General features: G+C 43.4%; 99 protein-coding genes and 6 tRNA genes (1 of these 105 only partly in view). 49 read left to right on the forward strand and 56 right to left on the reverse strand.

Annotated elements, in window-relative coordinates:
* Positions 1-1,366: the 3' portion of a T9SS type A sorting domain-containing protein gene (locus ACLI1A_RS00270; protein ID WP_411404878.1), read on the forward strand. 365 nt of this gene lie to the left of the window's left edge; 1,366 of the gene's 1,731 nt are visible here — the last part of the coding sequence; its start codon lies beyond the left edge, outside the window; the stop codon is at positions 1,364-1,366.
* Positions 1,367-1,460: 94 nt separating this feature from the next.
* Here the strand turns inward: ACLI1A_RS00270 and pth are convergent, their stop codons facing one another.
* The 8 genes from pth to ACLI1A_RS00310 all read right to left on the reverse strand — a co-directional run bounded on the left by pth (position 1,461) and on the right by ACLI1A_RS00310 (position 11,587).
* Positions 1,461-2,084 (reverse strand): aminoacyl-tRNA hydrolase, encoded by a 624-nt coding sequence (gene pth / locus ACLI1A_RS00275; RefSeq protein ID WP_411404880.1) that lies wholly within the window; start codon positions 2,082-2,084, stop codon positions 1,461-1,463.
* 55 nt (positions 2,085-2,139) lie between these two features.
* A complete protein-coding gene (locus ACLI1A_RS00280) occupies positions 2,140-3,096 on the reverse strand; it encodes a T9SS type A sorting domain-containing protein (RefSeq protein ID WP_411404882.1) in 957 nt (318 codons plus the stop codon).
* A gap of 123 nt (positions 3,097-3,219) precedes the next feature.
* Positions 3,220-4,656, reverse strand: coding sequence for a TolC family protein (locus ACLI1A_RS00285; RefSeq protein WP_411404884.1), 1,437 nt, complete (start codon positions 4,654-4,656; stop codon positions 3,220-3,222).
* Between the two features lie 2 nt (positions 4,657-4,658).
* Positions 4,659-7,850, reverse strand: a complete 3,192-nt coding sequence (locus ACLI1A_RS00290; RefSeq protein WP_411404886.1) for an efflux RND transporter permease subunit — start codon at positions 7,848-7,850, stop codon at positions 4,659-4,661.
* A 26-nt stretch (positions 7,851-7,876) separates the two neighbouring features.
* Positions 7,877-8,962, reverse strand: coding sequence for an efflux RND transporter periplasmic adaptor subunit (locus tag ACLI1A_RS00295; RefSeq protein ID WP_411404888.1), 1,086 nt, complete (start codon positions 8,960-8,962; stop codon positions 7,877-7,879).
* A 138-nt stretch (positions 8,963-9,100) separates the two neighbouring features.
* Positions 9,101-9,547 carry a hypothetical protein gene (locus ACLI1A_RS00300; RefSeq protein ID WP_411404890.1) on the reverse strand — a complete coding sequence of 149 codons (447 nt, stop codon included), beginning with the start codon at positions 9,545-9,547 and terminating at the stop codon, positions 9,101-9,103.
* Positions 9,548-10,000: 453 nt separating this feature from the next.
* Entirely contained in the window at positions 10,001-10,612 is a 612-nt protein-coding gene (locus ACLI1A_RS00305) for a 50S ribosomal protein L25/general stress protein Ctc (protein WP_411404892.1), read from the reverse strand.
* 33 nt (positions 10,613-10,645) lie between these two features.
* The gene (locus ACLI1A_RS00310; protein ID WP_411404894.1) at positions 10,646-11,587 is read right to left on the reverse strand and encodes a ribose-phosphate pyrophosphokinase; all 942 of its coding nucleotides are present in this window, start codon (positions 11,585-11,587) and stop codon (positions 10,646-10,648) included.
* Positions 11,588-11,745: 158 nt separating this feature from the next.
* Here ACLI1A_RS00310 and ACLI1A_RS00315 point away from each other — a divergent pair.
* Positions 11,746-11,825: transfer RNA gene (locus ACLI1A_RS00315), tRNA-Leu, on the forward strand.
* Between the two features lie 144 nt (positions 11,826-11,969).
* Here the strand turns inward: ACLI1A_RS00315 and ACLI1A_RS00320 are convergent.
* The 5 genes from ACLI1A_RS00320 to ACLI1A_RS00340 form a co-directional block, all read right to left on the reverse strand.
* On the reverse strand, positions 11,970-12,533 hold the full coding sequence (locus ACLI1A_RS00320) for a hypothetical protein (RefSeq protein WP_411404896.1): 564 nt from the start codon (positions 12,531-12,533) through the stop codon (positions 11,970-11,972).
* A gap of 335 nt (positions 12,534-12,868) precedes the next feature.
* Complete coding sequence (locus ACLI1A_RS00325) at positions 12,869-13,333, reverse strand: nucleoside deaminase (protein ID WP_411404898.1); 465 nt, start codon at positions 13,331-13,333, stop codon at positions 12,869-12,871.
* A gap of 80 nt (positions 13,334-13,413) precedes the next feature.
* The gene (locus ACLI1A_RS00330) at positions 13,414-14,238 is read right to left on the reverse strand and encodes an amidohydrolase family protein (RefSeq protein WP_411404900.1); all 825 of its coding nucleotides are present in this window, start codon (positions 14,236-14,238) and stop codon (positions 13,414-13,416) included.
* 12 nt (positions 14,239-14,250) lie between these two features.
* Positions 14,251-14,580, reverse strand: coding sequence for an L-rhamnose mutarotase (locus ACLI1A_RS00335; protein ID WP_411404902.1), 330 nt, complete (start codon positions 14,578-14,580; stop codon positions 14,251-14,253).
* A gap of 150 nt (positions 14,581-14,730) precedes the next feature.
* Positions 14,731-15,813, reverse strand: a complete 1,083-nt coding sequence (locus ACLI1A_RS00340) for a hypothetical protein (protein ID WP_411404904.1) — start codon at positions 15,811-15,813, stop codon at positions 14,731-14,733.
* Positions 15,814-16,239: 426 nt separating this feature from the next.
* Between ACLI1A_RS00340 and ACLI1A_RS00345 the strand changes: the two genes are divergently transcribed.
* The 5 genes from ACLI1A_RS00345 to ACLI1A_RS00365 all read left to right on the forward strand — a co-directional run bounded on the left by ACLI1A_RS00345 (position 16,240) and on the right by ACLI1A_RS00365 (position 25,670).
* The gene (locus tag ACLI1A_RS00345; RefSeq protein WP_411404906.1) at positions 16,240-17,682 is read left to right on the forward strand and encodes a tetratricopeptide repeat protein; all 1,443 of its coding nucleotides are present in this window, start codon (positions 16,240-16,242) and stop codon (positions 17,680-17,682) included.
* Positions 17,683-18,365: 683 nt separating this feature from the next.
* Positions 18,366-22,448 carry an Ig-like domain-containing protein gene (locus ACLI1A_RS00350; protein ID WP_411404908.1) on the forward strand — a complete coding sequence of 1,361 codons (4,083 nt, stop codon included), beginning with the start codon at positions 18,366-18,368 and terminating at the stop codon, positions 22,446-22,448.
* A 341-nt stretch (positions 22,449-22,789) separates the two neighbouring features.
* A complete protein-coding gene (locus tag ACLI1A_RS00355; protein WP_411404910.1) occupies positions 22,790-24,151 on the forward strand; it encodes a glycoside hydrolase family 27 protein in 1,362 nt (453 codons plus the stop codon).
* Positions 24,152-24,421: 270 nt separating this feature from the next.
* The gene (locus tag ACLI1A_RS00360; RefSeq protein WP_411404912.1) at positions 24,422-25,120 is read left to right on the forward strand and encodes a queuosine precursor transporter; all 699 of its coding nucleotides are present in this window, start codon (positions 24,422-24,424) and stop codon (positions 25,118-25,120) included.
* The gene (locus ACLI1A_RS00365; RefSeq protein WP_411404914.1) at positions 25,110-25,670 is read left to right on the forward strand and encodes a DNA-3-methyladenine glycosylase I; all 561 of its coding nucleotides are present in this window, start codon (positions 25,110-25,112) and stop codon (positions 25,668-25,670) included. Before ACLI1A_RS00360 ends, ACLI1A_RS00365 begins: the two co-directional genes overlap by 11 nt.
* A gap of 3 nt (positions 25,671-25,673) precedes the next feature.
* On the opposite strand, the gene ACLI1A_RS00370 is transcribed toward ACLI1A_RS00365, so the two are convergent.
* Positions 25,674-26,237: a hypothetical protein gene (locus ACLI1A_RS00370; protein WP_411404916.1), complete on the reverse strand. Its 564-nt coding sequence runs from the start codon at positions 26,235-26,237 to the stop codon at positions 25,674-25,676.
* 159 nt (positions 26,238-26,396) lie between these two features.
* Positions 26,397-27,014, reverse strand: a complete 618-nt coding sequence (locus ACLI1A_RS00375; protein WP_411404918.1) for a hypothetical protein — start codon at positions 27,012-27,014, stop codon at positions 26,397-26,399.
* Positions 27,015-27,415: 401 nt separating this feature from the next.
* Between ACLI1A_RS00375 and ald the strand changes: the two genes are divergently transcribed.
* Positions 27,416-28,510, forward strand: a complete 1,095-nt coding sequence (gene ald, locus ACLI1A_RS00380) for an alanine dehydrogenase (protein ID WP_411404920.1) — start codon at positions 27,416-27,418, stop codon at positions 28,508-28,510.
* A 133-nt stretch (positions 28,511-28,643) separates the two neighbouring features.
* Here ald and ACLI1A_RS00385 read toward each other — a convergent pair whose 3' ends face one another.
* Both ACLI1A_RS00385 and ACLI1A_RS00390 read right to left on the reverse strand, forming a co-directional pair.
* Positions 28,644-30,680: a M43 family zinc metalloprotease gene (locus ACLI1A_RS00385; RefSeq protein WP_411404922.1), complete on the reverse strand. Its 2,037-nt coding sequence runs from the start codon at positions 30,678-30,680 to the stop codon at positions 28,644-28,646.
* A gap of 173 nt (positions 30,681-30,853) precedes the next feature.
* Positions 30,854-32,032 (reverse strand): acyl-CoA dehydrogenase family protein, encoded by a 1,179-nt coding sequence (locus ACLI1A_RS00390; RefSeq protein WP_411404924.1) that lies wholly within the window; start codon positions 32,030-32,032, stop codon positions 30,854-30,856.
* Between the two features lie 377 nt (positions 32,033-32,409).
* Between ACLI1A_RS00390 and ACLI1A_RS00395 the strand changes: the two genes are divergently transcribed.
* On the forward strand, positions 32,410-33,354 hold the full coding sequence (locus ACLI1A_RS00395) for a hypothetical protein (RefSeq protein WP_411404926.1): 945 nt from the start codon (positions 32,410-32,412) through the stop codon (positions 33,352-33,354).
* Here the strand turns inward: ACLI1A_RS00395 and ACLI1A_RS00400 are convergent, their stop codons facing one another.
* The 3 genes from ACLI1A_RS00400 to ACLI1A_RS00410 all read right to left on the reverse strand — a co-directional run bounded on the left by ACLI1A_RS00400 (position 33,355) and on the right by ACLI1A_RS00410 (position 35,295).
* Positions 33,355-34,062, reverse strand: coding sequence for a tRNA1(Val) (adenine(37)-N6)-methyltransferase (locus ACLI1A_RS00400; protein ID WP_411404928.1), 708 nt, complete (start codon positions 34,060-34,062; stop codon positions 33,355-33,357).
* Positions 34,063-34,204: 142 nt separating this feature from the next.
* Entirely contained in the window at positions 34,205-34,732 is a 528-nt protein-coding gene (gene rimM, locus ACLI1A_RS00405) for a ribosome maturation factor RimM (protein ID WP_411404930.1), read from the reverse strand.
* A 14-nt stretch (positions 34,733-34,746) separates the two neighbouring features.
* The gene (locus tag ACLI1A_RS00410) at positions 34,747-35,295 is read right to left on the reverse strand and encodes a 30S ribosomal protein S16 (protein ID WP_411404932.1); all 549 of its coding nucleotides are present in this window, start codon (positions 35,293-35,295) and stop codon (positions 34,747-34,749) included.
* Between the two features lie 227 nt (positions 35,296-35,522).
* Between ACLI1A_RS00410 and ACLI1A_RS00415 the strand changes: the two genes are divergently transcribed.
* The 9 genes from ACLI1A_RS00415 to ACLI1A_RS00455 all read left to right on the forward strand — a co-directional run bounded on the left by ACLI1A_RS00415 (position 35,523) and on the right by ACLI1A_RS00455 (position 47,705).
* The gene (locus ACLI1A_RS00415; RefSeq protein WP_411404934.1) at positions 35,523-35,984 is read left to right on the forward strand and encodes a DUF6252 family protein; all 462 of its coding nucleotides are present in this window, start codon (positions 35,523-35,525) and stop codon (positions 35,982-35,984) included.
* 215 nt (positions 35,985-36,199) lie between these two features.
* Positions 36,200-36,643 carry an RNA recognition motif domain-containing protein gene (locus ACLI1A_RS00420; protein ID WP_411404936.1) on the forward strand — a complete coding sequence of 148 codons (444 nt, stop codon included), beginning with the start codon at positions 36,200-36,202 and terminating at the stop codon, positions 36,641-36,643.
* A 188-nt stretch (positions 36,644-36,831) separates the two neighbouring features.
* Positions 36,832-38,169 (forward strand): TolC family protein, encoded by a 1,338-nt coding sequence (locus ACLI1A_RS00425; protein ID WP_411404938.1) that lies wholly within the window; start codon positions 36,832-36,834, stop codon positions 38,167-38,169.
* Between the two features lie 23 nt (positions 38,170-38,192).
* A complete protein-coding gene (locus tag ACLI1A_RS00430) occupies positions 38,193-39,245 on the forward strand; it encodes an HlyD family secretion protein (RefSeq protein WP_411404940.1) in 1,053 nt (350 codons plus the stop codon).
* A gap of 15 nt (positions 39,246-39,260) precedes the next feature.
* Entirely contained in the window at positions 39,261-40,850 is a 1,590-nt protein-coding gene (locus tag ACLI1A_RS00435; protein WP_411404942.1) for an MFS transporter, read from the forward strand.
* 574 nt (positions 40,851-41,424) lie between these two features.
* Positions 41,425-45,954, forward strand: coding sequence for a DNA polymerase III subunit alpha (gene dnaE, locus ACLI1A_RS00440; protein ID WP_411404944.1), 4,530 nt, complete (start codon positions 41,425-41,427; stop codon positions 45,952-45,954).
* A 116-nt stretch (positions 45,955-46,070) separates the two neighbouring features.
* Positions 46,071-46,391, forward strand: a complete 321-nt coding sequence (gene trxA, locus ACLI1A_RS00445; RefSeq protein ID WP_411404946.1) for a thioredoxin — start codon at positions 46,071-46,073, stop codon at positions 46,389-46,391.
* 190 nt (positions 46,392-46,581) lie between these two features.
* Entirely contained in the window at positions 46,582-47,508 is a 927-nt protein-coding gene (locus tag ACLI1A_RS00450) for a DUF58 domain-containing protein (RefSeq protein WP_411404948.1), read from the forward strand.
* Positions 47,509-47,628: 120 nt separating this feature from the next.
* Positions 47,629-47,705: transfer RNA gene (locus ACLI1A_RS00455), tRNA-Asp, on the forward strand.
* A gap of 173 nt (positions 47,706-47,878) precedes the next feature.
* On the opposite strand, the gene ACLI1A_RS00460 is transcribed toward ACLI1A_RS00455, so the two are convergent.
* Positions 47,879-48,118, reverse strand: a complete 240-nt coding sequence (locus tag ACLI1A_RS00460) for a hypothetical protein (RefSeq protein ID WP_411404950.1) — start codon at positions 48,116-48,118, stop codon at positions 47,879-47,881.
* 275 nt (positions 48,119-48,393) lie between these two features.
* Here ACLI1A_RS00460 and ACLI1A_RS00465 point away from each other — a divergent pair.
* A tRNA-Leu gene (locus ACLI1A_RS00465) sits at positions 48,394-48,475 on the forward strand.
* A gap of 178 nt (positions 48,476-48,653) precedes the next feature.
* Here the strand turns inward: ACLI1A_RS00465 and ACLI1A_RS00470 are convergent.
* The 4 genes from ACLI1A_RS00470 to ACLI1A_RS00485 form a co-directional block, all read right to left on the reverse strand.
* Positions 48,654-49,028 (reverse strand): hypothetical protein, encoded by a 375-nt coding sequence (locus ACLI1A_RS00470; protein ID WP_411404952.1) that lies wholly within the window; start codon positions 49,026-49,028, stop codon positions 48,654-48,656.
* 37 nt (positions 49,029-49,065) lie between these two features.
* A complete protein-coding gene (locus ACLI1A_RS00475) occupies positions 49,066-49,506 on the reverse strand; it encodes a hypothetical protein (protein ID WP_411404954.1) in 441 nt (146 codons plus the stop codon).
* Between the two features lie 211 nt (positions 49,507-49,717).
* Positions 49,718-51,472, reverse strand: coding sequence for an acyltransferase family protein (locus ACLI1A_RS00480; protein ID WP_411404956.1), 1,755 nt, complete (start codon positions 51,470-51,472; stop codon positions 49,718-49,720).
* Between the two features lie 49 nt (positions 51,473-51,521).
* On the reverse strand, positions 51,522-51,803 hold the full coding sequence (locus ACLI1A_RS00485; protein ID WP_411404958.1) for a hypothetical protein: 282 nt from the start codon (positions 51,801-51,803) through the stop codon (positions 51,522-51,524).
* Positions 51,804-52,040: 237 nt separating this feature from the next.
* On the opposite strand from ACLI1A_RS00485, the gene ACLI1A_RS00490 reads away from it, so the two are divergent.
* The gene (locus ACLI1A_RS00490) at positions 52,041-53,144 is read left to right on the forward strand and encodes a metallophosphoesterase family protein (protein WP_411404960.1); all 1,104 of its coding nucleotides are present in this window, start codon (positions 52,041-52,043) and stop codon (positions 53,142-53,144) included.
* 184 nt (positions 53,145-53,328) lie between these two features.
* On the opposite strand, the gene ACLI1A_RS00495 is transcribed toward ACLI1A_RS00490, so the two are convergent.
* On the reverse strand, positions 53,329-54,153 hold the full coding sequence (locus ACLI1A_RS00495; RefSeq protein ID WP_411404962.1) for a DUF5995 family protein: 825 nt from the start codon (positions 54,151-54,153) through the stop codon (positions 53,329-53,331).
* A 113-nt stretch (positions 54,154-54,266) separates the two neighbouring features.
* Between ACLI1A_RS00495 and ACLI1A_RS00500 the strand changes: the two genes are divergently transcribed.
* Positions 54,267-55,844: a tetratricopeptide repeat protein gene (locus ACLI1A_RS00500; protein WP_411404964.1), complete on the forward strand. Its 1,578-nt coding sequence runs from the start codon at positions 54,267-54,269 to the stop codon at positions 55,842-55,844.
* Between the two features lie 38 nt (positions 55,845-55,882).
* On the opposite strand, the gene ACLI1A_RS00505 is transcribed toward ACLI1A_RS00500, so the two are convergent.
* From ACLI1A_RS00505 to mutS, 4 genes are all read right to left on the reverse strand, one after another.
* Positions 55,883-55,955 (reverse strand) — tRNA-Gly (locus ACLI1A_RS00505).
* Between the two features lie 32 nt (positions 55,956-55,987).
* Positions 55,988-56,073: transfer RNA gene (locus ACLI1A_RS00510), tRNA-Leu, on the reverse strand.
* 22 nt (positions 56,074-56,095) lie between these two features.
* A tRNA-Gly gene (locus ACLI1A_RS00515) sits at positions 56,096-56,168 on the reverse strand.
* A 548-nt stretch (positions 56,169-56,716) separates the two neighbouring features.
* The gene (gene mutS, locus ACLI1A_RS00520) at positions 56,717-59,284 is read right to left on the reverse strand and encodes a DNA mismatch repair protein MutS (protein WP_411405636.1); all 2,568 of its coding nucleotides are present in this window, start codon (positions 59,282-59,284) and stop codon (positions 56,717-56,719) included.
* 263 nt (positions 59,285-59,547) lie between these two features.
* On the opposite strand from mutS, the gene ACLI1A_RS00525 reads away from it, so the two are divergent.
* The 6 genes from ACLI1A_RS00525 to ACLI1A_RS00550 all read left to right on the forward strand — a co-directional run bounded on the left by ACLI1A_RS00525 (position 59,548) and on the right by ACLI1A_RS00550 (position 64,523).
* A complete protein-coding gene (locus ACLI1A_RS00525) occupies positions 59,548-59,913 on the forward strand; it encodes a hypothetical protein (RefSeq protein WP_411404966.1) in 366 nt (121 codons plus the stop codon).
* 120 nt (positions 59,914-60,033) lie between these two features.
* Positions 60,034-60,477, forward strand: a complete 444-nt coding sequence (locus ACLI1A_RS00530; RefSeq protein ID WP_411404968.1) for a hypothetical protein — start codon at positions 60,034-60,036, stop codon at positions 60,475-60,477.
* Positions 60,478-60,636: 159 nt separating this feature from the next.
* The gene (locus ACLI1A_RS00535) at positions 60,637-61,104 is read left to right on the forward strand and encodes a hypothetical protein (RefSeq protein WP_411404970.1); all 468 of its coding nucleotides are present in this window, start codon (positions 60,637-60,639) and stop codon (positions 61,102-61,104) included.
* Between the two features lie 349 nt (positions 61,105-61,453).
* Complete coding sequence (locus tag ACLI1A_RS00540) at positions 61,454-61,993, forward strand: RNA methyltransferase (protein WP_411404972.1); 540 nt, start codon at positions 61,454-61,456, stop codon at positions 61,991-61,993.
* 34 nt (positions 61,994-62,027) lie between these two features.
* Entirely contained in the window at positions 62,028-64,136 is a 2,109-nt protein-coding gene (locus tag ACLI1A_RS00545) for a T9SS type B sorting domain-containing protein (RefSeq protein ID WP_411404974.1), read from the forward strand.
* A gap of 12 nt (positions 64,137-64,148) precedes the next feature.
* Positions 64,149-64,523: a hypothetical protein gene (locus ACLI1A_RS00550; protein WP_411404976.1), complete on the forward strand. Its 375-nt coding sequence runs from the start codon at positions 64,149-64,151 to the stop codon at positions 64,521-64,523.
* Positions 64,524-64,808: 285 nt separating this feature from the next.
* On the opposite strand, the gene ACLI1A_RS00555 is transcribed toward ACLI1A_RS00550, so the two are convergent.
* Together ACLI1A_RS00555 and ACLI1A_RS00560 are read right to left on the reverse strand one after the other, a co-directional pair.
* Positions 64,809-65,255: a GNAT family N-acetyltransferase gene (locus ACLI1A_RS00555; protein ID WP_411404978.1), complete on the reverse strand. Its 447-nt coding sequence runs from the start codon at positions 65,253-65,255 to the stop codon at positions 64,809-64,811.
* Positions 65,239-66,411, reverse strand: coding sequence for a 3-deoxy-D-manno-octulosonic acid transferase (locus ACLI1A_RS00560; RefSeq protein WP_411404980.1), 1,173 nt, complete (start codon positions 66,409-66,411; stop codon positions 65,239-65,241). Before ACLI1A_RS00560 ends, ACLI1A_RS00555 begins: the two co-directional genes overlap by 17 nt.
* 593 nt (positions 66,412-67,004) lie before the next feature.
* Between ACLI1A_RS00560 and ACLI1A_RS00565 the strand changes: the two genes are divergently transcribed.
* The 3 genes from ACLI1A_RS00565 to ACLI1A_RS00575 all read left to right on the forward strand — a co-directional run bounded on the left by ACLI1A_RS00565 (position 67,005) and on the right by ACLI1A_RS00575 (position 69,754).
* Entirely contained in the window at positions 67,005-68,135 is a 1,131-nt protein-coding gene (locus tag ACLI1A_RS00565) for a DegT/DnrJ/EryC1/StrS family aminotransferase (RefSeq protein WP_411404982.1), read from the forward strand.
* A 99-nt stretch (positions 68,136-68,234) separates the two neighbouring features.
* Complete coding sequence (gene galE / locus ACLI1A_RS00570) at positions 68,235-69,251, forward strand: UDP-glucose 4-epimerase GalE (protein ID WP_411404984.1); 1,017 nt, start codon at positions 68,235-68,237, stop codon at positions 69,249-69,251.
* 194 nt (positions 69,252-69,445) lie between these two features.
* Positions 69,446-69,754, forward strand: coding sequence for a GIY-YIG nuclease family protein (locus ACLI1A_RS00575; protein ID WP_411404986.1), 309 nt, complete (start codon positions 69,446-69,448; stop codon positions 69,752-69,754).
* A 159-nt stretch (positions 69,755-69,913) separates the two neighbouring features.
* Here the strand turns inward: ACLI1A_RS00575 and ACLI1A_RS00580 are convergent, their stop codons facing one another.
* The 4 genes from ACLI1A_RS00580 to ACLI1A_RS00595 all read right to left on the reverse strand — a co-directional run bounded on the left by ACLI1A_RS00580 (position 69,914) and on the right by ACLI1A_RS00595 (position 76,804).
* Positions 69,914-70,891 carry a polyprenyl synthetase family protein gene (locus ACLI1A_RS00580; protein ID WP_411404988.1) on the reverse strand — a complete coding sequence of 326 codons (978 nt, stop codon included), beginning with the start codon at positions 70,889-70,891 and terminating at the stop codon, positions 69,914-69,916.
* 133 nt (positions 70,892-71,024) lie between these two features.
* Positions 71,025-72,077: a 23S rRNA (adenine(2503)-C(2))-methyltransferase RlmN gene (rlmN, locus tag ACLI1A_RS00585; protein WP_411404990.1), complete on the reverse strand. Its 1,053-nt coding sequence runs from the start codon at positions 72,075-72,077 to the stop codon at positions 71,025-71,027.
* 119 nt (positions 72,078-72,196) lie between these two features.
* A complete protein-coding gene (locus tag ACLI1A_RS00590) occupies positions 72,197-74,455 on the reverse strand; it encodes a T9SS type A sorting domain-containing protein (RefSeq protein WP_411404992.1) in 2,259 nt (752 codons plus the stop codon).
* Positions 74,456-74,542: 87 nt separating this feature from the next.
* Complete coding sequence (locus tag ACLI1A_RS00595; protein ID WP_411404994.1) at positions 74,543-76,804, reverse strand: T9SS type A sorting domain-containing protein; 2,262 nt, start codon at positions 76,802-76,804, stop codon at positions 74,543-74,545.
* Between the two features lie 183 nt (positions 76,805-76,987).
* On the opposite strand from ACLI1A_RS00595, the gene ACLI1A_RS00600 reads away from it, so the two are divergent.
* Positions 76,988-77,629, forward strand: coding sequence for an O-methyltransferase (locus ACLI1A_RS00600; RefSeq protein ID WP_411404996.1), 642 nt, complete (start codon positions 76,988-76,990; stop codon positions 77,627-77,629).
* A 5-nt stretch (positions 77,630-77,634) separates the two neighbouring features.
* On the opposite strand, the gene ACLI1A_RS00605 is transcribed toward ACLI1A_RS00600, so the two are convergent.
* The 5 genes from ACLI1A_RS00605 to ACLI1A_RS00625 all read right to left on the reverse strand — a co-directional run bounded on the left by ACLI1A_RS00605 (position 77,635) and on the right by ACLI1A_RS00625 (position 82,503).
* Positions 77,635-78,204, reverse strand: coding sequence for a phosphatase PAP2 family protein (locus tag ACLI1A_RS00605; RefSeq protein ID WP_411404998.1), 570 nt, complete (start codon positions 78,202-78,204; stop codon positions 77,635-77,637).
* Positions 78,205-78,208: 4 nt separating this feature from the next.
* Positions 78,209-78,502 carry a twin-arginine translocase TatA/TatE family subunit gene (locus ACLI1A_RS00610; protein ID WP_411405000.1) on the reverse strand — a complete coding sequence of 98 codons (294 nt, stop codon included), beginning with the start codon at positions 78,500-78,502 and terminating at the stop codon, positions 78,209-78,211.
* Between the two features lie 146 nt (positions 78,503-78,648).
* Positions 78,649-79,641: a T9SS type A sorting domain-containing protein gene (locus tag ACLI1A_RS00615; protein ID WP_411405002.1), complete on the reverse strand. Its 993-nt coding sequence runs from the start codon at positions 79,639-79,641 to the stop codon at positions 78,649-78,651.
* Between the two features lie 117 nt (positions 79,642-79,758).
* Positions 79,759-81,996 carry a M1 family metallopeptidase gene (locus tag ACLI1A_RS00620; protein WP_411405004.1) on the reverse strand — a complete coding sequence of 746 codons (2,238 nt, stop codon included), beginning with the start codon at positions 81,994-81,996 and terminating at the stop codon, positions 79,759-79,761.
* Positions 81,997-81,999: 3 nt separating this feature from the next.
* The gene (locus tag ACLI1A_RS00625; RefSeq protein ID WP_411405006.1) at positions 82,000-82,503 is read right to left on the reverse strand and encodes a DUF6702 family protein; all 504 of its coding nucleotides are present in this window, start codon (positions 82,501-82,503) and stop codon (positions 82,000-82,002) included.
* A gap of 111 nt (positions 82,504-82,614) precedes the next feature.
* On the opposite strand from ACLI1A_RS00625, the gene ACLI1A_RS00630 reads away from it, so the two are divergent.
* The gene (locus ACLI1A_RS00630) at positions 82,615-84,249 is read left to right on the forward strand and encodes a GIY-YIG nuclease family protein (RefSeq protein ID WP_411405008.1); all 1,635 of its coding nucleotides are present in this window, start codon (positions 82,615-82,617) and stop codon (positions 84,247-84,249) included.
* Between the two features lie 36 nt (positions 84,250-84,285).
* Here the strand turns inward: ACLI1A_RS00630 and ACLI1A_RS00635 are convergent, their stop codons facing one another.
* The 8 genes from ACLI1A_RS00635 to ACLI1A_RS00670 all read right to left on the reverse strand — a co-directional run bounded on the left by ACLI1A_RS00635 (position 84,286) and on the right by ACLI1A_RS00670 (position 91,054).
* Positions 84,286-84,867: a tRNA-(ms[2]io[6]A)-hydroxylase gene (locus tag ACLI1A_RS00635; protein WP_411405010.1), complete on the reverse strand. Its 582-nt coding sequence runs from the start codon at positions 84,865-84,867 to the stop codon at positions 84,286-84,288.
* Positions 84,868-85,115: 248 nt separating this feature from the next.
* The gene (gene hutF / locus ACLI1A_RS00640) at positions 85,116-86,501 is read right to left on the reverse strand and encodes a formimidoylglutamate deiminase (protein ID WP_411405012.1); all 1,386 of its coding nucleotides are present in this window, start codon (positions 86,499-86,501) and stop codon (positions 85,116-85,118) included.
* Positions 86,501-87,298 (reverse strand): N-formylglutamate amidohydrolase, encoded by a 798-nt coding sequence (locus ACLI1A_RS00645; RefSeq protein ID WP_411405014.1) that lies wholly within the window; start codon positions 87,296-87,298, stop codon positions 86,501-86,503. Before ACLI1A_RS00645 ends, hutF begins: the two co-directional genes overlap by 1 nt.
* 52 nt (positions 87,299-87,350) lie before the next feature.
* Positions 87,351-88,136 carry a hypothetical protein gene (locus tag ACLI1A_RS00650; RefSeq protein ID WP_411405016.1) on the reverse strand — a complete coding sequence of 262 codons (786 nt, stop codon included), beginning with the start codon at positions 88,134-88,136 and terminating at the stop codon, positions 87,351-87,353.
* Positions 88,133-88,915 (reverse strand): hypothetical protein, encoded by a 783-nt coding sequence (locus tag ACLI1A_RS00655; RefSeq protein ID WP_411405018.1) that lies wholly within the window; start codon positions 88,913-88,915, stop codon positions 88,133-88,135. Before ACLI1A_RS00655 ends, ACLI1A_RS00650 begins: the two co-directional genes overlap by 4 nt.
* Positions 88,905-89,624: a hypothetical protein gene (locus tag ACLI1A_RS00660; protein WP_411405020.1), complete on the reverse strand. Its 720-nt coding sequence runs from the start codon at positions 89,622-89,624 to the stop codon at positions 88,905-88,907. The genes ACLI1A_RS00655 and ACLI1A_RS00660 overlap by 11 nt, the downstream gene beginning before the upstream one ends.
* Positions 89,617-90,330, reverse strand: a complete 714-nt coding sequence (locus tag ACLI1A_RS00665; protein ID WP_411405022.1) for a hypothetical protein — start codon at positions 90,328-90,330, stop codon at positions 89,617-89,619. Before ACLI1A_RS00665 ends, ACLI1A_RS00660 begins: the two co-directional genes overlap by 8 nt.
* The gene (locus ACLI1A_RS00670) at positions 90,320-91,054 is read right to left on the reverse strand and encodes a hypothetical protein (RefSeq protein ID WP_411405024.1); all 735 of its coding nucleotides are present in this window, start codon (positions 91,052-91,054) and stop codon (positions 90,320-90,322) included. Before ACLI1A_RS00670 ends, ACLI1A_RS00665 begins: the two co-directional genes overlap by 11 nt.
* A gap of 75 nt (positions 91,055-91,129) precedes the next feature.
* On the opposite strand from ACLI1A_RS00670, the gene pepE reads away from it, so the two are divergent.
* The 8 genes from pepE to ACLI1A_RS00710 all read left to right on the forward strand — a co-directional run bounded on the left by pepE (position 91,130) and on the right by ACLI1A_RS00710 (position 99,670).
* Entirely contained in the window at positions 91,130-91,837 is a 708-nt protein-coding gene (gene pepE, locus ACLI1A_RS00675) for a dipeptidase PepE (RefSeq protein ID WP_411405026.1), read from the forward strand.
* A 146-nt stretch (positions 91,838-91,983) separates the two neighbouring features.
* Positions 91,984-92,544 carry an RNA polymerase sigma factor gene (locus ACLI1A_RS00680; protein ID WP_411405028.1) on the forward strand — a complete coding sequence of 187 codons (561 nt, stop codon included), beginning with the start codon at positions 91,984-91,986 and terminating at the stop codon, positions 92,542-92,544.
* Entirely contained in the window at positions 92,531-93,283 is a 753-nt protein-coding gene (locus tag ACLI1A_RS00685) for a hypothetical protein (RefSeq protein WP_411405030.1), read from the forward strand. The genes ACLI1A_RS00680 and ACLI1A_RS00685 overlap by 14 nt, the downstream gene beginning before the upstream one ends.
* Positions 93,284-93,324: 41 nt before the next feature.
* Positions 93,325-94,368: a hypothetical protein gene (locus ACLI1A_RS00690; protein WP_411405032.1), complete on the forward strand. Its 1,044-nt coding sequence runs from the start codon at positions 93,325-93,327 to the stop codon at positions 94,366-94,368.
* Between the two features lie 264 nt (positions 94,369-94,632).
* Positions 94,633-96,258, forward strand: a complete 1,626-nt coding sequence (gene pruA, locus ACLI1A_RS00695; protein ID WP_411405034.1) for an L-glutamate gamma-semialdehyde dehydrogenase — start codon at positions 94,633-94,635, stop codon at positions 96,256-96,258.
* A 161-nt stretch (positions 96,259-96,419) separates the two neighbouring features.
* Positions 96,420-97,226 carry a hypothetical protein gene (locus tag ACLI1A_RS00700; protein ID WP_411405036.1) on the forward strand — a complete coding sequence of 269 codons (807 nt, stop codon included), beginning with the start codon at positions 96,420-96,422 and terminating at the stop codon, positions 97,224-97,226.
* Between the two features lie 12 nt (positions 97,227-97,238).
* On the forward strand, positions 97,239-98,711 hold the full coding sequence (locus ACLI1A_RS00705) for a hypothetical protein (protein ID WP_411405037.1): 1,473 nt from the start codon (positions 97,239-97,241) through the stop codon (positions 98,709-98,711).
* 572 nt (positions 98,712-99,283) lie between these two features.
* Positions 99,284-99,670, forward strand: coding sequence for a DUF1801 domain-containing protein (locus ACLI1A_RS00710; RefSeq protein WP_411405038.1), 387 nt, complete (start codon positions 99,284-99,286; stop codon positions 99,668-99,670).
* A 110-nt stretch (positions 99,671-99,780) separates the two neighbouring features.
* On the opposite strand, the gene rsmG is transcribed toward ACLI1A_RS00710, so the two are convergent.
* Complete coding sequence (rsmG, locus tag ACLI1A_RS00715) at positions 99,781-100,407, reverse strand: 16S rRNA (guanine(527)-N(7))-methyltransferase RsmG (protein ID WP_411405040.1); 627 nt, start codon at positions 100,405-100,407, stop codon at positions 99,781-99,783.
* A gap of 55 nt (positions 100,408-100,462) precedes the next feature.
* Here rsmG and ACLI1A_RS00720 point away from each other — a divergent pair, with 55 nt between their 5' ends.
* Together ACLI1A_RS00720 and ACLI1A_RS00725 are read left to right on the forward strand one after the other, a co-directional pair.
* Positions 100,463-101,083 (forward strand): hypothetical protein, encoded by a 621-nt coding sequence (locus ACLI1A_RS00720; RefSeq protein ID WP_411405042.1) that lies wholly within the window; start codon positions 100,463-100,465, stop codon positions 101,081-101,083.
* A gap of 127 nt (positions 101,084-101,210) precedes the next feature.
* Positions 101,211-102,398 (forward strand): pyridoxal phosphate-dependent aminotransferase, encoded by a 1,188-nt coding sequence (locus tag ACLI1A_RS00725; protein WP_411405044.1) that lies wholly within the window; start codon positions 101,211-101,213, stop codon positions 102,396-102,398.
* A gap of 165 nt (positions 102,399-102,563) precedes the next feature.
* Here ACLI1A_RS00725 and ACLI1A_RS00730 read toward each other — a convergent pair whose 3' ends face one another.
* The gene (locus ACLI1A_RS00730; RefSeq protein ID WP_411405046.1) at positions 102,564-105,368 is read right to left on the reverse strand and encodes a M16 family metallopeptidase; all 2,805 of its coding nucleotides are present in this window, start codon (positions 105,366-105,368) and stop codon (positions 102,564-102,566) included.
* A 202-nt stretch (positions 105,369-105,570) separates the two neighbouring features.
* Between ACLI1A_RS00730 and ACLI1A_RS00735 the strand changes: the two genes are divergently transcribed.
* The 5 genes from ACLI1A_RS00735 (at position 105,571) to ACLI1A_RS00755 (ending at position 109,349) form a co-directional block, all read left to right on the forward strand.
* Positions 105,571-106,767, forward strand: coding sequence for a DUF5103 domain-containing protein (locus ACLI1A_RS00735; protein ID WP_411405048.1), 1,197 nt, complete (start codon positions 105,571-105,573; stop codon positions 106,765-106,767).
* Positions 106,768-106,877: 110 nt separating this feature from the next.
* Positions 106,878-107,264, forward strand: a complete 387-nt coding sequence (apaG, locus tag ACLI1A_RS00740; RefSeq protein ID WP_411405050.1) for a Co2+/Mg2+ efflux protein ApaG — start codon at positions 106,878-106,880, stop codon at positions 107,262-107,264.
* A gap of 81 nt (positions 107,265-107,345) precedes the next feature.
* Positions 107,346-108,254 (forward strand): cation diffusion facilitator family transporter, encoded by a 909-nt coding sequence (locus ACLI1A_RS00745; protein WP_411405052.1) that lies wholly within the window; start codon positions 107,346-107,348, stop codon positions 108,252-108,254.
* Between the two features lie 122 nt (positions 108,255-108,376).
* Complete coding sequence (locus ACLI1A_RS00750; RefSeq protein WP_411405054.1) at positions 108,377-108,790, forward strand: hypothetical protein; 414 nt, start codon at positions 108,377-108,379, stop codon at positions 108,788-108,790.
* 178 nt (positions 108,791-108,968) lie between these two features.
* Entirely contained in the window at positions 108,969-109,349 is a 381-nt protein-coding gene (locus ACLI1A_RS00755) for a DUF2750 domain-containing protein (RefSeq protein WP_411405056.1), read from the forward strand.
* A 101-nt stretch (positions 109,350-109,450) separates the two neighbouring features.
* On the opposite strand, the gene ACLI1A_RS00760 is transcribed toward ACLI1A_RS00755, so the two are convergent.
* Both ACLI1A_RS00760 and fabD read right to left on the reverse strand, forming a co-directional pair.
* On the reverse strand, positions 109,451-110,443 hold the full coding sequence (locus ACLI1A_RS00760; protein ID WP_411405058.1) for a hypothetical protein: 993 nt from the start codon (positions 110,441-110,443) through the stop codon (positions 109,451-109,453).
* Positions 110,444-110,623: 180 nt separating this feature from the next.
* Positions 110,624-111,499, reverse strand: coding sequence for an ACP S-malonyltransferase (fabD, locus tag ACLI1A_RS00765; RefSeq protein WP_411405060.1), 876 nt, complete (start codon positions 111,497-111,499; stop codon positions 110,624-110,626).
* A 125-nt stretch (positions 111,500-111,624) separates the two neighbouring features.
* Between fabD and xth the strand changes: the two genes are divergently transcribed.
* Positions 111,625-112,395, forward strand: a complete 771-nt coding sequence (xth, locus tag ACLI1A_RS00770; RefSeq protein ID WP_411405062.1) for an exodeoxyribonuclease III — start codon at positions 111,625-111,627, stop codon at positions 112,393-112,395.
* Positions 112,396-112,409: 14 nt separating this feature from the next.
* On the opposite strand, the gene ACLI1A_RS00775 is transcribed toward xth, so the two are convergent.
* The 3 genes from ACLI1A_RS00775 to ACLI1A_RS00785 form a co-directional block, all read right to left on the reverse strand.
* On the reverse strand, positions 112,410-113,339 hold the full coding sequence (locus ACLI1A_RS00775) for a magnesium transporter CorA family protein (protein WP_411405064.1): 930 nt from the start codon (positions 113,337-113,339) through the stop codon (positions 112,410-112,412).
* A 221-nt stretch (positions 113,340-113,560) separates the two neighbouring features.
* Positions 113,561-114,205, reverse strand: a complete 645-nt coding sequence (locus ACLI1A_RS00780) for a DUF3885 domain-containing protein (RefSeq protein WP_411405066.1) — start codon at positions 114,203-114,205, stop codon at positions 113,561-113,563.
* Between the two features lie 19 nt (positions 114,206-114,224).
* Positions 114,225-114,818 carry a hypothetical protein gene (locus tag ACLI1A_RS00785; protein WP_411405068.1) on the reverse strand — a complete coding sequence of 198 codons (594 nt, stop codon included), beginning with the start codon at positions 114,816-114,818 and terminating at the stop codon, positions 114,225-114,227.
* A 167-nt stretch (positions 114,819-114,985) separates the two neighbouring features.
* On the opposite strand from ACLI1A_RS00785, the gene ACLI1A_RS00790 reads away from it, so the two are divergent.
* Positions 114,986-115,315, forward strand: coding sequence for a HesB/IscA family protein (locus tag ACLI1A_RS00790; RefSeq protein WP_411405070.1), 330 nt, complete (start codon positions 114,986-114,988; stop codon positions 115,313-115,315).
* Positions 115,316-115,343: the final 28 nt, after the last annotated feature.

Genomic DNA, 115,343 nt, shown 5'->3' on the forward strand with positions numbered 1-115,343 from the left:
AGGTGCTGATTTCACATTGAATTACACTGATGAAAGAACTATAATGTTTTGCCAAGATGATGTGAGTTTTGATATAGAGTATCAAGCCTTAAACGGTTTTAGCAATGAAACGGTTATTAGTATTGCTACAAACAGTCAATTTACTGCGTCATTTAATTCAACGATTCAAGAAAGCGGTATCGTGCATATAGAGCTTAGCGGATTTGCTATGTATGGACCATCCATGTATCCTGTTACCATAATGGCTATGTCTGGTAATATAGTTAAAACTATCAAATTATACATCTGTTTAAAATATCATAATATATATATAAATAATCAAACGCAATCATTTACACAAGGAATAGCACCTACTAAGTTTCCTTTTGTTTGGTATATTGATATCGCCTATTATACAGGTCAGGTCTTTGGTACAGAACCTATAGATGTTACCCTTGAAATTGCCAGCGATATGAATTTTGAAAATATTCTTGAGTCTGCGACTTTAAGTTCTCTTCCTCCTAACCCTCAGATTTCTGGAATTTATATGGATTATGTTAGCTATTTGCCTGAGATGTCTTTTGTGGTAGATGAAACTTATTATTGGCGACTTAGATTTACCGATGGTTGCTCTGTTACTTATCCAACACATACATTTGTAGCAAGCTCAACTGAATGTAATAGCTATGCCTCATCTGATATTCCGGTTGAAATTCCGGCAGCTTATCCTGCAACTGTAACTTCTACAGCATATTTTCCTGTGCCAAGCTATACTCCTGCAATTTATCAGTTGTTTAGCGTTGATGTCAATATTGCCCATCCGAATATAGAGGAACTTAGGGTTAAAGTTGTTTCACCGCAGGGGGATGTTTGGGTTTTGTATAATGGTTGTGGTGGAGGAGAAAATATAGACGCGCAATTTAATTATTCAGGAGCCGATATAGATTGCAGTAGTAACAATGGTATTTCCGGAGATGTCCGGTTAAGTTTTCAAACGCTATATAACCTTCCGCAAGGTTTCTGGACATTAGAGGTAGAAGATTTGGTAGGGGGTAATGGTGGGTTCATCAACAGTTGGTCTTTAAATTTTTGTACAACTTTATTACCTGGATCTCTTTCAACGCCAGAAAATACTTCCCCAGATAAGTTTGAAGTATTTCCTAATCCAAACAATGGATCTTTTACAGTTTCTTTTAACTCGCTAACCAATAATGATATACATGTTTGCGTGTACGATCTGGCAGGTAGGCAGGTATATAGCAATGATTTTAAAAACACTGGTGCTTTTTTAACAGATATAAACCTTAATAATGTGCAAAATGGTGTGTACCTTGTAACTGTACAGGACGGTAACCGTAGCGAAACCCGTAAAGTAGTAGTGAAGTAATTCACTCCCGCTATATAAAACAGAATGGCGCCCCGAAAAGGGCGCCATTTTTTATTTTAAACGGGCATCGCCCGGAGTATATTTTACAGATGTATTATTTTCCGTTAAAAGTGCTCATGGTATTGGCTATGCCCGATAAGGCAAACTCGCGTATGGCATCAGCCGATTTGTCCAGGCGTTCGCTAAGGGTGGTTTTTTCCTCATCGCTCCATTCGCCCAGCACATAGTTTACCTGCTGGCCCTTTTTAAAGGCGTCTGTTATCCCGAATCGGAAACGTGGATAGTCGGCACTGTTCAGTATTAGTTGAATGTTCTTAAGCCCGTTATGGCCGCCGTCGCTGCCTTTGGCTTTTATACGAAGGGTACCAAAGGGTATATTAAGGTCATCAGTAACCACAAGCAGGTTTTCTTTGGGTATGTTTTCTTTGTCCAGCCAGTATTTTACCGCCTTGCCGCTCAGGTTCATGTAGGTGTTTGGCTTTAGCAGTATCAGGGTACGGCCTTTCAGCTTGTACTCGGCTACCTGGCCCAGCTTGGCAGTTTCCCAGCTCAGGTTTTCCTGCTGCACTATACGGTCCAGTATTTTAAAGCCTATGTTGTGGCGCGTGTTTACATATTCGGCACCCGGATTTCCCAGGCCCGCGATAAGGAATTTTTTCATCGGGTCTACAGGTTCTATTTCTTTTTTACCGCTAAATATATTGGTAAGCCATTTCATGGGACAAAGATAACAGATTTGCGGTAAGCGGAGGCAAGCGGGTGAAAAAGGTAAACTACTCCACTACCACCTTTTTTGTTACCGCACTATTGCCCGAAGCTATAACCACCATATACACGCCCTTATCTAATCCCGAAACATTTATGGTGTTATCCTGCGGGTTGCTGAATTCGCGAACAAGCCTGCCCGAAATATCAAGCAACTTTACATTATCTGCCGCTGTATTGCCTAAACTAATGTGGAGTACATCAGTGGCAGGGTTAGGATATAGCGCTGCCCGTAGCTTCGTATTGGTTTTAACTCCCATAGTGCACGATTCGGTATAGCCATAGGTCATGCTGTATCCGTACACATTCCACTCAGAATAGGGGTATTGCCCGGCCTGTGCCACGTCTTCATCGTCTATTTCTATGCATACGCTTAGTGTTCCTTCTACAGGGAAAGGATAGCCTACAATTATTTGCATATCAGGATTGTTGTTCCCGTTTTTCAGGTTGATGTAATTAAGGCCGCCATCTGCATAAAGGTATTTGATATTTGGATTATTGCTCAGGTCTATTTCGGTGAAACTGTTAAACGGATATACATCGCCACCCGATGATATATACAAATATTCTAAAAGGGGATTTGCCGAAACATCAAGTTGTGTAAGCATATTCCCGCTACAGTCTAAATATTTAAGCCCAGACATTGTACTTACGTTAAGCGATTCTATTAAGGTGTTGCCTATAGTTAGTTTTTCAAGGTTGATAAAGGCTTCAATACCGGTAACATTACTGATATAATCATCAGGATAAACCATGGGTTGTGGACTAATTATTAGTTCTGTAACAGCTTCAGCATCGGCTGTGGCTATTTGCCCGTTGGTTACACCATCGCTGTCTATGCCAAGATTTATAAGCTGCTGCTCAAATTTTGGGTCGGGGATGCTTGTGGTTTGAGCACTTATGTATTGTGCAGAAAGTAGGGTAACGGCAATGGCTAACAGGTAAAGTGGGGTAGGTGTTTTCATAATTGCTTGGTTTTTTTAGTCTTGCTAATGTATGAATTTTTTGTCAAGATAAACCGGACCCGTAAAAAAAGAAACCCCCTGATTGCTCAGGGGGCCTCTACTGTGTATGAGAAAGTATTTGCATTAATTCCACCCACCGCCCAGTGCGCGGTAGATGTTTACCATGGCGTTCATTTGCTGCATTTTTGTTTCTATAAGGTCAAATTTAGACTCCAGTGCATCGCGCTGTGTCATCAATACTTCCATATAGTCGGCACGTGCCGATTTAAACAGGTCGTTAGATATGTTTATCGACTGTGTAAGGGCATCCACTTCCTGCGCTTTCAGGCTGTAGCTGTTTTGCAGGTTGTCTATTTTGCTCATTTGGTTAGCCACCTCTATATACGCGTTCAGTATTTTCTGCTCGTAGTTATAGGCTGCCTGTACCTGCTTAGCATTAGCGCTTATGTAAGCTGCCTTAATGGCGTTCCTGTTAATAAGCGGTGCTGCAAGCTCGCCTGCCAGTGTATAAATAATAGACTGCGGCTTTATAAGGTAGCTTGGGTTAAACGCCTGGTAGCCTAAACCGCCAGAGATGCTAAGGCTTGGGTAAAAGCGCGCTTTGGCTACTTTTATGTCAAGCTTAGACGCTGCAAGTTCCATTTCGGCCTGCTTAATGTCTGGGCGGTTAGCCAATAGCTGAGACGGTATGCCCGATTTTACAATGTTTGGCATTAGTGTAGCAAAGGCATCAGTGCTGCGTTTTACAGGCTGAGGGAAACGGCCTACAAGGAAGTTAATGCGGTTTTCTGCTTCAACTATCTTCTGCTTTATTTCGTACTGTAGGCTTTGTGTGTTTAGCACCTGTGCCTGGAAACGTTTTACGGCAAGCTCAGTAACACGGGCCGACTCTTTTTGCAGCTTTACAATTTCAAGCGCGTTTGTTTGTATCTGTATGTTCTGGTTTACCAGTTGCAGCTGGTTATCCAGTGCCAGTAGCTCGTAGTACGAGTTAGCTATTTCTGCCACAAGGTTAGTTACCATAAAGTTTTTACCTTCTACAGAGGCCAGGTACCTGCTTACTGCCGCTCTTTTGGCATTGTGCAGTTTACCCCATACGTCTATTTCCCAGTCGGCACGCAGGCTGGCGCCATAGTTTTGTAGTGGTTCAGGGTTTTCTTTACCGTCTACTATGTCTATGTTGCGTTCCAGTGCGCCCTGGGTGGTATAGCGCGATGCCTTGGTAACATCGGCTCCGGCACCTACGCCTACAAACGGAAGGTATTCCCCTTTACGGGCACGTACTTCGCTTTTTGCAATTTCTATTTCCTGTAGGGTAATGTTTAGCTCCTGGTTATTAGTCAGTGCTGTGTTTATTAGTTCCTGCAGGTTAGGGTCTGTAAAATATTCTTTCCATTTTACAGTAGCGGTACTGGTAGTATCGGTTACTGTAGTACTGGTATAAGAGCCCGGGGTGTTTTTGTTTTCTGCCTTCTGTACTACGCCGGGTACGCTACAGGCCGTAAAGGCTGCCGCAACCATAGTTGCGGCAAGGCTTTTATATATGATGTTCTTTTGCATGGTTATTCGGTTTCGTCTACTTCTTTAAAATCATCAATAGCATGAGCAAGGTGTTCTGAAAGCGGATTTTCATCTTCGTACTTAATCAGCTTCCTTCCGTCTGCAAGCTTGCCAAATATAAAGTACAAGCCCGGTACAATAAGTACCCCGAATACAGTACCGAAAAGCATACCACCCAGTGCGGCAGAACCCAGTGTACGGTTACCAATAGCACCTGCACCGCTGGCAATGATAAGTGGTATAAGACCGGCAATGAACGCAAACGAGGTCATAAGGATAGGGCGGAAACGTACCTTGGCGCCTTCTATGGCAGCATCGAGTATGCTAAGCCCTTCGTGTCGTTTCTGCACCGCAAATTCCACGATAAGTACCGCGTTTTTACCGAGCAGACCCACGAGCATGATGAGGCCAATTTGTGCATAAATGTTGTTTTCCAGACCCATCATTTTAAGCAGGAAGAACGAACCGAAGATACCTACCGGAAGTGAGAACACTACAGCAAGCGGAATAATAAAGCTTTCGTACTGTGCAGCAAGTACAAAGTAAACGAAGGCAAGTACAATACCGAAAATGTATAGCGACTCGTTACCACGGTTAGACTCGTCATAAGATAGACCTTCCCATGCTATGTCATATCCTTTAGGTAGTTTCTTGGCTACTTCGCGTACTGCAGCAATAGCATCGGCGGTAGTATATCCTTTAGCAGGCAGACCCTGTATAGCAGCCGAGTTGTACATGTTATAACGTGTAATCTCGTTTGGCCCCTGTCCTTTTTTAAGTGTCATAAAGGCTGAGTAAGGTACCATTTCGCCCTGGTCGTTTTTCACGAAAAGGTTAAGGATATCCGATGGCATTCTCCTGAATTTAGGGTCAGACTGAACGAATACTTTAAAGAAACGGTTAAACTTAATGAAGCCTTGCTCGTATGTACTACCAATAAGGATGTTAAGGTTTTCCATAGCCTTACCTATAGATACACCTTTTTGCATGGCCAGGTTGTTGTCTATTACCAGCTCGTACTGAGGGTAGTTTGCAGCAAAGAAGGTAAACAGGCCGGTAAGTTCTTTACGCTTGCCTAGTTCTTCCATAAACTGCTTGTTTATTTTGTCAAAATCCTGGTAGTCTGTAGTAGTGTTTTTATCAAGAAGACGCATAGAGAAACCGCCCGATGAACCGAAACCTGGTATTGCAGGTGGCTCAAAGTACTCAATTTTGGCACCCAGGTTCTTGGTTTTTTCCTCAAGTTCTTCCATGATTTCGGTTACCTTTTTAGACCTTTCATCCCATGGTTTAAGGTTGATAAGACAGGTACCGGCGTTAGATCCACGACCTTCGGTCATAATCTCGTAACCCGCAAGTGATGTTACCGATTCTACACCTTCTGTTTCCTCACAAATTTTAAGTAGCCTTTGCGACACCTGGTTTGTGGTTTCAAGCGTAGACCCCGGAGGCGTTTGTATAATAGCGTAGATGGTACCCTGGTCTTCACTTGGTATGAAACCAGATGGAAGTACTTTGTTTATAAAGTATGTACCGGCACAGAAGGCAAGCAGTACAATAAAAGTAAACGTCCTTAGGCTTACAATTCTTTTCAGTACGGCTACATACCTGCCTGTAAGTTTGTCAAATCCGCGGTTAAAGCCATCCATGGCACGTGTAAACAGGTTACTCTTCTTTTCATGACCGTGGTGGTTTTTAAGCAGCATGGCACAAAGTACCGGAGTAAGCGTAAGCGCAATGATGGCCGAGATAACAATGGAACTGGCCATGGTAATAGAGAACTGGCGGTAGAAGGTACCCACCGGCCCGCTCATAAACGAGATAGGGATGAATACCGAAACCATTACCGCTGTAATAGCTATAATTGCACCACTGATTTCGCCAAGTACTAAACGTACTGCGTTGTATGGCGATATGTGCGGAATTTCCTCAAACTTGGCGTGTACGGCCTCTACCACCACAATGGCGTCGTCTACCACAATACCAATAGCAAGTACAAGCGCAAACAGCGTTACAAGGTTTATAGAGATACCAAAGAACTGTATTACAAAGAATGCACCCACCAGTGATACCGGTACCGCAAGGATAGGGATAAGCGTAGACCTCCAGTCGCCCAGGAATACAAATACCACAAGCGCCACAAGGATAAACGCATCGCGTAGGGTGTCTATAACCTGTTCTATTGAAGCATCAAGGAACTTAGATACGTCGTAGCTAATTTTGTAGTTTACTCCCGGAGGGAATGATTTTTTCATTTCCTCAAGTTTCACTTTTACCCTTTCAATAACCTCGTTAGCGTTACTACCGTAGTTTTGTTTAAGTACAATAGACGCAGACGGGTGCCCGTCAAGGTCTGAGTAAATATCAAAGAATTCGGCGTTAAGCTCTGCACGGCCTATGTCTTTCAGCTTTATGGCTTCACCATTAGCATTGGCGCGTATAATTACGTTGTTGTACTGCTCAGGGGTGTTAAACTGCCCTTTGTAGGTAAGTACGTATTCCAGCGACTGTGCTGCAATACCCGAACTTTGGCCTATACGTCCCGGACGGCCTATGATACTCTGCTCACCCAGCGCTTCCATTACCTCTTCGGTAGATACGTTGTATGCCCTCATGCGCTCCGGGTCCAGCCATATACGCATAGCATATATCCTTGAACCAAGAATCTGGCTACGTCCCACACCCTTAATCCTGTTAATTTCAGGAAGCATGTTTACGTTAGCATAGTTATACAAGAACTTTTCGTCCATGTTTTTATCCGTAGAGTATAAGTTTACGTACATAAGCATACTCGGCTGAATAGGGGTGATAACCACACCCTCACGCTGTACCAGTTCCGGTAGCAGCGGCATTACTTGGTCTACCCTGGTTTTTACCCTGATTACCGCCTGGTTAGGGTCGGTTCCGGGTTCAAAGATAATCCTTAGGGTAGCTTCACCGGCACTGGTAGCATCTGTAGCCATATACCTCATGTCCTGAACACCGTTTATAGAGTTTTCAAGGGTAATAAGGGTAGACTTTACAAGTACATCAGCACTTGCGCCGGGGTAGGTAATAAATATGTTTACTGTAGTAGGCGCAATTTCGGGGAACTGCGCTGTGGGCAATTGTACTATTGCCAGCACACCCATAAACACAATCATAATAGAAATTACGATTGCAAATACAGGCCTTTGTATGAATTTAGTGAACATTGCTTTCTCGTTTTTAAATTACACGTTTATTCAGCATAAAGCTCCAGGTGCGATAGTACTTTTTCCGGTTTTTCCAGGGTGTACTCTATCTTCTCGTTTTCTTTTACAAGACGCAAGCCTTCAAGAAGGATTTTGTCGCCTGTGTTAAGCCCTTTGCTTATAATAAATATGTGCGGAATCTCGGCAGCAATGGTAACTTCACGTGATTTAACCTCGTTGTTCTTGTCTATAACATACACATACTTTTTCTCAAGTACTTCAAATGTAGCTTTCTGAGGGATAAGCATAGCGTTTTTGTATGGTTGTGTCATTTCCACATTACCGGTTTCACCATGCCTTAGCAGTCCTTCAGGGTTAGGGTAGGTGGCCCTAAATGCTATGTTACCGGTTTCGTTATTAAAGTCGGCCTCTATGGTTTCTACCACACCTTTGTGGTTAAACTCTTTTCCGTTTGCCATTTTAAGGCCCACTTTTACTTTGTCTTTAGCGTTGTAAAGCGCCGTTTTGTAGTCAAGGTATTCTGCTTCAGGTACGTTAAAGTATACCCACATCTGGCTGTTGTCAGACAGTTCTGTAAGCAGGTCGCCTTCTTCTACAAGGCTACCCAGCCTTACGTGGAAACGGTCTATAATACCATCAAACGGAGCGCGTATTTCAGTAAACTGAAGGTGCACTTTTGTAAGGTTAAGCTCTGCTTTTGCCTTGTCCCATTTAGCTTTGGCCATAGCCAGCTCGTTAGGAGCTACTACATTGGTTTCGGCAAGCCTTTTGGTGTTTTTGTATTCTATTTCAGCATAGCTTGCCTCAGCTTCTGCTTTTTCCATTTCGGCCCTGTATAAGTTTGGCATAATCTGGAAAAGTAACTGCCCCTGCTTTACGTGCTGACCTTCATCGATAAAGATTTTTTCTACATAACCGTGTTCCTGCGCACGCAGTTCTATGTGGCGTATGGACTTAATTTGTCCTACATAGTCTTTAGTAATGGTGGTGTCCTTTACTAAAGGGTTAGTAACTAAAAATTTCGTCTCTTCTGCCTTTTCTTCTTCTTTCTTTTGGCAGCTGGTATTAAATAACAGGGTACATACCCCCATTATCATTACAAATTTCTTCATAATAACTCGCTTTTTAATGCAATTCAACTTTCTCAATAAATTTTTATAGGATACTGTATGGTATTACAGGATAAGATACGCTGTGGCGTATAAAGGGCGGTGTATACAACGGTGCGTACAGCCCGGGTTAGGGTAAAATCAAATGCGGAAAACGCTAAACAGTATGTGCCATTTACCCGACGGTATAAATAAAAACAGCCTGCAGGTATGCAAGCTTTGTAGTGTGGTAAATGTATATGCGTCTGCCGGTACAAGCAGGTTGTAAGCAGGGGTGTAGTTGCCGCTTATGGCAGCAAGTTTTTTAAATGTAAGTGCTTTAAAAGCGCTTAGCTCGTCTTCCTCTTCCTCGGTATCAGTAGGGTCTACTTTATCAAAGGCTTTAACGGTTTCAAAAACGGTTGTTTTGTAAGACGCCTCGGTAAGGGTGGTTGTTTTTTGAGATTCGTTTGTAAAGATGCTTTGTGTAGCCTGTAAAGTGTCTTTAACCAGTAGGTTACTGTAGCCGGTGTGTGCATGCAGCTTTCCGCATACAGTAACCAGTACAAGTACCAGGTAGGTTAAATATTTTACAAACAATTTTTTCATCGGGTCACGAAATTTTTAAACCGGTGTTTTTACAGAGGGGGCATTTGCTGAAAAAAACGGGATATATGTATTCCGCTGTTTTAACGTTAATTGCCCTTTACGTATAAAACTCTGGCAAAGATATGCCAAAGATGGTGCCAATAAAACGGGGAATTATTAAGATTTCCTTAGGATTGGTGTGGGGTGGTGCCGGAAAACGTTGTAGGGGTTTTGAGATGTCTCCACTTTGCTGCGCTTCGGTCGACATGGAAGAACTTGGAAGTTTTACGTATTTCTCGCATTCCGAAGATATGCTCTGTGTGCTTCACTAAAATGATTAAAGACTTTGGCAGACTTTGCACTTCCTTAGGGAAACTTTGGGTAATAGCTTCTCTGTGTTACAAGTTATAAAATAGGGGCATAAAAAAAAGCGTCCCCTTTTGAGGACGCTTTTGGTATATCGAAAAGATAAAATTATTTTTTCTTTCCTTTTGCAGGAGCTTTTGCAGCTTTTGCAGCTTCTTGAGCAGCTTTCATAGCCGCACGAGAAATACGTACCTGAGCGATAACAGTGTTATCTGGCTGAAGTAGTTTGTAACCGTCCTGAGGAAGTTTAGTGATGTAAAGTTTGTTACCCATCTCTAGCTCAGTGATGTCAGCCTCAATGAAGTCTGGCAGGTTAGCAGGAAGAGCACGTACTTTAAGTTTACGTTGGTTAAGACGTAGTACACCACCGGCCATTACACCTTTAGAGTTACCTACAACTTTTACAGGAACTTCCATAGTGATTTCTTTATCAGCGTGTAGCTGGTAGAAGTCAATGTGAAGGATTTTGTCTGATACCGGGTCAAACTGAATGTCTTGCAGGATAGCGTTGTAAGAAGCGCCGTTAGCAAGTTCAATTACAACTGTGTGTACGTTTGGAGTGTACACAAGGCTTTTAAATGCCTTATCTTCAGCTGTAAAGTGTACTGGTTGTTCTCCTCCGTATAACACGCAAGGAACCATTCCAGCATTACGTGCTGCACGCGTTGCCGCTTTACCCACGCTTTCTCTTTCAGATCCTTTGATCGTAATTGATTTCATTTGAAATAATTATATAATTAATAAAATAAGTTACTACTGTAAAAACTTGCCGCTTATAGATACGTTGTTTTGTACCATGTGCATTACCTCGGCAAACAGGCCTGCGCAGCTTACCACCTTAATTTTAGGGGTTTCCTTCTTAAGTGGAATACTGTCGGTAACTATAAGCTCCTTCAGCTGCGAGTTTTCTATTTTTTCGTAAGCCCCGCCGCTTAGTATGGCATGTGTACATATAGCGCGTACGCTAAGTGCACCTTTTTCCATCATCAGGTCGGCAGCCTTGGCTAGCGTTCCGCCGGTGTCTATCATATCGTCTATTAATATGATGTTTCGACCTTTAACGTCGCCTATCAGCTCCATTGTTTCAATCTTGTTAGCTTCCTTACGCTGCTTGTAGCATATTACTACGTCGCTGCCCAGAAACTTAGAGTAAGCGTAAGCCCTTTTACTACCACCCATATCCGGTGAGGCTATGGTAAGGTTGTCCAGGTTAAGCGCCTTAATGTGTGGTACAAAGATGGTTGATGCAAACAGGTGGTCTACCGGTTTCTCAAAAAATCCTTGTATCTGGTCTGCGTGCAGGTCCATGGTCATTATCCTGGTAGCACCTGCCGATTCTAATAATTTAGCAACAAGCTTAGCTCCTATTGGTACACGAGGCTTGTCTTTACGGTCTTGCCTTGCCCACCCGAAGTAAGGTATTACTGCGGTAATGTGCCTTGCCGAAGCCCTTTTGGCTGCATCTATCATTAGTAGCAGTTCCATAAGGTTGTCTGAGCTCGGGAAGGTAGAGCATACTAAAAATACCCTTAGTCCCCTTATAGATTCCTCAAACGAAGGTTGAAATTCTCCATCGCTGTAATGCGAAAGCGATACCTTTCCTAAAGGGATGCCGTAGCTTGCGGCTATCTTTTCGGCCAGATAGGTGCTTTGTGAGCACGAAAATATCTTAGCTTCAGGTTCAATGTATGACATTTTAATCTGCTGTTTAGTAGTTTGTTAGTGTGTGTTGTTTCTAAACAGGGTGCAAATTTAGAAATTTAATTTTATACGGAAAGTAATTTACCTTGTATTTTTCCTTGTTTTAAAGATAATTTTTTATTTTTGCACCGTTAAAATTGCTAATGCAATAAGCCTGGATGGCGGAATTGGTAGACGCGCACGACTCAAACTCGTGTACTACGGTGTGTGGGTTCGATTCCCACTCCAGGTACAAAAGCTTCATAGAAATATGAAGCTTTTTTGTTTTTACTACTTTGTGAAGTTGTTTAATACAACAGATACAAAAAAAAGAGCCGGCGTACGCATACACCGGCTACAATGAATAAATATTTTTAACCTTATACTACAGTAAGGGTTATTGTTTAGCGGTAGCTGTTTTTGCCGCGTCAAACATTAGTTGCACATCGGCGGGGCTGTAATCGCTAAACTGGTCAGGATTTTGGTCGTAGCTCATTCCTTCCTGTATAATTATACAGCCTTCGGCAGTATTAACACCCACTGTAAACGAAAGCTCGCCGTCTTTTTTTGCTTTTACAAAAGCCGTTGGCTCATCTACGGTTAGTTTGTCAAAGCTTGGGTTAAGCTCCTTGTCTGTGGTCATTTCTTTAATTAAAGAAACGTTGTCTTCAGCCGATCCGTCGCGTTTTGCAAGGGTAAGCTTAAATAACTTGCCTCCGTAAACATACAGTTCGCCATCGGTAGTACTCTTAATTACTTTAGCATCCTTTGGAGCTTTTATTACTACGGGTATACCTTCGGCACTAAGGTCCAGGTCTGTAAATTCGGCAAAAACCAGTGGCTTTTCGGCGGCAGCTTCGGTTTCGGCGGCGGCTTTAGTGTCTTTGTCGCCTTTACAGCTGTACGTTAGTAGTGTTAGTGCAGCAATGGCACCCATAAGAATCATTTTTTTGTTTTTCATGATTGGTTGATATTAAATGAATTATTGATTAATTTTTTAATTCATAAAACGCCACGGAAAAGCATAAGAATACATGCAAATTGTATTTCATAACAATGCGCTATAAATCCTTTTTGATTAACAGATGTGCGTTCTGATAATTTTTGGTTTGGTTTTTAATCAGGCTCTCACGGCATAATCATCGCAAAAAGCCTAAATCTTGGTTTGGTTGTTTATCCTACTTGGGTTGGTTTACAAGCACGATGCATTACAAATATAACAATTCTGTTTAAAAACAAATGGTTTTATGAAAAATATTCTCACAAAACCATTTGTTTTTTCTTTTTTCATACTTGTTAGTACCTTACTTTATCGTCTTTTTCCTGCCATAGCTTGAATGCCTTTATGGCTTCTTCGGGCATAAACTGTACCGCCGGTATGGTTCTTTCTGCTGTGCTTTTTTCTATTTCGTCGTAAATAAAGGAGTCGTCAAACCCTATGTTTTTGGCATCGGTCTTGGTGTTGCCGTAGTATATTTTACCTATCCGTGCCCAGTAAATAGCCGACAGGCACATGGGGCAGGGCTCGCATGAGGTGTATATTTCGCAACCGCTAAGGTCAAATGTGCCCAGTGCTGTGCAGGCTTCGCGTATGGCGGTAACCTCGGCGTGCGCCGTAGGGTCGTTGGTTAGGGTTACACGGTTATTGCCTATGGCTACTATTTTGTTGTCTTTAACTATTACCGCCCCAAAAGGCCCGCCGCCCAGGGCTACGTTATCTTCGGCCTTCTTTATAGCCTGAAGCATAAAATCCTTTTCCATTTTTGCTGTTTTGGTTTATAACAAAAATAGCAGGTTTTGTGTTTAAAATATTTTTTCAATGAATTAAATAACAGTAAACATTACAACCCGTAAAACTTTACAGCATTATGGTATAAAATGTTTTCCTGCTGGGCAGGGGAGAAGTGTGCAATGTGTGTTTTTACCAAATTGAGCCAACGGGTATACGTGCCGGCAAGCTGCACCACAGGCCAGTCACTTCCAAAAACCACACGGTTTGTACCAAAGCTGTCCAGCACCACATCCATACAATCTTTAAGCTGTACTTCATTGCAGTTGCGCCAATGGTCCTCAGTGAGCAACCCCGACAGCTTGCAGTATACATTCGGGTTTTGTGCCAGTAGTTTTATCTGTGCTTTCCATTCGGATATGTTGCCTGTACGGAGCGATGGCTTGGCGCAATGATCCAGTATGTAAGGCTGGTTTGGTAGCTTTTCGGTTAGGGTAATGGCATCGGCCAGCTGGTGCCCAAGGATAAGTATATCGTAGGTGTAGCCATAGTGTCCTAATTTTGCGATGTTTTCCAGTACAGTTTCGCGCTGCAAGAAGCCCTGGGCTTCATCCTGTACCATATACCGGAAGCCTTTCAATTTGGCGTGATTCTTATACGATTTAAGCTCTTCTTCTATACCGGGTGAGGATAGATCAATCCAGCCTACAACACCTTTTATAAAATCATTTTCGGCAGCCAGTTGCAGTAAAAAACGATTTTCTTCAGGGCTTTGGTCGGCCTGCACCGCTATGCAGCCTGCACCGCCGTTAGCGTTAAATACCGGCAATGCATCTTCGGGTAAAAAGTCGCGCTGTATTACCTTCATGTCATCATTTATCCAGGCATCGCGTACCGGGTGGTATTTCCAGAAATGTATGTGCGAGTCTAAAATCATGGCGGGGGAGTATTACAGCGAAAAAATCTTATCCATCAGTATCCACTTTTCACCGGGTTTTGCATGGGATAGGGCACGCTGGTATTTCCACATCAGTTGTTCCCATTCCTGTACTTTTGGGTTGGCCGCATCCGAAGCGCTTTTTGCCTCAAATGAAAAGCTATCGTTTACCTCCATTAGCATAAACAGGCGGTTTCCGGTACGGTATATTTCCAGGTTTTCTACACCTGCTCCGGTAATGCTTTGCTGTATTTCGGGCCACACTGCCTTATGGTAGTTTTCGTATTCTGCTATCAGGGCAGGGTCATCGGCAAGGTCAAGGGCAAGGCAGTATCTTTTCATTTAATATGAAGTTTTATGCTAAGAGGTTTACTATAACGATTGATGCTTTTTACAAAAATAGCATAAAACCCGGTTGCAAAAACTAAGGTAAATTGCGAAAATAGTAAGCGATTTTATCCGTAAAGCTATTGTGTAGTGATTATTGTAAGCCTATTTGTACCAGCTAACGGTTCCTTTATTGTAATATCCTATGGAATTTTCTGTGAGAAAAACAAAACTATCCGGCCCGGTAAAAGTAAACTCGGTAACATTCATACGATAGCCTACAGAAGCCGCCATGCCATAGTTCCAGTGTATTTTTGGGTTACATATAAATTCTTTGCTGTATTGCCCCGCCGTATTACGTTCTATCCTGAAAAAACCTTCACTGCTGTAGTAATAAAAATGCTTGTTGTAGGGGTTGTATGCTACGGGGCCTAAGTACTCTATTAATTCCGGGTCTTTTTTTTGTGAGTCGAATTTTAGCAGGTTGTTAAGAGTGTATCTTGTGTAACAGCCTTCTTCGTATTTCTCAAATATTGTAAGGCTTCCGCTCAGGTAAAAATGCATAAGGCTTTCGCTTGTTAAAAAATCGCCTTTTTCATTTTCGGCAATCCCTTTTATAGGTTGGTGAAATGTAGCTTCAGGAATTTCAAAATAGGGTATAGCTTGTCCTTCACTTTGCCGGGTCTTCTTTTTTATCGCTTCTTTTTGTTGTTTTCGGCTCCTTTTGGGGGCATAGTATTTCCCGGTTGTTTCGGCTATGTCTTCCGGCTGAAATGTTTTATAATCATAATACTTTTTGTCGATAAGATTAAAAAAAGTAATACCGCCGCCAAACTCTCCGTTGTCATATCCCATCCAGATTGAGCCTTTGCTGTCCGTGAAATAGTTGTTTGCTATGGGCAGGTACTTTTCTATTGCTTCTCTATATGTTCCGTAACCTATCCCTGTGGCATCATAAGTAGTTTCGTTTATGTATATTCCTTTTGAGGTTACTGCCACAGGTGTATTGCCGGCATCAAAAAGCATGGCATGTATTTCGCCTTGTAGTTTAGGAAGTTCCTTAACCTGACTTTCACGTTTTTTAAAAATGCTGTTATCTTTTATATAATAGAGCGTATTAAGATTGTCTTTTGCAATAGCCTGCACTCCATTGTTAATGACAATATGTAATGAATCACCGCCAATAATCCATTCGTGAAGTTCACCTGCCGTGTTTGTTGCGTATAAAGTATCATGCAGTACTAACATTTTGTTGTATACAACAGGGACGGGGGGTATTTGGCTTTGCGCAAAAAGCAATTTGCTGCAAAGTATTAAGATGGCTGTTATGTATTTCATATTGAGGTGGTTGAGTTTTTGTAAAAGTAAGGTTTTATTTTTTTGTTTGTTTTTCTCTTCGTTATAAACTTGTTTCCAATTGTTTTAATTTCTAATATTGCAACTCTATTTATATTTAGTTTAAATAAAAATAAATAAAATTTTGTGGGTTGTGCTGTTTGGTAAGCGAATAAAGAAGTTCGGCCAAACCACAATTTATACGGTGTTTATGTGTTAATGTTGTGCGGTGATTTTAATATATTCACCTTGTTTTGGTAGCTAATGGTGTAAAAAGTGTATAAAATTTTGTAAAATATCATACTTTTACGCATAGGCAGAGTGGTATTGAAACGCTTAATGAAAAAGAAATTATATAACATAAAGGTTACAGGTTTTATGAGCCTGTTTTGTTTGTTGATGGCATTACAACTTTATGCCCAGCAGCCGCCTGCCGCTACGCTTACAGAGCGTGTGGAGCAGAACGGAAACCTTTTCAGGAATAATGTTGATAAGGCTTTTAGCCAACTAAACGAACTTATAGAGCAGGCAATAAAAGCAGGAGATACACAAAACGAACTGGTGTTGCTGGACAGGCGTTGCCGCTATTTTTACAGTAAGGAAGATGTGGCTAAGCTTATAAATGCCGCCGATTCACTTCATGTAAAGGCAGCCGCGTATAAGAATGCCAAGTACAATGCCATGTCGTACATATACCGTGCAGAGGCGTTTTCTATGAACGAAATGCCCGATAAGGCACTGACTAACCTGGACAGCGCTTTTAAAGTATTAGACAGGGCTGACGACAGCGACCCCACCATTTTTTATACCCGCACAAACATACTTCTTAGCCAGGCTAATATATATAACGACCTTAAAGAGCACCGTAAGGCGCTGGAAAAAATGTACATGGCCGTAGAGAGCTATCGCGGCAAAAAGAATACTGAGGCGTATAAAAGGTTTCAGTACCTTAACTATTCTAATCTTGCCAGTACCTACATTCATATTAATGCCGATTCGGCTGAGCATTATGCTAACCTTTCTATGGCTATTAAGCCAAAAAGTGCCGATAATGACGATGTTACGGGGCTTAATTATTATGTGCTGGGTCAGGTTTTTCAGCAGCGAAACGATAACGCAAAAGCACTGGAATATTACCTGAAAGCGGAAGAAATAAACAAGGTAAACGGCGAAGTACTGAATATAAAAGACCTGTATACTAATCTTATTGAGGTGTATAAAGTACAAGGCGATTCTGTGGCGGTAGCCCACTACCAAAACAAATTAGACGGACTTGAGCTAAAGGCGCTAAAGAGTAAGTATTCCCTTTTAAAGAGCGAACTGAAAAAGAAGGAAACAACCCCTGTACAGGACAGGCTTTCTTACGGGCTGTACATGATGGGGGGAGGTATAGTGCTGGCAGCCGGTTTGTTTTGGCTTTACAGGCGCAACAAGAAACAGGAAAGAGAGGCGGAAGCCGAAGCAAATGAAGATGGTAATGCCGAGCCATTAGCTAATTATGATGAACTTTTAGAGCTTATAAAACGCGACGATTCTTCGTTCATTTTTAACTTTGAAAAGCAGTTTCCTGATTTTTCTAAAAAGCTGCTGGAAATAAACCCACAGCTGGTACAATCGGAAATAGAGTTTTGTGCCATGCTGAAAATGAAGCTTTCTACCAAACAGATTGCCCAGTTTACCTACATAGAAACCAGGACGGTGCAAAACAAAAAATACCGTATACGGAAGAAACTCGATATTCCACAGTCTACAGACATCTACAACTGGTTTGACGGTATTTAGGTTTTTTGATTAATTGTGCTTTTTCTTTTTTCAATTTTATAACTCCCCACGGGTATTGCCGGAAGCTATTTTGTAGCCTTTTAACTTTCCGCAGGAAAGCCTTAGGCGTTCATTATGGCTAAAAAATCTCACAAAGATGCGAAGGCGCAAAGTTTTGTGCCTTTTTATCAGTTGTATAGTTGAATCATTTCTATTTGTCATAATTATTCTATATAACACACCCCTAACCCCTCTCAAGAGGGGAATACTCGGATGTGCTTACTCAGGCCTTTAAACATAGTCGCTTTTATCAGAAAGAGTGAAGCTATTCCCCTCTTGAGAGGGGTTAGGGGTGTGTCTTTAAATTATGGCGTTTTTTATAGATTTGACTATATGTGTCAAAATAAATATACCGGCCTTGGCGGCGCAGATAATTTATGTGACATCTTTTATTTTGACTAAAAACATGCCTCGATATATCCGAAATACGCAATTTTAAGCCTTAAAATATACATGTATATTTTGTTACTGCAATGAAATGAAAACGTTGTAAAAAGCTGGTTTTTAGAGGTGAGTACCTAATGAGTAGGCTGTTTTGTGTGATAGGTAAACTGTTAAGTAGGTGATTTTTCACACAACGTTAACACACACGCTACATTTGGGTGATTTTAACCAATTTCTATTCTATGAAAAAACAGTATTTTATGATTACGCTTGCAGCACTGCTGCTGGTGTGCACAAATGCATTTTCGCAGGCATGGGAGGCCGTGGGTTCAGCCGATGGTGTTTCTGCCGGCGGATCAGGGCGGCTTACCCTTATAAGCGACTACCAGGATAACCTGTTGTTAGGTTACTATGATGTTTCGGTAACTAAGGGCAGTGTACAAAAGTACAGTGATGGTGCATGGTCTTACCTGGGTGGTTCGGCAGGTATTACTACCAGCTATGCTACGTACAATTCTGTTTCGGCAGATGCGCTTGGTAATGTATATTTTACTAACCAAGATTCGGGTCTTCAGGTAAGGCAATATAACGGCACCAGCTGGAGCCAGCTGCCTAACACAACTACAAACACCATAAACTACCAGGCATCTGCAGTATCTGCAGATAACGTATTGTTTGTAGCCAGTGGCGATGGTACCGGAAGTATAAAACGTTATGTAAACGGTGCGTGGGAGCAAGTAGGTACAGCCGGTTTCTTTGGAGGAACAGCATTTTACCTGGATCTGGCCATAACCGCTAGCGGAAAAGTATACGTAAGCTTTAATAACAACGGTTATGTACACGTGTATCAAAACAACGTTAATGCGTCGGCTACAGACGAGTGGACTCCGGTAGGAGCAGTAAACCTTGCAGCTGCTTCTTCAAGCGAAAACTACAACTCATGTATCGCTGTGGGTGCTAATAATGCACTATATCTTGCCTATGTTTCGGGTAGTGCAGGTGGTAACAAGCTAAACGTTAAGAAATTTGACGGTGAGTGGACGCAGCTGGGCAGCGAAAACTTTTCTGCCGGTAAAGTACAGCACACCAGTATAGCGGCCGGCCCTAACGGCAGCGTATATGTGGCTGCAAGTATCTGGGAAAATACAGATTATCTTAAAAACTACGTAGTAGGCTATGATGCGGATACCAATAGCTGGACAGAGCCTTCACCGGGTTATGTAAGTGCCGGACAAGCTACATATAACTCTCTTGCTGTAGACAGCCAGGGGAACCTGTATCTTGCTTTTAGCGATTCTTCACTTGGAAAAATTTCGGTTAAAACACTTAACCTCGAAGGTGTTGCCGGTCAGTATGTAGTTGTTTCTACTCTTAATGATGTAGCGGCAACGGTAACAGCAGACGGTGGTACGCTACAACTTGTAGGTACAGTATACCCTACTGAGGCAACCCAGGGAGTAACATGGACAATTACCGATGGGGCCACCCTTGCAACTATTGATGCAAACGGACTTTTAACGGCTTCAGGAAACGGAACAGGAACTGTTACGGTAACAGCTACCTCTACGGCAAGCACATCGCTTAGTGCTACATTTACGGTTACTGTAACCAGTGCACCCGTATCTGCCGACTGTACATTTGCTACAGTAGCAGTTACTGGTTTTAATGCCGACGTTATTGCAGAAGGCACCGGAGGTAATGCTAATGAAAAAGCTACACAGCCTATAGACGGTGCTAACGGATATTATGCACAGGATTTTGTTCCTACAAACCCGGACTCATCGGGTGCAAGTGCTGCTGCTTATGGAGCAGGTTTGCCAAATAACGGTACTATTACAAGTGCTGCTACTGCCGGACTTTCGTTCCAGCTGGCCGATTACAACGGAAACAACGCGCTGCTTCTTAGGAACAGCCTTAGCAATACAGGTACGCTAACTTTTACAGAACAAAAGAAAGCCCAGAAACTTTACCTGGCATGGGTAAGTGCAGAAGGTACTAACAACGTAGATGTAACGGTAAACTTTGCCGATGGTACATCGCAGGTATTTGCGGCGCAACAGGCTACAGACTGGTGGTCAGATGCTACACCTTCTGAAACTGTTACTACAGCAGGCCCGCTGGGCAGGGTTTCTGTTATTACAACAGCATCGTGGGCTCCGGTAAACAGCTTTAGTGGCCTTACCCAAACCTACCTTTTCCAGAAAGAGTTTTTGCTAAACAGTGCAAACTACGATAAACTGATAGCATCGGTGAGTTTCTCTAAAGAAACATCTTCAAACGCTGCTACTACAACAGCAATTTTAGGTGTTAGTATCTGCGAAACCCCTACGGCAGTAGCAGATACTTATACACCTATTACAATTACAGGTGGTTTTAACCACGATATCATTGCAAACGGTATGGGCAATGCCTCAGACAGTTCAGACATCGGTTTTGATGAAACAAACTCAAGGGCACTTGTGTCTTTAGACTTCCAGGCTCCGGGTTCATCTACTACACCTACTTACGGCCTTCCGGTAAACGGTCTTATAAACAGTGTAGCTACAACCGGACTTAGCTTCCAGCTGGCAGACTACAACGGCGATAACGCACTGTTCCTTACACCAGATTATGTAGGTACAGGCAGCAGCACCGGTACGCTTAGCTTCCTTTCGTCTAATGTTACTACCTTATATCTCCTGGCCGGTACTGCCGGTGGTGGTGTGCAATATCTTCCACTGGTGGCTACCGTTAACTTTGCCGACGGTACTACACAGCAGGCTACTCCATCGGTGTCAGACTGGTACAATGGTACTGATTACGCCATACAGGGTATGGGCCGCGTAAACCGTGCTAACAACAACCTTGAAGGCGATAGCTCTAACCCACGTTTGTACCAATACAGTATTGATATAGATGAAGCTAACCAAACAAAAACCATTACAGGTATCAGCTTCAGTTTTGCAGGTAACCAGGGTGCAGAATACGCCAGTGAAATCCGCCTTTCGGTACTTGCAGTATCTAAATTCGGTCAGCCGGATGCATTGCCAACTGTAGATGTTACGGTTCAGGCCGGTGCCGATGCTACCATAACAACAAACGGTGGTACACTACAACTTGTGGCTACCGCTACTCCTGCAGGTGCTTCAGTTATATGGAGTGTTACCTCAGGTGCTGGCAATGCTACTGTAGATACTACAGGTGTTGTAACAGCTGTTGCAAACGGAACGGTTACCGTAAGGGCTACCGTTGCTGGTTACCCTGATATATATGATGAGGTTACAATTACTATAACTAACCAGGTTGTGGCTGTAACATCGGTTACGGTTACTACTCAGGGCGGTGTTGCTGCTGCAATTACTACCGATGCGGGTACACTACAGCTTGTAGCTACCGTACTTCCTGCCGATGCTACTGATGCTGATGTAACTTGGAGCATAGTTTCAGGTTCAGATTTCGCTACTGTAGATGAGAACGGACTTGTAACAGCTGTTGCAAACGGTACTGTAGTGGTTAGGGCTACTGCTGCTGACGGAACTATATATGGTGAAATTGAAATCACGGTTTCAGGTCAGGTTGTGGCTGTAGAATCAGTTACGGTAACTACCGAAGGCGATGTTGCTGCTACAATCACTACTGCGGGTGGTACGCTACAGCTTGAGGCTACAGTACTTCCTGCCGATGCTACCAATGCTGATGTAACATGGAGCATAGTTTCGGGTGCTGAATATGCTACTGTAGATGAGAACGGACTTGTAACTGCGGTTGCAAACGGTACTGTAGTGGTTAGGGCTACTGCCGCTGACGGAACTATATATGGCGAAATTGAAATCACGGTTTCAGGTCAGGTTGTGGCTGTAGAATCAGTTACGGTAACTACCGAAGGCGATGTTGCTGCTACAATCACTACTGCGGGCGGTACACTACAGCTTGTGGCTACTGTGCTTCCTGCCGATGCTACCAATGCTGATGTAACATGGAGTGTAGTTTCAGGTTCAGATTTCGCTACTGTTGATGAGAACGGACTTGTAACGGCTGTTGCAAACGGTACTGTAGTGGTTAGGGCTACTGCCGCTGACGGAACCATCTACGGCGAAATAGAAGTAACAATCGATATTCCACTGGGTACAGAAACTGTAAACGCTAACCTGTTTACCGTATATCCTAACCCTGCTACCGATGTAGTATTCATTAAAACTACACAAACGGTAAAAGAAGTAAATGTGTTTAATATGCTAGGCAGCCTGCTGTACACCACTACTGCAAAAGAGGTGCAGCTTTCGGGTCTTGCTTCAGGTAATTATATAATGACAGTAACCTTTGAAAACGGTACTGTTGCTAATAAAAAAATTATTAAGCAGTAATGTTCTTGAAATTGGTGTAACAACCACAGGGCTGCCCGAAAGGGTGGCCCTTTTTTATTCCTGTTGTTCAGGATAATTATATGTACTTTTGGCTTTCTGTAGGAAAGCCTTAGTGACCATTCAAGTATGGCTTGCCTTATTTGAACCAAACATAGTGGACCTTGTAAAAACCTTTGTGAACGTGGTGGTAAAGAAAATCTCGCAAAGGCACCAAGACGCAAAGAGGTGGTTATATTTGGGGTTAACTTTAAGATATGTTTAAAAACTAACCTATTTTTTGTTAAGTGTGTATTAAACACTAATTTTACTACCGATGTAAATCCAAATTACTTACTATAATTATGATTAAAAAAATAGTTTTTTCATCTGCACTGGCTCTGGTTCTCGCAGGCTGCTCGTCTTCTAAGGTAAGCAGCAACGACGATTTCAGGAGTTGGGCGCAAACTCCGCCTATGGGCTGGAACAGTTGGGACTGCTACGGACCCACCGTTGAAGAACACGAAGTAAAAGCCAACGCCGATTACATGGCCGAAAAGCTGAAACCATTCGGGTGGGAGTACATAATAGTAGACATTCGCTGGTTTGTAGAAAACGATAAGGCAGGCGGCTACAACCAAACCGACCCGCGCTATGTTATGGATCAATACGGCAGGTACCAGCCCGCGGTAAACCGTTTTCCTTCGGCTAAGGATGGCAAGGGCTTTAAACCGCTGGCTGATTATGTGCACGGCAAAGGGCTTAAATTTGGTATCCATATTATGCGTGGTATCCCTAAAAAGGCGGTACAGGATAAATTGCCTATAAAAGGCGCTAACGGTGTTACTGCCGACCAGATTTACACCACTGCTATGCAGTGCGAATGGCTGAAGGACAACTACACCGTACTGGCCGATAAGCCGGGAGCACAGGAGTATTACGATTCGCTTTTTGAATTGTATGCTTCATGGGGAATCGATTTTGTGAAGATAGACGACCTTTCGCGTCCGTACCACGAAGATGAAATTAACCTTATCCGTAAGGCGATAGACAAGTGCGGACGTAAGATTGTACTGAGCACATCGCCGGGAGAAACCCCAATAGAAAAAGCAGAACACGTAAAAACCCACGCTAATATGTGGCGTATGGTAGACGACGTATGGGATACCTGGCCGCACATAACCCACCTGATGGAAGTGTGCCAAAAATGGTATCCGCACATAGCGCCCGGCACCTGGCCCGATTGCGATATGATTCCGTTGGGACGTATCTCTATCCGTGGCGAGCGTGGTAACGACCGCATGACCCGCCTTACAAAAGACGAACAGTACACGCTAATGACGCTGTTTACCATATTCCGTTCGCCATTGTTCTTCGGGGGCGATTTGCCAAGCAACGACGCCTTTACGTATTCATTGCTTACCAATAAGGATGTGCTGAAAATGCACAGCGAAGCCACGGGTGTAAGGCAACTGTTTCAGCAGGATGGCAAAGTAGCCATTACCTCTAAAAACCCAAATACGGGTGAGGTATACCTGGCGGTGTTTAATATGGCCGACGGTACTGCACCGGTAAATGTAAGCGTAAACCTTGCCGAGATAGGTATTACTAAGGAGGCTACATTTACAGACATGTGGAGTGGTAAAGCCGAAGGTAGCTTTAAAGGACAGTTTACAAAGTCACTGGCGCCACATGCCAGCGGACTGTATAAAATAAGCGTAAAGTAGTTTTAAAAAGCTGCTGAGCCGCTAAGCTGCTGAGTTTTCGGGTTGCCCGGAAATTCAGCAGCTTTTTTTAAGCTACTAAGCTTCTTAGCTGCTGAGCTACTTAGAGAACTAATTGCTTTTTCTTTTAAAGTTGCTAAGAGGCTAAGTCGCTCAGAAGCTCAGCGGCTTTTTCTTTCGAAGCTGCTCAGCGGCTAAGAAGCTTAGTAGCTCAGTGGCTTTGGATAAGGAACACAATTTCCTTAACTTTACGGTTTATTCACCCAGATAATTATGTTTGAAAACCGCAAAAGCACCCTGTACGTTATCCTTGCAGGGATATTTATAACCAATGCCATTGTTGCCGAGCTTATAGGAGGCAAACTTATTTTCCTCGGGCCTGTGGGTAATTTCGGGCCGTACCTTATGAGTATAGGTGTAGTGCCATGGCCTGTGGTGTTTGTTACCACCGACCTTATTAACGAATACTTCGGGCGTAAGGGTGTGCAGCGCCTTTCGGTAATTACGGCGGGGCTTATTGCCTACTGTTTTGTGCTCTTGTTCTTTGCCATGATGATACCTGCCGCCAAAGGCCCCGGTTGGGTAACCGATGCACAGTTTGATGCCGTTTTCGGGCAAAGCCAGTGGATTATTGTGGGCAGTATCACGGCATTCATAGCCTCGCAGATTATAGACGTTACCATGTTCCACTTTTTTAAGGGGCTAACCGGCGAAAAAATGATATGGCTGCGCAGCACAGGCAGTACCGTAATTTCGCAGTTGTTTGATTCGTTTATAGTACTGGGCATCGCGTTTTACCTGAGTGGTAAAATGACCTTTAGCGAATACATAACCAGCGGTTTTACAAACTATACCGTAAAACTGGTAATAGCCGTAATGATGACGCCGTTTATATACCTGGGGCATTGGCTCATAGAAAAATACATCCACGAACACGATCGTAAAAAACAACTTGCAAACAATGGACAATAAAATACGCTGCGGCTGGTGCGGAAACGACCCGCTGTACCAAATCTACCACGACGAAGAATGGGGCAAACCCGTGTACGACGACGATAAGCTGTTTGAATTCCTGCTGTTGGAAACCTTTCAGGCGGGACTGAGCTGGATAACCATACTGCGCCGCCGCGAAAGCTTTGCCAAAGCCTTTGATGACTTCGATTATAAAAAGATTGCCGCTTACACCCAGGAAGACATCGACCGCCTTATGGCCGACCCGGGTATCATCCGTAATAAGCTAAAGGTTAACGCCGCTGTAACCAATGCGCAGAACTTTATAAAAGTGCAGCAGGAGTTCGGTAGTTTCAGTACCTACTTCTGGAACTTTACTGATGGTAAGCCTGTAGATAACGTACCTGCTTCCTTAGGGCACGTACCCGCCACTACACCCCTAAGCGATACCATAAGCAAAGACCTTAAAAAGCGCGGCTTTAAGTTTGTGGGCAGCACCATAATCTATGCCCACATGCAGGCCACCGGTATGGTAAATGACCACGTAGAAAATTGTTGGGTGAGGGGGTAAATATTATCCGTACATAAACCATACTGTTGTAGCATTATTTTGTTTTGCTAGTTCCAGAAAAAGTTTAAAATTTCTTAGGTCGTGTCCAAAGTTATTGTTGATGTAGCCATCGCCTTTATTGCTTTCAAAATCACTGAAATAAACATCGTTGTTAAGTGTGTCAAAATCAGTTTTTATCAACAGGTTCTGGATACTATTAATACTGTTTAACTTCGAAATAAGTGAACTTATAGTTGTTAATACAATATCAATGTTTCCTTCGAGTTTTTTTCGGTCATATTCAACTGAAATTCGATTTTCTTGTTTTTCATCTTCGGTATCGAATGTTTCCAGGTAATATTCAAGTTCTTCTTCCTCGACATAATTTTCCATATCATAAATTGGAGAAATATCAACATTTGTTATTGCGCCAATTTGATCAAGTTCTGCCTCATGATTTTCAAGCACATTTCTTCTGCACATAAAGTTGCAAAAAGTACGGCTCAAACTATATTTAGCTTCATTTTCATTAAGAAGATCGTATATTTCATCAATGTTGTCAGTTCTTAAATAAATGTCGAGTCCCATTTTTATTGTCTTTAGTTTTTGGCAAGTTACAGTTTTTGTAAGAATTATTAAAACGTTATTGAGTATTACAGGACTTAAATTTTAATGATGTCTTTTTTATAATTCGAAGATTTCTGAAAGGTGTCTAGGCCTCTCTTTCGGATAGGCTGGGGGGTAAGGCTACTTCGCTTTGGTCTTTACCTTTTTAAAATTTTCATCGTTCAGGTCGGCTTGCATAAAGTATACCGTATTCCCTTCTTTAAAAACCAGTTTTTGTACATCCTCGCGGCTTATGCCTTCACATGCGGTAGGAATTAAAAACATGTCTACATACCGTTTCCACTTGCCGTTTTTATAGGTGTATGCCATATAGTCGTATACACATCCATGCAGGGGCGCCTGCGCTACACCCAGCTCGTCAAGGCCATCACCGTCAAGGTCGCCCTCGTTAACCAGTATCATTCCGCAGCAGCCACCCGGCAGTGAGGTTATGGCAGGGTCGTTAAACGTAATGCTGTATTCCGATGGGTCTTCGTCGCCATCAGTGCCCTCGTGTATAAGTGTGCCCATGGCCGTAAGCTCTTTCCCTGTAAAATTTCCCGTAACCGATTCCTCCGGATTAGCCGTGGTGCGTTCGGGGGCTACGGTTTCACTATTATCCTCCGCTACAGTATCTGCCATCGGAGCGGGTGCCAATGCAGTATCGGCACTAATGCTGTCGGTTAGCGTATCGGTTGTAGTGCTTTCTTTTTTACAGGCAGCAAGTGCCAACAGGGAGATAATGAGGAGTTTTTTCATTGGTTTTATTGTTAGGGTAAAGATAACGGTTTATACCGAATGTTGTTGCTTTGGTATAATGCCCCTTGTTTAAACTATCGTGTGGACACAAATCGCTTTGTGAACTTTTTTGCTTTCCAAAGGAAAGCCTTCGTGTTCGTATTAAGCATAATTTAGGCCTTTTGTGCCCTTTGTGAAAAACTTTGTGCGCCTTGTGGTAGAAAATTCCTCGCTAAGTCGCAAAGATGTGTCCATACAATAGTTGTTTAAAAGGGGGTGGTGTGGTTAAAAGTGTATTTTTCAACATACTTACCCTTGTGTTTTTAGGGGTGTAAATAAAATGTTTATAATTATTTTAGTTAAACCCCTTTTTTTATAGGGGGATGATGCGGTATATTTGCAAAAAAATAATTCATACCGTCATGAAAATAGGGGTGCCTAAAGAAATGAAGAACGGTGAAAACCGTGTTGCCCTTACTCCGGGTGGGGTTTACGAACTTGTAAACAACGGCCACGAGGTATTTATACAGGAGTCGGCCGGGGTAGGCAGTGGTTTCCCCGATGAGGATTACAGGGAGGCAGGCGCCATAATGCTGCCCAGCCTGGAGGCGGTATACGCCATGAGCGAGATGATTGTAAAGGTGAAAGAGCCCATACAACAGGAATACCCGCTGATAAAAAAGAACCAGGTAATTTTTACCTATTTCCATTTTGCCAGCAGCGAAAGCCTTACCCGTGCCATGATAGCCAGCAAGGCGGTATGTATAGCTTACGAAACCGTACGCGATGAAGACGGCTCTTTGCCGCTGCTAACCCCTATGAGTGAGGTAGCAGGGCGTATGGCCATACAACAGGGTGCCAAGTACCTTGAAAAGCCTATTAAAGGCCGTGGCGTACTGCTGGGTGGTGTACCGGGTGTACCTCCCGGTAAGGTGCTTATACTGGGTGCCGGGGTAGTGGGGGTACAGGCAGCTAAAATGGCTGCCGGACTGGGTGCCCACGTTACCATACTGGATATAAACATGAAACGCCTGCGCCATATAAACGATGTAATGCCACCACATGTGGTTACCGAATACAGCAGCGTGTACAACATAAAACGCCATATAAAAAACCATGACCTTATAATAGGTGCGGTGCTTATTCCGGGGGCAAAGGCGCCAAGGCTTATAACCCGCGCCATGCTAAAGGAAATGCGTCCCGGTACTGTAATGGTAGACGTGGCGGTAGACCAGGGTGGATGTTTTGAAACCACGCGTCCTACCACGCACGAGGATCCTACGTACATAATAAACGATGTGGTGCACTATTGTGTAACCAATATGCCGGGGGCGGTGCCGTATACCAGTACGCTGGCGCTGACCAATGTAACATTACCGTATGTTTTAAAGCTGGCCAACATGGGCTGGGAAACTGCCTGTAGGGAGTACCCGGACCTGGGACGAGGCCTTAATATAGTAAAGGGAGAAGTAATGATAGACGAAATCCATGACGCCTTTCAGGGCTCCCTGGTTTGATAAAAACCATTCTGTTCCAGTTTCTGTTTGTTAAAAAAGAGCCTCTGCATTATCCCGTGCAGGGGCTTTTTTATGCTAAAGCAAAAATCCTGCACTATGGCAGGATTTTAAAGAAATGCAGGGCATAACCTGATTAGTATTTTACAAAGCGTAATGCCTGGTTGTTGTTATTCAGTTTTATAAAGTACACACCGTTTGTAAGTGCGCTTATGTTTACTTCCTGATTGTACGATGCTACTTTGCCCTGTGCTACCACCTGCCCCAGGTTGTTGTATACCACATAGGCATCGGCAAGGGTGCTGTTTTTAGGCGAAGCAATATTAATAACGCTGTTAGCCGGGTTAGGGTACAGTACCACTTCTGTTTTGGCAATAGCCTCAGGGTTTTCGGTATCAAGTGTCATGCTTGCTCCAAAATAAGCCAGGTCATACAGCATGCTGAAATTACTGCCTGAGGCAAATACGTTACCGTTTTCATCGGCAAGGTTGTAGTAACCGTCGCCATAAGCACAACAAATACCGTTTGCTTTAGTGTCTATAATCATAAAGGTGTAGCATTCGCCCGGTTGTAACGGAATGGTTGTAACCACAGGAGCAGGCAGGGGCTGCGATGAGGCAATGGTATTGTATGGTCCACCCGATGCCACTACATCATGGCTGCTGTTGTATATGGTCCAGGTAGTTTCGGCACCACGCCTGTCTCTTTGCAGGGTAAATACCACATTCGCTGTTGTAACGTTATTAAAGATCCTGAACCCGGTTCCCTTAGTGTCGTTTTCTGCGTAGGCATCAGTAGTACCGTTTACTTCGGTAAGCGATACATTAAATGCTTTTACACCTGTAGAAGACGATTGTTCGGGCAGGGTAATAATAGCCGACTCCTGTGAGGCGAGGTTCCCGGTCCATTCATAAGTTCCGCTGTTTTCGCCGCTTGTATTATAAGCAATCGTAGCCGATGTTAACGGGCTTGTACCGTTGTTTACCAGTTTCAGTTGCGGAGCGTATGCATTAGTACACGGTGTAAGGTTAATTTGCTCTATGTACAGGGCCGCATCGTTTTCATAAACAAAAGCAGGGTTACACGCTTCTGATGTAAGCAGGTTTACCCTGCGTGGCGAGTTTTCCAGTACGGTTACTATACGGTTTTTCTGGTCTTGTGTGAAAATGTTCTGGCATCCTTCGGGCGTATAGTCCATGTAGTTTTCCAGCATGTCCAGTCCGGGGCTGTCGGGGCAGGTATCGGTACCTTCGGTGCAAGCCATGTTAGCCTGTCCGGTTACAGGCGTGTCTTCACAAAAATCGTCTACGTTACAGGCACCATCGCCCCATATGTGCCTTAAGCCCAAATAATGGCCTATTTCGTGTGTGGCGGTGCGCCCTTTGTCGCGGGTGCGGGTTTCGTCATAAATGCCTTCAGGGAAAATTTCCCTTGACCCAAAGTAGTTGTGACCTATAACCACACCATCCTGGTCGGCTATGGTTTGTGTAACATTGTCAATGCCTTCAAGACCCGACTGCATAGGGAAGGTAGAAAAACCTGCAAGCTCTACTTTGTAAGTAGCTACAGGTATGTATATCCAGTCTACAATCCAGATGTTAAGGTACTGCTCAGGGTCCCATTGCGTAGAAGGTTTCAGTATTTCATTGGCGTCGTTTTGGCTCCAGCCACCGGTGTGGTCAGAGTAGTGCCTTACAATACCCGTAGTATTTTGTCCGTCGGGTGTACGCTTAGCCAGGCAGAAGTTAACATTAATAGTAGCGCCTACAGGGTTGTCGTTATAGCCCGGGGTATTTACCATACGGTTATAATCCTGCTGCAATACCTGTAGTTCCGACAGGATTTGTGTTTCGCTTATGTTTTCGTTTACGCCTTCGGGGTCGCCATTGTGCATTACGTGTATTACTACAGGTATGTTGTAGGTTTGGTCATCCGAAGCATCGTTTGCTGAGCGGGCCGCTTTTTTCTCCTCTATTTTTTTAGAGATCCAGCTTTCAAATTGCTGTGCAGATAGTTTAGGCGATTTTTGTTCCAGTTGTTGCTGGTATTCAGCGGTGCCACATGGTTGGCTAATGGCTTGTTTAAAGGTTTTAGGTTGGTTTTGTGCATGCGCATTCAAGCAAAGGAACCCGGCAGCCATAAGCAGGCCGGCTTTCAGTGTTAGCTTTCTCATTGTTAATAATCGTAGGTTTGCCTATTAGTGACGGTACTATGGGTATTGTTACACATTGAAGCATTATTTTTTCAGGGAAAATAATTTTCGGAATGCTAAGGTGCTTAAAATGAAAATCCTGAACATTGGGCGAACCAATATCCAGGATTGTTTTTTTGGGGAGTATGTAAGTCTTATTTAAAAGCCGCAAATCCGGTAACATCCATACCTGTAATAAGCAGGTGAATGTCGTGCGTACCCTCATAGGTGATAACGCTTTCCAGGTTCATCATGTGGCGCATTATACTGTATTCGCCGGTAATACCCATACCGCCCAGCATTTGGCGTGCTTCGCGGGCTATGTGTATGGCCATGTCTACATTGTTTCGTTTTGCCATAGAAATCTGTGCGCTGGTGGCACGGCCTTCATTGCGCAGTACGCCCAGCCTCCAGGTAAGCAGCTGTGCCTTGGTGATTTCGGTTATCATTTCGGCAAGTTTCTTTTGCTGTAGTTGGGTAGCGCCTATAGGCTTGTCAAACTGTATACGTTCTTTGCTGTAGCGCAGTGCGGTATCATAGCAGTCCATAGCGGCACCAATGGCACCCCACGCTATACCGTAACGAGCCGAGTCCAGGCACCCCAGAGGTGCACCCAGGCCACTCTTGTTAGGCAGCAGGTTTTCTTTAGGGACTTTTACATTGTCAAAAATCAGTTCGCCCGTAGCCGAAGCCCTAAGCGACCATTTGTTGTGTGTTTCGGGAGTGGTAAAGCCTTCCATGCCGCGCTCCACGATAAGTCCGTGAATGCGGCCACTTTCATCTTTAGCCCAAACAACAGCAATGTCTGCAAAGGGGGCATTGCTTATCCACATCTTGGCGCCGTTCAGCAGGTAGTGGTCGCCTTTGTCTTTAAAGTTGGTAATCATACCGCCCGGGTTACTGCCAAAATCCGGTTCGGTAAGCCCAAAGCAGCCCATAAACTCGCCACTGGCCAGTTTAGGTAGGTATTTTTTGCGCTGTTCCTCGTTGCCGTACTTCCATATAGGGTACATAACCAGTGACGACTGTACCGATGCTGTACTGCGCACGCCGCTGTCGCCACGCTCTATTTCCTGCATAATAAGGCCGTAGCTTATCTGGTCCAGCCCGGCACCGCCGTACTCCTCAGGAATGTACGGGCCAAAAGCGCCTATTTCGGCAAGGCCGTTTATTATTTGCTTCGGGAATTCTGCCTTTTGGGCGTAGTCTTCTATAATGGGTGACACCTCGCGCTTTACCCACTCGCGGGCAGCATCGCGTACCATTTTGTGCTCGTCGGTTAACAGGTCATCAACCAGGTAGTAATCAGGTGCCTGAAAAAGATCGGGTTTCATTTGTTTGTTTTTAGTTTAAAACAAATGTAACTAAAGAAATGTAACAATTCAATAATTTATTGTTTTATATTTTGTGATGAATTATGTATTTGTAGGTGGTTGCAGATATTCTTTGAGGATATTAAATAAATACAGTGAATTTTGGCAAGTGTTTTTACGAATTTTTCAGGCTGTTAAAGTAAGGTACGACTATAATATCGTGTAAGGTTTTTTGTATTATTGTGATGCTTGCGATGTAAATGTGGATAAATAGTTTTACCACGAAGTACACAATGTTTTTTCGCAAAGTTCACGAAGTTTTACTGATGTAATTGCCGAATGGACACAAAGACTTTCCTTCGGGAAGCTAAAAAGAACACAAACCAATTGACACCAAAATGAAATACCTTTTTTATTTCTTATTTTTCACGGCGGCACTTTCTGCCCAAAACATTACCGTGCTTAGTGCCGATACCCGCGAGCCGGTACCTTTTGTTACAATTATCCTAAAAACTAACGGCAAAGTAACCGGTGGTCTTTATTGTGGTGAGAACGGTGTTGCCGATATTAATGCGGCGTATGATACGGCAGAGTTCAGTTGCCTGGGTTTTGAAACGCAGATTATTGATAAAGCGAAAGTGGAAAAGATGGTATACCTGAAACCAAAAGCCATAGTGCTTGATGAGGTTATGGTATCGTCGGTAAAACTGAAAGATACGCTGATAGGGGAGTATAAAGAGAAGAAACTCAGGAATACTACTATCGGCGATGCCAACAGTTGTATTGCTGTATTTTTTGAAAATACTTTTGATAAGGATGTGCCCATTCGTTCGCTTTGGTTAAAGCTGGCTAAGATAAAATATACGACTACAGTGCGTGTTCATGTATATAGCCGGAAAGATTATGGGCAGGTGTATTGGGATACAAAGGAACCCAAAGATCAACATTCCTATGATAGTTTTGTGCCTCTTAAAGATATTTATGAGCAAAATATCATAGTAAGCATAAGTCCTAAAGATAAGAAGGAGTTGCAGATCGACCTTTCAGGGTATAACCTTGATTTGCCAAAGGAAGGTGCTTTTATTGGCTTGGAAGTGCTGGGGTATTTTGACGAATCGGGTCAGGCTGTAAAAACTACATCAGGAAAAGAATTAACCTGGATAGAAATGCACCAGGCTCTTAATGATAATTTTTGCCAAAAGATTACAGTGGGAGGTACTACCTGGGATGCCTTTTGGGTGAATATAAATAAATGGCACGCCACCGACATGAAGGCTATGGGACGCAAACTTAATCCCAAAAACCTTTGGACACCTACTATAGGTTTAATAGTAGGGTATTAACTACATCTTCAAATAAAAATCCTTTGTCAACTCAATATACTCCTCTGTATATTGGTGACGGGCGGTTTCTATAACCAGTTCGTCTGTGGCTATGTCGTTAGTTTCATAACGGCTAAAGGCCAGCAGGCTGCGTTTTACAGGGCTGTCGGGTGTGCCTTTTACATGTGTAATTTTAAACGGGAACAAACCCTCTTCCTTTGCCAGCAGGCGGAAATTAGCTTCTTCCTTAAAAGGTATGATTACTGCCAAAATACCGTTTTCACTCAGTATAATGCCTGAAGCTTCCAGTAAATCCTGAAAGGGCAGGGAGGTGTTAAAGCGGGCTGCATCACGCTGTTCGTCGCCACTGGTGTAGTCTTCGGTATAAAACGGCGGGTTGCTTACAATCAGGTCGTATTCCTCTTCCCATTCTTCCATAAAATCGTCCAGGCTGGCGTGGTAACAAAACAGCCTGTCGCCCCACGGTGAGGCTTCAAAATTCTCCACGCACTGTTCATGCGCGGCAGCATCTATTTCCAGTCCGTCTATCTGTTCGGCGCCACAGCGTTGTGCCAGCATCAGCGAAATCAGCCCGGTTCCGGCACCTATGTCCAGTACGTTATACGGGTGGTGTGCTATGGGAGCCCAAGCGCCCAGCAGTACGCCATCGGTACCTACTTTCATAGCGGTTTTGTCTTGCTGTATGCTGAATTGCTTAAACTGGAACAATTTATTATTTTAAATTTTGAATTTTATATTTTAAATTGAAGACTGTGAGATAACAGATGAAAGATAATAGACATTTCTGAATCTTTCAATCTTTAAAGAGATTGAGTAAGCAGCCTGAAACTTTAAACCTGAAACAAAAAAACTAGCCAAGGTATAGGTCTACCAGTCCGTTAGGGGTATTAAGGTAAATGGTTTTGTTTTCGCGATCCAGTTTCACAATAAAATCATCTATCATGGGTACCAGTATCTCTATATCGCCTTTTTTAATTTCAAAAAGTGCCTGAGATGAGGTGTCGTTTACCCCTGCTATAACGCCTATGTCGCCCAAGCGCTCGTCCATGGCTTTAAAGCCGATGATTTCATGGAAATAAAATTTGTTACCCTCCAGCTTAGGCAGCATGGTAAGCGGTAGGTATAGTGGGCTGCCCATAATAGCATCGGCATCTTCCTCGCTGTCTATATCCTCAAATTTTATACGAAGGAACTCGCCTTTGTGCAGGCGGCTTGTTTCAATAAAAAATGGAACCAGATGTTTGTTTCTTTCAACAAACACTGATTCCATATCTTGAAAATAACCCGGGTCGTCAGTATCCAGCCAAGCCAGTACTTCGCCCTTAAAGCTAAATTTTTTGGCGATTTTGCCTAAATAAAAACAATCTTCTTTACGCATTCGCCAGTAGTAAATTAAGCTTCGGTTTCTTCTGTAGTTTCTTCAGAAGTAGTTTCTTCAGATGATTCTGCTGTAGCGGCTTCAGCAGCAGCTGCAGCGGCAGCAGCTTCTTCAGCTTCTTTTTTAGCAGCAATACGGTCTTCATTAACTTTCTTTTCTGCAGCAAGAGCTTCAGCTTTAGCTGTAGCCTGAGCGTTAGATAGTCCGTCTTTTTTACCTTGTACTTTAGCAGCTTTTTCATCAAGCCACTTAGTAAATTTCTCTTCAGCTTGTTCAGCTGTAAGAGCACCTTTACGTACACCGCCTTCTAGGTGGTGTTTAAGAAGTGCACCTTTGTAAGAAAGGATAGCCCTTGCAGTATCCGATGGCTGAGCACCGTTAAATAGCCACTTAACAGCGCTGTCCACGTTAAGGTCTATAGTTGCAGGGTTAGTGTTAGGGTTGTAAGTTCCTATTTTCTCAAGGAATTTACCATCACGTTTTGAACGGCTGTCTGCCGCTACCACCCAGTAAAAAGGTTTTCCTTTTTTACCGTGGCGTTGTAGTCTGATTCTTACAGGCATCTTATTAGATTTAGTGGGGTACCCGACCCCGGTTAATTTTAGCGTGCAAATATATAAAAGATTTTAATTTTTAGGGCGTTATCATTGAATTTTATGATTTTCTATCGCTACTAAATTCAAAATTTAAAATTTTATTGTGATTTATGTCTTTTTGATTAGGATATATTCTATAAAAAGCTATTTTTGTCGTTGGAATATTTGAGTTACCCTTCTATAAGTTAAAGATAATGAAAAAAATTTTGTCACTTTGTGTGTTGCTGGCAGTCCTGAGTTCTTGTGAAGAAGACGTGAAATTTAACACTCCTGCCGTACAGGCTCTCAAAGACAGGGAAAAATGGAAGGCAGACAGCTATACCGCCACTATGGGAGGCGATATGTCGCTTACAATAACAGCTGTAAAGGATTTTGAAACCCTTACCTTACATACTGATTCTTTTAACCCCGGAGTATATGACCTGGGTGAAGGTTCGGAAAACTTAGCCGGCTATCATTTTGAAGCTGACGGACAAATAGAAGATTATACTACAGATGATTCAGACGGACTGGGCAGGCTTATAATTACCGAAACAAATGTAACAGCAGGTTACATAGTAGGTACATTTGCGTTTACTGCTGTAGACAGCGAGGGTAACGAAGTTTCTTTTACTAATGGTAACTTTTACAGAATTCCTATTACAACCGCTCCTTAATATGGTATAAAAACTACTTTATAATATACAGCCCTTCTGTGTTTGCAGAAGGGCTTTTTTTTAAACAGCAGAATTTTTATTATTAAAGTTTTATTAAATGACAATAATTTTACTTGCTGTGTCATAAATAATTTTATATTTGTTATAACCTGGGCCACAAACGTTCAGGCCCGGGATTTTTTAAGTGCTTTTTTAATTTTTTTAATTTTTTTTCCATGAACATTTTTGTTGGAAGCCTTCCGTTCAGCTTGGGCGAGGCAGATTTGAGAGAGTCTTTTGAGGCCTACGGCCAGGTAGATTCTGTAAAGATTATTATTGACAGGACAACCGGTCGCAGTAAAGGTTTTGGCTTTGTTGAAATGCTAAACGAGGAAGAAGCCCAAAGAGCCATATCTGAGCTGAATGGTGCTACGGTAAGCGGCAGGACAATTGTTGTGAACCAAAGCGATGCAAGGCCTCAACAACCACAACGCAAGTCTTTCGGCGGCGGTGGTGGTGGTAACCGCAGCTTTAGCCGCGATAACAATCGCAGCGGAGGCTTTAACCGTGATAACAACCGCAGCGGTGGCTATAACAGCGATCGTTCAGGTGGTTATAACAGCGACCGTTCAGACCGTAATGGTGGTGGCGGATACAACCGCGGTGGCGGACGTTACTAAGCTGATGATCTTTTTTCGAGATAATCTTTTAAACCGGCCTTGTGCCGGTTTTTTTCTTTTTCAGGCATAGTTTTTAATAAAACGATTGCGTTAACATTTGTCTTATTTTAATAAATTGTTGTCTTTTTGTTATATGTAAGACTTGTGTAAAACTGCAGAACTTTGCAGTGTCAACTGTTACTTAAACTATGCACCCCCACAAGATGCTACAACTGCTTATGCCACTGGCAGCAGTTACAGCCCTTACCTGCCAAACCGCAACAGCACAGCTATCGCCGGTGCCGTTGCCGCTAAAACAGGCACTTAGCCTGAGCGAAACCCAAAACCGTAGGGTTTTGAAATCTGCAATCCAGAAAGACATTGCCGAAGAAGAAATTAAGGAAGCTGAAGAAACCAGGCTGCCTGATTTTGATTTTCACACGGCTTATGCCCGCATTACTAACCTTACCGAGTTTAGGGATGGGGCATTTGGCGGTATGAAGGTTACTGACCTGCACAACAACCAGTACGATGCTACCGTAACCGGCAGTATGCCCATATACCAGGGCAATCGGCTAAACAATGTGGTAGACAAGGCTAAGCTGAACCACGAGGTAGCGGGCCTGTTGCTGCACAAAACCGAAAAGGATGTAAAGCTGGATGTTACAGCGCACTACCTGGGTATTTACAAACTCATGCAGTTAGATAAACTGCTTACTGAGAATGTAGCCGAGGAAAAAGAGCGCTTAAAAGAAGTAAAAGCATTACTTAAAAACGGAACCATAACTAAAAACGAGGTGCTTCGGGCCGAGCTGCAACTTAAAGACCGTGAAATTCAATTGATAAACAATCGCAAGGATATTGAAATAGCGTATAATGACCTCAAAACACTGTTGCAGCTCCCTGAAGACCAACCCATGGTTATAGATACTGTGAGCCTTATAGCCGATAGCAGGGCTGTGGATTTTGCCGAACTGCAAAATGCTGCCCTGGGCAATGAGGAATTTCGCATTGCGCAGCAGCAGCAACAAATGGGGACCATTGATGTAAAAAGCGCTAAGGCAAACTACCTCCCTGTAATAAGTATGTACGGAAGCTATACCTATAAGTATCCTAACTTTATGTTTTTTCCACCCGACTGGAACGCCTACACTTTTGGGCAGGTGGGCATACAGGCTACCTATAGCCTTTCGGGTTTGTATAAAAACAAAAGCCGTATAGCATTGGCCAAGAAAAAAGCTGAAGCCGCAGCGCAGCAAACCAGTATTGTGGCTGACGAAAACCGCGACCGTATTTTCAGGCAGTTTAAACAATATGAGGAGTTGCTGGATAAATTTAAGGTAACTGATGCTGCCGAAACCCTGGCTACAGAAAACTACCGCCTGGTAAAACTACAATACTTAAATCAGCTGGTAGTAATTACCGAAATGATAGATGCTGATAATGCATTGCTCCAGGCCAAGTACAACCGTATTTCGGCACGGATAGATGCCGAGATGAAATACTACGAAATGCTGCACACCGCAGGACTGCCTTTTACAAAATAATTCACCTTATCTGTTACATTGATATGAAACTTTTCCGTTCAGCCACGTCTAAAGGCTACCTGCATACCATTGTTACGCTGGTGGCTTCCACTTTGTTTATTGCCGGTATAGTGCTGGCACTGTGGTTCTTTTTTTACTACCGCAACCACGAAGAAACTAACGATGCCCAGGTAGAGCAGTACATAACCCCCATTGCGGCCCGCATACCGGGTTATGTTCAGGAGGTGCGCTATGAAGAAAACCAGTTTGTACACAAAGGCGATACCCTTATAATTATAGACCCGCGGGAATACAAGGCAAGGCTTGCCAAAGCTGAAGCCGATGCCCTTACGGCCAAGAATGCCATTTCGGTGAGTAAGGCTTCGGTGCAGGCGGCCGGTACCATGAGTGCTATAGAAACGGCAAGATTATCTGGAGCCAAAGCCGTTATGGTTAAGGCCAAGCAGGATCTTGATCGTTACCAATCCTTATATAAGGAAGAAGCAACAACCCTGCAACAGGTGCAGCGCGTTCAGGCCGATTATGATGCTGCAAAATCGCATTATGACGAGGTGAACAACAGCATTCGCCGTGCCGGGCTCACCACCGTACAGGCTACCACCGTAATACCCGAAACTGAAGCGCAATACCTGGCTAAAAAAGCCGAGGCCGAGAATGCCGCGCTGTTTTACTCATATACTGTAATCACTGCGCCTTACGATGGCTATGTGGGCAAGCGTACCCTGCAACCGGGGCAACTGGTTAAGGAAGGGCAAACGCTGGTAAACATGGTAAGCCGCGAAAAGTGGGTAATAGCCAACTTTAAGGAAACCCAGTTGGAATACCTGAAAGTAGGGCAGGAGGTAACCCTTGAGGTAGATGCCCTGGGAGATAAAAAATATACCGGGAAAATACAGTCCCTGTCGCCGGCAAGTGGGGCAAGGTTTTCACTGCTGCCTCCGGATAATGCTACGGGTAACTTTGTAAAGATAGAACAGCGTATTCCCGTAAAAATAGTACTTACGGGTACCGAAGAGGATAACGACTTTCTTCGTGCCGGCATGAACGTGATTGTCGTAGCCAAACATCAGGACTAACCAAAACACTTTGTTATGTCTAAAGAAAACGACGGGGCTTTTAAGCCCTGGGTGCCAAACTGGCTCGCTGTTTTTGTGTTGTTTTTTTGCCTGCTGCACTGCATGGTGCTGCTGGGTGTGTATACCAGTAACATTACCTATTCGGCAAGCTTCCTGGATGTGGAGGTGGAGGACCTGCAGTTTTCACTGTGTGTAACCTATGGTACCTTTTTGGCTACGCTGCTGGTAGAGAGCAGGCTGTTTAAATTTTTTCCGCCAAAAAACTACTTTCTCGTGATTTTCAGCCTTTCGGCCATTACGTTTGTAATGTCGGCGTACACCCGTAACTACGTGGTGTTCCTGCTGCTGCGGGTGGCCGAAGGCATTTTTATGGCATTGCCCTGGCTGCCGCTAAGGCAAATGCTGATCAACCGATTTAAAACGAGAAATGCTATAATCATCGGTTTTAGCTTTACATACGGGGCGCTGCTGCTGGCCTCGCCGTTTATTATGAACATTGCTGTATACATGCTGGAAAATTACGACTGGCGCTATATGGCATGGGGTTCGGCATTGTTTCAGCTAACCTGCGTGGGGTTTATCCTGATAACGTTTACTAACAACAGGGTACACAAAAAAGTACCGTTGTACCAAATCGATTGGGCGAGTTTCATCCTTATCCATATTACTATCCTTGCCGGAGCTTTTGTGTTTATTTATGGTGAAAAAAAATACTGGCTGCAATCAGGTCAAATCATCATAGCGGCGGTTGCTTTCCTGTTGTTTGGCGCCCTGTTCCTTATGAGGCAGGTAACGGTAAAACGCCCCTCGTTTGACCTATCGGTGTTTGGGTATCCTAACCTGCGCATTGGTTTCTTCCTTTTTGTAGTGCTTTATATAGCCCGTGCCACGCTAAACATTTGCCACAGCACCATGTTCACCGTTTGGAACTGGGAACCCTCTCGGGTAGCACACGTGCAGTTTATAAATGTGGCGGGCAATGTTATAGGTATGACGGTTGCCGGTATTTGCCTTGCAAAGGCTGTGGCAAGTCGCTACATATTTATAGTAGGATTTTTGCTGCTGGCTATCCACCACATCTGGATGACGTTTTTGTTTGTACCCGATGCTTCATTGTCCGATGTTGCTGCACCTTATATATTGCAGGGGTTTGCTGTGGGTTTTCTGTTTGTGCCGTTGGTGTTGTTTACGGTGTCGTCGGTGCCAAAAAAGCTTGCGCCATTTTCGGGTACATCGGGGGTTATAGGTCGGTTTTGGGGAAGTACCGTAGGGTTTTGCATCATGCAAAATGCACAAATCTATCTTACCCAAAAACACTACGATAAGATTATATCATTCGTACTGCCCGAAAGCCCCCAAATGCAGGATAGAAATGCCGCCGCCGTACAACGATTCATGGCAAAAGGCTACGCCGAACCCGAAGCCTATAAACTTGCTATAAAAAGCCTGACACAGTCGGCACGATCGCAATCGCTGCTTATATCAAACATGGAAATATTTACCGTAATGGGCTATGTGTTGTTTGCGGTGGTAATACTGTTGTTGTTTAATAAGCAATTACGCTTCTCATCCGACCTGTTTAAGAATAAGGTATGGGGAAGCTGATGGTTATGCGGTGATTCGGTTATAGGGTTATTCGATTTCTTTGGATGTGTTGATTTGTCCGAGGTCCGAAGTTCGAAGATGGGACGGAGTGAGCATTCCTCTCTGATAGCGCGGATTTGCAATCCGTGCTTTTAAATTAACGGCACGGATTACAAATCCGCGCCACCAAGATTGCAAATCCGCGCCATCAAGTGTGCGACGAAGTAGAGATATTTCGTGTCTTTTTTGAGATTTTTCGACTCCGCTGCGCTGCGCTCAAAATGGAAAACGCGGACTGATGAAGTGATGCAAATCCTGATATATAAAAATGAGGTTTGGGAAACCCTTGTTTCCCGTGGTTTTTAAGTTGTTGTGTAAACCCTGCGTATTGTGTGTCGCGGGGTTTCTTTTTTAAGGGTGATTCGGTGATTTGGTAATTCGTGTATTCGTTAAAACCTCGTTTTCAATCTGGGGTTAGAATGGCATCGAATAACCCTATAACCGAATCACCGAATAACCAAAAAAAACCTATTTTTGTAGAAGGGTGTTTTTTATCCCTCTCGACCTTTAATCGCTTTAAAATCCATTAGTTGCTATGTACCTGATTTTCGACACGGAAACAACCGGATTACCAAAACGCTGGGATGCTCCCATTACCGATACCGACAACTGGCCACGCTGTATACAGATAGCATGGCAGCTGCACGATGATATGGGGCAGCTTATAGAGCACCAGGATTACCTTATCCGCCCCGACGGATTCAACATACCCTATGATGCCGAACGTATTCACGGCATTAGTACCGACCTTGCCCTGGAGCAGGGTATTCCGCTTACCGATGTGTTGGGCAAGTTTAACGAAGCGTTGTCTAAGGCTTCGTTTATCGTAGGCCAAAACGTAGGCTTCGACGTGAACATCATGGGCTCGGAGTTTTACCGCTACGGTGTGGAAACCCGCATGGGCAGCATGAAGGTGCTGGATACCTGTACTGAAATTACCGCTGATTTACTTAAACTGCCCGGTGGTCGTGGCGGGCGCTACAAGCTGCCTACACTAACCGAGCTCCACCAATATTTATTTGACCAGCCGTTTGCCGAAGCCCACAACGCTACTGCCGACGTGGAGGCTACCACCCGCTGTTTCCTGGAACTCCTTAAGCGTGATATTTTTACCGCTGAGGAGCTTGATGTGCATCCGGGCTATTTTACGGAATTCCGTAACAAGCACCCGCAGCCCATACAGCTTATCGGGTTAAAGCACATCAACCTAAAAAAGGCGAGTGAAGAAGTTCGTCTGCGCCTGGAAAAACTACAGTCGGCTAAGGGAACCGAAACTGCAGCCCCGGCTGAGATGGTAGACATCAGCAATGTACAGTACGTGCATTTGCATAACCATACACAGTTTTCGGTACTACAGTCTACCATAAGTGTACCCGATCTTGTTAAGGCTGCTGCCAAGCACAAAATGCCTGCCGTAGCCATGACCGACCACGGTAACATGATGGGAGCATTCCACTTTGTGAGCAATGTTATGAACCATAACAAAGCCGCCGAAGCCAAAAACAAAGCCGCCATTGAAGCAGGAGAGGAGCCTGCCGAAGTGTTGATGAAGCCTATTGTAGGCTGTGAGTTCTTTATTTGCGAAGACCATAAAGACAAGAGCCGTAAAGACAACGGTTACCAGGTGGTGCTTTTGGCAAAAAACAAAAAGGGCTACCACAACCTTGCCAAGATGGCTTCTATAGCTTATACCGCAGGTTTTTATTACGTGCCGCGCATTGATAAAAGGGTGGTAGAGCAGTACAAGGAAGACATTATGGTGCTTTCGGGTAACCTGTACGGAGAGATACCAAACAAGGTGCTGAACATTGGTGAAAACCAGGCCGAGGAAGCGCTGATTTGGTGGAAAGACCTTTTTGGAGATGATTTCTACATGGAGCTGATGCGCCACGGTCAGGAAGATGAAGATCGTGTTAACGCCTCGCTTATTAAGTTGGCACGCAAGCACAACGTAAAGCTTGTGGCTACTAACAATACCTATTACGCGGAAAAAGAAAACAGCCACGCGCACGACATCCTGTTGTGTGTAAAAGACGGTGAGAAGCTCGCTACGCCTAAAGGGCGCGGGCGCGGTTTCCGCTTTGGGTTGCCTAATAATGAATACTATTTTAAGAGTGGCGACGAAATGAAGGAAATCTTTAAAGATATTCCCGAAGCCATTTACAACATACAGGAAATTGTAGAAAAGGTGGAAGCCTACTCGCTGTACCGCGATGTACTGCTGCCTAAATTCGACATTCCTGAAGAATACCAGATAGCCGAAGACCTTGCCGATGGTGGTAAGCGCGGGGAAAACAACTACCTGCGTTACCTGTGTTATCGCGGTGCCGAAAAGCGCTATACCGAGATAACCGATGACATCCGCGAGCGCCTTGACTTCGAACTGAAAACCATTGAAAACTCGGGTTATCCCGGGTACTTCCTTATAGTACAGGACTTTATTGCCGAAGCCCGAAATATGGGGGTGTCAGTAGGGCCGGGCAGGGGATCGGCGGCGGGTAGTGCCGTGGCGTATTGCCTTGGCATTACTAACATTGACCCGATTAAGTACGACCTGCTTTTTGAACGTTTCCTGAACCCGGACAGGGTGTCCATGCCCGATATTGATATCGACTTTGACGACGAAGGCCGTAGCCGCGTAATGGACTACGTTATCAACAAATACGGAGCCAGCCAGGTAGCACAGATTATTACCTACGGTACCATGGCGGCAAAATCGTCTATTCGTGATACCGCGCGCGTGCTCGACCTACCGTTGTTTGAAGCCGATAAGGTAGCCAAGCTGATACCGAACATGAAGCTGGCCAAGATATTCACCATGGACCAGAATGCCCTGCGTGGCGCGCTGCGTTCAGATGAGTACGACCGCGTGCAGGAACTTATTGCTATGGCTAACGGTGGCGATCTTACCAGCGAAACCATACAGCAGGCTAAGGTGTTGGAAGGCTCTATGCGAAACACGGGTATACACGCCTGTGGGGTAATTATTACGCCCGATGATATTACCAATTTCGTACCGGTTTCGGTAGCGAAAGATTCAGATTTGTACGTTACCCAGTTTGATAACTCGGTGGTGGAAAGTGCCGGATTGCTTAAGATGGACTTCCTGGGTCTGAAGACCCTTACCCTGATTAAGGACACCGTAAAACTGGTAAAATACAAGCACGGCATAGACCTGGATCCGGAAGCATTTCCGATTGATGATGTGAAAACGTACGAGCTGTTCCAAAGGGGTGAAACCGTGGGGGTGTTCCAGTACGAATCGCCGGGGATGCAAAAGTACATGAAGGATCTTAAGCCTACTGTGTTTGCCGACCTTATTGCCATGAACGCCTTGTACCGTCCGGGACCTCTGGAATACATTCCGAGTTTCGTACGCCGTAAAAATGGTGAGGAAGAAATAAAATACGACCTTGATGCCTGTGAGGAATACCTAAAGGAAACCTACGGCATTACAGTATACCAGGAGCAGGTGATGCTACTGTCGCAAAAGCTGGCGGGCTTTACTAAAGGTGAGGCCGACGTACTGCGTAAGGCGATGGGTAAAAAGCAGAAAGACGTACTGGACAAAATGAAGCCTAAGTTTGTAAAACAGGCTTCGGAAAAAGGGCATGATGCTACCGTTCTCGAAAAAATATGGAAAGACTGGGAAGCATTTGCGAGTTATGCATTTAACAAAAGCCACTCTACCTGCTATGCATGGGTAGCGTACCAAACGGCGTACCTTAAGGCGCATTACCCAGCCGAATATATGGCAGCGGTGCTGAGTAACAACATGAACGACATTAAGCAGGTTACCTTCTTTATGGAAGAATGTAAGCGCATGGGCTTAACCGTTCTTGGCCCCGATGTAAACGAATCGTACTATAAGTTTACGGTAAACGATACCGGGGCAGTTCGTTTTGGTATGGGTGCCGTAAAAGGTGTTGGTGCCGGTGCGGTAGATACTATAGTACAAAACCGTAAAGACGGCAGCTATAAATCGATTTTCGACTTAGCAAAGCGCATCGATTTACGTTCGGCCAATAAAAAAGCCTTTGAAAACCTTGCCCTTTCGGGTGGTTTCGATTGCTTTACCGATACGCATCGTGCACAGTATTTCCATATGGATGCCACGGATAATATTTCGTTCCTGGAAAAAGCCATGCGCTACGGTGCTAAAATGCAGGATAATGCAAACAGCAGCCAGGTGAGCCTTTTTGGTGAAGCCAGCGAAGTACAGATACCCGAACCTGTAGTGCCTCCATGCGAAGAATGGAGCACCATGGAAAAACTTGCCCGCGAAAAAGATGTGGTAGGTATTTACATTTCCGGTCACCCGCTGGATGACTATAAGTTTGAAATGAAGTACTTCTGTAACGCCCGCCTTGAGGTGCTGAAGAATCTGGAACCGCACGTGAATAAGAACCTTAGTTTTGGAGGCATCATAAGTAATGTGCAGCACAAAACGGCAAAGAACGGTAAGGGTTGGGCTATATTCAACCTGGAAGGGTACGACGAGAGTTACGAGTTTAAAATATACGGCGAAGAATACCTGAAGTTCCGCCACTTCCTTATAAACAGTAATTTTACCTTTATAAGGGTAATGGTACGCGAAGGGTGGACGAATGCTGAAGGAAAAAAAGGAGAGCCGAGGTTGCAGTATATGGCCATACAGTATTTGCAGGACGTGCTGCCTACCTTTGCCAAAAAGCTGATTATTCAGTTTAATATCCTTGATTTGCAGGAACAGTTGGTAAACGAGTTATTCCAACTGTTCACCGGTAACAAGGGCGACCACCAGGTAACATTTGAAGTAATGGAGCTGGATAAGGTAAAACGCTCCGTGCCGGTAGCACCCGTGGCGGTAACTATACGCGAAACTTCGGAGGAATTTGAGGATGCCGCCGATATAGGCGATGCCGAATTTGAAGAAGAAATGGATGTGGAGGTGGCCGAAGAGGAAACCGAAAGCATTCAGGTAGTTACAAAACTTACCATGCCCAGCCGTAAGTTGAAAGTGAAAATAAGCAACGAATTGCTGCAGGAACTGGACAGGCTACAGGTAAGCTTTAAGCTGAATTAAAGCGATAGCTTTTGATTATCAATGTATAACCAAAAGCTATGCGTTTGGCGCATCTTTTTATAATGATATTTACTAACTTTGTAGCATAATACTAATTAACAAGACTAAGTAAGAATATGGCACAAGCAATAACAGATGCTACTTTTGAAGAAGTAGTATTAAAATCAGAACAACCGGTACTTGTAGACTTTTGGGCAGCATGGTGTGGTCCATGCCGTATGGTAGGTCCTATCATCGAGCAAATAGGTGAAGAGTATGCAGGTAAAGCAGTTGTTGGTAAAGTAGACGTAGATGCTAACCAGGAATTTGCTGCTAAATACGGTATCCGTAACATTCCTACCGTGCTTATTTTCCAAAACGGAGAAGTTGTAGGCCGTCAGGTAGGTGTTGCACCAAAAGATACGTACACTAAAGCTATTGACGCGCTACTTTCTTAATTAAAGAACGTACCGCTTTGCATACAAAATCCCGCCATTGGCGGGATTTTGTATTTTATGGGGTTTTCCATTTCGAGCGAAACGCAGTGTAGCCGAGAAATCTCCGGTCGGGTGCTGCAAATGAAGAGCTCTCTTTTTATTTGGCATGCCCCAAATTTTGCAGTGGCAAATAATCGCTATATTTGAAGATATGAAGTTAGACGCACAATTAGAAAAGATATCGGCCTTTTCGCACCTGGAGCTTTTGGCCAACCAGATTGTTGAAGGGTTTATTTCGGGCATGCACAAGAGTCCGTTTCACGGCTTTTCGTCGGAGTTTGCCGAGCATAAGGTGTACAACCCCGGCGAGAGTACTAAAAACATCGACTGGAAGCTGTATGCGCGTACCGACAGGTTGTACAGCAAGCGCTATGAGGAGGAAACTAATCTGCGCTGTCACCTGATTATAGACAACTCCAGCAGTATGCACTACCCTAAGCTAAAGGACGGGCAGCTGTTTTACGAAAACAAGATAGGTTTTTCGGTGTTGGCATCGGCGGTACTGATGGATTTACTAAAACGCCAGCGCGATGCTGTGGGGCTTAGCGTATACAGTGATACCTACGAGTACTACGCGCCCGAAAAGGGCAGTGGCAGGCACCACCGCATGCTTCTGGATAAGCTGGAAGGACTGCTTGCGGCACCATCGGCGGCAAAGCCTACCGATACCACCACCTTTTTGCACCAGATAGCGCAAAAGATGCACCGCCGCAGCATGATTATTTTGTTTACCGATATGTTTCAGCCGGGGGAGAACGAAGCGCTGTTTAATGCGCTGCAACACCTGAAGCACGACAAGCATAAGGTGGTGTTGTTTCATGTAATTGACAAAAAAACGGAGTTCAGTTTTGATTTTGATAACAGTCCGCGCAAATTTATTGACCTTGAAACGGGCGAACAGGTGAACCTTTTTGCCGGAAATATCAGGGAAGAGTACGAAAAAAGGGTAGAAGCCTACTTTAAACAGGTAGAAGAAACCTGCATGCAGTACCGAATTAAGTACGTTCCGGTATCGGTAGATGAAAAATTTGAAAAAATATTAACCACCTACCTTGTTGAGAAACAAAAGTTTGGATAATTGACAAAAAAAATATCGAAAAATTATTTTCAAAACACTTGCAGATATCAAAAACAGCCGTATATTTGCACTCGTAATAATGAAACAAACAACGACAAGTTGCTAATCATTTAGGACGCTGGTTTGGTAGTTCAGTTGGTTAGAATACGTGCCTGTCACGCACGGGGTCGCGGGTTCGAGTCCCGTCCAGACCGCCAGTATGCAAGAGAAGCCCTGCTTTAAGCGGGGCTTTTTGCGCCAAAATACATTACTTCCCACGCGGGGAAGTGTAAAGATAGTTGTGTTGTTTATGTCCGCCTCGGCGGATAGGTTTAGTAGTTAGACCAATGAAAAGCTTTCCATTTATTTGGAGGGCTTTTTTATTTTGGGACTAGTCACTGTCATCTTTCTTTCTTAGAGCGTCAAAACGTTCTATGGCTATGGCTTTAAGTTTTGCTATTTCCAGCGGGCCCATGTTGTAGGTGGTTTTGTAGCGTTTTATAAGCGCTTCAATTTTTAGGGCGGCTTCGCTCATGCTTGTGGGAGTTCCGTTTTGGTTATAAAAGTTTTTCTCCTCAAGCTCTTTTGCAAAAATTTCATTTACGTCTTTTAAAAACAACTGTTTTTCCATTAGGTAGGTTTTAAAATTTAAGTTTAGGTATTATAGCGGGGGCTATAATGTTTGTGGCGTAATTGTGCTAACGCGCGATATGCGAAGTTAAAAATTTTGAATTTCAAAAAACACCCGGTTTTAAAAAACAGGTAAAAATTCATGCTTTAAATAATAAGCGTAGTGTTGATTTTTTTTACGGAGTAATTTTTTTCAAAAACGCTTGCTAATTTTAAAAACAGTTGTATATTTGCACCCACTTACTGAAACAATAGCTACATAGTTATTATCAGCCTGCGGGTGTGGTGAAATTGGTAGACACGCCAGACTTAGGATCTGGTGCCTCACGGTGTGAAGGTTCGAGTCCTTTCACCCGCACAAAAGCCTCTGAGAAATCAGGGGCTTTTTTATTTTTAGCACGTTGTAGGGTGGTTGTTAATATTTGGGTTGAATTTCGTTTTTTTTATAGATTAATCTTCTATTTCAATATAATAACCATCCTCTTTATACCAATAAAAAATATAAAACGTCATCATTGTACCGTGAGAAAACTCAATCAGACAAGGATAAAACCTACATCTATTGGCTCTTTTTCGGTTACCGGGTCTATGGCTTTACCATCTTTATACAGGAAATTAGCATAATAACTCGGTGATACTTCCTTAGAGGGATCTATAGCTTTATGATTTATAAACTCCTGTAACTGCTCTGGCGATACAGGCTTGTATTCGCATCTCTTGTAAACATACAATGGAGAAAATTCTTCTACTGTATATAGCAATAAATCAGTATCCGCTATAATTTCTATTAATTCCCGGATTGTTCCTATCGCTCTGTCTCCGTTTAAATATCGATTAATTACTTCTGATTCGTTGTCTTCCAGATAGCCATTTAAATTATTCAATTGAATTTCTATTTTTCCTATTATCATGCTTTATTGTTTTCGTTTAGCATAATGGTTATATTCATTAAATTATCCCTACATCTCCATATTTATCAAGTATAAAAAACGTAACTGTATTTCCCGCAAAGTAAACCATACACGGCAAATTAGTGTCTAAATAATTATCTTTCCCTTCCGGGTGTGTAAACTTTTTATCTGCGTATTTAAAATTCCCATACATGGTTACAGAATATTCTAATGAAGGAGGTAGCATTTCATTTTGTTGCAGTTCAATAAAAGTATCCTGAGAAACAACATTATATTTTGTGTCTCTTAATGCCGAATATTCAAAACTTTCTTCAACAAAGAATATAAGCTCTTCATCTAAAAGCTTTTCAATCAATATATTAACTGTTTCTAAAGAATGATTCCCCAATAAATATTCATCAATTAATTCTTGTATTTTCTTAAAATAAAATCCTGATTTAGATTTAAGTAAATCTATTTGTATTATTCCTATTGCCATAGTATTGTTTTTCGTTTAGCATAATGGTTATTAATCATTTAGGTTATCCCAAGATCCCCTTCTTTATCAAGTATAAAAAATGTAACTATATTTGCAGCAAAGTAAATCATACACTGTGCAGGCTGATTAGGGTATATAAATGTGGAGCAACCTGAAAGCTGCTTCTGTCTAAAAAATGTATTTTTACTATTATTAATCCTGTATCATTGTTTTAGGGCTGGTCCTTAATTTGTAATGTGTTTTTATAGAAGGGTAGGGCGTTTGAATCCTCAAATATTTCAGCAAAATATTTTGCGCCAAAACGTGTAAAGTGTTTTCCGTCCTGGCTTATAAATTTACAGTCGGGTGTAAAAACCGGTAAAGTCCCATCTTTTTCTACGGCAGCAAGTATGTTAATGTAATGGTTGCCCCATTCGTTTGCAAGGGTTTTGTTTCTGTTAATTATAGCTGTTTTTGCTCTTACGCGTTGACTGCAATAGTCGGGAAGGTGCTTGCGGTTAAAGTAAAGCCCGTTGTTAGTGCCGAAGTTTTTTAGTCCTATAATTTTTACCTTGTTTATATCTATATTGTATTTGGTTGATAGTGGGGTAAACTCTTTTTTATTAAGATGAGACATGTAAATAATGCTTGCTTCAGCAATCCTTTGTTTTGCATTCTTTGCTTTTTGTAAATCGAAAATATAGGATATGTCTAACTTGTCGCTGTATTTCGAAGCTAACAGCACATTGGCCCAGTCGCGCGCAAAGCTGTGGCCTATTACTAAAACTTTAATTTTATTATTGCTACAAAAGGTTTTGTCTAATTTGTAGATGCTGTCGTTATACTGCGCGTGCATGTTTCGCTGTATGTTGTTTTTGGTGATTCCTAATTCCGGTACATCGCGCACCACGCCTGCATGTAGATAGATGTAAAGTCCGGTAATAGTTAGAAAAGTTCCTAAGATTCCGGTAGTGCATAAAACGGCTTTGTTGTTTATTTTTTTTAAATTACGGAAAGGCTGCTCTATAAAATAGTAGGTGACAACGGAAAGAAATAAAATCAGCAAACCCATACACAAAGCCTGTAGTGGAGTGTAGTTGTCAGTAACGAAATATCGGGTAAATGCAAGTATAACCTGGTGCCACATGTAGATGCTGAAACTTATTTTTCCTATGAAAGTGAACAGCGGGTTTTCTAAAATGAATTTGTTTGTTTTTGTTTGTCCGGTTGTAATAACTAATGCCGCGCTGATAAAAACAACCAAAAATAACAGTAGTTTTTGAGGTAAAAATATATTTGCAAAAAGCAGTACAGTTAGTAATACTGCCAGGACTACTTTTAATGCAGAAGGTAATGTTCTTTTTTGGAGGAGAATGGCTGTAATACCTCCTAAAGATAATTCGAAAAAGCGTGACGGCAGAAGGAAAAATGCTGCTACGGGGTTTACGGATAAAAAGAATAAAGCGGCAGAAATAACGGTAAGTGCAATTATAGTTATAGAGAGAAGCCGTATTCTGTTTTTTAATAAATAAAATAAGAATGGGTAGACAATGTAAAACTGTTCTTCTATACCCAGGCTCCAGGTGTGCATAAGAGGCATGTAGTGTGTAGAAGTGTTCCAGTAATTGCCAACAGTGAGGTATTGTAAGATGTTGTTTGAAAAGAAGACTGTAGCCACTACCGATTCGCTGAGATTTTCATAATCGTCGGGTAGCATTATGAAATAACCTATAACTAGCGCTGTGAGGCTTACAATAAATAAAAGAGGTATTATTCGTCTGATGCGGCGCATATAAAATTGCGACAGCGAAAGTTTTTTTGTTTCTGATTGATGGTATAGTTGTTTAGTAATAAGATATCCGCTTATTACAAAAAAGACATCTACGCCTAGGTAACCGTTTCTGCAATAGCCAAAATGGAATAATGCAACAGCTACAACTGCCAGTGCGCGTAAGGTGTCAATGTCTTTTCTGTAGGTTGGTGTCATGAATATATTTTTATGAACTTAATAAAGTATAGGTATTGTATGGAGGTTTTTAGCTTTTTTTGTTTTGTTCATCTTCATCAGGAGGAAGAGGGTAATCTTCTACAGGTAGCCACCTTTTTTGATGTGTAGCTAAATAGCCTTGAATCTCTCCCAATGTATAAGAATATTTAAAAATAAGTTCTGGTGTTGTATCTTTAAAGTCTATATACACAAATGGTGAACCATCTAGTACCTCATCTGTTACAGAAATATCTGTGTTGTTTTCTTTGTTAAATTTAAAGGTGTATTGCTCTACTGCCATTGGCGCATACATTATTTCTGATATTTTCATTTTGGTTTGGTTTAAATTGTCTGTTGGTGTGTTCTGCTTATATGGGCATTGTGCAAAAATCCCCGCATTGCTCCCCGGAAAGATAAGGAATCTGGTACAATGTTGTTCCCTGTCTGCTTTTAATTTTTCTTTTCTGCCAAATGTTATTAATAGGTTATAAATCCCAATAAAATTAAGGGTTTTCCGTGTGCAAGCCGTATCTTGCAGGCAGAAGATAATCTCCTTTATTTTTACACCATGGCTTTTAAATCCGATAAAAAATACGACCGCCCCATACTGAAACTCTACCAGCCCGACGACAGTTATAAAGTGCAACCGCTGCCCAAGCCTTCGGGTGCGTACCCGTACCGCCTGGATGCGGCTAAGTTTGTACAGTTGCCACATGATGCATTCAGTTTCCACATGGTGGGCGATACCGGCGGTATGCGCTACCAGAACGGCCAGCAAAGCGTGGCAGAACAAATGAGCAAACAGGCAACTGAGGGCGTGGCGAAACCTGCTTTTTTGTACCACCTGGGCGATGTGGTGTACCACTTTGGTGAAGCGGAGTATTACGAAAGGCAGTTCTTTAAGCCATACAGTGGCTACCCCGGCCCCATATTTGCCATAGCGGGCAACCACGACAGCGATGTAAACCCGAGCAACCCGGTGCCGTATAACAGTCTGGATGCGTTTACAGCCGTATTTTGCGACTCCGAAAGCCGCGACATCAGCTTTAGTACCAGTAAAACCCGCAAAAGCGTTACCCAGCCCCATGTGTACTGGACGCTGCAAACGCCCCTGGCTAACATTATTGGTCTGCACAGCAACGTGCCAAAATACGGTTTTGTAGACGAAGCCCAGCGCAAGTGGTTTGTGGAGGAGCTTAAGGCTGCTGTAAAAGAACGCCCCGGCAAAATGATACTGGTGTGCATACATCATGCACCCTACACGGCCGATTTTAACCACGGATCAAGCGAGCCGATGATAGAAATGCTGGAAAGTGCCTATGCCGAAAGTGGTGTGCTGCCCGATGCCGTGTTTAGCGGCCACGTGCACAACTACCAGCGCTACCATAAAACCTATAATAATGGTAAGGTGGTGCCGTATATAGTGTGCGGTGCAGGTGGGTTTGATGAGCTACATTCGCTGGTGTATGAGGGTGACCCGATGTATACCACAGACAGTCCGTTACTTGATGGTGTGCAACTGCAAAGCTATTGCGACGATAAGCACGGATTCCTTAAAATATCACTGGAACGAAAAGGCGAGGGGGTAACCCTAAAGGGTGAGTATTTTGTGCTGAACAACAAAGATGAAAAGAATACCACTATAGACAGTGTGGATGCGTTTATAATATAAGGGAGAGTTCTTCTTCCATTTGCTTCGCCAGTTCGGGCATAGCCCTCGGGGCGACTGAAGCGCAGCGGAATGGAGAAATCTCATGAATTATTACAAAAGAAATTTAACTTCGTTGAACCTTCGGTGTCTCGACTTCCCTAAAGCTCCGCTCGAAATGGAAGGGCCTGACTGTATATTGAATAAATCACCTTTTAATATTCGCTTTAACTTCGCTAAAGCGTAGTTTCTGATGGGTGTGCAATACCTCAATTACCTTTTTTACATTCTTCCATTCAAAAAGCCGGATAATAAAAATCCCGAATTTAAGGAAGCCTTTGCTTTGGGTTAGCAGCGTACCGAGTTCGCTAATTTCGGTATCGCGTTTCAGGGTTAGGTCGGTGTATTTTTGTGTGTCGGTGCCGCAGGCTATTAGGTCGGTGGCAAAGAGCCATGCGCCGTCGCGGGCGGTGCCCAGGCTAAACTGTACCAGCATGGAATTCGAATTAGTGCCGGTAAACCCCAAAACCGATAAAAATGGCGAAACAATATTCAGCTTGTTAATCACGCCGTAGGTAAGTGCTCCCAGTACGTTGTTTATGGAGTTGTAATCGCGGCGTAGCGCATCTACATCATTTCCCTTTGCGGCGAGTTCTGCCACGGCAATACCCAGGTCATAATTAATGTGCGCGTTCATGCCCAGCAGTAGGTGGTGCAGCACTAAATACGACGAAGCCTCGGCGCTCTTAAACGCCACCCTCCACGATGCCGAAACCAGCGGGCTGTTTTTGTCGGCTTTCCATTGGCTGTATGCGCAGAGATAGCGGTTAGCAAACACCACATCCAGCTCCGCCAGGCGGCTGCCGTCTTCAAACAGCTTATTGTCTATATCTTCCTTAACCTTGCAGGTAACCTTATGGTACAGCGCCGCGAAATACCCCAACCTGTCGCCCGTGCTTTCACATTGGTGTATGATGGCCTCAAGCTGTGCTATAACACTCTCAATGTCCTGTGCTGTTGCTGTTGTTGTCATGGTAAGGTGCTGGTTTTTAGTGTGTAGTAAATGTAGGGAAATTTTTGGTGGTTTTGTTAAAATCGTTATCTTTCGTTTAAATAACCAAATTTTACAACCAAATAATCAAGTGTATGAAAACGAAAGAAGAATTGTTGGAGGAAGTTGAAGGGCTTTTTGAGGAGAAAAAGTATCAGTCAATACTTGATATTTTATCAGATGAAATTTTGGAAGAATATTGTTCATCTGAATTGTGGAAAGTTCGATCTAGAGCTTTTAATAAATTAGACAATAATCCTCGAGCTGTTTTGGATGCAACCAGGTCTATCGATATAGATCCTACTCACGCATTAGTTTATAATTATAGAGGGATTGCTTATTTAAGCATGTATGATTTTGATAATGCGGAAAATGATTTTAAAAAATCTATTAGTTTAAATTCTGATAATATGGGGCCTCATAACAACCTTGGGAATGTTTATTTTCATAGGGAACAATTCTCAAAAGCCTTAGAAGAATATAATATTGCGTTAAAATTAGATCCGTTGGAGGTTATTTTTTACACTAATAAGGGGCTTGTTTACGATAAGCTTCACGAATTTGATGAAGCTATAAAATGTTTTACAATGGCAATTGAGATTAATGAAAATTATGCAAAATCTTATAGATTAAGAGGGAGTGTTTTTGAACAAACCAAAAAATATAGCAAGGCAATTGAGGATTTTAAAAAATATTTACAGTTAGAATCACATAATAAATTTCTTATGAAGAGTGTTAAAGTGAGGATAAAAGAATTAAAGAAAAAATTGGTGTTTGTTCCATACGAAGAAATTTCTGAAATCATCTTGCAAATCAAAGAACTCTTGAGTTTTTCCGGCAATTGTATTACTCATTATACGGCTTTTTCTACTGCTAAAAAATTAATACTAGAAGATGAGAGTTGTTTTCGTTTGTCAGAAGGAACTTTTTTAAATGATACATCAGAGGGAAGGGTGTTGTTTAAAGAGTTGAATTTCTATATTACTAATAAGGCTGATAATGAGAATAAATCCGAATCAGAGCCTTTTACTGAAAAGCCGTTTATTGGTAGTTTTGTGGCTGAAACCAAGCACGATGATTTAGCACTTTGGAGAATGTATGGCAAGGAGAATAAAGAGGAAGCCAGAGGATGTGCGCTTACCCTTGATAGAGCAGTTTTTATTAATAATATCCTAGATTCTATAAGTAATGAATCTTCAGAAAATGATTTGTCTCTCGATTCGGAATTTGTCTTTTACAATGTGGCCTATATATCTAAAAACAATGCAAAGAACTTTGTAGTACCTAATAACCCCAAAATAGAAGACAAGCTAAATGAGTTGATTGAAGAATTAAAGGGTAAACTCAGAGGTAGAAAAAGTAGAGAACTGAAGGTAAGTATTGCGGAAAAGCTCAATGAAATTGTATACTTATTTAAAGATGCTGAATATCAATATGAAAACGAAGTGCGTTTGATTGTTTCCGGTGTAGGTTTCCCAAAAGTAGTGAATTTTGAAAATGGCTTTGGGGTTTATATTTATCTTACCGATATACGCCCGGCACTCCATAAAATAACGTTAGGACCTAAAGTTGAAAAAGCGGAAGAGTTTGCGGCAGCCTTGAACTATTTCTTAAAAGAAAAGTATGAAGATAAAAATGTCGAAATCATAATGTCTCACCTTCCATTCAAATAATAAAAAAACCTCCGAAATACGGAGGTTTTTAATTTCAGAGCGAAAAACGGGATTCGAACCCGCGACCTCCACCTTGGCAAGGTGGCGCTCTACCAACTGAGCTATTTTCGCAGTAAAAAGGCTACCGAAGCCCTGATATTTTGTACTCAAGGCGGGACTTGAACCCGCACGGGCATTACTGCCCACTGGATTTTAAGTCCAGCGTGTCTACCAATTCCACCACTCAAGCATAATAGGTAGTAAACTATTAGAGCGAAAAACGGGATTCGAACCCGCGACCTCCACCTTGGCAAGGTGGCGCTCTACCAACTGAGCTATTTTCGCAGTATGTCAATGTCCCGCAAGCGGTGTCATTATTACGGCTGCAAATATACAATGGTTTTTTATACCTGCAAGTGTTTTTTAGGGAAATTTTACTGCACTGTGCGTAAGCTGCGGTAACGTTCTGATAACGTTTTTCTTAAAATGAAAGTTTTTTTCTGAATTGAGGGAGAAAGAGTTTTCAGTCGCAGTCTCAGTTTTCAGTTGTAGCTCCCGGACAGGAGATGTTTCCACTCCGCTACGCTCAACATGGAACAAGTTTTCAGTTGTATTCTGCTAATTTGAAAAGCAACAACCCCGGCTGCCGCGGCGGACACCCCCTCCAAAGGAAAATCGCTTTGTGAACTTTTTTGCTTTCCAAAGGAAAGCCTTCGTGTTCGTATTAAGCATAATTTAGGTCTTTTGTGCCCTTTGTGGAAAACTTTGTGCGCCTTGTGGTAGAAAATTTCTCGCCAAGCCGCCAAGATGTGTCCATACAATAGTTTAAAGGAGGTAATGCTCACTCCGATAAAAATTGAACGAATCCACAAATCCACGCATCAACAAATAAACTACTTACTGATCATTCGTTTCAGTTCGTTTAGTTTCATTAGCGCCTCTACCGGGGTAAGGGTATTTATGTCCAGGTTTAGTATTTCCTCTTTTATTTCTTCCAGTAACGGGTCGTCCAGGTTAAAGAAGCTCAGTTGCAGTTCGTCTTTAGCGGTAGCCTTTCCTGTAGCCAATGCTTCGCTACTGTGGTCTTTCTCTAACTTTTTAAGGAGTTTTTGTGCCTTCTGTATTACCGTTTGCGGCATACCCGCCATTTTGGCTACATGTATACCAAAGCTGTGCGCACTGCCGCCCTTAACCAGCTTGCGGATAAACAGTACGTTGTCTTTAAGCTCCTTTACGCTTACGTTAAAGTTTTGTATGCGCTCAAAGATGTCCTGCATTTCGTTCAGCTCATGGTAGTGCGTGGCAAACAGTGTCTTCGGCTTGGCAGGGTGTTCATGGATGAACTCGGCTATGGCCCATGCTATACTAATACCGTCGTAGGTGCTGGTGCCACGACCTATTTCGTCAAGGAGTATCAGGCTGCGGTCGCTCAGGTTGTTCAGTATGCTGGCGGTTTCGTTCATCTCCACCATAAAGGTACTTTCGCCCATACTGATGTTGTCGCTGGCGCCCACACGGGTAAAAATTTTGTCTACAATACCCATACGTACACTGTCGGCAGGTACAAAGCTGCCCATTTGCGCAAGCAGTACAATCAATGCCGTTTGGCGCAGTATGGCCGACTTACCACTCATGTTGGGTCCCGTTATCATAATCACCTGTTGTGCGGCACGGTCCAGGTACACATCGTTAGTGATGTAAGGCGTACCTACGGGCAACTGTTTTTCTATAACCGGGTGACGACCTTCCTTAATTTCCAACTCGTGGCTGTCGTCTATTTCGGGCTGCACGTAGTTGTTGTCTAAGGCTAACTGGGCAAAACCGCTAAGGCAGTCCACCTGCGCTATAAGCCCGGCGTTTAGCTGAACCGGCTTTATATAGGTACTTATCCACACCACCAGCTGCTCAAAAAGCTGGCTTTCCAGTGCGTATATCTTTTCTTCGGCACCCAGTATCTTGGTTTCGTATTCTTTAAGTTCTTCGGTAATATAGCGCTCGGCATTTACAAGGGTTTGCTTGCGTATCCATTCTGCCGGAACTTTATCTTTATGTGTATTGCGGACTTCAATATAATACCCGAACACGTTGTTAAACGAAATCTTCAGCGAACTGATGCCGGTTTTTTCACTCTCGCGGCGTTCTATGCCTTCCAGGAATTCTTTACCGCTAAAGGCTATGCTGCGCAGTTCATCCAGTTCGGGGTGTACGCCGGTAGCTATGGCATTGCCCTTGTTTATGGCTACGGGAGCATCGGGGTTCAGGGTGGTTTTTATCTTTTCGCGCAGCAGCTCGCAGGCGTGCAGGCTGTCGCCAATGGCTTTCAGGGCATCGTTATCGCTTTCCAGTGCCAACTGTTTTACCGGTACAATGGCATCAAGCGATTCCTTAAGGTAAATCACCTCACGCGGCGAAATTTTCCCGGTTGCTACCTTAGAGATAAGCCTTTCAAGGTCGCTTATCTGCTTTATCTGCGTTTGGAATTGTGCCAATACCTCACGGTTGTTTTTCAGGTAGGCTACCACTTCATGGCGGGCGCGTACCTTATTTGCGTCCTTAAGGGGCAGGGCAAGCCAGCGTTTTAAAAGACGGCTCCCCATAGGGCTCAGGGTGCGGTCTATAACATCCAGTAGGGTTACGGCATTCTGGTTGGTGCTGTGGTGCAGTTCCAGATTGCGCATGGTAAAACGATCCATCCACACATAAGCATCTTCGGCTATACGCTGAATGTTTGTTATGTGCTGTACTTTGTTATGCTGGGTTTCGCCCAGGTAATACAGCACCGCGCCGCTGGCTATAACACCTTCGGGCAGTTCTTCTATACCAAAACCCTTTAGCGAGTTAGTACCGAAGTGGGCGGTAAGGCTATCAAATGCATAATCTTCTTTATACACCCAGTCCTCTAAATAAAAAGTATGGTGGTTTTCGCCAAAGGCTTCCTTAAAGGTATTCTTCTCGTTTTTGGCGGTAAGCACCTCGCTCGGGCTAAAGTTTTGCAACAGCTTGTCTATGTACTCCTCATTACCCTGTGCACATAAAAATTCGCCGGTAGACACATCCAAAAACGACACCCCTATGGTTTTCCTGCCAAAGTAAACCGAAGCCAGGAAGTTGTTTTGCTTGCTATGCAGTACCTCGTCGTTTAGTGCCACTCCGGGGGTTACCAGTTCGGTAACGCCGCGTTTCACTATTGTCTTGGTCATTTTTGGGTCTTCCAGCTGGTCGCATATAGCTACACGCAGCCCGGCTTTCACCAGCTTTGGTAAATACGTATTCAGCGAGTGGTGCGGAAAGCCTGCAAGTGCGGTTTCGCTCTCGCTGCCGTTGCCGCGCTTGGTAAGGGTAATACCCAGTATACCCGCAGCACGTATGGCATCGTGGCCAAAGGTTTCGTAAAAGTCGCCCACCCTGAATAGCAGACATGCATCAGGATATTTTGCCTTAATGCTGTTGTATTGCTTCATTAACGGGGTTTCTTTCGCGGTTTTTTCTTTAGACGCTGCCAAGGTATTTGCTGTTTAAATGAGTATTGGGCGAAATTAGTCAAAATTTAGCAAAAGGGAGAAGGACGTATTTCAGTAGTTTTCACAAATCAGTTGTTGATAAGGGTGGTGAGGCACATGGTTGTGAAATTCGATTGGTGGTTTAATTTTTTGAGGGTCAAAAATATTTTGCGGAGTAAATGCGTTTATAGTACATTGCAATAACAAATCAATATCATTTAACCATGAAAAAAATCGTACTACTATTGCTGGGGCTTGTTGCCTTTAGTGGCTTTGCCCAACAAAAAAACCAATCTGCCACTAACCAGCCTGTAAAACCTTTGGCAGAAAAATATACTGACCAGATGAAGGACATGCTAACACTTACCCTGAAGCAGGAAACTAAAATAAAAGCACTGTACGAAGAGCACCTTACAAAGTATCCTGAAACGAATGCCAATGCACAGGAGGTAAAAAAAGAAAATGCGGAATTTGATACTAAACTAAAAGGTGTACTTACGGCCGAACAGTTTGAAAAATGGCAATACATAAGGGAGCATCCTATGGCAGCCGGATTTAAGGCCGGTACAGAAAAAGGCAAAAAAGGATAGTTTGCGTTTTTTGTATGGATTTTCCTTTAGCGAAATTTAAGGATTACAGATTAAAATTGTTGCGTCTCGCATTTGTTTAAGTTTTATCTTGCGGCACAAAATTATTATATTGTTCATATCATGAAAAAGATTGCACTACTGCTTATCGCGCTTGTTTCACTTTCGGGTTTTGCACAGCAAAGGCTTCAGGGAGGTAAACAAAACCTTGTGTTTAAAAAAACAGCTAAGGCCACCCCTGAACAACGAGCCAAAGAGCTTACTATACAGTTAGATCTTACCCCGGTACAGGAAGCACAGGTAAAAGCTTTATTTGAAGAGGATGATAAAAACCACCCGGCAGAGGTAAAGAAAACACCTCAGAAAGGTGATATGCTGGAAACGCCAAAAGATAAAGAAATCAAGGCTCAGGAGAAAAAAGCCGAGCGTGTCGAATTTGAAGGGAAAATGAAAAAGGTACTTACACCTGAGCAGTTTGAAAAGTGGAAAAAAAACCGCGATGCCAAGCCTGCTAAGGAGGTAAAAAAGCTTGACGAAAACAACTTACAGGAAAAAACGAAACTGTAAAAATATACCGTGTTGTATAACATTAAAAAGCCATGCTGCAAGCGTGGCTTTTTTGTTTTTTGTTTACCTGCACTTTTTTAGGATTTACCTCAAAAATCAAAGGGTGACGCCGCAACCCGGTACATTTACACTACTAACAATAAAACCAGAGTTTAATAAATGAAAAAATTTGTAATTGCCGCAGCCCTTATGGTTTCGGTTGCAGGTTTTGCTCAGCAAAAGCCTGAAAAGAAGAAAGATGCAAACGCTAAACAAACAGAAAGGCCTACAGCAGATCAAAGGACAAAAGATCTTACTAAAGAGCTTAACCTTGATAAAGCACAGCAGGCTAAAGTAAAGGCGCTTTTTGAGGAAGAAGATAAAAACCGCCCTGAGCCGCCAAAAGACGGTGAAAAGAAAAAACCTGAGCAAGGTGAAAAACCACAACAGCCTAAAGAAAAAGGCGGTAAAGGTGAAAAAGGTGGCGATAAAGCACAAGGTGGCCGTGGCGATATGGATAAGAAAATGAAAGACATCCTTACTGCTGACCAATACAAAAAATGGCAGGAGTCGCACAAGCAGGAACAAGGCAAAGGCGACAAAAAGAAACCTGAAGGAAAAAGGCCGGAAGGTAAAAAATCGGAATAGTTCCTAAACTGCAACTACATATTAATTGAGATTAGCCGTGCTGAAAAGCACGGCTTTCTTTTTTTGTTGCTATTTGTTTCAGGGAGAATTTGTTAGTTACAGAACCCCAGCGGGGGCATGTTTATAGCAGTTATATAAGGGAGAGTGGTTAGATTTCCGAGGAGCGGCATATTTTTACGATTATATGCCGCTCCTCCGGAAATCTTGTGTGATACTGAATTGTCGTCTATAGATATCCCGCTCCTTCGGAGCTGAAAAAACTTTGTGCTCCTAGTCGTGAAATTTAAAAGAAAATAGGGCAGTATATAATTTAAACCGGTACTGTATCTTTGCAAAAAAAAAGATACGCATGAGGAAACTGGCAAACAGCGAGCTGGACCGCAAGAATACGGAAGAGTTTAAAGGGGCAGATAAAACCCCAGTTATTATTGTGCTGGACGATATTCGCAGCCTGCACAACATAGGTTCGGTTTTTCGTACTGCCGATGCTTTTTTGCTCGAAAAAATTTACCTGTGCGGCATAACTGCTACGCCTCCTAACAAAGAAATACATAAAACCGCGCTGGGTGCTACAGATACTGTGGAGTGGGAGTATGAAAAAGATGTAACCGCCGTTATTACAAAACTACAACAACAGGGAGTAAAGGTGTTTGCGGCAGAGCAGGTAGAAAACGCTATAATGTTGCAGGATTTTAACCCGTTGATGGGGGATAAGTATGCGTTAGTGTTTGGTAATGAGGTGAAAGGTGTGTCTCAGGATGCAATTAACCTGTGCGATGGCGTTATAGAAATACCGCAGATAGGAACTAAACATTCCCTCAACATTTCGGTGAGTGCCGGGGTGGTGGTTTGGGATATTTTCAATAAGATACATTACCCTAAAAATTAACAAAGCCGTAAAATTTATTTTATATTTTTACGGAATGAAGATTTCTCCATCGTTTTATTTGTTGGTTTGTGCAATTTTAGGCTTAGCAGGCCCTCTTGCGCATGCCCAGGCAGATCAGCCTCCGGTTGTAACTGCTGCAGGTAACCAAATTTATTGCCCCGGTACAGCCATACCGGTTGTTACTTCTTTTAATATTACAGATCCTGACCCGGGCGATACCACAGCCCTGGCGGTATACATACAAATATCATCCGGATATACTAATGGTTCAGATAGTCTTACACTAACCACTACTATTACCGGCGTTACCACAACCTGGGACAGCGGAGCGGGAAAACTTACCATTAAGGGTACAAATAACCAGCAGTTGCCTTTTACTACGCTGGTACAGGCAGTACAAAATGTGGTTTTTAATACTACTAACCCTAATGCTTCGGGTACACGTACGTTTTCCATCAGTATAGGCGAGGCTAACTACCTGCCGTCTACAGGCCACTATTACCGCTATATACCTAACCTGGGAATAACCTGGACGGCAGCAAAAGATGCTGCCGAGGCTACAAACTACTACGGACTACAAGGTTATCTTGCTACGCTTATGGCACAAGATGAAGCCCAGTTATGCGGAGAGCAAGCCACAGGAACCGGATGGATAGGAGGTTCTGATGCTCAAACCGAGGGTGTGTGGAAGTGGGTAACGGGCCCTGAGGCGGGAACCATATTTTGGAATGGTGGTGTAAATGGTAGTACACCAAATTTTGCCTTTTGGAATAGTGGTGAGCCTAACAATAATAATAATGAAGATTATGCACACGTTACGACTCCGGGGGTAGGTATTGCAGGTTCATGGAATGACCTGAGTAATACCGGTGAGCCCAACGGTAGCTACCAGCCTAAAGGCTATATAGTAGAATATGGAGGCATGCCCGGCGACCCGGTGCTAAACATAGCTTCGAGTACCACGATTACCATGTATAAAATAACTTCGCATACCGATTCTCCTGCTATTTGCGGCAGTGGTAGTGTTACCCTACAGGCGCAAAGCGATAGCGGTACGGTATACTGGTACGATGCTGCTACCGGCGGAAATCTTATAGCTACCGGTAATAGCTATGTTACGCCTATTGTATCTTCTGCTACAGTATACTATGCCTCGGCGTACGATGTTTCTTGCTCTACCGCTCCCCGTGTGGCGGTACATGTTAATATAACTGAAATACCGGTGGTTTCGGCTACGCCTGCCGCTTTTTCTTGTGAGGGAGATCCTGTTGTTTTACAAGCTACTGCTACGGCAGGAACGGTGTACTGGTACGACAGCCCTTCGGCTACGGTGCCTTTGGCCTCGGGTAATTCATTTACCACACCGCCTATTACAGGGGGAATTACATATTATGCAGGAGCTAATAACAATGGTTGCACTGCACCAAACAGAGTGGCGGTATCGGTTGTGTCGGTATCTCTCCCTGAGGTAACTGACCCTGATGATTTTGTAAAATACTTTTGCGAAGGTACATCGGTAACGCTGGCTCCGGTGGTTACAGGTGCAACAGGGTATGTGTGGTCTACCGGCGAAACAACTTCTTCTATAGAAGTTGCCGAAGGGGGAACGTATGATGTAGTGGTTCAAAATTCAAACGGCTGTGAGTATACGGCAACATATACGGTTACTGCGCTTACATCGCCTGTAATAGAGGATGTGTGGGTAGAAAACGATAAGTTAGTGGTGGTAATGCAAGATGGCATACCGGGTAACTATCAGTACTCTATAGATGGGGGCGACTACAGGGCGTCTAATACGTTTTATAACGTATCGCAAGGTAGCCACCTGATTATGGCGCAGTCGATAAACGGATGCGGTGATTATTCTTATATCGTTCACGTAAACCTGATACCAAAATATTTTAGCCCTAACGGCGATTATATAAACGATACCTTTACCTTAGCCGGTATGGCGGGAATGCCGCAGGCCAGGGTAGATATATTTGACCGCTATGGCAAGCTTATTACAGTACTTAACCGTAGTAATCCGTCGTGGGATGGTACTTTTAATGGTACACCCCTTCCGGCAAGCGATTACTGGTATGTGGTAAAAACCAGCAATAATGCGCCCGAAATACGTGGACATTTTTCATTGATACGATAAGACAAACCAATTGTGGACAACAATAAAATGCTTATAAAAGCCATACGGCTTATGAATACGCCCGACGGCAAGTGTACTTTTCAGTACGGCAGCGTGGCTAACACGGTATTTATAGAATCTACAGGCTTTTTTGCCCAAACCTATATAGAAGAATACCAAAAGGTAGCACACCCAGCACCCCGCAGGCAGTATGTAGTAACCATGAGTGGTAAGCTACGCTTTACGGTAACTAACGGCGATACGTTTATCTTAGAACCCGGAGTGTTGTTATTGGCTGAAGATACCGAGGGAGATGGCCATACCTGGCAGCTGATAGAAGGCGAACGCTGGGAGCGTATTTACCTGGTACTGGCCGAAGGCGCTGAAAGTCATTTTATTCCTGATTGATTTTAAGTTTGTGTGCTAACTACTGTTATGAGAATTTACAAGGTTTGAATAATTTTCACCACAAGGGTCACGAAGTTTTTTCACAAAGTGTACAAAGCTAATCACATATTTAGACACAAAGCTTCAATCCCGATAAACCGGGATAAGAACACGAGGCTTTGTGTGCTAGTCTTGTGTTCTTTGTAGCTTGGAACAAGCCATTATTTGTAAAGCCTTGTGTGCCTTGTGAAAAAGCTTTGTGTACTTCGTGGTAAAGGGATATTAGGCTTTTTTAGCCAATAGATATTAAGACTTATAGCGCATTAGTCCGCGCTTGTGCTCTGTAAACCCTTTAGACAGGTACAGCTTGCGTGCGGTTTCATTGTGCGGCTCTATTTCCAGGTACAAGATTTTGATGGAAAGCATCTTGGTTGCCTCCTTTATAAAGTCAAGGGCTTGTTTAGCCAGGCCTTTTCCGCGCATGGCTTCGGTTATAAACAACTCGTCTACAAACGCTATACGCCCGGCGTATTCAAAACTAAATACAAACGTAAGTATTACATACCCTACAGGTTGCCCATCGGCATATATCAGCCATCCTTTGCCCAGCGCACCGTTTTCGATAAACTGAAGGAAAAGATCTTTGCTCACAGCGGCATCTATAGGGTAGCCGTCTATGGCGTAGAACTGCTCCATCATGCCCACTACGGTAGCGGCGTCGGCTGCGCTAAAGGGGTTAAAGCTTACTTCCATGATGTTGTGTTATATAACCCATTATATGATTGATGGCGCCACGGTTTTTCTTTACAAAGTTGCCGGCCTTATCACCTGTTTCTTTTCTGTAGTCAGGGTCATCGGCCAGTTTCTGTAGTAGGGTTTCGGCTTCTTCCTTGTTATTTATTACCAGGCAGCCGCCTTCTTTCGTCAGGCTTATTGCCTCGGGGAATTTATCGTGTATGGGGCCTATAATTATGGGAATGCCAAATGCTGCCGGCTCCAGTATGTTGTGTAATCCTGCGGTGCCAAACCCTCCGCCTACATAAGCGGCATCGGCATAGCTGTATGTTTTGCCCAGCAGGCCTATGGTGTTTATTACAAGTACGTTGTATTCCGCAAGGTTTTTTCCTTCTTTTTCCGTAAAGAAAACCAGCGGCTTGGTTATGTTGTCTTTCAGGCTTTGCATATGGCTTTCGCCAAAGGTATGCGGTGCTATAATAAATTTTATATCAGTAGAGGTGTTTATAAAATCAAAAAACTTCTCCTCATCAGCAGGCCATGAACTCCCAAAAACATAAGTGAGCTTGTTGTTTTTAAACTCTTCTATAAATGGTAGGTGGTTGTCCTGTTCCAGTATACGGCTTACGCGGTCGTAACGGGTGTCGCCGCTAACCGATGAATTGGTAAAACCTATGGATTGCAACAACTCTTTTGAACGCTCATATTGTACAAAAAAGTGGTTAAATGCTTTAAATGCTTTTCTGTAAAAACCGCCGTACCATTTAAAGAATACCTGGTTTGGCCTGAAAAGTCCCGATATAAGATAGGTGGGTACATTAACATTGTGTAGCTCAAAAAGGTAATTCGGCCAAAATTCATACTTAATAAAGAATGCCATATCCGGGTGCGCCAGCTGCATAAACCTCCGGGCATTACCCAGGGTATCCATAGGTAAGTATACTACCACATCGGCGGCAGGGGTGTTTTTGCGTATTTCATATCCCGAAGGGGAAAAGAAGGTAAGCAGTATTTTGTGTTTAGGAAACTGTACGCGCACCTGCTCCATAATGGGGAGTGCCTGCTCGTATTCGCCCAATGAAGCCGAGTGGAACCATATCACTTTATCACTTGGCTGTATCTTTTCGCGCAAAGTAGCAAAGACTGTTTTGCGTCCCTGTACAAAAAGTTTCATCTTGTGACTGAACAATGCCACAATGTGCAGAATCAAAAAAGTGATTTGGGTGAAAAAGCTATACAGTAGCCGCATGTTTTTTTTGCAAAAATACGGTTTATTTTTTGCCTGCATACCACTTAGTTTATCTGTAGGAGAATCCTTGTTATGTTGTTTTGGCGCCTTATTTACATTCCACGTTATATGTTGTACAATTCACGACATTAATTTGTTTTTTGTGCTGATATGCAGCAATTTTGACCCCAGTTAAGAACAACAAATCTTTCCCGGAAAAAATATTTTTAACACACAGTCTGGCTTTGCTTTTCGATTAGGTTTAAATTATTGAGGCTGTATTTTTGGCAAAAAGCAATATTTTTTTAGTTCTTAATTGGGTAACATTTATCGGGAGAGGGAAAACCAACCAACCAATCATTCAAACAGGTAGAGGCTTTACAAACGGAATACGCACCGGGAGTAAAGCCCTCTGCTTTTTATGTGGTTTCGGTACTTGTAAAATGTACCCCGTGTGTGCATAATAACTCATTAAAGTTGATTATTTTTGTGCCGATTATTAACTTAATAAAGCGGCCCGTTCTCAGGGCATAGTTATTATGAAAAAAATACAGATGGTTGACCTGAAATCACAGTACGACCATATAAAAGATACCGTAAACGCTTCTATTCAGGAAGTGCTAGATACCACAGCTTACATTAACGGACCACAGGTACACGCTTTCCAGAAAAGCCTGGAAGACTATCTTGGCGTAAAACACGTAATACCGTGTGCAAACGGTACCGATGCGCTACAGATAGCCATGATGGGCCTTGGCCTGCAACCCGGCGATGAGGTTATTACTGCCGATTTTACCTTTGCTGCTACCGTAGAGGTTATTGCCCTGCTACAACTTACCCCGGTACTGGTAGATGTAGAGCCTGATACTTTTAATATTTCTATAGAGGCCATTAAAAAAGCCATTACCCCTAAAACCAAAGCCATAGTGCCGGTGCACCTTTTTGGGCAGGTGGCTAATATGGAAGCCATATTGGAAATAGCCAAAGAGCATAACCTGTATGTTATAGAAGACAACGCACAGGCCATAGGTGCCGATTACACCTTTGCCGACGGTTCTAAAAAGAAAGTAGGCGGCATAGGCCACGTAGCTTCTACTTCGTTCTTCCCAAGCAAGAACCTGGGCTGCTATGGCGACGGTGGTGCTATATTTACCAATGACGATGCCCTGGCACATACCCTTCGCGGTATTGTAAACCACGGTATGTATGTGCGCTACCACCATGATGTGGTGGGTGTAAACAGCCGTTTAGACAGTGTGCAGGCTGCAGTGCTTAATGCCAAGCTGCCACTTTTAGACAGTTACAACAAAGCCCGCCGTGAGGCTGCTGCAAAGTACAGCGCGGCTTTGGCTAATAACGCTAAAATTGTTACCCCGTTTATAGAAGGTACAGAAGACAGCCATGTGTTTCACCAATACGTGATAAGGATACTGGATGCCGACCGCAATGCCCTGATGCAACACCTGCTGGATAAAGGCATACCGTGCGCCATTTATTACCCTATACCGCTGCACAGCCAAAAGGCATATACCGATGTCCGCTACAACGAAGCCGATTTTCCGGTAACAAACCAGCTGGTAAACGAGGTGCTGGCGCTACCAATGCACACAGAGCTGGAAGATGAGCAAATAGCATTTATTACCGGTGCAATACTGGAATTTTTGAAATAAGCAGGTTGTTAGTTTTTAGTTGTTGGTTGTTGGGTTTGAGTAAGGCCAACAACCAGCAACCGACAACCAACAACTAAAAAAATAACCAATAACAACATTATGAAGATACTCGTAACAGGAGGCCTTGGCTTTATCGGTTCGCATACCGTGGTAGAATTACAAAACGTGGGTTTTGATGTGGTGGTTATAGACGACCTTTCAAACTCATCTGTAGCAGTGCTGGATGGTATTGAAGCCATTACCGGTAAGAAACCCGAGTTTGAGCAGATAGACCTGCGCGACAAAGCGGCTGTACAAAGCTTTTTTGGCAAATACAGTGATGTAAGCGGCGTTATCCACTTTGCGGCCAGCAAGGCGGTGGGCGAAAGCGTGCAAAACCCACTACTGTACTACGAGAACAACCTGGGCGCCCTGGTGTACATCCTTCAGGAGCTACAGAAAAAGAACAGTGCCAACTTTATCTTCAGTTCGTCTTGCACCGTATACGGGCAGGCAGAGAAAATGCCTATAAGCGAAGATACGCCGGTACAACCTGCTATGAGTCCTTATGGTAATACTAAGCAGATAGGCGAGGAGATAATCCGTGATGCAGCCAAAGTAAGCGGTACAAACGCCATATTGCTGCGCTACTTTAACCCGGTAGGGGCACACGAGTCGGCTAATATAGGCGAGCTTCCGTTAGGAGTGCCGCAAAACCTGGTGCCGTTCATTACGCAGACCGCCATTGGCCTGCGCGAACAGCTTTCTGTTTTTGGAGACGATTATACAACGCCGGATGGTACCTGCGTACGCGACTACATACATGTGGTAGACCTTGCTAAAGCTCATGTGGTGGCACTGCAACGCCTTGTAGATGCTAAGAACGCCGAAAAGGTAGAGGTATTTAACCTGGGTACAGGTAAAGGCAACTCGGTGCTGGAAGTGATTAAAGCCTTTGAAAGCGCTACCGGCCAAAAGCTGAATTACAAGATAGTACCGCGCCGCGAAGGCGACGTTACCGAGGCCTATGCCGATACTACAAAAGCAAACAATGTACTGGGCTGGAAAGCCGAAAAATCGCTTGATGAAGCGCTTGCCTCGGCCTGGAAATGGGAACTGAAGGTAAGGGGGAAATAATCCTGAGTTTACAGTCACAGTATACAGATATATGAACGGCGTCTTCCATTTCGACCGTAGCGCAGCGGAGTGGAGAAATCTCAACATGTTGATGTAAAGAGATTTCTCGGCACTATTGCATTTCGCTCGTCCTGAGGGCATAGTCCGAACAGGCGAAGCAAATGGAAGAGCCTTCCTTTTAATTTTTTTGAAGTATGCAGCACACGTTAGGTACACATAATTACTATGTTTACATCCTGACAAATAAAGCCAGGAGCGTGCTGTATATTGGCTTTACAACAGATTTGAAAGAACGGTTGTATTATCATGAAAATCCAGAGCCTCATTCAAAAGCATTCACTGCAAAATATAAGTGCTGCTATTATCTTTATTGGGAACATTATCAGGATGTGCAGATAGCCATAGACAGGGAAACTCAGCTGAAAAAATGGAACAGGAAAAAGAAAGAGGATTTGATAAAAACGGTCAATCCGGAGTTTAGGTTCCTTAACAATGAAATTTAGTTTCTTAAGTCTAAATGCGCTCTTCCATTTCGATGTAGTGCAGCGGAATGGAGAAATCTCAAGAATGTTGATGTAAAGAGATTTCTCGACTCCATTGCATTTCGCTCGAAATGGAACATCACTCAGAGTTAATATATATTCCTAAGAAAGCTCTTTGCTTTATATCTTCCGCTCTATTACATAATTTACCATAAGGGCCAAAGCATCCTTATACGGTGATGCAGGGTAGGTAGATAGTATTTCCAGGGCTTCCTGTTGGTATTCGCCCATCCGTTTTTCGGCGTAGGTAAGGCCACCTTTGTTCTGCACAAATGCAATGACCTCTTTTACGCGTTTCTTATCTTTATTGTGGTTTTTAACCGAATTTATAAGCCACTTCTTTTCCTGTTTGGTACAGTTATTCAGCGTATAAATAAGCGGCAGGGTCATTTTTTGCTCCTTAATATCAATGCCTGTAGGCTTGCCTATAGAATCTTCGGTATAATCAAAAAGGTCGTCTTTAATCTGGAACGCCATACCGATGAGTTCGCCAAAACGGCGCATTTTCTCCACGTCCTCACTGTCGGGGTTTACCGATGCCGCGCCCAGCGAACAGCAGGCCGCAATAAGTGTAGCAGTCTTCTGGCGGATGATTTCGTAGTACACATCTTCGGTAATGTCCAGCCTGCGGGCTTTTTCTATTTGCAGGAGTTCGCCCTCGCTCATTTCGCGTACGGCAACCGATATGATGCGAAGCAGGTCGAAATCGCCATGGTCTATACTGAGTAATAAACCTTTAGAAAGAAGGAAATCACCTACAAGAACCGCGATTTTGTTTTTCCATAGTGCATTAAGGGAAAAGAACCCACGGCGGCGGTTAGAGTCGTCTACTACGTCGTCGTGTACCAGGGTAGCGGTATGGATAAGCTCTATCACCGAAGCCCCGCGGTACGAACGCTCGTTTATGGTGCCTCCGCTAATCATCTTGGCGGTAAGGAACACAAACATAGGGCGCATTTGCTTGCCCTTGCGTTTTACAATGTAAAAGGTAATGCGGTTTAAAAGCGCCACTTTACTGGACATTGCCTCGTAGAACTTTTTCTCGAAAAGTTCCATCTCGGCTGCTATGGGCTGCTTTATTTGCTCGGTGATTTTCATTCAACGCCAAAGATAGCAAAAGCCGCTTTAGTTATAAAGTTTTTTTAAGTCGAAAGTTGTCTTGGTCGAAAGACAAAAGTCATAAAGTGTAAAGCCGGGCAACCTGAAACTTTAAACCTGAAACAAAATAAACTTACTGCGCTGCTTCGTTCTTATTGGCCAGCTGGCCGCACGCTGCATCAATGTCCTTGCCACGGCTGCGGCGCACTTTTACCACTATATCGTTGCGTTCCAGTGCTTTTATGTAAGCGTTAACAGCTTCGGGTGCCGCCTGCTGAAATTCGCCGTCGTCTATGGGGTTGTATTCTATAAGGTTAACCTTGCAGGGTACATACTTACAAAACTTTACAAGGGCATCAACATCTACCTTGCGGTCGTTTATGCCGCCCCAAACCACGTATTCGTAGGTAACGCGGCTTTTGGTTTTGCTGTACCAGTATTCCAGCGCCTCCCTTAGTTCTGTAAGCGGAAAGCTGGTGGTAAAGGGCATAATGCGGTTTCGTACTTCTTCAATGGCGGAGTGTAATGATACGGCAAGCTTAAACTTTACGCCATCGTCAGCCATCTTTTTTATCATTTTAGATACGCCCGATGTACTCACGGTAATGCGTTTGGCACTCATGCCCAGGCCTTCCGGCGAAGTGATTTTCTCAATCGCCTTCATTACGTTGTTGTAGTTCATAAGCGGTTCGCCCATGCCCATAAACACTATATTGCTCAGCGGGTGCCCATGATACAGCCTGCTTTCGTTATCTATGGCAGATACCTGATCGTAGATTTCGTCGGGGTTAAGGTTACGCATACGTTTAAGGCGTGCCGTAGCACAAAACTTACAGTCGAGGCTACAACCCACCTGGCTGCTTACACAGGCGGTGGTACGGGTTTCGGTAGGTATCAGTACACTTTCTACCACAAGGCCGTCGTGCAGGCGCACAGCATTTTTTATGGTGCCGTCTTCGCTTTGCTGCATCTGGTCTACGTGTATGTGATTGATAACAAAGTTATCCTCCAGCATCTGGCGGGTACCTTTGGCTACATTAGTCATGTCGTCAAAGCTGTGCGCGCGTTTGTTCCACAACCATTCGTAAACCTGGTTGCCGCGAAATGCCTTGTCGCCATTGGCTACAAAAAAATCCCTTAACTGTTCTTTGCTCAGTGCCCTTATGTCCCTTTTCTCCGTTTGCATGCTGCAAAGGTAGGTGTTTTTTGGCGGATTTGTAAATTCGGGAATTTGTGGATTTGTTTATTCGTCAACTTAAGCGTTTACAGGCTTTTTCCAAATTGACAAATTGACAAATCCACCCTTTACTCTTTCACCAGCTTATAACTGCTTTCGCTGTTGCCGCTTTTCACCTTCAGGATGTACACACCGCTTGCCGCGCCCGATATATCCAGGGTGGCGGTATCAGCACTAAAGCTGCCCTGTTTTACAAGCTGACCCACAAGGTTGTACACTGCATAGCCAAATCCTGTATTGATGCCCTTAACATTGTACACTCCAGCCGATGGGTTAGGGTATACGGTAATGTTTTGAACAGCAGGGGTTGAGGTGCCTAACTCGTGTTCTATTTTAAACTTTGTGGTTTCAAAATGTTCGTACTCCCCACCTTCGGCTACTGTTTCACCACTGTCACTTACAAGGCTGTAATGGCCTGCGCCGTAGGCGCAGCAAATACCGTCGCCGTAACCATCGTGTATGGTAAAGGTATAACAGCCGTTATCGGGTAGGGGCAGGGTTTGAGTATAGGTAAGGTTGTTTTCGTAGCTGTTTTCGGGTGCCGAATATAGTATAGCACCATACTGGTTGGTTAAATCCCAACTTATTTCCGACGCATAACCGTCTGTTGTAATGGTAAAAGTCAGCTCATTTGCCGGAGTAATGGGGTATACAGTAAAGTTACCTGTAATAGTGTTATTGTCCGGGTTTTCATCTGCAATGCCGTTAGCGCTGGTAACCGAGATGCTCAAAATATTATCGCCAAGGGTGCCTGTAAGGGTAGGGAGGTCTATCAGTTCGGCCTGGTTTTCGGGTAATGAGCCTGTCCAATTGTAAGTTTGGGTAGTACCATTATCAAGAGAATAACTTATTGTAGCCGAAGTAAGTGTGTTACTGCCATAGTTTATAAGCCTTACCTGCGGGTTTATGGTTTCGCTGCAACCGTCGTGACCCAAATCGGCAAGGGCAAGTTTTATGTCGTTTGCATATATAGTTTGTGCCGGGTACGCATCGAGGGTAGTAGCGCCGGTATTTTGCGGATCCAGCCATTCTTTAAGTCGCGTTTCGGGTGTGGTGCCCGTGGCCCACGATACTGCAAGGCGCCCGTAAGAGTCGCCTCCAAAGTTAGATACCAGGCCATCGCAGCCCGATGAACCGTACCAAAGCTGACCGATAATGCGTCCCTGGGGAGTAAGCAACGGTGAGCCTGATGAACCGCCTTCGGTAACACCGGTATTCCAGGATTGTATGTCCCAAACGCGGTTAAATACATTTTTTACAGGTGGGTCGTAGTCTACGCTTACTTTCATTATATCGCCTGCAGGGTGGTGTACCCCGTAGGTAAATGCCGGGGCAATATCGGTGCGGTCCCAGCCCGAAAAGATAACGCCCCATTCCTCAGGGATGCTTGTGTTCATCTCCATCAATAAAAAGTCGGACTGGGCGCGGTGCGCTTTCATGGTGGCACCGCTTATGGTTTGTACTTCGTTTAAGCTAAAGTCGCCATCTTCTGTAGACGGACATGCAGGTTGCGGGTTTATCCAGTTAAAACGAAAGGTATACATACAACCTTCTACCCAGGCGTGGTTAGCCGATAGCATATAAGGCGTGCCATCGTTAGCCGTATTGTTTACCATGGCGCCACTGGCTACAAAAGCTATACTGTCGTTACTGGCAAGGATGCGCACCACAGAGTGTTTTGTAATGTCTTTGCGGTTTTCTACGCCCGGCATAAAACACTCTACGTCGTAATTACAGTCACCGGACATTACTTCCTGTGCCGATTTTAAAATACCACGCACTGCCCTGTAGGCATGTCCTGCCTTGGTTATGGTAAGCTTTCCTTTGCCCGCTTGCGATTTTGGTTCGTAATATTCCAGCCACATATCATCACCTGTTACCGGCCAGGTGCCAAAGTATGGCCCGCTGTGGTTTTGGCGCTCGTCATAAGCCCCCAGCAGGTCGGTGTGGTCGTTGTTGTACACATACAGTGTGGCTCCTTTCGGGATGAAGAAATCCCTGAACCAAAAGTGCATACCCTTAGCCCCCGGCGAACTGAAATGTATGCGCCACAGCCTGTCGCCATTTGGCAGGATGTTCCACATACCGCTGTTTTCCATGGTGTAGTTTGTGGTAAATTCATGGGCAAAGCGGTATGGTACATCTTTCCTGCCCGCATTTTTTGCATCCTGTTCCGTTAAGGCTTTCAGGTTTACGGCGGGTAAAGTAATTTTTGCCGGTTCAGTCAGGTTTACGGTGCGCCAGCTTACCGGCGTGCCTTTGTTAGTAACCTGGCTAAAGCCTAAGCAAGTGGTTAAAACAATAAGTAGTGATAGTGTTATTTTCATTGTAATCAGGTTATCTGTTTATGGGTTGATCCGGTTATTTGTTATGCTGCGGCTAATTTATACTATACAATCAAATAACAGCATTACCTAATCTTTAATAAGCTTGTAGCTGTTTTCGCTGTTGCTGCTTTTTATTTTAAGGATGTATACTCCCATAGCCGAGCCGGATATATCTATTGCGGTAGTGCTGCCCTGGGCACAAACGCCACGGTTTATTTCCTGACCCAAAAGATTGTATACTGCATAGGTGTCGCCGTTTTTGGTTCCGCTTATGTTGTAGATTCCTGCAGAAGGGTTAGGGTATACTGCTACGCCTTTCAGGGCAGGGTTTTGTGTGCTTAATGCGTGCGATATTTTAAAATTTGTGGTTTCGGTGTGTGCATAAGCACCTCCCTGGGCAAGCGCGGTGCCGTTTTCGCTAACAAGGCTGTAGCTGCCCTGTCCGTAATCACAGCAAATACCATCTCCGTACGCATCGTTAATGGTAAAAGCGTAACAACCATCATCCGGTACCATCAGTGTTGTGGTATACGTTTGAAAGCCTTCATAGGTTTCTCCTGGCACACTGTATAGTAGTATTCCGTATTGGTTCCTAAGCTCCCAGCTCACCTCTTCGCCATACTCGTCTGTGTTTATTGTAAGGGTGAGCTCGGTAGCGTTAATTTCAGTGTGTGCTTTAAAATTTGCTGTAACCTCATTGTTACCGGGGTTGTCGTCATTGGTATTGTTTGGTGCACTTACCCATGCGGTAAAAGTATTTTCGCCTATAACTCCGGTCAATGCAGGAATGTCTATCAAAGTTGTCTGGTTTTCAGGCAGGGTGCCCTCCCAGTTAATGGTTTGTGTTTCACCTGTATTCAGTAAATAATTTATGGTAGCTGCGGTAAGCGTACTACTTCCGTAGTTAATAAGGCGTACTTGCGGACTGATGTTTTGGCTACAGCCATCGTGCCCCAGGTCTATAAGGGCAAGTTTCACATCATTGGCATAAATGGTCTGTGCCGGGTACGGTTCCAGGATAAGGCTCCCTGTATTTTGCGGATCCAACCATTCCATAAGCCTAGTTGCGGGCGAATCGCCATCGTCCCAGGATTTACTAAAACGCCCATAGCCTGCAAGCCCGCCGTTTGGCTGGTTGCCATTACATCCGGGCATGCCGTACCACAGTTGGCCTATAATTTCGCCCTCGGGGTTTAGTAGCGGTGAACCCGATGAACCGCCTTCAACTGCGCCAATTTCCCAGTCGCCTACACTCCATACATATCCGTTATCAGCCAGTGTGGGCGGATCAAGGTCCAGGCTTACCTTCATTATATCTCCTGCCGGGTGGTGTACTCCGTAAGAAAAAGCCGCCGCTTCCGGTACACGGCTCCAGCCGGATAGTATGGTGCCCCATTCGTCCGGAATATCGTTAATAAGCTCCAGGAGCATAAAGTCTGATTCTTCACGGCGTGCCCTCAGCACGGCGCCGCTCATCGTTTGTACCTCATTTATACTGCTGTCGCCATTACCACTTGAAGGGCAGTCCGGGGTAGGGTTTATCCAGTTGAACCTGAACGTGTACATGGTACCGTCTACCCAGGCATGGTTAGCCGAAAGTACATAGGGTATGCCGTTGTTTGCTGTGTTGTTTATAAGGGCGCCGCTGGCAAGGAAAGCCCCACCATCGGGCTTGCTGCCTATAATGCGGGTTACCGAATGCTTGGTTATATTCTTGCGGTTTTCTACAGCATCTACAACACATTCCACATCGTAATGACAGCTTTCAGAAAACACTTCCTTGTTGGTATTAGCCATACCTCGCAGTGTTTTATAAGCATGGCCTATTTTGCAAATGGTAAGCTTACTGTTGCCCTGCTGTTCTTTTGGTTCATAATATTCCAGCCAAACATTGTCACCACTTACCGGCCATGTGCCAAAATAGGTGCCGCTGTTTTGGTTGTGGTTATAGGCGCCTATGAGTTCTGTATGGGTATTATTGTATACATACAGCGTAGCACCTTTGGGAATGTAAAAATCCTTGAACCAAAAGTGCATTGCCTTAGCACCCGGAGCATTAAAATGTCCTCTCCACAAGCGGTCGCCATTGGGTAGGGTGTTCCATGAACCGCTATTTTGCAGGGTATAGTTTGTGGTAAATTCGTACCCGAAACGATAGGGTACGTTTTTATTGTTTTCGTTTCGTTTGTCTTCCTCTAATAGCGTTTTTACATCAACCGCTGGGAGTAAAATTTTTTGTGGCTCGTTTAAGTTTGAAGCACGCCAGCTGTAAGGTACACCTTTATTGGTCACCTGGCCAAAACCGGTAACCGCTGCCAGCCCGAAAAGTAGGGTTAGTGTCCGTTTCATTATTTTTAAGTTTTTTAGGAGATGGTGTGCAATGTTATCTAAATATTTAGGAAATAGGGTGTTTTAAAGGTGGAAATTTGGTGACATTTCAGGATTTTATTTGATTTTACACCGTAGTGGGGCAGAGGGATCGTTTTCGTTTAGAATGGCTATCTTTGCGCTACATAAACATTTAGTAACATTATGCATACCCTGTTTGAAGAATTTGACGATTACGCTACACGCCACAGTGCCGATGAACCTGCTTTACTAAAGGAACTGGATAGGGAAACCCACCGCCGTACCACGCAGCCGCGTATGCTTAGCGGTCATTTTCAGGGGAGGATATTAAGTATGCTGAGCAAGCTTGTAAACCCGAAAGCAATATTAGAAATAGGGACTTTTACGGGGTATGCCGCGCTATGCCTTGCCGAAGGATTAGCCGAAGGGGGTACGCTGGATACTATAGATGTTAATGAGGAATTGTACGACCTGCAACGCACTTTTTTTGATAAAAGTCCATGGGGTGAGCAAATAACCCAACACCTGGGCAGTGCATTGGATATTATCCCGGCATTAGGGAAAAAGTTTGATTTGGTGTTTATTGACGCCGATAAGGAGAATTACCCAAATTACTGGGAAATGATAGTGCCGTTAATGAACAAGGGCGGCGTTATACTGTCTGACAACGTGTTGTGGAGTGGTAAAGTGCTTCAGGAAGTAAAGGCAAACGATAAGAGTACCCGTATACTGGTAGAGTACAACAAAATGGTAAAGGAAGACCCGCGTGTAGAGACCGTGCTGTTACCTATCCGTGATGGGCTTACTGTTAGTAGGGTAAAATAAAAACCCTACGCAAAGGTAGGGCTGTATTTTTGTCTGATGAATTTATAGAGTTGCAGGATAAACCATCCGGTTAATAATCCGTACAGGTAACCGCATAGTATATCGCCGGGATAGTGCAGGCCAAGGTAAATTCGGCTAAAGCCAAATATAAGTGGCCAAAGGAAAAACAATCCTATGTATTTTGTGTAAGGTTTTAGTATGTTGTATACCAAAAACGAAACCGCCATAGAGTTAGACGCGTGCCCTGACACAAAGCTGAATGACCTGCGGGTTTGTACGGCACGTATTAGTGTTGCAATGTCCGGATTATTGCAGGGGCGTGGCCTTTTAAAAAGAAACTTTATAAGATTAGTCGTTTGGTCCGTAAACAGCACTGTGAGTGCTACCATACCCAAAACCAAAAAAAAGTGGTTTTTGCCCAGTTTTTTGTAAGCTATGTATAATACAATGGCAAATACCGGTATCCAGTACTGAAAGCGGGTAATGATTTCCCATAACGAATCGTAGGCTTCGCTTCCCAGACTGTTTAGAAACACAAAAAGCTTAACATCCCACTCGTGCAGTTTTTCTATCATTCCCTTATGTACGTTTTATAGGACCCGAAAAGTCTTCTATATCTTCCTTTACTTTGTTTATTTCGCCTTGTATCTGTTTGGTAACACTATGGTTATCGCCCAGATCCGTAAAGGTTTTTTTAATATCATCTACTTCGGCGCTCTTTTGTATTTCGTATTTAATATCGTTAGTAGCATCTTTCAGCTGGCGCATACCTTTTCCCAGGGTACGTGCTATTTCGGGTATCTTATCGCTACCAAAAAGCATCAGCACAACCAGCAGTATGAAAAAAAGCTCTCCGCCTCCTATTCCGAACATAATCTAAAAATTTTGATTACAAAGTTAACTATAAATACGGCTTATTAGTACGCGGGGTTTAGCTTATTAATGATTTTTTAAGCCCTAAAAGCAAACAAGCCCGCACTTTAACATAGTGCAGGCTTGTTTTATAAGTCTGTAAAATATTATTTCTTAATGAACTTTACCGTTTGGTTACCTGCTTCGGCTTTAACATTTGCAAAGTAAACGCCGCTGTTCAGGCTGCTTATGTTCAGGTCGTTTCCGTTACCCGATAGCACTATTCGTCCTGTAGCATCGATAATTGCAACTTTTGCATTGTTAAAGTCGCCTGTAAAATGCAGTACTTCAGCTGTAGGGTTTGGTGTTATGTTGATGCTGTTTTTAGTTACGGTATTAACACCGGCCACACCGTTGTATATTTCTACCGAATTTACATCGTAATCAACGCTTAGTGCCGGTACGTTTACGTTAGTAGCAAGGCTGCGTACCATAGGCGTGGCATTACCCGAAGCGTAGTACAGGTAAATGGTTTGTGTAGCTGTTCCTGCCGGGAAGCCCAGGTAGTTCAGTGTTAGGTTTTGTACTACTTTAAGGCGGGTTAATGTACCGCTAACCGAACCTATGCTGCTGGTTATGGTGCCATAAGCATCTACACTGGTAACACAGGTACCCGTAAAAGTACCGTTGTATGCCGTACCCGATAAAGTTGCTGAATAGGTACCTGCAACCTGGTCGGTATTGCTGTAGCCATATTGTAGCGGAAAAGTACCCAGGGTAGCGTTGTTAGTACTGTAGTTTAGTACTACACCGTCTATATCTATGCCTGTAATGGTGCCGCCTCCGGTTGTAAAAATATCGATGGTAGAAGAAGACCCTGCACCGTTGTACTCGCCTACAGATTCGGCTACAAGCTGTGTGCCCGGATACGTAGAGGACTGGTTAGTTGTAGAACTGATAACTTGTGCCGTAGCGGTTCCTGCATTGGTTAATGCACTAAAATCCCAACTTGTGTTTTCGCCGGTAGCGCTTTCGTCCGGCACGCCTGAAGCAATAATGTACGAAGCTGCACCTGAGCCTGTAGTGTAAAAACTGCTTATTGTTTGTGCTGAAGCACCCATGCTTGCCAATACAATAGTTGATAGTAATAGTTTTTTCATTTGGTGAAAGTTTTAGCCAAAAATATAGAAAAAACTGCTGCCAACTCCTTAAAAATTAATAGAAAACCCTGATATATCGGTAAATATATCAGGGTTGTAGGTGAAAATCGTTAATTTTTATTTTTTACTACCCGTATCAAACTTTGTTTTCACGGCTTCGCGTGGCCACATATTGTTTGTAATGTCTATATCGGCAGTTTGTAGTTTAGGATCCAGCTGGAATTTCACCACTTTTTTATCGGTAGCAAAAACCCTCATGGCAGTTTGGTTGTTCTTTCTCCAAATCTGTACCGGGAAGGTTTGCGTTTCGCTGGTGCCGTCTTCATAGGTAAGCTGTACGATGATAGGCATCAGCATACCGCCCGGCTTGTCAAAAGTAAGTTCGTAGAAATACTTCGGTTGTTTCAGGTTTGCTTTGTCTTCAGCCGATAGTTTTTCGTTTACAAAATCTTTCAGGAGCTTTATGTCTTTGGTGTCAAACGCTTTGTCTTTGCCATCGGTAACCATATACACAAAAGGCCCTTGTTCCTGTCCGAAACGTCCTTTACGGATGTTGGCCTCCTTGCTGTCCTTAGGTTTATCGTCGGTAACGTAGTATTGTTTTACATCCATAATGCCTATGTCTACATAATCGGTAGTATAGAACCATCCCCTCCAGAACCAGTCCAGGTCTACCGCCGAAGCGTCTTCCATAGTACGGAAGAAATCTTCGGGAGTAGGGTGCTTAAACATCCAGCGTTGGGCGTAGGTTTTAAACGCGTGGTCAAACAGGTCGTGACCCATAATCACTTCGCGTAAAATATTCAATCCCGTTGCAGGCTTGCCGTAAGCGTTGTTTCCAAACTGGTGTATGGTCTCAGAGTTGCTCATTATCGGCTCCAGGAACTTCTGGTCGCCACTCATGTACGGTACTATATTAGCCGCAGGGCCACGTCGTGTAGGGAAAGCCGGGTCATATTCCTGCTCGGTAAGGAACTCTACAAAACTGTTAAGTCCTTCGTCCATCCATGTCCACTGGCGCTCGTCTGAGTTTACAATCATCGGGAAGAAGTTATGCCCCACCTCGTGGATGATAACTCCTGCCATACCCCACTTAATGCGGTCGCTTACCACGCCTTTTTCGTCAGGGCGGCCGTAGTTCCAGCAAATCATAGGGTACTCCATGCCCTGGTCTTCGGCAGAAACCGAAATCGCCTTAGGGTAAGGATAGTCAAACGTGTACTTGCTATAGGTTTTTAGCGTGTGCGCTACTATACGGGTACTCTTATCGCCCCACAGCGGATTTGCCTCCTTAGGATATAGCGAAATGGCCATAACCGTTTTGCCGCCCAGCTGTACCGCCATGGCATCGTATATAAACTTACGGCTTGAACTGAACGCGAAATCACGCACGTTTGTAGCCTTAAACTTCCAGGTTTTCTTTTTGGTGCTAAAGCCCTTTTCTGAAGCCGTTGCCTCGTCCTGGGTAACTACTACCACAGGTTTATCAAAGGTTTTGGTTGCCAAGTCCCAACGCTTAGCCTGAGCTGCGGTAAGCACTTCGGCGCGGTTTTGCAGTTCGCCCGTTCCGTCAAGGATATGGTCTGCCGGGGTGGTAATGTTCACCTCGAAGTTGCCAAACGGCAGGGCAAATTCGCCTGCGCCCCAAAACTGCATATTCTGCCAGCCTTCTACGTCGTTGTACACCGCCATGCGTGGGTAAAACTGCGCAATTACGTACAGGTTGTTGCCGTCTTTATCAAAATGTTCGTAACCGCTGCGCCCACCTATAACCTGGTAGTTGTTAATGTTGTACCACCACTTAATGCTGAACGATACCTTTTCGCCGTGCTTTAGCGGCGTAGGCAGGTCGATGCGCATCATGGTTTGGTTTACGGTATATTTCATCGGCTTGCCGGCTGCGTCTTTTACGTATTCCAACTTAAATCCGCCGTCAAACTGCTGTTGCAGGTACTCACGCGAAAAGCCTGCCGGGCTGTATGCCTCGTTCATCTTCTGGCTTTCTACCAGCTTCGATGGCGAATCGGCGGCGTGCTGGTTTTGGTCCAGTTGCACCCACAGGTATTCCAGCGGGTCGGGTGAGTTGTTAGTATACGTTATGGTTTCGGTACCGTACAGCTTGGTGTTCTTGTCGTCAAGTTCCACATCAATCTTATAATCGGCTTGTTGCTGATAGTAAGCAGGGCCGGGTGCGCCCGATGCCGTACGGAACATATTGGGCGTAGCCAAAAGATCGTACATCTGGCTGAACTTGTTGTTGTCGCCATGTCCCGGTTCGCGTGGTGTAGCGGGCTTGTCCTGCGCGGTGGCGTACAGGCTGGCAAGAACCGAAAGGGTGCAGATAATTCTTTTCATTGTTTAGTAGTTTAGTGTGCCCTGGGGCGTGTCGTAGTTTAGTAGCAGGCTTTTGCGCTGGTTGTTTATGTTGGCGTTTATCATGTTCTGCTGCTCGCGGAACAGTTCAAACAGCACGGTGTTGCGCACTTCCAGCGCCGATATTTTTTTAGGAGCAGGTACAGTATAGTACACCACCAGCATATCGTCTTCGTATTCGCGGTCGAAGTACGTAAGGGCGGCGGGCTTGCCGTTTACCTTTACGCTCATTTTATCGGCCATGTATTTTTTTATGGTTTCGGTACTTTCGGGGAGTTCCTTGCCCGATGCAAGCCCGAACTTTTTGCCGTATTTGGTACTCAGCGCTTTTTCCAGATCGTCTATAAAAATACGCCCGGTTATTTGCAGCTGTTTTTTGGCCGGGGCAGCCTCCACCTGAAATACCGCCACGTAGTATTTGTGTACGGTTGCCGAGGTGAGTACCCCCAGCAGCAGCAGCAAACATGATATACGGATTAACTTTTTCATAACCATCCACAAACATAATGGTTTTGTGGGATATGGGGAAGTTAAAAATGAGGAGTTTGAAAATATAGTGAGAAGTTGATATATTTGATTGGCAACCAAACCTAAGTGAAGATGAAAGATAGAAAAGCAAGACATAGAGAAATATTAAGAAACGCACTGCCACCTGAGGATACTAGTGAATATTCTAAGTTAATTGAAAAATTGGAAGGTAGATTTCTATATGATAAGAAACATAATGAATTTGTAAAAAGATCTAGAGAAAAAGTTTTCAATTCTCTCGAAGCGCAAATGTTATCTAATTGTGATTTAGTTACCGAAATTTCTTTGCGGCAGTATTTGGAAGATTTTAATAATAGAGCTTGGTTTTATGGCTTAAGAAGTATGCCGTTAATGTTTAATATTCTTGAGGCATTTTTAAATTTTAGGACGCCGGAAATTTACTTTGAGTTGATTGAGGAAGAAAATTATTTAATATCATTCTTTGATTTTATTGATTTCATAACTTCTAAAGACTTTGAAGAAGATAAAAAACTTATAGATGAGAGTATTACTAATGAAATAATCTACAACTTTAACGTAGGTGATGATTTAGAGAAAATTAAATTTAAATCTGGAGATGGTCAGGAATTTGTTATTGCTGGAGTTTCAATCATTAGAAGGGGAAATGAGATAACTATGTTAATGATAGCGGGTAGAAAAAAAAACGGTGACGATATTCTTGATAAAAAAGACCTTGAGTTTCGCTCTAACATTCCAGGTAGAGCTAGACTCACTGCTGATTTTAAAGAAAGAGTTCAGGAGGAAGAATATGATTATATTTATTTAGATAAAGATGAAAAATATATAAAATCTGTAGTGGCTTGCAGGGTGGATCTTGAAACTATGACTATTGACGCTAGATATATAGCCGAAGAAACCTCTTTAGCTTATGGTCTTATTACAGATGAAATTGATGAAACTCAGATAGGCAAGTTGGACGGAAAGGAATGGCGAGAAACTTTGGAAAGTCTTAAAGCGGCTGTTGAAATATATAATCCAATTTTTGAAGCACTAAAATTATCGCTCTATCTACCATATTACTTTAATCACAATGAAGATTTAATTGTAGAAGAAAATTTGGAAACCCATTTTAAAAAATTAAATACTAGCCCGATTTCTAAACGAAAATATAGAGATGTATTCGGATATAAAGCGTCAGTTAAGGCCTTATATTCTTTGAATAAAAAAGGGGTCTTTTCCCCAGATATCATTAATTTAAGAGATGATCTATTTAGGGTTGAAACTGGTGGTTATTGGAAGAAGCTAGAAATTGGTGAAATAGGACTTGATAAAAATGGTAATCCCATACATGGCAGGACATGGGTTAATTTAACTCATAGCTGGTTTGAATCTACAGAGGACGGATTAGTTGTTGAAAAAGAATATGATAGGTTTATTGGTGAAAATGCAGGATTTATTTATATTCTTAGAAATCCTGCTATGGGTAAGAATATTTTCAAAATCGGTTTAACAAGGAAAGATGTAGATGAAAGAGCAAAGCAACTTTCGAAAACAAGTGTTCCAGATAGATTTTTGAAATCACATGAGTGGAATGTTCGAGACTGTGTACAAGCAGAAAAAATCATCCATGAAAAATTAGATTTCTACAGAGTTGATCCTAGGCGAGAATTTTTCAATATAGATTATGAAAAAGCAATCGCGGTTATATCTGAAGTTATTAATGAAATTAACGCTATTGTTGATTAAAAAACGCACCCACCGGTGCGTTTTTTTATATCATAGTTACCCGTGTATCGCTTCACTCTTCCCATAACTCTGAATGATCTGGCCTTCGTATTCCAGCCATTCTGCCCAGCGTTTTTCTACGTCTACATCTTCGGCATACTTGCGGGCAAAGTTTAAAAACGTGGTATAGTGTGTGGCCTCGCTTACCATAAGGTCGTGGTAAAATTTGGCCAGTTCGGCATCTTTAATATTCTTAGACAACACCCTGAAACGCTCGCAGCTGCGGGCTTCAATCATGGCCGCAAACAGCAGTCGGTCTATGAATGAGGTATTGCGGCTGCCGTCTTTACGGGCAAATTTTATCAGCTGGCCCACGTAGTCGTCACGGCGTTCACGGCCCAGGGTATAGCCACGCTGCTCTATAATATCTACCACCATTTTAAAGTGTTCCATTTCCTCCACGGCAATCTCGGCCATTTTCTGTACCAAATCCAAATGTTCGGAGTTATTGGTAATCAGGTATATGGCGTTGCTGGCGGCTTTCTGTTCGCACCAGGCATGGTCGGTAAGGATTTCTTCAAGGTTGCCTTCGGCTATGTTTGCCCAGCGCGGGTCGGTTAAAAGTTTCAGTCCAAGCATGATGAAAATATTAATGTGGCAAATTTAAAGAATTAACCTGAAAAGAGGATATAGTTTGTAATTGTAACACAGAGATACACGGAGGGAGCACAGAGATTCACAGAGTTTTTTGAGATTGCGCTTTCAGCGCGAGTACACAGAGCTGTACGCAATAATTTCCGTAACGTTCTGTGTACTCACACCGAAGGTGATACCTCTTTTTCTCCGTGTGGCTCTGTGCTCCCTCCGTGTATCTCTGTGTTACAAAATCAAGAACGTGTCCCCAATTCCCCCATAACCCGCACAAAATCCGCTACAATCGCATCGCGGTTTTGCAGGCTGCCGTTACGGTTTACCCATTGCCCGGAAACTATGGTTCCCTCCATATCGGTAACGTCGACGCTGTATACAAAAGTATTGCACAGGTTGCGTTCGGCAGCAGTGGCAATCAATGGCGATGTAGCTTTCACTACCACGGCATCAAACGGCTGGCCTACCGCAAAGAATTGCTCATCGGCAGCGCCCATAGCCCTGCGGCCGCTTTGCCACGCCATTTTAATCGCGTTAAAACCGCTGTCGCCATTTTCTGGGATAACATAGGTGGTCCGTTTATGAGAAATCAGGCGCTGCCCGTAATCCAGTATGCGGAGTTCTTCCAATGGGTTAAGCCCCACATGGCTGTCGGTTCCTATGCTCCAGTTGCCGTTTTGTTTTTTATAACTGTCAAAGCTGAATAAACCATCGCCCAGATTGCCCTCGGTACTTGGGCAAATCACCACACTGGCACCACTCTTGGCTATACCGGTTACTTCACTTTCGTCTAAATGTGTAGCGTGGACTAAGTGGTAGTTTTCGTTAACCACACAGTTGTCCAGCAGCCATTGCACCGGACGTTTGCCATGATAGTCAAGGCAGTCTTCAATCTCTTTTAACTGCTCCGATATGTGTATATGAAACGGGCGCGAACCGTCTAAGGCATTGCACAACGCAATTACATCTTCAGGCTTCACGGCACGGAGCGAGTGTATGCCTATGCCTACATTGGCGTTATCAAAACCTTTTGCAACTTCAATAGTGCTGTCTAAAAGTTTGTAGTAGTCTTCTATGGTAGGCGAAATAAACCGCTTTTGTTTCTCTACCGGTGCCTGCCCAAAACCACCCTGCTGGTAAAACATAGGCACCAGCGTTATACGGATGCCAGCTTTTTTGGCGGCAGCCATAAGGCGCGTACCCATTTCCGCAAGGTTAGGGTAGGGGCTGCCCTCTTTATCGTGGTGCAGGTAGTGGAACTCTGCTACGGCGGTGTACCCGTGGCGCGCCATTTCGCTGTACAGCATGGCGGCTACGGCTTCCATCTGCTCCGGTGAAAGGGTAAGTGCCAACCCGTACATGGCATTACGCCAACTCCAGAAATCATCCTGCGCGCCGGTATCGGTGTGCAGTTCGGCAAGTCCTGCCATAGCATATTGAAAGGCGTGCGAATGCGCATTCTGGAAACCCGGCAACGCATAGCCGTTTATGTATTCACCTTGTGGTAAATCGTCTTGTGTTATTGAAAGGATATTGCCCGAAGCATCAAGCTGCACTGCGGCATTGGTAAGCCAGCCGTTTTCAGTAAGCAGGCCTTTAAAGGTATAGGTGGTAGCCGTTGCCATTATGGGGTTACGGTTTTTATCAGTTCGGTAAATAGTTGTTTTAGCACGGCGCGAATCTGCGCTGCATTTTCGGGGCTGTACTCCGTTTCGGTGGCATTCATATAATTGGTCTTGGTCATTTCCAGTTGCAATGCGTGGATGTTGTTGTCGGGTTTACCAAAGTAACGGGTTATGTGTCCTCCTTTAAAAGGTGTGTTGTGGGTGGCTTGGTAACTGCTGTTGCTTAACACCTCCCAAGCAGTTTTTATAATGTCAGCCGATGCAGAGGTTTCGTCGTTGTCGCCCAGTATCAGTTGCGGAAAAGCTTCCTGCTGAATGCCCGGCACCATACGGCGGATGGAATGCGCATCAAACAATAATGCGGTGCCAAATTGCAGTTTGGTCTGTGCCAAAAATTCCTCTACTTTTTCGTGATAGGGCAGGTAGTATTTTTGTACACGCTCTGCTATTTCAGTTTCGTCGGGAGTAGCGCCTGTGTAAAGCGGATTGCCGTTAAAATCGGTAAATGGAACCAGTCCTGTAATAACACGCCCGTCGCTGTATAGTGGTTTACTCTCAGGGTCGCGGTTCAGGTCGATGACCCAGCGGCAGTAATTCGCTTTTATAAGGGTAATGCCCATAGCCGGGGCAAAGTCGTACAGCGTGTCTATAAACCAGTCGGCGTCATCGAGACGTGCGGCCATATCGGGGTGTAGCCTGCCGGCAATTTCCGGTGGAAAATCAGTACCCGAATGCGGCGAACTGATGATAATAGGCACCTTAGGTGCAGTAGGTTCGGTTATATGGTAAATGTCCATACGGGTTTGGGTTTTAGCTTGTGTTTAAGCAAAGATAAGCTTTCTGCTAAAACTACCCTTTGTTGCGTTTCAGGTATTCATTGGCCTTACCCACAAGGTAATCGGTCAATTCAAATTCTTTCCTCGGGTCCAGTAACGGGCGGGTTTCCTTGCCTTGGTCGCAAAACGTAAGGAATGCGCCTATTTCATTATGTGGTATTTTAAGCGTTTCGGTAAAAAAGTAGTGGGTAAAACGCCCGCTTACCACCTCACTGAATGTTTTAGTATTCGGGGTGCCGTCTATAACGCCTTTATCCTGTTTTTTCTTTTTCGGCTTAAAGATCATTTTGTAAATGGCCTTAAAGTCGATGCCCTGTAATGCACTTTCGGTTACGGGCAATGCACCGTTTACCGGGCGCTTGCTTATAGGGTAGTCGTATTTCAGTTGTTCGGGGGTAACGTGGGGGTTTAGCGCTGCTACTTTTGTTTTTTTGGTGTCGTAGCCTAAGTCACCCGTTAGCGGGGTAATCACTACTTCGTCCAGCGTGGTTACGTTTACGTCCATTTTCAAGGTAAGCGGGTTTTCCTGCATATGACTGTCTTTAAGCACCAGGAATTGCGACCTGAAGGTTATGCTGTTTACAAAAAGCGTATCGCCGGAACGGGCATAAAGGGTGAAATAACCATTAGTGTCAGTAACAGCACTAATGCGCGATGTACTGTTTTGTACCGTAATATCAGCTACGCTAAGTGAGTCGGCTATAATATGTCCGCGCAGTATTTCGCGGGGCTTCTTGTTTTGGGCAAGGCTTATTAAAGGGAGTAGTAATAAAAGCGTGAGTAGGGCTCTTAGTTTCATGGTTCGGTTTGTATTGTTTTTTGCGATGTGGTACCTTCTTTCTGTAATTTCAGGTACTGTTCGGCCAGTACCATAAGGCGTAATTTAACCAGTTCGTTATTTTTTACCCTTAGGGCTTCGGCGCATTCCGGGTCTTCTACGGCATAAAAAATAAAGCCGTTTACCAGTTCTTCGGGCACGTGCAGCTTTTCGGTTATCTGTGCCGGGGTGTAAATGTCGTTTATGCCTTCTATGCTAAATTCCCTGCCCTCTGTAGCCAGGTTTTTTTTCATCATTTTGGTACGCCCGCTTATTGCATTGATTATAGGGTCCAGGGGCAAAGATACGCCACCCATAAGGAAAAACATAAGCGAAGGCTTAAACTCGCTTGCGGTTTTCAGCCTGCGTTCGGCTACGGTATATTGTTTCTGACCTTTGGGGACTATACCCAACGATTCTGAGTTTATATAGTTTATTTTAAGCTCCTCCAGTTCGGCGGTGCTTATTTCTACTGATAGTACGTAAGGATTGTCTTTAAACGAAGCCTCACTTATCGTAAATACCCTTACCTGTATGTTTTTTCCGTACACGGCTATACGGTCGCCGGGTTTTGCGGGTAGGGTGAAATTTCCCTGACTGTTCGTTTTGGTTTCGGTGCCAGTGATGTTGTTTATTACAAAAAGCCCCGGCAATACGGCATCGCCCGATATTACCCGCCCGCGAAGCTCCTTGCGCTGTTGCTGGGCAAAGGCAGCAAGCGTACATAAAAACAGTACAGCTATGCTGAGTTTACTTTTCATCTGCAAGCCGGTTTAGGTACTCTACGGCAAGGGGTTGCAGGTAAGGTTTAGCTTTTGCACGGTTATTGGCTTTAAGCCAAATCATACAGTCGAAGTTTTCGGCGGCGTAGTAGATAAAACCTTCCACGTTTTCAAGCGGTATGGCAAATTCTTCATAGAATTCGTCATCTGTATACATGTTGCGCAGGTTTTCTACTGCGGTAATTTTATCTTCGGTATTTACACTCTGCTTTATGGTTTTGCTCTTGCCGGTAACACGGTTTATAATTCCGTCGCCATTAATGCTAAGCCCCTGGTTAGTGCCTACCAGCTTGTTTGCCTTTTTGCGGCGCTCGGCAGGGGTAAGGTTTGGGCTTGTATCCAGCCCCAGCGATTTGTTGTCTATCTTGTCTTCTACCACCACTTCCTTAAGTTCGTTGCCTTTTAGTTTTACGTCGAGTTCAAAAGGCTGTTGGTCAAACCATTCTTTAGAAACGGTAAATTCCCTTACCTCGGTGCGGTCGCTGTATACGGCCAGTTTTTCCCCCGGCCTTATATCCAGCCTGAAAAGGCCGTCGGCATCGGTCTTGGTTTCAAAGCCGGTACTTTTATCAATAACAAAAATATCCTTTAGCGGAATGTGGTCGGTTACCACCTTACCGCGAAACGATTGTCTTTGTGCAAATGCAGATACCGATATAAAAAGTAAAATATAGAGTAGCTTATTCATGTTGGTCTTGTAGTTTGATGTATTTTTCAGAAAGTTGCATAAGCAGCAGTTTCAGCAGGCTTGGATTGTTTGATTTAATAGCATCGGCTACCTGTGGGTCTTCAATGGCGTAGAACAAAAATCCCCGAGCCTGTTCGCGCGGTACGCCTATTTTTGCAAGTTCGTCATCGCTTACCATTCCGTCTATGGCTTCCAGCAGCTGTTCTTTGCGCTCGGTTTCTACTGCTTTTTTCAGCATTTTCATGCGTCCGCTCAGTACGTTTATCAGTTGGTCCAGTCCCATGCCGCTCCGTGCAGTGTACAGCCTGCGTTCGGCTACGGTATATTGCTTTTGGCCTTTGGGCACTATACCCAGTTGTTCCGATGTTACTTTGTTGTCTATTACCACTTCCTCCAGCTCCGTGCCTTTGGTTACTACCTCTAACAGGTAGGGCTTCTCTGTAAAAGAACGTTCGCTTATGGCAAATTCACGTGTTTCGGTATAGTTGCCGTATACCGCCAGCCTGTCTCCGGGTTTTGCAGGAATGGAAAAATTACCGTTAGCGTCGGTTTTTACCTCTGCTCCGGTAGACTGGTTAATAACGTATACACCATACACCGAATTTCCTGCCGACATTATGCGTCCGTGCAGGTCTGTGCGTTGCTGCGCTGTGGCAGTAAAGCTAAGTATGAAAAAAAATAGTATGCTTAGTGGCTTATTTATCATTATTGATCATTGACAGGTATTTCTCTGCCAAACCGGTCATCATAAACCTTGCCATATTGGTGTCCTTTCTTTCTATGGCTTTAATAAGGTATTTGTTTTCTACGGCATAGAACACAAAACCAGACACATATTCCATCGGGATTTTTAGCTTGGCTACGATGTCGTCTTCACTATAAAGATAGTATATTTTTTCGATAAAGGTTTCCTTTTTCTCGGTTTCGGCTGCCTTTTGCAGCATGGCGGTGCGCCCGCTAAAAGCGTTCATAATCGGGTCCAGTCCTAACGGGTTCATTTTAAAGCTGCTGGCGGTGGCCAGTTTACGCTCGGCCGGAGTGTACTGTTTTTGGTTTGCGCTTACCAGGCCAAGCGATACCGCGTTAATGTAGCTGTAATCTGTAATAATTACTTCGTTTAGTTCGTGTTGCAGGGGTTGCAGCGGCACCAGCATCAGGTCGGGCCCAAAGTCGGTTTCCTTTACAGCAATGTTTTTTGCTGTAAATTGTACTGCAGAAAACACCAGCGTGTCGTTAACGGCCGCGTTTATGGTAAAATACCCGCCACGCTTGGTAAGCACTGTAGTTTCGGTATTGCGGTTTATTACATAAATACCCTCCAGGTCGTCAAAGTTAGATACTACCTTTCCGTTTACGGCACAGCGTTCCTGTGCGGTAAGGGGTGCGGTAACAAATAATAACAGTATCAGGCTTTTTAAAATGTGGTTCATAGTGTATTGTATGGTATGCAGCAGCAGGTTGTAAAAACTTTGTAACTTTACCCGGCACTACAAGTAATTAAACGAATGAAAAAACTAATTATTGCAAGTACATCCACATTGCACGGTGGCAGCTATTTAGAATACCTTTTGCCTACACTTCAGCAGCATTTTGCAGGTTGTACTTCGCTTATCTTTATACCGTATGCACGCCCGGGCGGCATTAGCCATGACGACTATACTGCCCGCGCGGCAGACTTCTTTGCAAAGTTAAACATTACCGTTAGGGGAATCCATGAGTTTGAGGATCAGGCAGCAGCGTTAACCGACGCACAAGCCGTGTTTACCGGAGGTGGCAATACCTTCCTGCTGGTGAGCCAGTTGTACAAGACGGGTGTAATGCCTGCACTGGTGCACGCCATAGACCGCGGCGTACCGTATTTGGGTAGTAGCGCAGGCAGCAACATTTGCGGGCTTACCATGCAAACCACTAACGATATGCCCATAATATACCCGCCGAGTTTTAAAACACTGGGAGCAGTGCCGTTTAATTTAAATCCGCATTATCTGGATCCGCTACCGGATAGTACCCATATGGGCGAAACCCGCGAAACCCGTATTAAGGAATTTCATGTGTTTAATACGCAGCCGGTGCTGGGATTGCGTGAGGGCAGCTGGCTGGAAGTAAACGGAAACACAGTACTGCTTAAAGGCGACCTGCAGGCAAGATTATTCCGTCATGGTATGGAGCCTGAGGAAGTAAATACGGGAGCTGACCTGAGTTGGCTAAAATAATTTGATATTATAAATGTTTGTAACGCTGCGTTTTAGCAGCGTTTTTTATTTTTATCTTTAAAAAAGTGAAATTTTTTTTCACGCCCATGCAACCCTTTTTTAAGTTGCCTCGTCTTTGTAAATAGAAACCGTAACCAATAAGAGCTTTGAAAGTAATAGCATTACATAGCGATGAAAAAGAGCTGATTCGCCAAGCCGCCGAAAACAACCGGCATGCCCAGCACAGCATCTACTCTAAGCATGCGCCCAAGATGCTGGGAATATGCAGGCAATATATAAAAGACCTGCACCTGGCCGAGGATGTTATGATTACTGCTTTTATGAAGGTGTTTACCGGCCTGAAGAACTTTGAACACAAAGGCAGTTTTGAAGGATGGATACGGCGGATAATGGTAAATGAGTGTATAAGTTACCTGCGGGCACAAAAGAAGGTGGGTTTCCTGGAAGACGAGTACTATGTGGAAGATACCCACAACAATATAGAAAGTAATCTTTCGGTAGACGATATACAAAGCCTGATAGACAGCCTGCCAGAGGGATATAAAATGATTTTTAACCTGTATTGCATAGAAGGCTACAAGCACCAGGAAATAGCGCAGATGCTAGGGATTAGTGAAGGAACGAGCAAAAGCCAGCTGAGCCATGCAAGGAAGATGCTGCAGGAGCAGATTAACAAACAAAAGAATTACGTAAATGGAACCGAATAAACTGGAACAGGATATAAAACAAAAGCTGGACGGGCGCACTATAAAGCCGTCGCCTATGGCGTGGGACAGGCTCGATGCCATGCTTACCGTAGCCGAGCAGCAGGAGGAAAAAGTAATTCCTGTGAAAAAGAGCAACCGAGGCTGGCTGTATATGGCGGCAAGTGTGGTAGTACTTATCGGTCTTGGGATGTTTTTCCTAAACAGGCAAGATAACGGTAGCGGTGTTATCAATACAGGAAATACGCCACAGGTGGTTACTGCTGAGCCAACGGAAACTACAACACCTGCCGCAACTAATGATACCCCTGCTGTAGAAACCACAACCACTACACCTGCTAAGCCGGTTTATGCTGTTACAAAAGGTAAAAGGAAACAAATACCGGTGCCTTTTTCATGTGGAGGGCTTGTAGCTCCGGCAGAAGTAGACCCGGTAAAACAGGAAATAGCCCAGAATACTCAGCAAACACAGGTTCAACCAAAAGAGCAGGTAGCCCCGGCATCAAACAAACTTAAAGTAGACCCGAATGCATTACTGGCCAGTGTAGAAGGGAAAACTCCGCAAGATAACAGTGCTGTGGCAGCCTCGATAAACCAACCGAAGCTGAAAGTGAACTCAAACGCGCTGCTGAACAGTGTAGAGGGTGAACTGGATGAGAGTTTCCGTAATAAAGTAATTAATTCTGTACAGAAAAATTATAATGTGGTAAAAAGCGCTGTAGCCACACGCAACCTGCAATAGTTCAATCATCAAATCATCAAAAATTTTAAAATTTAACAAACATGAAAGCAATCACTTTTTATGTAATGGCATTGCTATGCTTTGTAGCAACCAAAATGCACGGACAAACCTTTGCCCAAAGAGCTGCAAAAATTTCCGAAAACATTGAGAAAATCACTAAGGAAGAGAAGGATTCACTAAAGGTGGAGGTAGATGCTGTAAACCTACTGCTGGAAAAAAATGAAATCAGTACCAATGATGCTGATGACCGCAAAAGGGAATACGCCGAAAAAAGGGCCCGCAACATAGAAAACCGCGTAGGAGTAGAGGAAGAAAAACTGGCTGCCTTGGTAAAAGACAAAGTAGACGGGAAGATAAACGAGAATTTTCATACAAAACGTTTAAAAATTAGTTATGATACTGATGGAAACGAATTAAAAAACGATTCTACGGAGAATAAATGGCACGAATACAAACGCACTACTTCGCAGTTTGTGTATGCGCTGGGTGTAAACCGTATGGTAAAAGACGGTGCTGCTGCCGATGGCTTTGCATGGAGGTCTGATTTTTACGAAGTAGGTGTTACCTGGAATACCCGCCTGCTAAAGGATCATAACCTGCTGCATGCCAAATACGGACTTTCATTACAGTACAACAACCTGCGCCCGGATGGTGATAAGGTATTTGCCGTAGACGGTAACCAAACCATGCTGGTAGATTTTGGCCGCAAGGTAGATGTAGCGCGCCTGCGCTATGTAAACCTGGTAGTGCCTGCCCACCTGGAGTTTGATTTTACCAAGAAGAAAGTGAAAGACGACAAGGTGTATTTCCCTACGTATAAAAGCTTTCGTGTGGGTATAGGTGGTTATGCCGGACTTAATGTAAAGGAAAAACAAATTATTAAGTACCACGATGAAAACGACAACAAAGTAAAAAACAAAACCAAAGGCGATTATAATGTAAACGACTTTGTATACGGATTAAGCGCGTATGTGGGTTATGATGCTTTTAGCATCTATGCTAAGTACGACCTTCAGGAGGTGTTTACACACAGCTTTGCCGGATACAACAACTTTTCATTGGGTGTAAGGTTCGACATTAATTAAGTTAGTTAAGTTAATATATTTCTGCAAAAGGGGGTGTTGCTGTATGGGGTACAGTAACATCCCCTTCGGCTTTTGTAATGGACTTTATAAAATGCGTTAGATATATCTCGCAAAGGCGCCAAGGCGCAAAGCTTGGCACTCGTCATGAGTTTGTTGAAAGTTGCTGTAGCTAATACCACTTGCCGTTCGGATGGTTATTCGTAACTTTGTGCTGCAAAATTTATTTTGCCAAAAAACAACGTGAGACTTTAAACAATAAACAACATGCCAAAAGGAATTTATAACGTACCTAAAGCCGTAAACGAACCCGTAAAAAGTTACGCTCCCGGTACTAAGGAAAGAGAGCAGGTTCAAGCTGCTTTTGCCCAAATGTACAATACTACCGTAGATGTGCCTAACTACATAGGCGCTGAGGAAATCCGTACAGGGAAAACCAAAACCATAAACCCTCCGTTTGATCATAAAAAAGTAGTAGGCACGTACCACGAAGCCGAAAAATCACACATAGAACTGGCTATAAGCACTGCGCTTGAAGCACGTAAAAAATGGGCCAACCTAAGCTGGGAACACCGCGCTGCTATTTTCCTTAAAGCTGCCGACCTGCTTGCCGGGCCATACCGCGCCAAGATAAACGCGGCTACTATGATAGGCCAGGCAAAAACCGTACACCAGGCAGAGATTGACTCGGCTTGTGAGTTCATCGACTTCCTGCGTTTTAATGTAGAGTTTATGCAGCAAATTTATGCTGAGCAACCTATATCGTCTGAAGGGATGTGGAACCGTTTGGAGTACCGTCCGCTTGAAGGCTTTGTGTATGCCATAACGCCGTTTAACTTTACAGCAATTTCGGGTAACCTGCCTGCTGCACCTGCCCTTATGGGTAATGTGGTGGTATGGAAACCAAGTGCCAGCCAGGTATACAGCGCGCAGGTAATTATGGAAGTATTTAAACTTGCCGGGCTACCTGCGGGTGTAATCAACATGGTGCATGGCGACCCGGTTATGATTAGCGAAACCCTAATAAGCAGCCCTGATTTTGCCGGCGTTCACTTTACCGGTTCTACCGCTATTTTTAACAACCTATGGGCACAGATAGGCCAAAACATAAGCAAGTACAAAACTTACCCACGCATAGTAGGCGAAACCGGCGGTAAAGACTTTGTTATGGTGCACCCATCATCTATCCCTGCCGAGGTAGCTACTGCACTTAGCCGTGGCGCATTTGAATACCAGGGACAAAAATGTTCGGCAGCATCGCGCGCGTACATTCCTGCATCGCTTTGGCCGAAGGTAAAAGAGCTTTTGATAAAAGACCTTGCGTCGTTTAAAATGGGTTCGCCTGAAGATATGGGCAACTTTATCTCGGCCGTTATCCACGAAGGTTCGTTTGATAAACTTGCTAAATACATTGATGCTGCCAAAGCTGCCCCGGATGCTGAGATTGTAGCCGGTGGTGGTTATGATAAATCAAAAGGTTGGTTTATAGAGCCTACGGTAATTGTTACCACAAATCCTAATTACGAAACCCTTGCTACCGAGCTTTTCGGGCCGGTACTTACCATATATGTTTATGAAGATGCACAGTGGGCAGAGACCTTGAAACTGGTAGATGCTACAAGTCCGTATGCACTAACAGGGGCTATCTTTAGCCAGGACCGTTACGCTGTAGAGGAAGCTACAAAAGCGCTTGAAAACGCTGCGGGTAACTTTTACATAAACGATAAGCCTACGGGCGCCGTTGTAGGCCAACAGCCATTTGGTGGTGCGCGCGCCAGTGGTACTAACGACAAAGCCGGTTCTGTACTGAACCTGTACCGTTGGGTATCGCCACGTACTATTAAAGAAACGTTTGTGCCGCCTACAGACTACAGGTATCCTTTTTTGGGATAATTTAATCTAAAATGTTTATATAAGCCATACTTTGATTTTTGAAGTGTGGCTTTTTGTTTTTTCGCGGTATAAAAAATAGGGTTTTACCTATTTTTAAAATGTTAAATAATTGCGTTATTGTGTTTGAAATCAATTATGTATAATTTATAAAAGCACAAATTATGTTTCAGGTTATTTCTTATCACAAAATCAGGCGTGCCATTGGGTTTATAGGTATATGTCTTCCCTTTGTGCTATGGACAGGTAATGCATTACTCAACTATATACAGTTTGCCCAAGGTACCCGGTGGATTAAGTACAATGGTAATTATGTTCCTGCGACAAGCTTAAAGCCTTCTATAAGTCATTTTTACTACACTACTATGGGCGAGGTGTTTACAGGTGCGTTATGTGCTGTAGCATTATTTTTATTTTGCTACAAGGGTTATGAAAGGCGTCCGCAGGACAAAGTTAAGTGGATTCCGGGAGATAACTTTATGGCAAATGCTGCGGGTATCTTTGCTCTTGGCGTAGTATTGTGTCCTACATCGGGCGACGTGGGTTTTACGGATAATTTCCGTGCTTTTGTAAGCACCGAGATTACAGGATACATTCATTATAGTTTTGCAGCCCTATTCTTTTTAACGCTTGCTCTAATGTCGATGTTTAATTTCAGGAGGACAGCTGATCCGAATGATTTTGGCGAAATGAAATCACACCCGTTATATCTTTGGTGTGGCATTATCATGATTAGTTGCATGTTGGTTTTAGGGGGGATATTTGTTTATGGTAAAAAGCATCCTGAATTTTTAGTATGGACTGATAAATATAGTGTAACCTACTGGCTTGAAACCGTTATGCTGCTTGCATTTGGGTTTTCATGGCTTGCTAAGGGTGAAGTTGATCAAATGGTCTTTAACACAAATATATTAGGCAACGGACAACCGAAGTCAACAATTAATGTCAATAATCCCACACCTGCTAATTAAAAAACACATATTATGAAGAAGCTAATTATTATCATGTTTGTTCTATTATCTCAGCCTTTATGGAGCCAGGATAAACCGGCTACGACCCCTGAAAAAACGAAAACAGAAGAAGAAACCAAGAAAGATAAGGAATTAAAAGAAAAGTTAAAACCTTACATCGCGCTTTATAAAGTTCAACTGGCTGCTGTAGAAAAGAGCATTACGGAAAAAACAGAATTGAGTTCTGACACTACAAAGACCGAAGCAGAATTAAAAGAGCTCATAGCTTCCATTTCCGAGTTAACAAAAAAAAAGAAAGAGCTTAGTGATAAAATCAGTAAACTTGAAGGTAGTCCAGAAGAAAAAGATTACAAAGAAATAGTAAAGGCAGAAGACGAGGCAAAGAAAAAAGACGCGCTTGAGAAAAAAGCGGCACCTTTTATAGAACTTTATGAAACACAGCTGGAATCGCTAAATGCTCAAATAACAGTATTAAATAAAGCCCTTGAAAATAAAACCCAAAGTGCAGATGCTGCCGATACTGCCTTGGCTTCTATTACTGATTTAGTAAAGCAGCGGAATGAGCTTAAGGCTAAAATTGACCACTTAAAAACAAACCCACAGGAAAGCGATTTTGAAGAAGGTGATAACAAAAAGAATAAAATTGATGTAAAAGAAGCACGTTATACCTTTTTAAACGGGTTGAACTTTGATTTCACCAATAGTAAAACCAACTATGTAGGGCATTTTAATGTTTATGTGCCCTGTAACGAAAGGGGAACAAAAGTAAATCCGTGGGGAATCAATGCGGGTATTTTAAAAGTGAATTACTTAACACGGGATAGTATCGTTAATTTTAACGAACAGAATGTACTTATCAACCCTCTTGACAATGCTGCTGCTCCCAATGATTCTTACACAAGGCAGTATAACCGCTACTCAACTTCAACAAAAGTTACTTCCACCAGCCTGTATGCACAACCCATGTTAAGAATTTGGAAAAAAGGGGCGGCAAACCTATACGTGCATGCTCACTTTGAATTATTATGGTCAAAATTTGAAACCGGGACAAAGGTAAACACCATTCAAAGCGATACAGTAACTATAGACATCACTCATCCGGCACCATCACAAGAGGGGTTGATTCGTAACCTTGTAAGAGAAACACACCAAACAATAAATATTACCAGTCCACATTTCGGTATAGGGGGAACATTAGACTTTAACTTCCTTGATAATTGTATACTGTTTCTACAGCCTACCATAGGAATAGCAATTAATAATGTAAATCGGTTTCCTACACAGGATGCTGATGGGAACTATTCGCTGCAGACTTATAAAAAAGCCCAGGGATTTTTACTTGTGCGCACCTATTTCCAGTATGCTACTTCAAAGGCGACACAAATAATTATTGGTACAGACTCAAGGGGGCTGCTCCCAAGCCAGCAGCCTTATTTGAGCGCTTATGTAGGATTGAATTTAGGTATTGACCAGATTTTTCAATAGCAAACACAAAAAAACGCCCTGCTTTTGGAGTTACAGAGCGTTTTTAAAAACCAATCAAAAACCAATTATGAAAAAACTTTTACTTCTTATTTGTGTTAGGTTTGTTCCCTGATTCTTATACAAATGTACGGCGGTAAAACGGCCTGTGGGTGAATTTTAGACGGATGAGGTTTTTGGTTCGGTCAACGGTAATTTTCTTTACGCGAGTTGTTATAGGCTGCGTGGTTTTTAGATTTCCTTTAACACATGTGTAACAGGAGTGATGTTTTCTGCCTTCAGTTTTATGGAGGTGTATATAAACGAAAAACGTTCCGTTTTTGGAGTTACGGAACGTTTTAAAAACCAATCAAAACCAATTATGAAAAAAAACTTTACTTCGTATTTGTGTCAGGTTTGTTCCCTGATTCTTATACAAATGTACGGCGGTAAACTGCTGGTTAGGGCGGTTTTTAGATGAACGCTACAGGGTGTGTCGACGAACAGGAGTTATGTTTACACGAAATAACTTTGTGTGGTATTTTTTTGATTTTTCTTAACAGAAAACTGTATCTTCATGTCGATAAACAGCTGATATGGAAACAATACAGGACTATAACAATAAACAGGCAGAAGCCGATAAGGCCATTTGCGAAGTTTTGTTTCAGGAAATAAACAAGGCGCTCCCCGAAGCAGAGAGCAAAATTTGGCACGCGCATCCGGTATGGTTTTTAGATGGCAATCCGGTAGCGGGGTATAGTAAGTTGAAAGGTTCAGTGCGGCTGCTGTTTTGGAGTGGGCAAACTTTTGAAGAGCCCGGGCTTCAAGTAGAGGGCAAGTTTAAGGCTGCCGAAAAGCGCTATACTTCAGTAGAAGAAGTTAATAGTGTCGACCTGCAACGCTGGCTGCAAAAAAGCCGCGACATACAATGGGACTACAAGAACATTGTAAAACGAAAAGGAGTATTAGAACGGATTAAATAATACAACAACTTGTAAATGCAACAATGAATCAATTGTTTAATGTAGCAATTACGGGAATTGCATTGTTACATTGATTCATTGTTTCACTGTTACATTAAAAAATTGCTACATTATTTATATTTCATGGCAAGGTGTACTACCTTTTTAGTCTCAAAAAACTCACCTGCAAAATAATCCGGCAGGTTATAAATTGTTACCTTCTGGAACACGGCAAGCTCTTCGGTTAGGTCGCCGCCTTTTAGGTACAGTATGCCGTTTGGCAGGGCGTGCTGCTGGTCTTTCTTAACCTTGCCGCGTACCCATTTTACAAAGTCGGGCATATTGGTTACGGCACGGCTTACAATAAAGTCGAATTCCTCGGCAATGGTTTCGGCGCGTTTTTGTTCGGCGCGTACGTTTTTAAGGCCAAGCCCTGCGGCTACTTCCTGTACCACCTTTATTTTTTTGGCAATAACATCTACCAGGTAGAAATTCGTTTCAGGAAACAGTATGGCCAGCGGAATACCCGGAAAGCCACCACCGGTACCCACATCGAGCACGCTGGCGCCGGGTACAAACTCCATAACCTTGGCTATGCCCAGCGAGTGCAGTACGTGGCGGGTGTAGAGTTCGTCTATGTCTTTGCGGCTAATCACGTTTATCTTGGCATTCCAGTCCTTATACAGCCCTTCCAGTGCGGCAAATTGCGCCTTTTGGGTCTCGGTAAGGTTAGGGAAATACTGTAAAATTTCCTCCATGGGTTTAAATTTTTGACAAAAGTACGCATTTCCGTGATGAAATTACTGCTTAACAATGCCTTTACATACGGAGTTAATATTTATCTTTGGCACCCGTGATGCAGGGCTGATAACCAACCTGTTTGCTGTTATGGAAACCTTTTCAGAAATTATATCGTGGTATTGCCTTATCATTCGAGATAACCTTTTTTTGGGGCTGCTAACCGCAAAACTATGCTCGTATATTTTTGATAAAGAAGTTTATGCTACTTCAAAAGAATTCATCAGGAAACTGATACTGCTTAGTGGGGTTATAGGTATAGCTTTTGCCATTGCCGGAATGTTTTCAGAAGACAGCGTATATTTTATAAACAGGGCTACCGGGCCTTATGCCTTAGTATATTGGCTCTCGATATTTTTTTCGTGTATACTACCTTTCACAGTACTTCTAAAGAAATTGCGTAAAAGTGGTAAAGCGATTTTTGTGGTCGCTGTCCTTATGAATACAGGCCGGATTATGGAACGCTTTGTAATAATAGTGTCAAGTTTACACAGGGATTACCTGCCTTCAAGCTGGTCAATGTATGAGCCTTTTGCGCCGGTAGTTACTTCGTTAATGCGTGGAATGCTGGCAGGTTTAATAATTACGGGAATCAGTATAACAGCATTGAAATTTAAAAAAAATGGATACGACTGAAAACATCAGCGTCAAATGAAACGTGCTGTAATGGTTAATGGTATTGTTTCAGCAGTTATCTTTGCACTGATGTTTTATAGTGAACAAATAAAGCAAATGAGTTAATAAACACACAAATAGAAATAAAATGAGCGTTCTTTCAGACAGGATTAACAACTTATCTACATCGCAAACGCTGGCAATGGCCGCAAAAGCAAGGGAACTAAAAGCACAGGGTATAGACATTATAAGCCTTAGCCTTGGCGAACCCGATTTTAACACCCCTGAATTTATTAAAGAAGCCGCTATTCAGGCTATTAAAGATAACTACAGCACGTACCCTCCGGTAGACGGTTATGCCGACCTTAAGGATGCTATTGTGCATAAATTTAAACGCGATAACGGCCTGGAGTACAAGCCGGCTAACATCGTAGTTTCTACAGGCGCTAAGCAGTCGCTTTACAACGTATGCCAGGTAATGCTTAACCCGGGTGATGAGGCCATACTGCCTGCACCGTACTGGGTAAGCTATGCCGAAATGGTTAAAATGGCAGAGGCTACCCCGGTTGAAGTACCTACTTCGGTAGAGAGTGATTTTAAAATTACGCCGGAGCAACTGGAAGCTGCCATTACACCAAAAACAAAACTGATCATGTTCAGTTCGCCATGTAACCCAAGCGGTAGCGTATACAACCGCGAGGAGCTTACGGCTATTGCACAGGTATTGGAAAAATACCCGAACATTTACATAGTGAGTGACGAAATATACGAGCACATTAACTTTAGCGGTAACTTCTGCAGCATAGGCACCATTCCGGGTATGTTTGACCGTACCATTACCGTAAACGGTGTGGCTAAGGCATTTGCCATGACCGGTTGGAGGATAGGCTACATAGGCGCTCCTGAGTTCATAGCTAAGGCGTGTACAAAAATGCAGGGCCAGGTAACCAGCGGTGCTAACAGTATTGCACAGCGTGCTACCATTACCGCGCTTCAGGCTGACCCAAGTGTGCTTAAAGACATGGTAGAGGCATTCCACCGCCGCCGTGATCTTGTGGTAGGTCTTGTAAAAGAGATTCCGGGCTTTAAGATTAACGTTCCTGAGGGGGCTTTCTATGTGTTCCCGGATGTGTCTGCTTACTTTGGCAAAACACTAAAAGACATGGAAATTAAAAATGCAGAGGACTTCTCTATGTTCCTATTAGAGCATGCTGCTGTAGCTACGGTAACCGGCGATGCGTTTGGTAACGCTAACTGTATCCGTTTCTCTTACGCTGCTGCCGATGACCAGCTTGTAGAGGCACTACGCCGTATTAAAGCTGCTGTTACAGAGTAATTAAGTATTCTTGCTTTTTATATATAGAATCCCGCTTCGGCGGGATTTTTTTATCTGTATCCATGGCAGGAAAACAATGAACCATAAACTACAACCATGTAAAAAAAGCAAAGCCACCTGAGTAAGTATTCTCAGGCGGCTTCTGTATAAATAGTGCTTTATGGGTTATTTTGCCTCTTCTGGCATTAGTATGGCTATAAGCTTGTTAGTGGTAATGTACTTTTTAGCCACATCCTGCACTTCTTTGGCAGTTAGTGCGTTTATAGCTTCTTCTTTTTTAAGCAGTGCTTCCGGGTTGCTCTCCATAGAGTAGGCATTGGTTAATCCCCTTAGCCAGAACCTGTTTTCCTTAAGGTTCTTTTTGTACTCCAGCAGTTCGGCTTCCTTGTATTTGGCAAGGTCTTTTGCTTCAGGGCCGTTGGTTACAATTTTCTGCAATTCGTTTAGTGCGCTTTGTGTAAGCTTCTCGGCATTCTCCGGTCCGCATGGAAAACGGATGTCAAAATTATAAGAGCCATAAGGAACCTTAGACATAGAGCCACTGGCACTTATACCGTAAACACCGCTTTCGGTTTCCCTAAGCTGTTCTATAAGCTTTATGGTAAGTATTTCGCCCAGTGCATTTAGTGCACGCGCTTCTTTTTCGTTGTAAGTAGCTTCTCCGTAATAGCTAATACGAACAGAACTTTTAGGGTCAGTACCTTTATTAACTATCTTTTTCAGGTCGGGCTTTGCCGGCCTGAAGCCTACATCCACAACTTTTTCCTTAGCCGCATTGGTGGCAGGTAATGATGCCAGGTATTTGTCTACCAGTGTTTCAAATTTGGCCTCATCTATATTTCCTACAAAGAAGAACTCAAAGTCGGCAGCATTGGCAAAACGCTCTTTAAATACATTATAAGCTGTTTTGTAGTCAATGCCTGCCCAGTCTTTTTCGGTAGGTATCATGCCAAAATAACGTGGATTCCCTTTGCTTTTTATGGCTGAAATTTCGCTCATAAAAAAGTAGTTAGGGTCGCGTAGCATGTTGTCCATAAATGCCGACTGCTTTTGCTTGTGAATTTCAAGCGCCTGCGGGTCGTAATTTAAATCGGTAAAATACGCATATACCATTTGCATCAGGTATTCCAGGTCTTTTGGGGTTGTATTACCCTGCATTCCTTCAGATACATCAGATACATAAGGGAATACCGATACTATTTTACCGTTAAGGAACTTAGTAATATCATTTTTCTTCAGTCCCGAAAAACCGGCTTCGTCCAGGGCGTACATGGCTAAGTATATTTTTTTGTATACTTCGGGGCTATACAGGTCGGTTCCGCCACGGCTGGTAGCCTGCATTAGTATCTCCTCGTTTTTAAAGTCGGTTTTTTTGTAGGTTACCTTAGCCCCATTGCTCAGGGTTAGGGTTACTGTACCCAGCTTTTCATTTTTCTCCCTTTTTGTAATGCTGCCCGGTTTAGGCTCGGCTTTTAAAAGTGATTTGGCTACTTCGGTGTCTACATAAGGTTTTATATCGGCGTCAGTTGCGTTTATTACTGCCAATACTTCTGCCTCGGTAGGTTTTTTCAGGTCGTCTTTTTCGGGGCCGGTCATTACAATAACGCGGTTATCGTTGTGAATAAAGCCCGAAATAAGTGCGTTAACCTCGCTTAGCGTAATGCCCGGCAGCAGGGCTTTCTGGGTTTCAAATGACCACTCTTCCGATGGCACAGGGTATTTTTCTAGATAAAACGACTGGTACCTGCCTACAAAGCTTGATGATTCGGTTTTGTCGCGTTCGTTATATGCTTTTTCGGCGTAAGAAAGTATCTCTTCTTTGGCACGGTCTAACTCGCCCTGGCCAAATCCATATTTTTTAACCCTCAGGTTTTCATAAATAAGCGCCTTTAGGGCATCAAGCTGTTTTGTTTCGGGTGTTATGGCAAACGACTGGTATTGCTCTTTTTCGCGTACCCAACCGCCACCATGATAGCTGTACCCAAACATAAACGGAGGGTTAGCATCGTTAGTAAGCTCCTGTAGCCTGTTGTTTATCATTGTTGTGTACAGGTCTTCTATCCGGTTTCTTCTGTAGTCAGCTAAAGTAACAGTAGGCTTTTCTTTGCCTTTGTCTTTATAGTACACCCGCACATCTGAGTTAGATGCTTCTTTGTCGGTTTCTATGCACACAAAGGTTTCCTCGTGGTTAGGAAGATCGTATTTAAGGCGTGGGCGTTCTTTTTTAGGGTTTTTGTAGCTTTCAAAGTGGGTTTTTATCTTTTTTTCCATGGCGTCTACATCAATATCGCCTACTACGATCACCGCCATCAGGTCGGGTCTGTACCAGTCTTTGTAAAAACGGATAAGGGTTTCGTGCTTAAAGTTTTCCAGGATGTCCTTTTTACCTATAGGCAGGCGCTCGGCATAGTGCGACTGGTACAGCATTTTAGGTAAAAAACGTTTCGACATGCGGTCGCTGGCACCCAGGCCCAGGCGGTATTCTTCCAGTACCACACCGCGTTCTTTGTCTATTTCTTCGGGGGTAAGCACCGCGTTAAACGCCCAGTCTTCCAGTATCTGAAAACCTTTTTCCAGTTTCTCGGCATCGTCTGACGGGATGGGCAAAAAATACACTGTTTCGTCAAAGCTGGTGTAAGCATTAAGGTGCTGGCCAAATTTTACTCCTATGCTTTGCAGGTAGTCTACCAGCTTGTTTTTCGGGAAACGCTTGGTGCCGTTAAAGTTCATGTGCTCCATAAAGTGGGCAAGTCCCTGCTGGTCGTCGTCTTCCATAAGGGAACCGGCGTTTACCACCAGGCGCAGGTCTACTTTGTTTTCGGGTTTTGCATTTTTCTTAATGTAATACGTAAGTCCGTTTTTCAGTGTTCCGGTACGTACCGATGGGTCAAGCGGGATGGGTTGGTTCAGGTCCTGTGCAATGGATAGCACCGGGACTGCCAGAAGCAGCCAGAGGGAAATTTTTTTCATGAGTTGTAAATTGAATTGGTTTTGTTGCTTAAAACTACAAAAAAAGTTTTAATTGCTTGTTAACGTATCTTAAACGAAGGCGTTAATACTATTATTGTTATCTTTACGTTGATTATCTAAATAAAACACAACATGATACAGCCTAAAGGCAGAATTGCGGCTATTATCTTACTTTTTTTTATCTTTAACGGTTAGTGCGCAGGTGCAGCAGGAAATAGCTCCGCCTTACAACATAAAAACCGTATCGTTTGTACAAAACAGTGAAAATGTATTCCCGTACTTTAAGCTGGGTGATACCTTTACTTTATATTTTGATGATTTGTTTGGCAATGAGGCAAACTACTACTATACAATACAGCATTGTAATTATGACTGGACACCCAGCAGCCAGCTGACTACTAATGACTACATTCAGGGATTTGATAACCAGCGTATACAAACCTACAGTAACTCGTTTAATACATTGCAGATATACAGCAGGTACGAACTGAGTTTCCCTAATAAGTTTACCCGCATACTCCTTACCGGTAACTACATTCTTAGTATACTGAACGAAGACCGCGAGGTGGTGTTTACCCGTAGGTTTATAGTGTACCAGGAAACGGTAAGTGTGCCGCTACAGGTTAAGCGCGGGCGCGATATGCAAAACATTCAGCAGACCCAAAACCTTGATTTTGCTGTAAAAAGTGAGTCGATAATGTTCCAGAGCCCGCTTACCAATGTAAAGGTGGCGCTGTTCCAAAACGGGCGTTTTGATAATGCTATCTTTAACATAAAGCCACAGTACACCATAGGTAACGACCTTATATACAAGTACAACAAAGAAACCCAGTTTTGGGGCGGAAATGAGTACTGGTATTTTGAAAACAAGAGTATACGTAACCCTGTGGGGAATGTACTGAAGGTAACATCGGGCGAAATATACAATACCATACTGTATCCTACCGAGGCGCGCGGTACAAAGCCCTACACCAACTATCCCGATGTAAACGGCAATTTTGTAATTAAGAACACTAATCTTAGCGTAAGCGATAACAACCTGGAAAGCGATTACAGCTGGGTGTACTTTAAGCTGAGTGCCCCGTTGCTGTTTGACAAGAAAGCGGTATACGTAGGCGGTATGTTTAACAACTACGCCAAAACAGACGAGTACAAGCTGGACTATAACGAAAAAGACAACGTATACGAGAAAGCCATAATGATAAAACAGGGCTTTACGAATTACATGTACATATTGACCAATAAAGATGGTTCTATAGACGGTGCCGATGCGCCCGATGGGAATTATTACCAAACAGAAAACCAGTACGACATTTTTGTGTACTACCGCCAGAACAACGAACGCTATGACCGCGTTATAGGTCATGGTACAGCAAATTCTCAGGATATTATCAACTAAAAAACAAAGAGTTAAAACTCTGTTGGTGGTAATTTAATAAGGGTTGGTTAGTTTGCGTATATATAAATTGCTATCTTTGTACTAACCATTTAGCATTAGTTTATAAGACTATGGTAACACAAATTACACGAGGCATAAAAATTTCTGTTTCTACCAGTTTTGAAGGTACTTACTTCAAGAACTACAGGATACAGTTTGCTTTTAGTTACCAGGTTACTATAGAGAACCAAAGCAAAGACTCCGTTCAGCTAAATACCCGCCACTGGGAAATCTACGATTCCCTTAACGATCTTGAAATTGTAGATGGCGAAGGTGTAATAGGCAAAAAGCCCGTACTTAAACCCGGCGAAAAGCATACCTATAGCAGCGGCTGTTTGTTATCATCTCCTTTTGGGGCCATGAGGGGGTATTTCAGTATGGTAAACTTTACCACCACACGTACTTTTAAAGTTATTGTGCCTACCTTCAGGCTTAGTGCCCCGTTTGCATTAAACTAACACACACGTAACATTTAATGCTTTGTTTGCTTAGGCAAAGGTTTTTCCTTTGTACCTTTAAGAACAAAACCGGGTAGTATAATGTCTCAAAGCCATTCACATCATCACACGCACGACCACGCCCACCATACATCGGCAAAAAATATAAAGGCAGCCTTTTTCCTTAATCTGGTGTTTACCATGCTTGAACTGGTAGGCGGCTTTTATGTAAACAGTGTATCCATACTTTCAGATGCGCTGCACGATATGGGCGACAGCCTGTCGCTGGGGTTGTCGTGGTACCTGCACAATAAATCCAAACAAAAAGCCGATGCTAAGTTTACCTTTGGCTACAGTCGTTTCAGCCTGCTGGGCGCGCTTATAAACAGTGTGATTCTTATACTGGGTTCAGGATTTGTGTTGTATGAGGCTGTAAGCAGGCTAATGCACCCCGAACAAGCCGATGCCAGGGGTATGCTGTATTTTGCCCTGCTGGGCATAGCGGTAAACGGCTATGCGGCCTTCAGGCTTATGGGTGGCACCTCTATGAACGAGCGTGTAGTAAGCTGGCACCTTATAGAAGATGTGCTGGGCTGGGTTGCGGTACTTATAGTATCTATAGTAATGATGTTTACCGATGCCCCGTGGCTCGATCCGGTACTGTCGCTTTGTATAACGCTGTTTATACTGTACAATGTTATAGGAAGGCTAAAGGAAACCATGATAATACTGCTACAGGGCGCACCCGCCGATATAGATGCAGAAGCCATACGCAATGAAATACTGCAACTACCCAATGTCGTAGGGATGCACCATATAAACATCTGGTCGCTGGAGGGTGAACACCATGTATACACGGCACACATACAAACCCAGGGTGTAGATACCTTTGAAGAGCTGATAGCCATAAAACGCGGCGTAAAAAACATACTGAAACAGCATCCTTTTACGTATTACACCATAGAGGTGGATGTAGAAGGGGAGGAGTGTGAAATGGCTACTTCCGGTTAAGGGAGTGTAGGTTTGTGGGTAAGTATAAGTACAACGATTATGAAGGTTCAGCCTTAAGAAAGCTGAAACCGTACATGCCGCGCATTGCGCAGAGCTGCAAGGAGATATTCAAGAAGCAACTGATGAATAATAGAATTTATTTTATAGACATAGTCTATTATACTTGTTATAAATTTTATAGCAAGTATGAGAAAGATTTGAATGAATTTTCAGGACAGGTTTTAACATCTTTATGTTTGTCTTGCAATATTATTATAATATTAATTTTAATAGAAGAGTTTAATGATATTCTGTTTTTTGGTAATAAATGGAATTCATTATTTATTTCTTTGCCAGTAATGTTGTTAACTGTAATCAGATACAGTAAATTTATTACTATAGCTCAAATCGAAGATGAGTTGCACTCAAAGAGAAATAAACAAGTTAGATTAATACCGCTTGCAGTGGCATATATCATTGTTTCTATATTTGGATTTCTAGCTTTTGTAATAATTATGGGAGAGATAAATAATCCTCCTCCTTTTTGGGAAAAATGATTATGAAAGACTTATACTCGATAAATTAGTATTCTCTAGTAATGTTTCAGATTAGGGGCTTTTACAAAAAGATGCCTTAATAGTCTGAAATACATACAGTACCGAAATGTTATATTTGATAACAAAGGCAACACAAATCTCATAATAACTGAAAAAGAAAAAAAATCCTAACTAGTTTATGAATTCAAATGAATATGATAATATTATAAAGTTAACTGCATTTGATAGGTATAAATATTTTATTAAAAAGGTTGCTGATTTTGAAGAGTTATGGACTATAACATATATTGATGGAAGTTATGCATTATCAGACATTGATGATAATGTAACGATTTCATTTTGGCCGAAGCCGGAATATATAGATTCGAACTTATCTAATGGGTGGGAAAAATGTGTTTCGAAAAAACTAACATTGGATGATTTGGAAGATGAACTTTTTGATTTTATCGCTTCTCAGAATTATTTAATAAATGTTTTCCCTAAAAATGGAAAATCCGGTTTTGTTGTGAGTTTAGATGAATTTGCTAGAGATTTGAGCGATGAACTCAAAAATTACTAAACAGTTTTATTCAGAAGCAAAGCTATCTTTCGTGTTCTTAACGTTGCGGCAAGGCTGATTATCCAGAGGTGCAGATGTTAAAAAGGGAGAGTACGCACTACCTACTTCCACCTGAATTTAAACTTTTTGTTTGCCGGTAGCCTGAAAATAGCCTCAAAGCTTATGGTGTGCTGGTACAGCCATTCTTGTTTAGGGAATACACTGTAAAAAGTGGGGTTGTAGGTGACGCCTACACTAAAATAGTTGGCTACCTGGTGGTGGATGCTCAGGCTGGTACCAAAGGCGTGGCTGTTCTTTTTAGAGGGTGCCGGTGCAAACGGAATCTCTCCGTAATCAGGGCTTACGAGTTCCCAACTGTATATACTGTAATTAATACCGTAACCAAATATCATGCGTTTGGTAATATAGTTATTGGTTAGCGTAAAGTAGCGCGAACGCATCCTCTCGTAATCGCCAAAATAATCTACCCCCACAGGTACGGGTGCAAAAACATCAAGGGAAATAGAAGCGGTAAGTTGTAAAAACTTACGGGGTGTGTAGTAATACTCGGCACCCACCATCAATCCGAAAAAGCCGCCCATTGTTTTGGGTCCTATGTTTCGGGGCTGCATATAAAACAAATTGCCATAAGGCATGCCTGCTATAAAATTCAGTTGGCCCTTTTCGCCATAAAATGTCTTCCCGAAGTATTTTTTATACGGGTTAAACACCGATGGCTTGTATACCGATGTGGTGTCGTCTAATACCAGTTTTTTGCCGTAATAAAACCGCTTTTGGGTAAGCAGGTCTATGCCATAGGGTATGGGACAAAACTCAAATGCGCCTAAGTTCCCGTAAAAGAATACGGGCGACATGGCGTACTCTACAACAGCCTGTTTTGTTACAGAATCGCTTATAACGGTTATGGGTAAATCCTGTTTGCTGCGCTGTACCTTTACTTTGGCCGGTAGTGTATATACGCTGTCGTTTACTTTTACTTTTAGGTTGGGCTGTTTACTTGTAAGCTTAATGTTGTATTCCTTTCGGTTAAATACCGTAGCGCACGATGTAAGCAGTAAAATTATGGGTAAAAGTAGTAAGGCAGACTTTTTCATATCGATTGGTTTTCTATGAAGATACAAGAATACAACAAAGGTTGCTTTGGTAATGTTATGGTAACATCAAAAAACAAGAAATCCCGCCATGAAAACATAGCGGGACTTTTATGTGTAATGGTAGCTCCCATTTTGAGTGAAGCTCAATCTGAAATCTACAATCTTAAGTCTGAAATAGAATTACCCCTGCGCGGTCTCTACTTCTTTGTTTATTTTCTTTACAAGGCCTTGCAGTACATTACCCGGGCCCACTTCGGTAAACAAAGCAGCGCCATCGGCTATCATGTTCTGTACGCTTTGCGTCCATTTAACCGGGGCAGTAAGTTGTATGATAAGGTTCTTTTTAATTTCTTCGGCATCAGTAACCGCAGTGGCAGGTACGTTTTGGTATACCGGGCATACCGGGTTAGCAAAAGTAGTTGCCTCTATGGCAGCAGCAAGCTCTTCGCGTGCAGGTTCCATCATCGGGCTGTGGAATGCACCACCTACAGGCAGTATCAGGGCACGCTTGGCACCGGCAGCTTTCATGGCTTCGCAGGCAGCCTCTACGGCTTTGGTTTCGCCGCTTATTACCAGCTGGCCCGGGCAGTTATAGTTGGCCGCAACCACTACACCGTCTATAGAAGCACATACATCTTCCACAATTTTATCTTCAAGGCCCAGAACAGCAGCCATGGTGCTTGGCGTAATTTCGCAAGCCTTTTGCATAGCAAGGGCGCGCTGGCTTACCAGTTTCAGGCCGTCTTCAAAAGTAAGGGCTCCGGCAGCAACCAGTGCGCTGAATTCGCCCAGCGAATGACCGGCAACCATATCGGGCGTAAAGCTGCTACCAAGGGTTTTTGCTTTAATAACCGAATGTAAAAATACGGCAGGCTGGGTAACGCGGGTTTCTTTCAGCTCTTCGGCAGTGCCTTCAAACATAATGTCGGTAATACGGAAACCAAGGATGTCGTTTGCTTTTTCAAAAAGTTCCTTTGCTTCAGCCGAACCTTCGTACAGGTCCTTGCCCATACCGGTAAACTGGGCACCCTGGCCCGGAAAAACGTATGCTTTCATTTGTTTAGTTTCTGTTTTTAAAGGGTTTATGTAACTCCCTTTTGTTTTTTGTAGGGCAAAAATACGCTTTTTTTAATTTATGGGTATCAGCTGATATTTTGTAACTTCATGCTAAACAGAAAACCATGAGAATAGCCACTTATAACATAAACGGGGTAAACGGTCACCTGCCGGTATTGCTGCGCTGGCTTGAAGAAACCAAACCCGATGTGGTGTGCCTGCAGGAACTGAAAGCACCCGATGAAAAGTTTCCGGTTGAGGCCATAAACGCCGCTGGCTACAACGCCATTTGGCTTGGGCAAAAAAGCTGGAACGGTGTGGCTATACTGTCTCGCGGTTATGAAATACAGGAAGTGAGCCGCGAACTACCCGGCGACCCCGAAGACGGGCAAAGCCGCTACATGGAAGCTATGGTGAATAACGTGCTTATCGTGTGCCTGTACCTGCCCAATGGCAACCCCGCACCGGGGCCAAAGTTTGACTATAAGCTGCAATGGTTTGCCAGGTTGGCGGTAAGGGCGCAGCAGTTACTCGATTTAAAAATCCCGGTGGTTATGGCGGGCGATTATAATGTGATACCTACCGAAAAAGATGCCTATAAGCCCGAACGCTGGGTAGACGATGCGTTATTTCGCCCGGAAACACGTGAGGCTTTCAGCAACCTTATGGTTCAGGGGTGGAAGGATGCATTGCGCAGGTTGTACCCAGATGATACCATTTATACCTATTGGGATTATTTCCGAAACGCATACGGGCGCAATGCCGGACTACGCATAGACCACTTTTTACTAAGTAATGAAGCACTGCCCATGCTAAAGGATGCCGGGGTAGACAGGCAGGTGCGTGGCTGGGAAAAAACCAGCGACCACGCACCGGTATGGATAGAACTGAAATAACAATCCGCCTTGTATTAAAACAGGTTGTTGCGTTTAAAGAGCAGTACTCCCACAGCTGAAATAAGGAACGATACCAGCGCTATAAGCCATAACCCATTAGGGTTGCCCTGTAGGCTGTTTGGTACATTCATGCCGTAAAAACTGGCTATAAGCGTGGGTATCATAAGGATTATGGAAATGGAGGTAAGCCGTTTCATAATCACATTCAGGTTGTTAGAAATCACGCTGGCGTAGGCATCCATGGTGCCGGTAAGGATATCGCTGTATATGTTAGTAGTGTCCTGTGCCTGCCGCAGCTCTATCTCTACGTCTTCAATCAGGTCAGGGTCGTAGCCGTCGCGGTAGGCTTTTAGGTTGCGTATGCGGTAAAACAGTACTTCATTACCCTTTAGCGAAGTAATAAAATACACCAAACACTTTTCTATTTGCAGCAATGCCTGTAAGTCTTCGTTTCGAATGGATTTTTCCAGGTTATCCTCAGCGTGTTTTATAAGCAGGTTTATCTGTTTCAGGTATTTCTGGAACCATATACTGCTGGATAGCAGCAATCGAAGCACCAGCTCCATAGGCCCATTTGGTACTATGCGTTTCTTTTGCGAATACTGTATAAAATCGGCCAGCATATCGTTTTGCGTAAAGCATACTGATACAAATACATTCTCCTTAAAAATCACACCCAGTGGTGCCGTAGTGTAAGGCAGGCGCTCGTCGTTATGCTTTATGGGCATGCGGAGTATAATAAGGCACCAGCCGTCTTCCAGCTCTATGCGGGGGCGTTCGTCTATATCTTCAATGTCGTTATAAAATGCCTCGGGTACCTTTAGTTCGTCTAAAAGGTAGTTTTTTTCGGCTTCAGTTGGGTTTACGGCGCTAATCCAGATAGAGTTGTTCTTGGTTTTACATGTAGTAAGGCCGTAGTTGTCTTTGGTGTAAAAGGTAACCATTGTGCTTTTCCCTCAATAATTTAGTTACAGGGAAAAGCTGTTGCGCTATCCCTGCAGGGTTAATACTTGTATTTCCTGTCGGTATTCGTCCATGGTGGAACTAAAATTTTTTGCAAAGGTAAACAATTACAATGCCATAACATTGCATATTCCTTAAATTAAGATGTTTTTAAGGTTGTTTTGTTGTGAATGATGAGGTTTTGATGAAAGGTGAGAGGTTGCTATTGTGCAAATTGTACTGCTATCTTTTCTTTATCGTAGTCTAATATCCAGTTCTTGTGTTTGTTGTATATTCTTTCAAGAAGTTCCTTGTTGGGCGAAATAATGTCGAGTCCACAGTCATCGTACATGTTTAAGATAATATGTTTAGATGTGTTTATAAAATACACTTCGGTGTCTTCGTACCTGTTGTTAGCAAGTTGAGGTACTTTTAGTGGGTAATCGGTATGGGCTATTGCCGTGAAAATATTTTCCGCATTTAGATCTCTTGCTCTTGCTTTTATTGCTGCCAGGTTTCTGTCGGCGCCGTGAAAATATACATTTCGGATGGTGGTGTAAGCGAGATTGCTTTTTTCGAAACCGTTAATTTGTTGAAATACGTAATTTGTTGACTTGATTTTTCGCCTGGGGAGTTTACATCGCGATACTACAAGTATAACTTCATCAGAAGGCTCGAATGCGGTATTGTATATTGTGGAAGCCCTGTAGATGCATTCTTTAAAATAGGCGTCGGTGAATGTTTCTCCATGCTGGAGATCAAACCGCAGGCCAAACTCAGCATTGTAAAATAAGGGTTTATGTAGCCTTAGTTTGTGGAAGTTTGTAGCTAAAAAAGTAGCTAATTCCTGTTTTGTATTTGGTTGCATTTTTTTTGATATAAGTTCTTCACAACTGATTTAGATCACTGGTTTTGATCCATCCCGTTACCGGTTTTCTGCCGAAATAGGTGCATAGCGCCCATCCGTTTTCAAGCTTTTCAACATACAGTATGTTGCCTTTTATAACATACGCCCTGCGACGTTTGGCTTCTGAGGGAGTGTCGTAAAAATAAACTTTGTCTTTATCAGCAAAACGAATCTGGATATAATCCTGTTTTTCTAAGAGACTAAATTCCACAGGCTCATCCTTAAAATGCTGTACGTTCCAGCATCCGCCATGATCATCATTCAGTTTAATGGTTATGTTTTTGTTGTCTTGTATATAAATGTAACCCGAAATGGTATCTTTTACTTTTTCTTCGGGGTAAAAGGTAATCACCTTAGCAGTATCGGTCAGTAGTGTTCCCTCGAGATAAAAGATACACGAAAACATAGGGGTGCCGCCATCGTCTCCGGTATAGCTTTCAAAATACCCTGTTATTTTTTTGGAATCTGGATTGTATGCTACTTTCAGGTCCATATCGTAAGACCCGGAAATAAGCTTCTGGCTATAGCAAAATATAGTGGTAATAAGGCAGATTATCAGAAATGTGTTTTTCAATACGATTGGTTTATAGTTTCATCAAAAGTATGTAAAAATGTTAATAGGTTAGTTGCCATAAACTTCTTCTATACTAATATTTGTCAATAAAATAGCAGGATTTTATAAAGCGAACTTTTTGGCATATCTTTGCAGCATAATTTAGACTAAATATACGTTTTTAGGATATGATAAAAGTTTCTGATTCAGCAAAGAAGAGGGCCATCATGCTTATGGAGGATGACGGCTTTAACGCAGCTACTGATTATATAAGAGTAGGCGTAAAGAGCGGTGGATGTTCAGGTTTGTCATACGAACTTAAATTTGACAACGCGCTTAGCGAAAATGATAAAGTGTTTGAAGACAATGGCGTAAAGATAGCTGTAGATAAAAAAAGCGTACTGTACCTTGCCGGTACTACACTTGAGTTTAGCGGCGGCCTAAACGGCAAAGGCTTTGTTTTTAACAACCCGAATGCTGCAAGGACTTGTGGCTGTGGGGAAAGCTTCTCTTTGTAGTTTAAAGTTTCAGGTTTCAGGTTTAAAG

It is taken from the genome of Flavobacterium sp. RHBU_3, assembly GCF_046613565.1.
GTDB lineage: Bacteria > Bacteroidota > Bacteroidia > Flavobacteriales > Flavobacteriaceae > Flavobacterium.

Coding starts and splice junctions, on each gene's coding strand:
- ACLI1A_RS00595 (WP_411404994.1), bottom strand. CDS start 76,804: ATGAAACGGACACTAACCCTACTTTTCGGGCTGGCAGCGGTTACCGGT.
- ACLI1A_RS00760 (WP_411405058.1), bottom strand. CDS start 110,443: ATGAAAAAGTCTGCCTTACTACTTTTACCCATAATTTTACTGCTTACA.
- ACLI1A_RS00660 (WP_411405020.1), bottom strand. CDS start 89,624: ATGAATAAGCTACTCTATATTTTACTTTTTATATCGGTATCTGCATTT.
- ACLI1A_RS00555 (WP_411404978.1), bottom strand. CDS start 65,255: ATGGAAGTAAGCTTTAACCCCTTTAGCGCAGCCGACGCCGCTACCGTA.
- ACLI1A_RS00725 (WP_411405044.1), top strand. CDS start 101,211: ATGAGCGTTCTTTCAGACAGGATTAACAACTTATCTACATCGCAAACG.
- pepE (WP_411405026.1), top strand. CDS start 91,130: ATGAAAAAACTAATTATTGCAAGTACATCCACATTGCACGGTGGCAGC.
- ACLI1A_RS00355 (WP_411404910.1), top strand. CDS start 22,790: ATGATTAAAAAAATAGTTTTTTCATCTGCACTGGCTCTGGTTCTCGCA.
- ACLI1A_RS00360 (WP_411404912.1), top strand. CDS start 24,422: ATGTTTGAAAACCGCAAAAGCACCCTGTACGTTATCCTTGCAGGGATA.
- ACLI1A_RS00535 (WP_411404970.1), top strand. CDS start 60,637: ATGAAAAAATTTGTAATTGCCGCAGCCCTTATGGTTTCGGTTGCAGGT.
- ACLI1A_RS00575 (WP_411404986.1), top strand. CDS start 69,446: ATGCAGCACACGTTAGGTACACATAATTACTATGTTTACATCCTGACA.
- ACLI1A_RS00370 (WP_411404916.1), bottom strand. CDS start 26,237: ATGGGACTCGACATTTATTTAAGAACTGACAACATTGATGAAATATAC.
- ACLI1A_RS00750 (WP_411405054.1), top strand. CDS start 108,377: ATGAATAATAGAATTTATTTTATAGACATAGTCTATTATACTTGTTAT.
- ACLI1A_RS00470 (WP_411404952.1), bottom strand. CDS start 49,028: ATGATAATAGGAAAAATAGAAATTCAATTGAATAATTTAAATGGCTAT.
- trxA (WP_411404946.1), top strand. CDS start 46,071: ATGGCACAAGCAATAACAGATGCTACTTTTGAAGAAGTAGTATTAAAA.
- ACLI1A_RS00540 (WP_411404972.1), top strand. CDS start 61,454: ATGAGGAAACTGGCAAACAGCGAGCTGGACCGCAAGAATACGGAAGAG.
- rimM (WP_411404930.1), bottom strand. CDS start 34,732: ATGCGTAAAGAAGATTGTTTTTATTTAGGCAAAATCGCCAAAAAATTT.
- ACLI1A_RS00480 (WP_411404956.1), bottom strand. CDS start 51,472: ATGACACCAACCTACAGAAAAGACATTGACACCTTACGCGCACTGGCA.
- ACLI1A_RS00425 (WP_411404938.1), top strand. CDS start 36,832: ATGCACCCCCACAAGATGCTACAACTGCTTATGCCACTGGCAGCAGTT.
- ACLI1A_RS00420 (WP_411404936.1), top strand. CDS start 36,200: ATGAACATTTTTGTTGGAAGCCTTCCGTTCAGCTTGGGCGAGGCAGAT.
- ACLI1A_RS00375 (WP_411404918.1), bottom strand. CDS start 27,014: ATGAAAAAACTCCTCATTATCTCCCTGTTGGCACTTGCTGCCTGTAAA.
- ACLI1A_RS00635 (WP_411405010.1), bottom strand. CDS start 84,867: ATGCTTGGACTGAAACTTTTAACCGACCCGCGCTGGGCAAACATAGCC.
- ACLI1A_RS00365 (WP_411404914.1), top strand. CDS start 25,110: ATGGACAATAAAATACGCTGCGGCTGGTGCGGAAACGACCCGCTGTAC.
- ACLI1A_RS00325 (WP_411404898.1), bottom strand. CDS start 13,333: ATGGAAAAGGATTTTATGCTTCAGGCTATAAAGAAGGCCGAAGATAAC.
- ACLI1A_RS00610 (WP_411405000.1), bottom strand. CDS start 78,502: ATGTTCGGAATAGGAGGCGGAGAGCTTTTTTTCATACTGCTGGTTGTG.
- ACLI1A_RS00615 (WP_411405002.1), bottom strand. CDS start 79,641: ATGAAAAAACTATTACTATCAACTATTGTATTGGCAAGCATGGGTGCT.
- ACLI1A_RS00685 (WP_411405030.1), top strand. CDS start 92,531: ATGGAACCGAATAAACTGGAACAGGATATAAAACAAAAGCTGGACGGG.
- ACLI1A_RS00730 (WP_411405046.1), bottom strand. CDS start 105,368: ATGAAAAAAATTTCCCTCTGGCTGCTTCTGGCAGTCCCGGTGCTATCC.
- ACLI1A_RS00295 (WP_411404888.1), bottom strand. CDS start 8,962: ATGAAGAAATTTGTAATGATAATGGGGGTATGTACCCTGTTATTTAAT.
- ACLI1A_RS00605 (WP_411404998.1), bottom strand. CDS start 78,204: ATGATAGAAAAACTGCACGAGTGGGATGTTAAGCTTTTTGTGTTTCTA.
- dnaE (WP_411404944.1), top strand. CDS start 41,425: ATGTACCTGATTTTCGACACGGAAACAACCGGATTACCAAAACGCTGG.
- ACLI1A_RS00755 (WP_411405056.1), top strand. CDS start 108,969: ATGAATTCAAATGAATATGATAATATTATAAAGTTAACTGCATTTGAT.
- ACLI1A_RS00500 (WP_411404964.1), top strand. CDS start 54,267: ATGAAAACGAAAGAAGAATTGTTGGAGGAAGTTGAAGGGCTTTTTGAG.
- ACLI1A_RS00580 (WP_411404988.1), bottom strand. CDS start 70,891: ATGAAAATCACCGAGCAAATAAAGCAGCCCATAGCAGCCGAGATGGAA.
- rlmN (WP_411404990.1), bottom strand. CDS start 72,077: ATGCAAACGGAGAAAAGGGACATAAGGGCACTGAGCAAAGAACAGTTA.
- ACLI1A_RS00330 (WP_411404900.1), bottom strand. CDS start 14,238: ATGATTTTAGACTCGCACATACATTTCTGGAAATACCACCCGGTACGC.
- ACLI1A_RS00490 (WP_411404960.1), top strand. CDS start 52,041: ATGGCTTTTAAATCCGATAAAAAATACGACCGCCCCATACTGAAACTC.
- ACLI1A_RS00545 (WP_411404974.1), top strand. CDS start 62,028: ATGAAGATTTCTCCATCGTTTTATTTGTTGGTTTGTGCAATTTTAGGC.
- ACLI1A_RS00530 (WP_411404968.1), top strand. CDS start 60,034: ATGAAAAAGATTGCACTACTGCTTATCGCGCTTGTTTCACTTTCGGGT.
- ald (WP_411404920.1), top strand. CDS start 27,416: ATGAAAATAGGGGTGCCTAAAGAAATGAAGAACGGTGAAAACCGTGTT.
- ACLI1A_RS00495 (WP_411404962.1), bottom strand. CDS start 54,153: ATGACAACAACAGCAACAGCACAGGACATTGAGAGTGTTATAGCACAG.
- ACLI1A_RS00350 (WP_411404908.1), top strand. CDS start 18,366: ATGATTACGCTTGCAGCACTGCTGCTGGTGTGCACAAATGCATTTTCG.
- ACLI1A_RS00485 (WP_411404958.1), bottom strand. CDS start 51,803: ATGAAAATATCAGAAATAATGTATGCGCCAATGGCAGTAGAGCAATAC.
- mutS (WP_411405636.1), bottom strand. CDS start 59,284: ATGAAGCAATACAACAGCATTAAGGCAAAATATCCTGATGCATGTCTG.
- xth (WP_411405062.1), top strand. CDS start 111,625: ATGAGAATAGCCACTTATAACATAAACGGGGTAAACGGTCACCTGCCG.
- ACLI1A_RS00305 (WP_411404892.1), bottom strand. CDS start 10,612: ATGAAATCAATTACGATCAAAGGATCTGAAAGAGAAAGCGTGGGTAAA.
- ACLI1A_RS00565 (WP_411404982.1), top strand. CDS start 67,005: ATGAAAAAAATACAGATGGTTGACCTGAAATCACAGTACGACCATATA.
- pruA (WP_411405034.1), top strand. CDS start 94,633: ATGCCAAAAGGAATTTATAACGTACCTAAAGCCGTAAACGAACCCGTA.
- ACLI1A_RS00650 (WP_411405016.1), bottom strand. CDS start 88,136: ATGAAACTAAGAGCCCTACTCACGCTTTTATTACTACTCCCTTTAATA.
- ACLI1A_RS00335 (WP_411404902.1), bottom strand. CDS start 14,580: ATGAAAAGATACTGCCTTGCCCTTGACCTTGCCGATGACCCTGCCCTG.
- ACLI1A_RS00390 (WP_411404924.1), bottom strand. CDS start 32,032: ATGAAACCCGATCTTTTTCAGGCACCTGATTACTACCTGGTTGATGAC.
- ACLI1A_RS00340 (WP_411404904.1), bottom strand. CDS start 15,813: ATGTTAGTACTGCATGATACTTTATACGCAACAAACACGGCAGGTGAA.
- ACLI1A_RS00300 (WP_411404890.1), bottom strand. CDS start 9,547: ATGAAAAAATTGTTTGTAAAATATTTAACCTACCTGGTACTTGTACTG.
- ACLI1A_RS00665 (WP_411405022.1), bottom strand. CDS start 90,330: ATGATAAATAAGCCACTAAGCATACTATTTTTTTTCATACTTAGCTTT.
- hutF (WP_411405012.1), bottom strand. CDS start 86,501: ATGGCAACGGCTACCACCTATACCTTTAAAGGCCTGCTTACTGAAAAC.
- ACLI1A_RS00690 (WP_411405032.1), top strand. CDS start 93,325: ATGAAAGCAATCACTTTTTATGTAATGGCATTGCTATGCTTTGTAGCA.
- ACLI1A_RS00625 (WP_411405006.1), bottom strand. CDS start 82,503: ATGAAAAAGTTAATCCGTATATCATGTTTGCTGCTGCTGCTGGGGGTA.
- ACLI1A_RS00285 (WP_411404884.1), bottom strand. CDS start 4,656: ATGCAAAAGAACATCATATATAAAAGCCTTGCCGCAACTATGGTTGCG.
- ACLI1A_RS00290 (WP_411404886.1), bottom strand. CDS start 7,850: ATGTTCACTAAATTCATACAAAGGCCTGTATTTGCAATCGTAATTTCT.
- ACLI1A_RS00600 (WP_411404996.1), top strand. CDS start 76,988: ATGCATACCCTGTTTGAAGAATTTGACGATTACGCTACACGCCACAGT.
- ACLI1A_RS00320 (WP_411404896.1), bottom strand. CDS start 12,533: ATGAAAAACAAAAAAATGATTCTTATGGGTGCCATTGCTGCACTAACA.
- ACLI1A_RS00670 (WP_411405024.1), bottom strand. CDS start 91,054: ATGAACCACATTTTAAAAAGCCTGATACTGTTATTATTTGTTACCGCA.
- ACLI1A_RS00460 (WP_411404950.1), bottom strand. CDS start 48,118: ATGGAAAAACAGTTGTTTTTAAAAGACGTAAATGAAATTTTTGCAAAA.
- ACLI1A_RS00385 (WP_411404922.1), bottom strand. CDS start 30,680: ATGAGAAAGCTAACACTGAAAGCCGGCCTGCTTATGGCTGCCGGGTTC.
- ACLI1A_RS00280 (WP_411404882.1), bottom strand. CDS start 3,096: ATGAAAACACCTACCCCACTTTACCTGTTAGCCATTGCCGTTACCCTA.
- ACLI1A_RS00745 (WP_411405052.1), top strand. CDS start 107,346: ATGTCTCAAAGCCATTCACATCATCACACGCACGACCACGCCCACCAT.
- ACLI1A_RS00430 (WP_411404940.1), top strand. CDS start 38,193: ATGAAACTTTTCCGTTCAGCCACGTCTAAAGGCTACCTGCATACCATT.
- rsmG (WP_411405040.1), bottom strand. CDS start 100,407: ATGGAGGAAATTTTACAGTATTTCCCTAACCTTACCGAGACCCAAAAG.
- apaG (WP_411405050.1), top strand. CDS start 106,878: ATGGTAACACAAATTACACGAGGCATAAAAATTTCTGTTTCTACCAGT.
- ACLI1A_RS00645 (WP_411405014.1), bottom strand. CDS start 87,298: ATGGACATTTACCATATAACCGAACCTACTGCACCTAAGGTGCCTATT.
- ACLI1A_RS00310 (WP_411404894.1), bottom strand. CDS start 11,587: ATGTCATACATTGAACCTGAAGCTAAGATATTTTCGTGCTCACAAAGC.
- ACLI1A_RS00790 (WP_411405070.1), top strand. CDS start 114,986: ATGATAAAAGTTTCTGATTCAGCAAAGAAGAGGGCCATCATGCTTATG.
- ACLI1A_RS00450 (WP_411404948.1), top strand. CDS start 46,582: ATGAAGTTAGACGCACAATTAGAAAAGATATCGGCCTTTTCGCACCTG.
- ACLI1A_RS00345 (WP_411404906.1), top strand. CDS start 16,240: ATGAAAAAGAAATTATATAACATAAAGGTTACAGGTTTTATGAGCCTG.
- ACLI1A_RS00705 (WP_411405037.1), top strand. CDS start 97,239: ATGAAGAAGCTAATTATTATCATGTTTGTTCTATTATCTCAGCCTTTA.
- ACLI1A_RS00775 (WP_411405064.1), bottom strand. CDS start 113,339: ATGGTTACCTTTTACACCAAAGACAACTACGGCCTTACTACATGTAAA.
- fabD (WP_411405060.1), bottom strand. CDS start 111,499: ATGAAAGCATACGTTTTTCCGGGCCAGGGTGCCCAGTTTACCGGTATG.
- ACLI1A_RS00525 (WP_411404966.1), top strand. CDS start 59,548: ATGAAAAAAATCGTACTACTATTGCTGGGGCTTGTTGCCTTTAGTGGC.
- ACLI1A_RS00780 (WP_411405066.1), bottom strand. CDS start 114,205: ATGCAACCAAATACAAAACAGGAATTAGCTACTTTTTTAGCTACAAAC.
- ACLI1A_RS00720 (WP_411405042.1), top strand. CDS start 100,463: ATGCCTTTACATACGGAGTTAATATTTATCTTTGGCACCCGTGATGCA.
- ACLI1A_RS00560 (WP_411404980.1), bottom strand. CDS start 66,411: ATGAAACTTTTTGTACAGGGACGCAAAACAGTCTTTGCTACTTTGCGC.
- ACLI1A_RS00655 (WP_411405018.1), bottom strand. CDS start 88,915: ATGAAAAGTAAACTCAGCATAGCTGTACTGTTTTTATGTACGCTTGCT.
- ACLI1A_RS00710 (WP_411405038.1), top strand. CDS start 99,284: ATGGAAACAATACAGGACTATAACAATAAACAGGCAGAAGCCGATAAG.
- ACLI1A_RS00415 (WP_411404934.1), top strand. CDS start 35,523: ATGAAAAAAATTTTGTCACTTTGTGTGTTGCTGGCAGTCCTGAGTTCT.
- ACLI1A_RS00435 (WP_411404942.1), top strand. CDS start 39,261: ATGTCTAAAGAAAACGACGGGGCTTTTAAGCCCTGGGTGCCAAACTGG.
- ACLI1A_RS00410 (WP_411404932.1), bottom strand. CDS start 35,295: ATGCCTGTAAGAATCAGACTACAACGCCACGGTAAAAAAGGAAAACCT.
- ACLI1A_RS00590 (WP_411404992.1), bottom strand. CDS start 74,455: ATGAAAATAACACTATCACTACTTATTGTTTTAACCACTTGCTTAGGC.
- ACLI1A_RS00395 (WP_411404926.1), top strand. CDS start 32,410: ATGAAATACCTTTTTTATTTCTTATTTTTCACGGCGGCACTTTCTGCC.
- pth (WP_411404880.1), bottom strand. CDS start 2,084: ATGAAATGGCTTACCAATATATTTAGCGGTAAAAAAGAAATAGAACCT.
- ACLI1A_RS00620 (WP_411405004.1), bottom strand. CDS start 81,996: ATGAAAAGAATTATCTGCACCCTTTCGGTTCTTGCCAGCCTGTACGCC.
- galE (WP_411404984.1), top strand. CDS start 68,235: ATGAAGATACTCGTAACAGGAGGCCTTGGCTTTATCGGTTCGCATACC.
- ACLI1A_RS00630 (WP_411405008.1), top strand. CDS start 82,615: ATGAAAGATAGAAAAGCAAGACATAGAGAAATATTAAGAAACGCACTG.
- ACLI1A_RS00475 (WP_411404954.1), bottom strand. CDS start 49,506: ATGGCAATAGGAATAATACAAATAGATTTACTTAAATCTAAATCAGGA.
- ACLI1A_RS00700 (WP_411405036.1), top strand. CDS start 96,420: ATGTTTCAGGTTATTTCTTATCACAAAATCAGGCGTGCCATTGGGTTT.